The sequence below is a fragment of the Aquamicrobium terrae genome (genome assembly GCF_052978165.1).
Genome location: NZ_JBRKLZ010000003.1, coordinates 226,035 through 340,894, shown reverse-complemented (window position 1 = coordinate 340,894; position 114,860 = coordinate 226,035). Strand labels below are relative to the sequence as shown.

General features: G+C 63.4%; 102 protein-coding genes and 2 pseudogenes (2 of these 104 cut by a window edge). 44 read left to right on the top strand and 60 right to left on the bottom strand.

The features are described 5' to 3' along the window. Positions 1-157 carry the end of an IS5 family transposase gene (locus ACVCNR_RS24685; RefSeq protein WP_447076890.1) on the top strand. 854 nt of this gene lie to the left of the window's left edge, so the window shows 157 of its 1,011 coding nt (coding positions 855-1,011); its start codon lies off the left edge, out of view; the stop codon is at positions 155-157. 284 nt (positions 158-441) lie between these two features. Here the strand turns inward: ACVCNR_RS24685 and ACVCNR_RS24680 are convergent, their stop codons facing one another. From ACVCNR_RS24680 to ACVCNR_RS24645, 8 genes are all read right to left on the bottom strand, one after another. Then, positions 442-843: a group II truncated hemoglobin gene (locus tag ACVCNR_RS24680; protein WP_354199711.1), complete on the bottom strand. Its 402-nt coding sequence runs from the start codon at positions 841-843 to the stop codon at positions 442-444. A 129-nt stretch (positions 844-972) separates the two neighbouring features. Beyond that, positions 973-2,013 carry a heme-dependent oxidative N-demethylase family protein gene (locus ACVCNR_RS24675; RefSeq protein ID WP_354199710.1) on the bottom strand — a complete coding sequence of 347 codons (1,041 nt, stop codon included), beginning with the start codon at positions 2,011-2,013 and terminating at the stop codon, positions 973-975. Between the two features lie 24 nt (positions 2,014-2,037). After that, entirely contained in the window at positions 2,038-3,003 is a 966-nt protein-coding gene (locus ACVCNR_RS24670; protein ID WP_447076889.1) for a PDR/VanB family oxidoreductase, read from the bottom strand. After that, the gene (locus ACVCNR_RS24665) at positions 3,000-3,590 is read right to left on the bottom strand and encodes a dimethylamine monooxygenase subunit DmmA family protein (RefSeq protein WP_447076888.1); all 591 of its coding nucleotides are present in this window, start codon (positions 3,588-3,590) and stop codon (positions 3,000-3,002) included. The genes ACVCNR_RS24670 and ACVCNR_RS24665 overlap by 4 nt, the downstream gene beginning before the upstream one ends. 22 nt (positions 3,591-3,612) lie before the next feature. Further along, a complete protein-coding gene (locus ACVCNR_RS24660) occupies positions 3,613-4,746 on the bottom strand; it encodes an aminomethyl transferase family protein (protein WP_447076887.1) in 1,134 nt (377 codons plus the stop codon). 174 nt (positions 4,747-4,920) lie between these two features. Next, positions 4,921-6,600, bottom strand: a complete 1,680-nt coding sequence (locus ACVCNR_RS24655; RefSeq protein ID WP_354199706.1) for a formate--tetrahydrofolate ligase — start codon at positions 6,598-6,600, stop codon at positions 4,921-4,923. Positions 6,601-6,657: 57 nt separating this feature from the next. Further along, a complete protein-coding gene (folD, locus tag ACVCNR_RS24650; RefSeq protein WP_447076886.1) occupies positions 6,658-7,557 on the bottom strand; it encodes a bifunctional methylenetetrahydrofolate dehydrogenase/methenyltetrahydrofolate cyclohydrolase FolD in 900 nt (299 codons plus the stop codon). 303 nt (positions 7,558-7,860) lie between these two features. Continuing rightward, positions 7,861-9,573 carry a trimethylamine N-oxide permease gene (locus ACVCNR_RS24645; RefSeq protein ID WP_447076885.1) on the bottom strand — a complete coding sequence of 571 codons (1,713 nt, stop codon included), beginning with the start codon at positions 9,571-9,573 and terminating at the stop codon, positions 7,861-7,863. A 327-nt stretch (positions 9,574-9,900) separates the two neighbouring features. On the opposite strand from ACVCNR_RS24645, the gene ACVCNR_RS24640 reads away from it, so the two are divergent. Then, positions 9,901-10,578: a response regulator transcription factor gene (locus tag ACVCNR_RS24640; RefSeq protein ID WP_354199712.1), complete on the top strand. Its 678-nt coding sequence runs from the start codon at positions 9,901-9,903 to the stop codon at positions 10,576-10,578. A gap of 169 nt (positions 10,579-10,747) precedes the next feature. Here ACVCNR_RS24640 and ACVCNR_RS24635 read toward each other — a convergent pair whose 3' ends face one another. The 9 genes and pseudogenes from ACVCNR_RS24635 to relB all read right to left on the bottom strand — a co-directional run bounded on the left by ACVCNR_RS24635 (position 10,748) and on the right by relB (position 21,590). Further along, positions 10,748-11,359 (bottom strand): sarcosine oxidase subunit gamma, encoded by a 612-nt coding sequence (locus ACVCNR_RS24635; protein ID WP_447076884.1) that lies wholly within the window; start codon positions 11,357-11,359, stop codon positions 10,748-10,750. Further along, positions 11,352-14,414 carry a sarcosine oxidase subunit alpha family protein gene (locus ACVCNR_RS24630; RefSeq protein ID WP_447076883.1) on the bottom strand — a complete coding sequence of 1,021 codons (3,063 nt, stop codon included), beginning with the start codon at positions 14,412-14,414 and terminating at the stop codon, positions 11,352-11,354. Before ACVCNR_RS24630 ends, ACVCNR_RS24635 begins: the two co-directional genes overlap by 8 nt. Further along, positions 14,411-14,719, bottom strand: a complete 309-nt coding sequence (locus ACVCNR_RS24625) for a sarcosine oxidase subunit delta (RefSeq protein ID WP_354199701.1) — start codon at positions 14,717-14,719, stop codon at positions 14,411-14,413. The genes ACVCNR_RS24630 and ACVCNR_RS24625 overlap by 4 nt, the downstream gene beginning before the upstream one ends. Before the next feature lie 15 nt (positions 14,720-14,734). Further along, a pseudogene (locus ACVCNR_RS24620) lies at positions 14,735-15,986 on the bottom strand (sarcosine oxidase subunit beta family protein). 41 nt (positions 15,987-16,027) lie between these two features. Continuing rightward, positions 16,028-17,371: a type III glutamate--ammonia ligase gene (gene glnT, locus ACVCNR_RS24615; RefSeq protein ID WP_354199699.1), complete on the bottom strand. Its 1,344-nt coding sequence runs from the start codon at positions 17,369-17,371 to the stop codon at positions 16,028-16,030. Between the two features lie 25 nt (positions 17,372-17,396). Continuing rightward, complete coding sequence (locus tag ACVCNR_RS24610; protein WP_354199698.1) at positions 17,397-18,725, bottom strand: FMN-binding glutamate synthase family protein; 1,329 nt, start codon at positions 18,723-18,725, stop codon at positions 17,397-17,399. 10 nt (positions 18,726-18,735) lie between these two features. Next, entirely contained in the window at positions 18,736-19,470 is a 735-nt protein-coding gene (locus ACVCNR_RS24605) for a GXGXG domain-containing protein (protein ID WP_354199697.1), read from the bottom strand. A 3-nt stretch (positions 19,471-19,473) separates the two neighbouring features. Beyond that, a complete protein-coding gene (locus ACVCNR_RS24600; protein WP_354199696.1) occupies positions 19,474-20,370 on the bottom strand; it encodes a class II glutamine amidotransferase in 897 nt (298 codons plus the stop codon). 494 nt (positions 20,371-20,864) lie between these two features. Further along, the gene (relB, locus tag ACVCNR_RS24595; protein WP_354199695.1) at positions 20,865-21,590 is read right to left on the bottom strand and encodes a type II toxin-antitoxin system RelB family anti-toxin; all 726 of its coding nucleotides are present in this window, start codon (positions 21,588-21,590) and stop codon (positions 20,865-20,867) included. A 322-nt stretch (positions 21,591-21,912) separates the two neighbouring features. Here relB and ACVCNR_RS24590 point away from each other — a divergent pair, with 322 nt between their 5' ends. From ACVCNR_RS24590 to ACVCNR_RS24565, 6 genes are read left to right on the top strand one after another with little or no spacing between them, the layout of a single operon-like run. Then, positions 21,913-23,103 (top strand): aminotransferase class V-fold PLP-dependent enzyme, encoded by a 1,191-nt coding sequence (locus tag ACVCNR_RS24590; RefSeq protein ID WP_447076882.1) that lies wholly within the window; start codon positions 21,913-21,915, stop codon positions 23,101-23,103. Between the two features lie 13 nt (positions 23,104-23,116). Next, positions 23,117-24,067 (top strand): HpcH/HpaI aldolase/citrate lyase family protein, encoded by a 951-nt coding sequence (locus ACVCNR_RS24585; RefSeq protein WP_354199693.1) that lies wholly within the window; start codon positions 23,117-23,119, stop codon positions 24,065-24,067. A gap of 12 nt (positions 24,068-24,079) precedes the next feature. Further along, positions 24,080-25,270, top strand: a complete 1,191-nt coding sequence (locus ACVCNR_RS24580) for a malate--CoA ligase subunit beta (protein ID WP_354199692.1) — start codon at positions 24,080-24,082, stop codon at positions 25,268-25,270. 11 nt (positions 25,271-25,281) lie between these two features. Beyond that, complete coding sequence (gene sucD / locus ACVCNR_RS24575; protein ID WP_354199691.1) at positions 25,282-26,181, top strand: succinate--CoA ligase subunit alpha; 900 nt, start codon at positions 25,282-25,284, stop codon at positions 26,179-26,181. Between the two features lie 38 nt (positions 26,182-26,219). After that, positions 26,220-27,188: a 2-hydroxyacid dehydrogenase gene (locus tag ACVCNR_RS24570; protein ID WP_447076881.1), complete on the top strand. Its 969-nt coding sequence runs from the start codon at positions 26,220-26,222 to the stop codon at positions 27,186-27,188. Further along, complete coding sequence (locus ACVCNR_RS24565; RefSeq protein WP_447076880.1) at positions 27,188-28,489, top strand: glycerate kinase type-2 family protein; 1,302 nt, start codon at positions 27,188-27,190, stop codon at positions 28,487-28,489. The genes ACVCNR_RS24570 and ACVCNR_RS24565 overlap by 1 nt, the downstream gene beginning before the upstream one ends. A gap of 267 nt (positions 28,490-28,756) precedes the next feature. On the opposite strand, the gene ACVCNR_RS24560 is transcribed toward ACVCNR_RS24565, so the two are convergent. Beyond that, the gene (locus ACVCNR_RS24560; protein ID WP_354199688.1) at positions 28,757-28,918 is read right to left on the bottom strand and encodes a hypothetical protein; all 162 of its coding nucleotides are present in this window, start codon (positions 28,916-28,918) and stop codon (positions 28,757-28,759) included. Positions 28,919-28,948: 30 nt separating this feature from the next. On the opposite strand from ACVCNR_RS24560, the gene ACVCNR_RS24555 reads away from it, so the two are divergent. The 3 genes from ACVCNR_RS24555 (at position 28,949) to ACVCNR_RS24545 (ending at position 33,584) form a co-directional block, all read left to right on the top strand. Beyond that, positions 28,949-31,630 carry a phosphoenolpyruvate carboxylase gene (locus tag ACVCNR_RS24555; RefSeq protein ID WP_447076879.1) on the top strand — a complete coding sequence of 894 codons (2,682 nt, stop codon included), beginning with the start codon at positions 28,949-28,951 and terminating at the stop codon, positions 31,628-31,630. 40 nt (positions 31,631-31,670) lie between these two features. Further along, positions 31,671-32,981 carry a serine hydroxymethyltransferase gene (gene glyA, locus ACVCNR_RS24550; RefSeq protein WP_447076878.1) on the top strand — a complete coding sequence of 437 codons (1,311 nt, stop codon included), beginning with the start codon at positions 31,671-31,673 and terminating at the stop codon, positions 32,979-32,981. Positions 32,982-33,059: 78 nt separating this feature from the next. Then, positions 33,060-33,584, top strand: coding sequence for a UCP036055 family protein (locus tag ACVCNR_RS24545; RefSeq protein WP_447076877.1), 525 nt, complete (start codon positions 33,060-33,062; stop codon positions 33,582-33,584). 51 nt (positions 33,585-33,635) lie between these two features. Here ACVCNR_RS24545 and ACVCNR_RS24540 read toward each other — a convergent pair whose 3' ends face one another. After that, a complete protein-coding gene (locus tag ACVCNR_RS24540) occupies positions 33,636-34,712 on the bottom strand; it encodes a substrate-binding domain-containing protein (RefSeq protein WP_447076876.1) in 1,077 nt (358 codons plus the stop codon). A gap of 188 nt (positions 34,713-34,900) precedes the next feature. Here ACVCNR_RS24540 and ACVCNR_RS24535 point away from each other — a divergent pair, with 188 nt between their 5' ends. Together ACVCNR_RS24535 and ACVCNR_RS24530 are read left to right on the top strand one after the other, a co-directional pair. After that, positions 34,901-36,355, top strand: coding sequence for an aldehyde dehydrogenase family protein (locus tag ACVCNR_RS24535; RefSeq protein ID WP_447076875.1), 1,455 nt, complete (start codon positions 34,901-34,903; stop codon positions 36,353-36,355). 106 nt (positions 36,356-36,461) lie between these two features. Next, complete coding sequence (locus ACVCNR_RS24530) at positions 36,462-37,430, top strand: methionyl-tRNA formyltransferase (RefSeq protein WP_447076874.1); 969 nt, start codon at positions 36,462-36,464, stop codon at positions 37,428-37,430. Positions 37,431-37,575: 145 nt separating this feature from the next. On the opposite strand, the gene ACVCNR_RS24525 is transcribed toward ACVCNR_RS24530, so the two are convergent. The 6 genes from ACVCNR_RS24525 to ACVCNR_RS24500 form a co-directional block, all read right to left on the bottom strand. Then, complete coding sequence (locus ACVCNR_RS24525) at positions 37,576-37,830, bottom strand: hypothetical protein (RefSeq protein ID WP_447076873.1); 255 nt, start codon at positions 37,828-37,830, stop codon at positions 37,576-37,578. 7 nt (positions 37,831-37,837) lie between these two features. After that, the gene (locus tag ACVCNR_RS24520; protein WP_447076872.1) at positions 37,838-38,536 is read right to left on the bottom strand and encodes a hypothetical protein; all 699 of its coding nucleotides are present in this window, start codon (positions 38,534-38,536) and stop codon (positions 37,838-37,840) included. 117 nt (positions 38,537-38,653) lie between these two features. Beyond that, a complete protein-coding gene (locus ACVCNR_RS24515; protein ID WP_354199679.1) occupies positions 38,654-40,051 on the bottom strand; it encodes an APC family permease in 1,398 nt (465 codons plus the stop codon). A 12-nt stretch (positions 40,052-40,063) separates the two neighbouring features. Then, on the bottom strand, positions 40,064-40,231 hold the full coding sequence (locus ACVCNR_RS24510) for a hypothetical protein (protein ID WP_354199678.1): 168 nt from the start codon (positions 40,229-40,231) through the stop codon (positions 40,064-40,066). Positions 40,232-40,240: 9 nt separating this feature from the next. Next, complete coding sequence (locus ACVCNR_RS24505) at positions 40,241-40,621, bottom strand: hypothetical protein (protein ID WP_354199677.1); 381 nt, start codon at positions 40,619-40,621, stop codon at positions 40,241-40,243. A 2-nt stretch (positions 40,622-40,623) separates the two neighbouring features. Continuing rightward, complete coding sequence (locus tag ACVCNR_RS24500) at positions 40,624-40,941, bottom strand: hypothetical protein (RefSeq protein ID WP_354199676.1); 318 nt, start codon at positions 40,939-40,941, stop codon at positions 40,624-40,626. A 334-nt stretch (positions 40,942-41,275) separates the two neighbouring features. On the opposite strand from ACVCNR_RS24500, the gene ACVCNR_RS24495 reads away from it, so the two are divergent. Together ACVCNR_RS24495 and ACVCNR_RS24490 are read left to right on the top strand one after the other, a co-directional pair. Further along, positions 41,276-41,725 (top strand): universal stress protein, encoded by a 450-nt coding sequence (locus tag ACVCNR_RS24495; protein WP_447076871.1) that lies wholly within the window; start codon positions 41,276-41,278, stop codon positions 41,723-41,725. A gap of 72 nt (positions 41,726-41,797) precedes the next feature. Further along, the gene (locus tag ACVCNR_RS24490; protein WP_447076870.1) at positions 41,798-43,453 is read left to right on the top strand and encodes an FAD-binding dehydrogenase; all 1,656 of its coding nucleotides are present in this window, start codon (positions 41,798-41,800) and stop codon (positions 43,451-43,453) included. Between the two features lie 95 nt (positions 43,454-43,548). Here the strand turns inward: ACVCNR_RS24490 and ACVCNR_RS24485 are convergent. Next, positions 43,549-44,303, bottom strand: a protein-coding gene (locus ACVCNR_RS24485) for an IS5 family transposase (RefSeq protein WP_447073368.1) whose coding sequence is annotated in 2 segments (ribosomal slippage) — positions 43,549-43,968 and positions 43,971-44,303 — 753 coding nt in all. Because the reading frame shifts where the segments join, the coding sequence is not laid out codon by codon here. 296 nt (positions 44,304-44,599) lie between these two features. Here ACVCNR_RS24485 and ACVCNR_RS24480 point away from each other — a divergent pair. After that, complete coding sequence (locus ACVCNR_RS24480) at positions 44,600-44,758, top strand: hypothetical protein (protein WP_354199672.1); 159 nt, start codon at positions 44,600-44,602, stop codon at positions 44,756-44,758. A gap of 156 nt (positions 44,759-44,914) precedes the next feature. Here ACVCNR_RS24480 and ACVCNR_RS24475 read toward each other — a convergent pair whose 3' ends face one another. The 3 genes from ACVCNR_RS24475 to ACVCNR_RS24465 form a co-directional block, all read right to left on the bottom strand. After that, positions 44,915-46,900 (bottom strand): ABC transporter permease, encoded by a 1,986-nt coding sequence (locus tag ACVCNR_RS24475; RefSeq protein ID WP_447076869.1) that lies wholly within the window; start codon positions 46,898-46,900, stop codon positions 44,915-44,917. Continuing rightward, entirely contained in the window at positions 46,897-47,925 is a 1,029-nt protein-coding gene (locus ACVCNR_RS24470; RefSeq protein ID WP_447076868.1) for a quaternary amine ABC transporter ATP-binding protein, read from the bottom strand. Before ACVCNR_RS24470 ends, ACVCNR_RS24475 begins: the two co-directional genes overlap by 4 nt. Before the next feature lie 100 nt (positions 47,926-48,025). Further along, positions 48,026-48,979: an ABC transporter substrate-binding protein gene (locus ACVCNR_RS24465; protein WP_354199669.1), complete on the bottom strand. Its 954-nt coding sequence runs from the start codon at positions 48,977-48,979 to the stop codon at positions 48,026-48,028. A gap of 188 nt (positions 48,980-49,167) precedes the next feature. On the opposite strand from ACVCNR_RS24465, the gene torR reads away from it, so the two are divergent. Next, a complete protein-coding gene (gene torR, locus ACVCNR_RS24460) occupies positions 49,168-49,899 on the top strand; it encodes a two-component system response regulator TorR (protein ID WP_447076867.1) in 732 nt (243 codons plus the stop codon). Between the two features lie 3 nt (positions 49,900-49,902). On the opposite strand, the gene torS is transcribed toward torR, so the two are convergent. Continuing rightward, positions 49,903-52,824: a TMAO reductase system sensor histidine kinase/response regulator TorS gene (torS, locus tag ACVCNR_RS24455; RefSeq protein WP_447076866.1), complete on the bottom strand. Its 2,922-nt coding sequence runs from the start codon at positions 52,822-52,824 to the stop codon at positions 49,903-49,905. A gap of 53 nt (positions 52,825-52,877) precedes the next feature. Here torS and torT point away from each other — a divergent pair, with 53 nt between their 5' ends. Further along, a complete protein-coding gene (gene torT, locus ACVCNR_RS24450; RefSeq protein ID WP_447076865.1) occupies positions 52,878-53,954 on the top strand; it encodes a TMAO reductase system periplasmic protein TorT in 1,077 nt (358 codons plus the stop codon). Positions 53,955-54,077: 123 nt separating this feature from the next. Continuing rightward, positions 54,078-56,450: a trimethylamine N-oxide demethylase gene (locus tag ACVCNR_RS24445; RefSeq protein WP_447076917.1), complete on the top strand. Its 2,373-nt coding sequence runs from the start codon at positions 54,078-54,080 to the stop codon at positions 56,448-56,450. Between the two features lie 76 nt (positions 56,451-56,526). Here ACVCNR_RS24445 and ACVCNR_RS24440 read toward each other — a convergent pair whose 3' ends face one another. The 8 genes from ACVCNR_RS24440 to traA form a co-directional block, all read right to left on the bottom strand. Beyond that, positions 56,527-57,543, bottom strand: a complete 1,017-nt coding sequence (locus ACVCNR_RS24440) for a succinylglutamate desuccinylase/aspartoacylase family protein (RefSeq protein WP_447076530.1) — start codon at positions 57,541-57,543, stop codon at positions 56,527-56,529. A gap of 30 nt (positions 57,544-57,573) precedes the next feature. After that, positions 57,574-58,383 carry an amino acid ABC transporter ATP-binding protein gene (locus ACVCNR_RS24435; protein WP_447076689.1) on the bottom strand — a complete coding sequence of 270 codons (810 nt, stop codon included), beginning with the start codon at positions 58,381-58,383 and terminating at the stop codon, positions 57,574-57,576. Then, entirely contained in the window at positions 58,380-59,039 is a 660-nt protein-coding gene (locus ACVCNR_RS24430; RefSeq protein WP_447076529.1) for an amino acid ABC transporter permease, read from the bottom strand. Before ACVCNR_RS24430 ends, ACVCNR_RS24435 begins: the two co-directional genes overlap by 4 nt. Next, positions 59,029-59,688 carry an amino acid ABC transporter permease gene (locus ACVCNR_RS24425; protein WP_447076528.1) on the bottom strand — a complete coding sequence of 220 codons (660 nt, stop codon included), beginning with the start codon at positions 59,686-59,688 and terminating at the stop codon, positions 59,029-59,031. Before ACVCNR_RS24425 ends, ACVCNR_RS24430 begins: the two co-directional genes overlap by 11 nt. Continuing rightward, positions 59,685-60,587 carry an ectoine/hydroxyectoine ABC transporter substrate-binding protein EhuB gene (gene ehuB, locus ACVCNR_RS24420; protein WP_447076864.1) on the bottom strand — a complete coding sequence of 301 codons (903 nt, stop codon included), beginning with the start codon at positions 60,585-60,587 and terminating at the stop codon, positions 59,685-59,687. The genes ACVCNR_RS24425 and ehuB overlap by 4 nt, the downstream gene beginning before the upstream one ends. A 111-nt stretch (positions 60,588-60,698) precedes the next feature. Continuing rightward, positions 60,699-61,112 carry a hypothetical protein gene (locus tag ACVCNR_RS24415; protein ID WP_447076863.1) on the bottom strand — a complete coding sequence of 138 codons (414 nt, stop codon included), beginning with the start codon at positions 61,110-61,112 and terminating at the stop codon, positions 60,699-60,701. 1,087 nt (positions 61,113-62,199) lie between these two features. Then, on the bottom strand, positions 62,200-62,484 hold the full coding sequence (locus ACVCNR_RS24410) for a GSU2403 family nucleotidyltransferase fold protein (protein ID WP_447076861.1): 285 nt from the start codon (positions 62,482-62,484) through the stop codon (positions 62,200-62,202). Between the two features lie 170 nt (positions 62,485-62,654). Then, a complete protein-coding gene (gene traA, locus ACVCNR_RS24405) occupies positions 62,655-67,277 on the bottom strand; it encodes a Ti-type conjugative transfer relaxase TraA (RefSeq protein WP_447076860.1) in 4,623 nt (1,540 codons plus the stop codon). A 222-nt stretch (positions 67,278-67,499) separates the two neighbouring features. On the opposite strand from traA, the gene ACVCNR_RS24400 reads away from it, so the two are divergent. The 3 genes from ACVCNR_RS24400 to ACVCNR_RS24390 are packed head-to-tail and all read left to right on the top strand — an operon-like array spanning position 67,500 to position 68,129. Continuing rightward, a complete protein-coding gene (locus ACVCNR_RS24400) occupies positions 67,500-67,781 on the top strand; it encodes a TraC family protein (protein WP_447076859.1) in 282 nt (93 codons plus the stop codon). After that, positions 67,771-68,010, top strand: coding sequence for a conjugal transfer protein TraD (locus ACVCNR_RS24395; protein ID WP_447076858.1), 240 nt, complete (start codon positions 67,771-67,773; stop codon positions 68,008-68,010). The genes ACVCNR_RS24400 and ACVCNR_RS24395 overlap by 11 nt, the downstream gene beginning before the upstream one ends. Continuing rightward, entirely contained in the window at positions 68,001-68,129 is a 129-nt protein-coding gene (locus ACVCNR_RS24390) for a hypothetical protein (RefSeq protein ID WP_447076920.1), read from the top strand. The genes ACVCNR_RS24395 and ACVCNR_RS24390 overlap by 10 nt, the downstream gene beginning before the upstream one ends. 538 nt (positions 68,130-68,667) lie before the next feature. On the opposite strand, the gene xsc is transcribed toward ACVCNR_RS24390, so the two are convergent. From xsc to sauS, 7 genes are all read right to left on the bottom strand, one after another. Next, positions 68,668-70,443 carry a sulfoacetaldehyde acetyltransferase gene (gene xsc / locus ACVCNR_RS24385; protein ID WP_447076857.1) on the bottom strand — a complete coding sequence of 592 codons (1,776 nt, stop codon included), beginning with the start codon at positions 70,441-70,443 and terminating at the stop codon, positions 68,668-68,670. Between the two features lie 79 nt (positions 70,444-70,522). Next, a complete protein-coding gene (locus tag ACVCNR_RS24380; RefSeq protein ID WP_447076856.1) occupies positions 70,523-72,052 on the bottom strand; it encodes a tripartite tricarboxylate transporter permease in 1,530 nt (509 codons plus the stop codon). A 24-nt stretch (positions 72,053-72,076) separates the two neighbouring features. Next, the gene (locus tag ACVCNR_RS24375; protein WP_354197855.1) at positions 72,077-72,616 is read right to left on the bottom strand and encodes a tripartite tricarboxylate transporter TctB family protein; all 540 of its coding nucleotides are present in this window, start codon (positions 72,614-72,616) and stop codon (positions 72,077-72,079) included. Between the two features lie 39 nt (positions 72,617-72,655). Beyond that, on the bottom strand, positions 72,656-73,606 hold the full coding sequence (locus ACVCNR_RS24370; protein WP_447076855.1) for a tripartite tricarboxylate transporter substrate binding protein: 951 nt from the start codon (positions 73,604-73,606) through the stop codon (positions 72,656-72,658). Positions 73,607-73,690: 84 nt separating this feature from the next. Beyond that, positions 73,691-74,650, bottom strand: coding sequence for a succinate--CoA ligase subunit alpha (gene sucD, locus ACVCNR_RS24365; protein WP_447076854.1), 960 nt, complete (start codon positions 74,648-74,650; stop codon positions 73,691-73,693). Next, positions 74,647-75,774 (bottom strand): succinate--CoA ligase subunit beta, encoded by a 1,128-nt coding sequence (locus tag ACVCNR_RS24360; RefSeq protein ID WP_447076853.1) that lies wholly within the window; start codon positions 75,772-75,774, stop codon positions 74,647-74,649. The genes sucD (ACVCNR_RS24365) and ACVCNR_RS24360 overlap by 4 nt, the downstream gene beginning before the upstream one ends. Positions 75,775-75,784: 10 nt before the next feature. Next, complete coding sequence (gene sauS, locus ACVCNR_RS24355; RefSeq protein WP_354197848.1) at positions 75,785-77,245, bottom strand: acylating sulfoacetaldehyde dehydrogenase; 1,461 nt, start codon at positions 77,243-77,245, stop codon at positions 75,785-75,787. A gap of 154 nt (positions 77,246-77,399) precedes the next feature. Here sauS and ACVCNR_RS24350 point away from each other — a divergent pair, with 154 nt between their 5' ends. Then, positions 77,400-78,245: a LysR substrate-binding domain-containing protein gene (locus ACVCNR_RS24350; RefSeq protein ID WP_354197846.1), complete on the top strand. Its 846-nt coding sequence runs from the start codon at positions 77,400-77,402 to the stop codon at positions 78,243-78,245. Between the two features lie 92 nt (positions 78,246-78,337). Here the strand turns inward: ACVCNR_RS24350 and ACVCNR_RS24345 are convergent, their stop codons facing one another. Further along, complete coding sequence (locus ACVCNR_RS24345) at positions 78,338-79,081, bottom strand: FadR/GntR family transcriptional regulator (RefSeq protein WP_435521599.1); 744 nt, start codon at positions 79,079-79,081, stop codon at positions 78,338-78,340. Between the two features lie 214 nt (positions 79,082-79,295). On the opposite strand from ACVCNR_RS24345, the gene ACVCNR_RS24340 reads away from it, so the two are divergent. From ACVCNR_RS24340 to ACVCNR_RS24295, 10 genes are all read left to right on the top strand, one after another. Continuing rightward, positions 79,296-80,234, top strand: coding sequence for an arabinose ABC transporter substrate-binding protein (locus tag ACVCNR_RS24340; RefSeq protein WP_435521598.1), 939 nt, complete (start codon positions 79,296-79,298; stop codon positions 80,232-80,234). A gap of 75 nt (positions 80,235-80,309) precedes the next feature. Further along, positions 80,310-81,845 carry an L-arabinose ABC transporter ATP-binding protein AraG gene (gene araG, locus ACVCNR_RS24335; RefSeq protein WP_447076852.1) on the top strand — a complete coding sequence of 512 codons (1,536 nt, stop codon included), beginning with the start codon at positions 80,310-80,312 and terminating at the stop codon, positions 81,843-81,845. After that, a complete protein-coding gene (araH, locus tag ACVCNR_RS24330) occupies positions 81,842-82,792 on the top strand; it encodes an L-arabinose ABC transporter permease AraH (protein ID WP_354197838.1) in 951 nt (316 codons plus the stop codon). Before araG ends, araH begins: the two co-directional genes overlap by 4 nt. A gap of 64 nt (positions 82,793-82,856) precedes the next feature. Further along, entirely contained in the window at positions 82,857-83,771 is a 915-nt protein-coding gene (locus ACVCNR_RS24325) for a 2-dehydro-3-deoxygalactonokinase (RefSeq protein WP_447076851.1), read from the top strand. Position 83,772: 1 nt separating this feature from the next. Beyond that, positions 83,773-84,414, top strand: coding sequence for a 2-dehydro-3-deoxy-6-phosphogalactonate aldolase (locus tag ACVCNR_RS24320; RefSeq protein WP_447076850.1), 642 nt, complete (start codon positions 83,773-83,775; stop codon positions 84,412-84,414). Then, a complete protein-coding gene (locus ACVCNR_RS24315; RefSeq protein WP_447076849.1) occupies positions 84,411-85,295 on the top strand; it encodes an SMP-30/gluconolactonase/LRE family protein in 885 nt (294 codons plus the stop codon). Before ACVCNR_RS24320 ends, ACVCNR_RS24315 begins: the two co-directional genes overlap by 4 nt. Before the next feature lie 2 nt (positions 85,296-85,297). Next, the gene (locus ACVCNR_RS24310) at positions 85,298-86,212 is read left to right on the top strand and encodes an aldose 1-epimerase (RefSeq protein WP_447076847.1); all 915 of its coding nucleotides are present in this window, start codon (positions 85,298-85,300) and stop codon (positions 86,210-86,212) included. A 52-nt stretch (positions 86,213-86,264) separates the two neighbouring features. Continuing rightward, on the top strand, positions 86,265-87,413 hold the full coding sequence (gene dgoD, locus ACVCNR_RS24305; protein ID WP_447076845.1) for a galactonate dehydratase: 1,149 nt from the start codon (positions 86,265-86,267) through the stop codon (positions 87,411-87,413). Between the two features lie 30 nt (positions 87,414-87,443). After that, a complete protein-coding gene (locus tag ACVCNR_RS24300) occupies positions 87,444-88,223 on the top strand; it encodes an SDR family oxidoreductase (protein ID WP_447076844.1) in 780 nt (259 codons plus the stop codon). 203 nt (positions 88,224-88,426) lie between these two features. Next, a complete protein-coding gene (locus tag ACVCNR_RS24295) occupies positions 88,427-89,413 on the top strand; it encodes a Tim44 domain-containing protein (RefSeq protein WP_447076843.1) in 987 nt (328 codons plus the stop codon). A gap of 63 nt (positions 89,414-89,476) precedes the next feature. On the opposite strand, the gene ACVCNR_RS24290 is transcribed toward ACVCNR_RS24295, so the two are convergent. Beyond that, positions 89,477-90,592, bottom strand: coding sequence for an acyltransferase family protein (locus ACVCNR_RS24290; protein WP_447076916.1), 1,116 nt, complete (start codon positions 90,590-90,592; stop codon positions 89,477-89,479). Between the two features lie 80 nt (positions 90,593-90,672). Here ACVCNR_RS24290 and ACVCNR_RS24285 point away from each other — a divergent pair, with 80 nt between their 5' ends. Further along, the gene (locus ACVCNR_RS24285) at positions 90,673-91,443 is read left to right on the top strand and encodes a metallophosphoesterase family protein (protein ID WP_447076842.1); all 771 of its coding nucleotides are present in this window, start codon (positions 90,673-90,675) and stop codon (positions 91,441-91,443) included. A gap of 26 nt (positions 91,444-91,469) precedes the next feature. On the opposite strand, the gene ACVCNR_RS24280 is transcribed toward ACVCNR_RS24285, so the two are convergent. The 8 genes and pseudogenes from ACVCNR_RS24280 to ACVCNR_RS24245 form a co-directional block, all read right to left on the bottom strand. Beyond that, positions 91,470-93,839 (bottom strand): succinoglycan biosynthesis protein ExoP, encoded by a 2,370-nt coding sequence (locus ACVCNR_RS24280; RefSeq protein WP_354197820.1) that lies wholly within the window; start codon positions 93,837-93,839, stop codon positions 91,470-91,472. Between the two features lie 74 nt (positions 93,840-93,913). Further along, positions 93,914-94,810 carry a UTP--glucose-1-phosphate uridylyltransferase gene (locus ACVCNR_RS24275; protein WP_447076841.1) on the bottom strand — a complete coding sequence of 299 codons (897 nt, stop codon included), beginning with the start codon at positions 94,808-94,810 and terminating at the stop codon, positions 93,914-93,916. Between the two features lie 37 nt (positions 94,811-94,847). Beyond that, positions 94,848-95,807 carry a glycosyltransferase family 2 protein gene (locus ACVCNR_RS24270; protein ID WP_354197816.1) on the bottom strand — a complete coding sequence of 320 codons (960 nt, stop codon included), beginning with the start codon at positions 95,805-95,807 and terminating at the stop codon, positions 94,848-94,850. Then, entirely contained in the window at positions 95,797-96,744 is a 948-nt protein-coding gene (locus ACVCNR_RS24265) for a glycosyltransferase family 2 protein (RefSeq protein WP_354197814.1), read from the bottom strand. The genes ACVCNR_RS24270 and ACVCNR_RS24265 overlap by 11 nt, the downstream gene beginning before the upstream one ends. Continuing rightward, positions 96,741-97,787, bottom strand: a complete 1,047-nt coding sequence (locus ACVCNR_RS24260) for a glycosyltransferase family 2 protein (RefSeq protein ID WP_354197812.1) — start codon at positions 97,785-97,787, stop codon at positions 96,741-96,743. The genes ACVCNR_RS24265 and ACVCNR_RS24260 overlap by 4 nt, the downstream gene beginning before the upstream one ends. Continuing rightward, positions 97,784-98,957, bottom strand: a pseudogene (locus ACVCNR_RS24255) (glycosyltransferase family protein). Before ACVCNR_RS24255 ends, ACVCNR_RS24260 begins: the two are co-directional and overlap by 4 nt. A 61-nt stretch (positions 98,958-99,018) precedes the next feature. After that, positions 99,019-99,834, bottom strand: coding sequence for an endo-1,3-1,4-beta-glycanase ExoK (gene exoK, locus ACVCNR_RS24250; RefSeq protein ID WP_447076840.1), 816 nt, complete (start codon positions 99,832-99,834; stop codon positions 99,019-99,021). A gap of 262 nt (positions 99,835-100,096) precedes the next feature. Beyond that, positions 100,097-101,578, bottom strand: coding sequence for a lipopolysaccharide biosynthesis protein (locus ACVCNR_RS24245; RefSeq protein WP_447076839.1), 1,482 nt, complete (start codon positions 101,576-101,578; stop codon positions 100,097-100,099). 117 nt (positions 101,579-101,695) lie between these two features. Here ACVCNR_RS24245 and ACVCNR_RS24240 point away from each other — a divergent pair, with 117 nt between their 5' ends. Beyond that, positions 101,696-102,655 carry a glycosyltransferase family 2 protein gene (locus tag ACVCNR_RS24240; RefSeq protein WP_447076838.1) on the top strand — a complete coding sequence of 320 codons (960 nt, stop codon included), beginning with the start codon at positions 101,696-101,698 and terminating at the stop codon, positions 102,653-102,655. A 10-nt stretch (positions 102,656-102,665) separates the two neighbouring features. Next, the gene (locus tag ACVCNR_RS24235; protein ID WP_447076837.1) at positions 102,666-103,610 is read left to right on the top strand and encodes a polysaccharide pyruvyl transferase family protein; all 945 of its coding nucleotides are present in this window, start codon (positions 102,666-102,668) and stop codon (positions 103,608-103,610) included. Here the strand turns inward: ACVCNR_RS24235 and ACVCNR_RS24230 are convergent. Beyond that, entirely contained in the window at positions 103,601-104,608 is a 1,008-nt protein-coding gene (locus tag ACVCNR_RS24230) for a glycosyltransferase family 2 protein (RefSeq protein WP_447076836.1), read from the bottom strand. The two genes, ACVCNR_RS24235 and ACVCNR_RS24230, sit on opposite strands and share 10 nt — an antisense overlap. Before the next feature lie 157 nt (positions 104,609-104,765). Continuing rightward, entirely contained in the window at positions 104,766-105,062 is a 297-nt protein-coding gene (locus ACVCNR_RS24225; protein WP_354197798.1) for an exopolysaccharide production repressor protein, read from the bottom strand. Positions 105,063-105,673: 611 nt separating this feature from the next. On the opposite strand from ACVCNR_RS24225, the gene ACVCNR_RS24220 reads away from it, so the two are divergent. From ACVCNR_RS24220 to ACVCNR_RS24205, 4 genes are read left to right on the top strand one after another with little or no spacing between them, the layout of a single operon-like run. Next, a complete protein-coding gene (locus ACVCNR_RS24220) occupies positions 105,674-106,351 on the top strand; it encodes a sugar transferase (protein WP_354197865.1) in 678 nt (225 codons plus the stop codon). Positions 106,352-106,400: 49 nt separating this feature from the next. Beyond that, a complete protein-coding gene (locus tag ACVCNR_RS24215) occupies positions 106,401-107,678 on the top strand; it encodes a polysaccharide biosynthesis/export family protein (protein WP_447076835.1) in 1,278 nt (425 codons plus the stop codon). 43 nt (positions 107,679-107,721) lie between these two features. Beyond that, on the top strand, positions 107,722-108,990 hold the full coding sequence (locus tag ACVCNR_RS24210; RefSeq protein WP_447076834.1) for an O-antigen ligase family protein: 1,269 nt from the start codon (positions 107,722-107,724) through the stop codon (positions 108,988-108,990). Beyond that, positions 108,987-110,042 (top strand): acyltransferase family protein, encoded by a 1,056-nt coding sequence (locus tag ACVCNR_RS24205; RefSeq protein WP_447076833.1) that lies wholly within the window; start codon positions 108,987-108,989, stop codon positions 110,040-110,042. Before ACVCNR_RS24210 ends, ACVCNR_RS24205 begins: the two co-directional genes overlap by 4 nt. Positions 110,043-110,055: 13 nt before the next feature. On the opposite strand, the gene ACVCNR_RS24200 is transcribed toward ACVCNR_RS24205, so the two are convergent. Beyond that, complete coding sequence (locus tag ACVCNR_RS24200) at positions 110,056-110,526, bottom strand: MarR family winged helix-turn-helix transcriptional regulator (RefSeq protein WP_354197790.1); 471 nt, start codon at positions 110,524-110,526, stop codon at positions 110,056-110,058. A gap of 64 nt (positions 110,527-110,590) precedes the next feature. On the opposite strand from ACVCNR_RS24200, the gene ACVCNR_RS24195 reads away from it, so the two are divergent. The 4 genes from ACVCNR_RS24195 (at position 110,591) to ACVCNR_RS24180 (ending at position 113,504) form a co-directional block, all read left to right on the top strand. Next, complete coding sequence (locus ACVCNR_RS24195; protein WP_447076832.1) at positions 110,591-111,067, top strand: carboxymuconolactone decarboxylase family protein; 477 nt, start codon at positions 110,591-110,593, stop codon at positions 111,065-111,067. Then, positions 111,067-111,492, top strand: a complete 426-nt coding sequence (locus ACVCNR_RS24190; RefSeq protein WP_354197786.1) for a GNAT family N-acetyltransferase — start codon at positions 111,067-111,069, stop codon at positions 111,490-111,492. The genes ACVCNR_RS24195 and ACVCNR_RS24190 overlap by 1 nt, the downstream gene beginning before the upstream one ends. Positions 111,493-111,498: 6 nt before the next feature. After that, on the top strand, positions 111,499-112,134 hold the full coding sequence (locus ACVCNR_RS24185) for an FMN-dependent NADH-azoreductase (protein WP_447076831.1): 636 nt from the start codon (positions 111,499-111,501) through the stop codon (positions 112,132-112,134). Between the two features lie 449 nt (positions 112,135-112,583). Further along, a complete protein-coding gene (locus ACVCNR_RS24180; RefSeq protein ID WP_354197782.1) occupies positions 112,584-113,504 on the top strand; it encodes a LysR family transcriptional regulator in 921 nt (306 codons plus the stop codon). Between the two features lie 58 nt (positions 113,505-113,562). Here the strand turns inward: ACVCNR_RS24180 and ACVCNR_RS24175 are convergent, their stop codons facing one another. Continuing rightward, positions 113,563-114,228 carry an RraA family protein gene (locus ACVCNR_RS24175; RefSeq protein WP_447076830.1) on the bottom strand — a complete coding sequence of 222 codons (666 nt, stop codon included), beginning with the start codon at positions 114,226-114,228 and terminating at the stop codon, positions 113,563-113,565. Positions 114,229-114,238: 10 nt separating this feature from the next. Further along, positions 114,239-114,860 carry the 3' portion of a carbon-nitrogen hydrolase family protein gene (locus tag ACVCNR_RS24170; protein WP_447076829.1) on the bottom strand. Its footprint extends 203 nt past the window's final position, so 622 of the gene's 825 nt are visible here — the last part of the coding sequence; its start codon lies off the right edge, out of view; its stop codon occupies positions 114,239-114,241.

Genomic DNA, 114,860 nt, shown 5'->3' with positions numbered 1-114,860 from the left:
CGGGCGCATCGAGAAGATCTTCGGCACCTGGAAACGCAGCTACGGCCTGCGCCGAATGCGATGGCGAGGCCTTGCCAAAGCCGGCGTGCAGATTCGTCTCACTGCAATCGCCTACAACTTCAAACGCACCATCAGCATCGTCGCAGCAGCGACATAAAACCTTCAATGCCGTGCCAGAAGCCAATGGCTGACTGGGCAGGAGATAGCTGTGCAGCCGTTGCTTAAAATGGCGCTCACCGCCGTCCACAACGATCCGCGCACAGGTCTCCTAGCTTGCGTCAATAACATTGCTTCTGGTCAGCCAGAAAACACCGAGTACCCTCCGGGCTAAGGGCTTCTCTTCTCAGACTATTATCAGGGGTTCACCCCGAACTCACGATTGAATCTCTTGCTGAGCCTGCAGCGCCAGTCTCGACTGCAAGGCACGGCGAAATCGGTGGGTCAGTCCATGTTGCGGGACGTCTCGGCAGCGCGCGTGAAGTGAAGCATGAGCTGCGACTTCAACTGGCTGTCGATCCCCACCTGGTCAATTGCCCGCTCCATGCAACGCAACCAGAGATCGCGCATCTCGGGTCCGATCGGCACATGTGCATGGATTTCCGTCAGGCGGGAATGGCCGTGCTTCTGCACATAGCGGCTCGGACCGCCGAAGAAGCCGGAAAGATAGTTGAACTGCTCCTCACGGGAATGGGCGACCCCGTGGCCTCTCAGATGCAGGAGGTGCAGTTCATGGGCGTCCTCATCCTGCTCGATGATGTCGTAGAAGGCTTCCACAAGGGTTCGAACGCCCTCTTCTTCGCCAAGCTCCTTGTAGAGCGTGCGCAGCTTCGCGGGCACGTTCATCGATTCGACTCCTTTCGGCACTGCGGATCGGACGCAACACCATAGTCCGGCACCCCTGCGAGCGCCGGCCCCAAACGCTTACAAGACGCCAAACATGCTCGTGGGGGGCCTCCGCCCGGAACGGCGTGGTCAGTCCGGTCCGAACCCCGGGGAGGTCGGCTGGCCGTCGTCATATTTCGACAGCCATTCGACGGTGGTCGGGCGATAGCGCACCAGACCCTTGTACTCGGCCAGTTCGTCCGGCAGGTCTCGCAGCACGCGATGGAAACGGCGCGCCCACTTCGGCGAGGTGACCAGTTCCTCCATCTTCAGGAGGTAGCAGCGGATCGGGAACAGCAACGCGTTTGAACGCGGCAGGCGAAAGAACATCTGCACTTCAACCCGCAGATGAACCTTGTGGCCGACATTCTCAGGGGTGACGGTCATGCGGTCCGTTCCCCATTTGTGATAGTTCTCAGGGCTGGTGTCGAGCCGCGGATTGATGGTCATCGTCCAGTTGAACCGACGCGCCGGCTGCCCCTGCTGCATGGCCATCAAAAACTTCAGCGCCCGGGTGAAGACACCCAGTTCATGGGCGAGTGGAACAGGTGCATGCCACTCGAAGAAATTCATGCCGATGTCGAAATCCAGCGACCAGTCGGCCTGCGTCGTCACCATGCCGGCATCCATCCACAGATTGCCGTCGCGCTGGTCGAGCACGGCGAAATCACCCTGGCTCTGGCGCGTTATGTACTCCAGCGGGCCATAGGGCAGCGTCGACGTATCGCCGAAGGTGAAACGATCCTCGATGCCAAGCGGCCGGTTGATCCAGTGCCACTGGTCGCCGTCCCGCGTCAGCGAGAAAAGGTCGGGATAGCTCTTCGCCTTCTCGGTCATGAGAAGTTCGAGCGTATCCCAACCGGCAAGTGTCATGTGCGGAAGAGACTGGCAGCGCAGTGGATCCTCGGCCAGCACCATAGCCCGGTCCTGCATCTCGGAGATATAGTGCTCGTCGACGTCGAAGAGATGTTCGAACACCGTGTTCTTGGGTCCCGGCACGTGCGGCTCGATATTGACCGAGTACATGTAGCCGTCTTCATGGAACGGAAAGGGAAAACGCCTGATCTGTTCGGGGCTGTTCTTGAAAGAGAAGTCGTCGCGAAAAGTTTCCTGCCTGAAGTTTATACCCATGGTCTCCTCCTCCGGGTATCCCGCCTACCGTTCGAGAACGAGCGATTTGCCTTCGAAACGCGATACGCACGGCATTACCTTGCAGCCCGAGCGGCGATCTTCCTCGCTCAGCCAGTGATCGTTGTGCCGGAACTTGCCGTCGTATGAAATCACGTTCGTCTCGCATTGGCCGCAGACCCCACCCCGGCACAGATAGGGCGGATCGATGCCTGCTGCCTCTATCGCCTCCAGCAGGCTCTCGTGCTCGCCGACACGGATGTCGATGCCGCTGACGGCCAGCGTGACGTCGAACGGCTTGCCGGGCTGCGGCGCCGCGAAATGCTCATAGTGCACGGTCCCGGCAGGCCAGCCGAGCTGCGTCGCGGCATCTGTCACCCAGGTGATCATCCCATCCGGCCCGCACACATAAAGATGCGTGCCAAGAGGCTGGCTGGACAGAACTCTTTCCAGATCGAGATTTTCGCCATAGTCGCTGCGGTAGAGATGGACCCGCTTGCCGTGACGCTCCCGGAGAAGGTCGGCGTAGGTGCTCACCTTGTCGTTGCGGAACGAGTAGTGCAGTTCAAAATTTCCGCCGTCGGCGGCGAGCTGCGCCGTCTGCGCCAGGAACGGCGTTATGCCGATGCCGCCGGCGATCATCAGATGCTTGCGGGCGCGCAGATCGAGCGAGAACAGGTTGACGGGATTGCTGATCACCATCCGTTGGCCCGGCTCGACCCTGTTGTGCATGAACAGCGAGCCGCCACGCCCGGCATCGTCGCGCCGCACACTGATCGTATAGTCGTGCGTATCGAGCGGCGAACTCATCAGGGAATAGGGATTGAGCCGCGTCCGGTCTTCGTCCTGCATCTCCACGACGATATGGGCACCGCCGGAGAATGTCGGCAACGTCCCGCCATCGACACGCTGGAAATGGAACCGTTTCACCAATTCGTTGACGGCGACGACATCGGTTACCACCGCCTCGATCCTGTTCGACCCTGCCTTCATCGGAATATCTCCTCTGCCGGTGGATTCTCGCTCGGGTCCTCCGCGTTGATGCACACGCCCTGGAAAGCGGCGTGACGTCGTGAATAGTGATCGCGTACCAGAAGAAGCAGGCCACAATGGGAACAGCGAACCGGCTGGGTGGTCACGTTTTCGGTAATGCCCTTGCAGTGCACGCACTGGACGCGCCGGGCCAGAGAACCGCGGTGTTCGGTCTGGATGGCGCTGTGTTCTATGCCGGCACCTGCTGCAATCTGGCTGACCTGTCCGATCAGGCCCTCGGTGCCGGTCAGATAAAGCCGCAGGCCCATATGGGCATTCTCGAAGATGTGCCGCAGCCGCGGCATCGCAGCCGCGATCGAAGGCCCCTGATAGAAGCGGCCCGGCACCAGCGCTTCCAGGCTCGCAACGTATTTGTTCCCGGCCGATCCGGGGATATACATGATTTCGGCGGAGGCGAAGAAATCCTGAGGCGCCTGCTTCGCCATGGCGAGGATCGCGGACGCACCTTCGGCGTCCGCGATGAAGAGATGATGTGTTCCGGCCTGCGCTGAAAGTTTTCCGTAGACCGGGCGACTGAGCATAGCCATGGCCGGTGCACTGTCCAACGTTCTATCCCTTCGCCGTCCGCTTCAGCTTTTTCGGATCGTCGAATGGCAACGGCTGCGCCTTGGCCTTTACGGTTCCGGAAGCGTTGTGCACTTCAAGGTCCGTTCCGGGCGTTGCGCAATCCACGTCGAGGCGAACGATAGCCATGGATTTCTTGACCAGCGGCGAATACATGGCGCAGGTCACCACACCGACCTTCTTGCCATTGCGATAGACTTCGGCACCCTCGTCGGACGCCGTGTCGCTCGCGACTTCAAGGCCGTAGATCTTAAAGCGTTCCTTGCCCTGGAGCCGGTAGTGTTCTTCCGCACCACGGAAGCCGGTCTTGCCGGGGCTGACGGTGAAGTCGAGGCCCAACTCCCACAGGGTGTCGCCGGGGCCTTCGTTCTCGAACGGGTATTTCTGCGAATTGTCGTAGGGATAGAAGAGCAGATAGCTCTCGACCCGCAGCATATCGAGCGTCGTGAAGCGGCAAGGTATGATGCCCATCTCCTTGCCTTCCTCCACGATACGATCCCAGATCGCCGGTGCATCCTGCCCCCGGCAGAATATCTCATAACCGCGCTCGCCGGTATATCCGGTACGCGAGATCATGACGGGGAAACCGAACAGTTGCGTCTGCATGTGGTGGAAGTAGTTGAGGTCGCGGATGCCCGGAACGTGCTTGGCCAGATAATCGACGGCGACAGGCCCCTGCAGCGACAGGTCGTGCAGATTATCATCGAAGCGGATCGACACGTCGCGGCCGATGGAGGCACGGGTCAATTCCTCATGGCCGGAGCCCGAACCGTGCACGACCATCCAGGAATTCGGCGCGATGCGATAGATCACGCAGTCGTCAGTGAATTTGCCGGCGTCGTTGAGCATGCACGCATAGGCGGACTTGCCCGGATAGATCTTCTCGACATTGCGCGTGGTCGCAAGGTCGATCACATGGGAGGCATGCGGGCCGTTGATATGCACCTTCTTGAGACCTGAGACGTCCATGATGCCGGCCTTGGTGCGGATCGCGGTATATTCCGCATTGGGATCGCCGTCATAGCTCCAGGCGGTGCCCATGCCGCTCCAGTCCTCGAGCTGCGAGCCGAGAGCCCGGTGCCGGTCGGCCAGGGTAGAAAAGCGCCACGATGCCGTCATTCGATTCCTCCACATTCTAAGGCCGTTGCGGATTTTCCCGACTGTCCGGCCGTCCCTCGGCAGCGGTTTCCCGCTTCCTGCCATTGAACCATATTGCTGCTGCGATGCAACACTCTTAAGCAATTTTTTTTACTGGGAAGAGAATTCTCCGTGCCTGTTTCCGCGCCCCAGGCCTCAGCTGAGGCCTTCGATATCGCCGTTTTCGTTGAGGTAGATGTTTTCGGAGGATGGTTTGGAGGGCAGGCCGGGCATGGTCATGATCTCGCCGCAGATGGCCACGACGAAGCCGGCGCCGGCCGACAGCCGCACCTCGCGCACCGGCACGGTGTGGCCGCTCGGCGCGCCGCGCAGGTTCGGGTCGGTCGAGAACGAATACTGCGTCTTGGCCATGCACACCGGCAGGTTGCCGTAGCCTTGCTTCTCCCACTGGTGGAGCTGGTCGCGCACCGACTTGTCGGCGATCGCCTCCGAGCCGCGATAGATGCGCTTGACGATGGTGTCGATCTTGTCGAACAGGCCGAGCTCGTCGCCATAGAGCGGGGCGAACTGCGAGCGCCCGGATTCGGCCAGCGCCACCACCTTGTGGGCCAGCTCCTCGATGCCGGCCGAGCCCCGGGCCCAGTGCTGGCACAGCACCGCTTCCTCGCCCATGGTGGCGACATAGTCCTTCACCGCCTGGATCTCGGCCTCGGTGTCGGTGTGGAAGTGGTTGATCGCCACGATGGCCGGCACCCCGAACTGCTTGACGTTCTCGATGTGGCGGCCAAGGTTGGCGCAACCCTTCCTCACCGCCTCGATGTTCTCGGCGCCGAGGTCCTCCTTCTTGACCCCGCCGTTCATCTTCAGCGCCCGCACCGTGGCCACGATGACCGCCGCGGCCGGCTTCAGCCCCGCCTTGCGGCACTTGATGTCGAAGAACTTCTCCGCGCCGAGGTCGGCGCCGAAGCCGGCCTCCGTCACCACATAGTCGGCGAGCTTGAGCGCCGTCGAGGTCGCCATCACCGAGTTGCAGCCATGGGCGATGTTGGCGAAGGGGCCGCCATGCACGAAGGCGGGGTTGTTCTCCAGCGTCTGCACCAGGTTGGGCTGGATGGCGTCCTTGAGCAGCACCGCCATCGGCCGGTGCGCCTTGAGGTCGCGGGCGAAGACCGGGCTCTTGTCGCGGCGGTAGGCGATGATGATGTCGCCCAGCCGCTTCTCAAGGTCCTGCAGGTCGCGCGCCAGGCACAGGATGGCCATGACCTCGGAGGCCACGGTGATGTCGAAGCCGGCCTCGCGCGGATAGCCGTTGGCGACGCCGCCCAGCGACACCACGATCTGGCGCAGCGCCCGGTCGTTCATGTCCATGACCCGCCGCCACGCCACCCGGCGGGTGTCGATGCCCAGCTCGTTGCCCCAGTAGATGTGGTTGTCGATCAGCGCCGACAGAAGGTTGTGGGCCGAGGTGATGGCGTGGAAGTCGCCGGTGAAGTGCAGGTTCATGTCGTCCATCGGCACCACCTGCGCATAGCCGCCGCCAGCCGCCCCGCCCTTCATGCCGAAGTTCGGGCCCAGCGAGGCCTCGCGGATGCAGATGATCGCCTTCTTGCCGATGCGGTTGAGCCCGTCGCCCAGCCCCACCGTCGTCGTCGTCTTGCCCTCGCCGGCCGGCGTCGGGTTGATGGCGGTGACCAGGACCAGCTTGCCGTCCGCCTTGCCCTGCACCGACTTGATGAACTCGGCCGAAACCTTCGCCTTGTCGTGGCCGTAGGGCAACAAATGCTCCGACGGAATCCCGATCTTGCCCCCAACCTCCTGGATCGGCTGCTTGCGCGCCGCGCGGGCAATCTGAATGTCGGTCTTGATCTCGGCCATGTCTTTCCTCAATAGTATTGACTGGAACTCAATAGAACGATGCGGTTGCCGGCGTTTTCAGAATCGGGGCGGCGTGCGCCCGGCAGTTCGGCAGGCGGAAACCAGCGTATTGGCCATAAGCATGGCGATCGTCATCGGCCCGACACCGCCGGGCACGGGGGTGATCGCGCCTGCCTGCCGTTCGGCCTCCCTGTAAGCGACATCGCCCACAAGCCGCTGCTTTCCCTCACCCTTCTCGGGCGCGGCAATGCGATTGATGCCGACATCGATCACCGTTGCGCCATCTTTCACCCAGTCGCCCCTGATCATCTCCGGCCGGCCGACGGCGGCGACAAGGATATCCGCCGTACGGCACAAGGCCGGAAGATCGCGCGTGCGAGAATGGGCGACCGTGACGGTGCAGTTCGCGGCAAGCAGCAGGTTTGCCATGGGCTTGCCCACGATGTTGGAGCGGCCGACCACGACGGCGTTTAGGCCGGACAAATCCCGTCCACGCACGCGTTCGATCAGCAGCATCGAACCCGCCGGTGTGCAAGGCACGAAAGCGGAATCCGCTGCGCCCGCGCCCAGCTTGCCGACATTGACATAGGTAAAGCCGTCAACGTCCTTCTCCGGCGCGATCGCCTGGATGACTGCGCCGGAATCGATCTGGCCGGGCAAGGGAAGCTGAACCAGGATGCCATGGATGTCCGCATCCTTGTTCAGGCTTTCGATCAGCGCCAGCAGATCGGCCTGCGAGGTTTCGGCCGGCAGGGTGTGCTGCACCGAATGGAAGCCGCACTCCTTGGCTTTCCGGGATTTTGAAGCGACATAAACCTGACTGGCCGGGTCCTCGCCGACGATCACCACCGCAAGCCCTGGCGTCACATTCGCCTCGGCCTTGAGCTGCTCTGCCGCTTTCTTGACCGTTGCGACAACGTCTTCGGCCACAAGCTTACCATCTATGACGGTCGACATTCCCTATGCTTCCCCCTGGGGCCTTGGCGGCCCGCGTCCTTTTTGATCGACAGGGCTTATCGTGGCCTTGCCGGTTCTGGAACTCGTTGATTATGTTCCAGAACTATAACAGTCGCCTCACCTTTGCGTCAACTGAAAAGCAAAAAACTTTCATAGAAAGAATAACTCACCACAACCCGGAATGCCTGTCAATCTGGCCCAGGGAGACGCGCGCCGCAAGGCATCGGCGGCAGGCTTTCGAACTTCCTTCCAAATAAAGAAGCCGGCCTGCGGCCGGCTTCTTGTTACCGATAAGGCGTCCGGTCACATGACAAAGATCCTGTCGGCCACAAGCACGACTATGAGGCCGGCGGCAAGGGTGAGGTAGGGAAGAATGCCCGCCTTGCGAACTTTCAGTTCCTCCTGGGTGATGCCGAGATCATCCAGCATATGAGCCGGGAAGCGCCCGCCATCCTGGATGTAGTGCCTGAAGCAGAACACCGGGATGATCAGGGCCGCGGCGATGAAGCCTGCCCACAGCGCCCAGGGGTTCCAGACCTTGGCGCCGGCACCCATGAACATCGCGTTGACGAAAGAGAGTATGCCGCCGACTGCGATGAGGAAGGTCGGAGCGCGCCATGGCCGCTTGATATGGCCGTTGTCGATGCGGTGGATCCAGCCTGCGTTGAGGTTGAGGAAGTTGAAGATGATGTAGCCGCAGTTGGAGACGGCGAGGATGAAGAAGAAGCTCCCCGCATCGGCACAGGCAATCGCCAGGATGCCGAGGTTGAAGATGAGGTCGGTCCACATCGCCCGGGTCGGCGCGCCATGATGGTTGACGTGCGACAGGTAGCGCGGCAACCAGCCATCGACCGAACCCTGATAGAGAGTGCGCGAAGAACCGGCCATCGCCGTGTTGATGGCCAACATCAGCGCCAGGATCATGAGCATGATCATGATCGAGGTGACGAAGCCAGAGCCGCCGACCATCTGCGCCATCGCATTGCCGACACCCGAACCGTCGACGATCTCGTCCGCCAGCATGCCTTCAAGGCCAAGCACGCCCTGGAAGGTAAAGGGAACCAGGGTGTAGAGAAGCAGGCAAAGCAGGCCCGAATAAAGGATCGCACGAACGGTGTCGCGGCCCGGATTCTTGAATTCGCTGGTGAAGCAGATCGACGTCTCGAAGGCGTAGGCGGACCAGGCGGCGATGAACAGTCCGCCGAACACAAGGGTCCAGCCGGCGATGTTCCATTCACCGGGTGCGGCGGCATAGGCTTCGGCCAGCGGCACGAAGGGGCTGTAGTTGTCCCAGTTGATCTGGCCAGTCAGGATCGGCACGATGCCGACGATCAGCATCGGGATGATGACGGCGAGGCCAATGAATTTCTGGACGTTGGCCGTGCCGAGGATGCCGCGATGCTGGATCGCGAAGGTGATCAGCATCAGGACCACGCCGATCATGAACACGGAGTTGAAGGAGAAGGAAACCGGTCCGAGCGAGCCGCTGTAGAGCGTCCAGTCACGGATGGCCGGGGTGCCTGCAGCCGTCAGCGCCGCAATCGCATCGGCAACGGCTTTGCCCGCATTGGCCGGATCGGCAAGCCAGGCGGCCACTTCCGGCGACGCCTCGCTAAATGTCGGGATCGGCGCCAGCGCATTGAGGATATAGGCAGCCGCGATGGAGCAGCCAAGCGACAGCACGGGCGTCCATGCCAGCCAGTTGCACCACACCGACAGCGGCGCGATGAACTTCGAATAGCGCAGCCAAGCGGTCGCCCCATAAACGGAGGCCCCGCCGGACTTGCTGGGGAACAGTCCCGCGATCTCGGCATATGTACAGGCCTGGATTAGGCCGAAGCACACCGATACCATCCAGATGACGAAAGCTGGAATGCCGACGGTACCGGAGATTCCACCGATCGAAAAAAGCACCAGGGCGGGAACGCCGCTGGCAACCCAGAAAGCTCCCCGCCAATCGATGGCTCTATGAAGTTGCCCCGCCTCCGCGGGCTGAGCTTCAGCAATCACGGTCATTGCACAGTCCCCTTCGCTTTATGAACGGGCAACGCTGCCGGAGGCGATCCCGCCCTTGTTGGAACCGGCAAGGTATGTTTCCGCTCAGTCTTATTTTTTTCTTTCAGTGAAAGATCGTTGGAAACTTGACTTTCGTCAAGGCTTTTGTGGTCTAATGGCCCGCCTTGACTGTCTCGTGGAATTGACAAGCTTGGCACCACATCGAAAAATATACTGATGTGAAAAAAGAATTCATGCTATGAATTGACTGTGAGGCCACGCTCCCGTGGGAAAGGCCTGCTGACATATCGCGACGCCTGGGAGGAAGCGCATATGAGCGTCGACATGATGCAACGAGAAACCGAGCTCGGCGACACCAAGACAGCCGAAGCCGTTCCTCGCAAGTTCAGGGTTCTTGTCGCGGAGCGCAACCCGTTGGTGGTGTCGGCGCTGGCGGACATGATCTCGCGGGACGGCCGCTTCGATCTGGGAGAGAACGTCACCTCCGGCAAGGCCTTTCTCGAAGCCTGCTCCATGCCGGGTCCCGGATTCGATCTGGCGGTCCTCGGCTGGAAGCTTAGCGACATGGATGGCGGCGGGGTTCTGGCGGAAATCCGCCAGCGCGACATCAATGTTCGTGTCGTGATCTTTTCAAACGACCACGACCTGTCCATCCTCAAGAAGTGCGTGCGGCTGGGCGCCCACGGCTTCTGCTACCAGTTCGACGATCCGGCGATACTGTTCGACACGCTTATCGCCGTGGCGCATGGCCGCATCTGCATTCCTTACATCGATGTCTCTAAGATCAACGACACGCCCCTTTCCCGATTGACGACACGCGAGCATGAGCTGCTGGCGGTGCTGGCGGATGGATGGACCAACGTGCAAATCGCGGCGCGCACGGGAATATCGGAGAACACGGTCAAGTATCACCTCAAGAATCTCTACAGCAAGCTCGAGGTCCGCAATCGGGCTATGGCCGTGGCGCTTTACGCAAGCGAAAAGAACCACGGCCCCGCGGCATAGGCTCTTCCATGCGAAAGGAGGCGGCTCCGGTGGGACAGCTCCGCCGCTCGCAACAGACGATGCGCACCTGCGGAAGATGAACACCCATCTCCCGAACCTCGGGAGTGGAGCCGTCATCAGGAACTGAAGGACCGATCAGGCAACCGGAGAGATCCTGGTCCGCTACGGGCTAGGATGACCGAAGACCATATTCCAGCGAAGAATCGGCGATCACGCGGTACAGGCTGTCGGCGAAGCTGGTGAAGACCGCGAGGTTGTAGACCGGTGTCTCGCCGGCAGCGTTCGCCTCACGCCAGATGTTGATGGCCGTGTGGTCGAGAGATGTCGTTGCCGCGGCGCCGACCGGAAAGACGCCATCGTCAAGATCAAGCGACAGGAACTTGGCCATGGCCTGTGCTGCGCGCGCACCGGAGATGCGGATCAGGCAGCGGCCATCGGACTGGTCGGAAAGAGAGGCAATACCGGCAAAGGCATCGGCGATCCTTTCCATCAGGCTCCTGTCGCCCTGCGGAGCAAAGACAAGGAACTGGTCGGGACCTGACCAGACAAGGGCCACTCCCTTGCCGAGGACCGCGCCCGGCCGCGAAGGCGGTTCGATGCCGAACAGTTTCTTCGCAATCTGAGCCGCAGCGGCTGCGTTGCCGCGCCGGGCCATCACCTGCACCAGAAGAATGTTGCGAATCTCGGTCAGTTCGACGCCTGGCACGCTGCCGGCCCCGTACACGCCGGGAACGAGCGCCTTCTGCAGCGGCGATTGGGAAGTCCAGGAAAAATCACCCACGCTGGCGCACTCCTTCCGGATCGTAGAAGACGGGACTGCAGATCTCGGCCTCGTAGTCTTCGCTCCGCAGCGGATCGTAGATGCGAACGATCTCACCGAAACGCTCGCGGCCGCGCGTGACAAGGCCGAGACCGAGCCACTGGTTCAGCGTCGGCGAGAAGCACACGGAGGTCACATAACCATGGTCCGTATCCGGCCCCGGCTTTTCGCCTTTCGGCACCACATGAGCGCCGGAACGAAGACGCCGATGCCGGTCCAGAGGCTTGATGCCGACGACGACCTGCCGGTCAGGCGCGGCCAGCGCCTCGCGGCCGGCCATGATGCGGCCGATGAAATCCTTCTTCTTCGACATCATCTTGCCGAGGCCAAGGTCATCCGCCGTCGTGGTGCCGTTGAGCTCGGGGCCTGCGACGTGGCCTTTCTCGATGCGCATGACGCTAAGCGCTTCCGTGCCGTACGGCACGACGCCGAACGGCTTGCCGGCAATCATGAGGTTTTCCGCCATGGCGTTGCCGAAGCGCGCCGGCACGGAGATTTCAAACGCCATCTCGCCAGAGAAGGATATGCGGAAGAGTCGCGCCTTGATACCGCCGCGCAACTTCACCTCTCGCGCGCCCATGAAGGGGAAGCCCTCGTTGCTCAGGTCTTCGGCAGGATCGCAAAGCGCTTGCAGCAGCTCGCGCGTCCTCGGGCCTGCGATCGAGAACTGCGCCCACTGGTCGGTCGCAGATGACAGTTGCACATCGAGCTCGGGCCACAGAACCTGCCGGCAGAACTCGAGGTGCTGCATGACGGGGCCGGCCTTGGCGGTGGTCGTCGTCATGAAATAGTGATCTTCGGCCAGCCGCGAAGTGGTGCCGTCGTCCATGACGATGCCGTCCTCACGCAGCATCAGCCCATAGCGCGCCTTGCCCACGGCCAGCGAGGAGAAGGCGTTGATGTAGACCCGGTCGAGGAAGGTGCCTGCATCGGCGCCGCGGACATCGACCTTGCCGAGGGTCGAGACGTCGCAGAAGCCGACGCCGTTGCGTACGGTCGTGACCTCGCGGCTGACCGACTGGAGCCAGTCCGTTTCGCCCGGCTGCGGATACCATTGCGCGCGCTTCCACAGGCCGACATCGACGAACACCGCACCGCGCGCCGCCGCCCAATGGTGCGAGGGGGCCAGCCGCCAGGCGTGGAAATTCTCGTCGCGATTGTGGCCTGCGAAGGCACCGATGGCGACCGGCGAATAGGGCGACCGGTAGATGGTCGTGCCGGTCTCCGGAATGGACCGTCCGGTGGTGGCGGCCATGATGGCAAGGCCGTTGATGTTGGAGGTCTTACCCTGATCGGTGGCCATGCCGAGCGTGGTGTAGCGCTTCAGATGCTCCACGCTCTCATAGCCTTCGCGCTGCGCCAGCGTCACGTCGGACGCGGTGACGTCATGCTGGAAATCGACGAAGGCCTTGCCCTTGGCCTGCACCTGCCACAGCGGTGAGATCGCGTAGCCTTCATCGCCCGCCTCGGCAGCACTGCCGGCATCTTCCGCGAAGCCGCAATCCACCGCAGCCGAAACGCCGGCTGCATGGCCGTCGCGAAGGCATTCGCCGAGCGCGAAGGTGCCCTCGGCGGCGCCTACCATCCTCATGCCGGGCGGGCAATCGCCCGGCACGAAGGCGGCGATGTCGTCGCGCCATGCCGGACGGCCGCGATGGAAGCAGGACAGGCCGACATTCGGATTCCAGCCGCCGGAAACGGCCAGGCAGTCCGCGGCCACCTCTTGCCTGCGGCCGTCCGCGCCTGTGACCACGACGCCCCTGGCGCCGTCAACGCCACCCTTGACGTCCGACACGCAGCCGGACAGCACCCGCAATCCGGATGCCTTGACGACGGACTGATATTCCACGGGCACTTGGCCGCGCGAGTCCACGACCGCTGAAACTTCACCGCCGGCGCGGCGGATCGCCTCGACCGTGCGCCAGCCATCGTCATTGTTGGTGAAGAGCGCAACCTGCCTGCCCGGCAGGGCCGCGAAGCGATTGACATAGGTGCGCACGGCAGATGCCATCATCACGCCGGGACGATCGTTGCCCGGGAACACGATCGGACGCTCTATCGATCCCGCAGCCACGACGCTGCGCCTGGCGACGATGCGCCAGAGACGTTGGCGCACCTGGTGCGGCCCGGGCACCGGGACATGGTCGTTGACGCGCTCCAGCGCGCCATAGGTTCCGCCGTCATAGACGCCGAACAGCGACGTGCGCTTCATGACGCGCACATTGGGCAGGGCTTCCAGTTCCGTTTCGGCCCGGCGGACCCATTCGCCGGCCTGCATGCCGTCGATCTCGCCGCCATCGCCGAGCAGGCGACCGCCAAGCTGCGTATCTTCTTCCACCACTATGACGCGCGCGCCGGTCCGGCCTGCGGCGAGGGCCGCCGACAGTCCCGTGGGACCGGCGCCGACAACCAGCACGTCGCAATGCGCCCAGGCCTTGTCGTAGTGGTCCGGGTCGGGCTGTTCAGCACTCTTGCCGAGGCCCGCGGCCCGCCGGATCATCGGCTCGTAGATCTTTTCCCAGAACTTCGCCGGCCACATGAAGGTCTTGTAGTAGAAGCCGGCCACGAAGATCGGCGACAGCAACGAGTTGACCGCCATGAAGTCGCGGCGCAGCGACGGCCAGCGGTTCTGGCTGTTGGCGACAAGGCCGTCGTAGAGCTCCTGTGTGGTGGCGCGCGTGTTGGGTTCGCGGCGCGCCCCGGTGCGCATTTCCACCAGTGCGCTCGGCTCCTCGGAGCCGGCCGTCATGATGCCACGCGGACGATGATACTTGAACGAGCGGGCGACCAGCTTGACGCCGTTGGCCACGAGGGCGGAAGCCAGCGTGTCGCCGGCGTAACCGGTCATGGCCTTGCCGTCGAAGGTGAAGCCAAGCGGCGCCTGGCGGTCGATCAGGCCGCCGGCGCGCAGGCGATGCGACTGCGTGCCGCCAGTCGCCTGCGTGTTCCCTGCGGCATCGTCCTTGGCGGACGTCCTGCCCAGCGGTTGGGATTCAATATAGCCCGACATGCTCATTCTCCCGGCAGCGCCGCCCTGGACGCTCCCGCGCCAGGAGCCGCCTGCACCGACTTGAATTCGTGGGTCCGCGTGTCACGCTCGGCTATCAGCCAGGAACGGCAGCCGCCGCCGTGATACCAGTATTCGCGCATTGTGCCGGCCACGTTGTCGCGCAGATAGACGTAGTCGTAGAAGGCTTCCTCCAGCGCCGCGGGATCGGAGCCGTCATCGACCGTGTAGCGGGGGCGCTTGGGCGAAGCGTCACCGAGATAGCTGAACTCGCCGACTTCTCGTTCGCCGCAGAAGGGACATGCAATTCGCATTGGCCGATACCGCTTTCAATGGAGGTTTGGTTGGGCGCCCTGGCCCTTCTCGTCGATCATCGCGCCGCGCCGGAACCGGTCGAGCCTGAACCGGGCCGCCTCCCGATGCGGCTCGTCCCGCGCGATCAGGTGGGCGAAGACCAGCCCCGAGGCCGGAGTTGCCTTGAAGCCGCCATAGCACCAGCCGGCATTGAGATAGAGCCCGTCGACCGGGGTCCTGTCGATGATGGGCGTGCCGTCCATCGACATGTCCATGATGCCACCCCACTGGCGCAGCATGCGTACCCGGCCGATCATCGGCATGACGGCCATGCCGCCTTCGCAGACATCTTCCATCACCGGCATGTTGCCGCGCTGGGTATAGGAGTTGTAGCCGTCGAGGTCGCCGCCGAACACGAGGCCGCCCTTGTCGGACTGGCTGATGTAGAAATGGCCCGCGCCGAAGGTGACGACGCCGGGGATGAGCGGCTTGATCGCCTCCGTGACGAACGCCTGGAGCACATGGCTCTCGATGGGTAGCTTCAGCCCGGCCATCGAGGCGACCCGCGAGGTATTGCCGGCCACCGCCATGCCGACCTTGCCGGCGGCGATCGGCCCGCGCGTCGTCTCCACGCCGGTGATGCGGCCGTTGGTGCGCTGGAAGCCGGTCACCTCGCAATTCTGGATGATGTCGACGCCGAAGTCGTTGGCGGCGCGCGCATAGCCCCACACCACGGCATCGTGGCGCGCGGTGCCGCCGCGCCGCTGCGCCAGGCCGCCCATGATGGGGAAGCGCGGATTGGAGTAGTTCAGGAACGGCAGCTCCTTGCGGATCTGTTCGGCATCGAGCAGCTCGGCATCGATGCCATTGATGCGCATGGAGTTGCCGCGCCGGGCGAACGCGTCGCGCTGCGCATCCGAGTGATAGAGGTTGATGATGCCGCGCTGGCTCACCATGGTGTTGTAGTTGAAGATCCTGCTCCATCCGCTCCCACAGCTTCATGGAAAGCTCGTAGAAGCCGACATTGCCGGGCAGCATGTAGTTGGAGCGGATGATGGTGGTGTTGCGGCCGGCATTGCCGGAGCCGATCCAGCCCTTTTCCAGCACGGCCACGTTGCGGATGCCGTATTCCCTGGCAAGGAAGTAGGCGGTGGCGAGGCCGTGGCCGCCGCCGCCGATGATGATCACGTCATAGCGGCTTTTCGGCGCCGGATCGCGCCAGGCCCTTGTCCAGCCCCTGTGGCCGGTCATGGCCGCCCGGGCGAGGGAGAAGATCGAATATTTCATCGCATGTTTTCCGGGGTTGAGGGCGATCCGGCGTCGTCGTTTCAGATGTCGAGGGCGTTGTCGCGTTCCCATTCGGTGAAATGGGAAACGTAGGCGTTCCACTCCTTCATCTTCATCTTGACGAAGGCGTCGACCAGTTCCGCACCGAGCATCTGCCTGAAGTCCTCGCTGCCCTCGAGCAGGCGAAGCGCATCCAGGAGATTGAGGGGAAGGCGGGGGGCATCCTTGATGGTGTGGCCTTCCTCATACATGTTGATGTCGCTTCGCTGGCCGGGGTCCAGCTTGTCGCGGAGACCGGCGAGGCCCGCCGCGAGGATGACCGCCTGCATCAGATACGGATTGGCGGCACCGTCCGGCAGGCGCAGTTCGAAGCGGCCGGGTCCCGGCACGCGCACCATGTGGCTGCGGTTGTTGCCCGTCCATGTTACCGCGTTCGGCGCCCAGGTCGCACCCGAGGTCGTGCGGGGTGCGTTGATGCGCTTGTAGGAGTTCACTGTGGGGCAGATGATCGCGGTCATCGCCGGCGCATATTTCATGATACCGCCGAGGAAGTGCATGCCCTGCTTTGACAGCCCGTTCGGCGAATTGTCGTCGGCGAAGACATTCCTGGTTCCGGTCAGGTCCCAGGCCGAGATGTGCGCGTGGCAGCCATTGCCGGTGAGGCCCGGGAAGGGCTTCGGCATGAAGGTGGCCCGCAACCCATGCCGCTCGGCGATGGTCTTGATCATGAATTTGAAGAACGAATAGCGGTCGGCCGTCACCAGCACGTCGTCGTAACGCCAGTTCATCTCGAACTGTCCGTTGGCGTCCTCGTGGTCGTTCTGGTAGGGGTCCCAGCCGAGCTCGATCATCGCCTCGCTGGCTTCCGCGATGATGTCGAAGCGCCGCATCAGCGCCTGCTGGTCGTAGCAGGGCTTGCTCATGCGGTCATGCTCGTCGGCGACCAACTTGCCGTCGGGCGTCGTCAGGAAGAATTCCGGCTCGACGCCGGTCTTGACACGGATTCCCTGCGCCGCCGCTTCCTCGACGAGACGCTTGAGCGTGTTGCGCGGTGCCTGTTCGACACTCTTTCCGTCCATGACGCAGTCGGACGCCAGCCATGCCACTTCCGGCTTCCATGCGAGTTGCATGACCGAGCCCGGGTCCGGGATGGCCAGCATGTCCGAATTGGCAGGCGTCATGTCCATGCCGCCGGCGAAGCCGGCAAAGCCGGCACCGTCCTTTTGCACGTCGGAGATGGCACGGGACGGCACCAGCTTGGCGCGCTGGTAGCCCAGCACGTCGGTGTATGTCACCATGAAGAACTTGATGTTCTTCGCTTTAGCGTAGGCTTCGAGGTTGGTCTGCGTCGATGTGTCTTGCCTTGCGTTGAATACGGTACCCATTGAATCGTTCCCCAATTCAAGCTTGTTAAAAGGCGCTCTTCCCAGGCACCCAATTTGTTCCGGCCAGCGGAACTCCCGACATGGCCGCCGCCTCGATCGTCAAGGCGCACAAGTCTTCCGGCTCGAGATTATGAACATGGTTCTTGCCGCACGCGCGTGCGATCGTCTGTGCCTCCAGTGTCATCACTTTCAGGTAGTTGGCCAGGCGGCGGCCCGCGGCGATCGGGTCGACCCTTTTCATCAGTTCCGGGTCCTGGGTGGTGATGCCTGCCGGATCCTTGCCTTCGTGCCAGTCATCATACGCCCCGGCGGTCGAACCAAGCTTGCGATACTCCTCCTCCCATCTCGGATCGTTGTCGCCCAGTGCGACAAGCGCTGCCGTGCCGATCGAAACGGCATCGGCGCCAAGAGCCAGCGCCTTTGCCACATCCGCTCCGTTGCGGATGCCGCCGGACACGATGAGCTGCACCTTGCGATGCATGCCGAGGTCCTGGAGAGCCTGCACCGCGGGGCGGATGCACGCAAGCGTCGGCTGGCCGACATGCTCGATGAAAACTTCCTGCGTGGCGGCAGTGCCGCCCTGCATGCCGTCGAGCACGACGACGTCGGCGCCCGCCTTCACCGCCAAGGCGGTGTCGTAATAGGGCCTTGCACCGCCGATCTTGACGTAGATCGGTTTTTCCCAATCGGTGATCTCGCGGATTTCGAGAATTTTGATTTCAAGGTCATCCGGACCGGTCCAGTCGGGATGGCGGCAGGCCGAGCGCTGGTCGATACCCTTCGGCAAGGTGCGCATCTCGGCCACGCGGTCGGAAATCTTCTGGCCGAGCAGCATGCCGCCGCCGCCGGGCTTGGCACCCTGACCGACGACAACCTCGATGGCATCGGCGCGGCGCAGGTCGCGCGGGTTCATCCCGTAACGCGAGGGCAGGTATTGGTAAACCAGGGTCTTAGAATGCCCGCGCTCCTCCTCGGTCATACCGCCGTCGCCGGTGGTGGTGGACGTGCCGGCCAGCGTCGCACCGCGCCCCAGCGCTTCCTTGGCGGGGCCGGACAGAGAGCCGAAGCTCATGCCGGCAACGGTGATCGGTATCTTCAGTTCGATGGGCTTCTTGGCGAAACGCGAGCCGAGCACCACCTTGGTTTCGCACTTCTCGCGATAGCCTTCCAGCGGATAGCGCGAGATCGACGCGCCGAGGAACAGCAGATCGTCGAAATGCGGCACCTTGCGCTTGGCACCGGAACCGCGGATGTCATAGATTCCGGTCGCGGCCGCGCGCCGGATTTCCGACAGGCTGTATTCGTCGAACGTTGCCGATTGGCGTGGCGTGGTCGGTGGATTGTGATAGGTCATGTCCGGCCTCTTAGTACGCGTCGGCGTTGTCGATGTTGAAGTTGTAGAGGGTGCGCGCCGAACCGTAGCGCTTGAATTCCTCCGGCTTCACATCGGTGATCCCGGCGCGGTCCAGCAGACCCTGCAGGATCGCGATGTGTTCGGGGCGCATCTCCTTCTCGATGCAGTCGGCGCCGAGGCTCTTGACCTTGCCGCGCACGAACAAGCGTGCCTCGTAGATCGAGTCGCCCAGCGCGTCGCCGGCATTGCCCAGAATCACCAGGTTGCCCGATTGCGCCATGAAGGCCGACATGTGCCCGACATTGCCGCGCACGACGATGTCTATGCCCTTCATGGAGATGCCGCAGCGCGAGGAGGCGTTGCCTTCGATGACGAGCAAGCCGCCCCTGCCCGTGGCGCCGGCATATTGCGAGGCGTCGCCCTTCACCACGACGGTGCCCGACATCATGTTCTCGGCAACACCGGGACCGGCAGAGCCATGCACGGTGATCGTGCTGTTCTGGTTCATGCCGGCGCAGTAGTAGCCCACGCTGCCGCGCACATCTATCTGCACGGGCGTATCCACGCCCACGGCCACGGCATGGCTTCCCTTGGGGTTGAGGATTTCCCAGCTCCTCAGATTCGAACCTTCGGTCACCTCGTGAAGGGCCTGGTTCAACTCACGCAGGGTCGTTTTCGACAGATCGAAGATTCTCGCCCCGTGGTCCTCCGGCGTAACCGCCTTGGCAAGGTTGGATGTAGCCATCGCCTAGTGCTCCCAGAAATAAACGGTGGATGGCTCGGGCTCCCAGACCCTTGCCTGCTCGACGCCCGGCAGGTTCGCCAGGGCCCGGTATTCGCTTCCGAACGCGACATATTGATCGGTTTCCGCCATGACGGCCGGCTTGCAGGCGATCGGGTCGCGCACGACGCCGAAACCATTCTTGGTGCCGACCACGAAAGTGAAGAAGCCATCGAGATCGTTCAGGCTCGATTCCAGCGCTTCGCCCAGACCCTTGCCGGTCGCGATCTGGTGCGACAGATAGGCGGCCGCCACCTCGGTGTCGTTCTCGGTCTCAAACTTCATGCCCGCGCGCCTGAGTTCGCGGCGCACATTGTTATGGTTGGACAGCGAGCCGTTGTGCACCAGGCACTGGTCGGGACCCGTCGAGAATGGATGTGCGCCCATGGTCGTCACCGCGGATTCGGTGGCCATGCGCGTATGCCCGATGCCGTGCGATCCCGACATGGCTGACAAGTCGAAGCGCTTCGCCACCTCTTCCGGCAAGCCGACTTCCTTGTAGATTTCGATGGATTCGCCGACACCCATGATGCGGGCGTCGGGCCGCAGCGTAGCGATGGCATCGCGAGCAAGCTCGAGCTTGTCGGCCGGCAATTCCAGCACCGCATGGGTGGACTTGACGGTCATGGCGACCGGGGCGCCGATCTCCCTGGAAACTTCGGAATCGAGCCCTGTGAAATCCACGTCCGGCGACGGCGACTGGATGGTGATCTTGCCATGCCCGGCAGCCGACGATCCGTAAATTGCTATGCCGGCGCTATCGGGGCCCCGATCGGTCAACAGCACCAGCATTTCGGACAGCATGGCGCCGAGCTGCGGCTCCAATGACTTGTCCTTCAGAAACAGCCCTACAATGCCACACATGTATATTCACCTCTTCCAAGCTCTTTCCCTGTCAAGGACGATAGCAGGCATATTTCTCCAATTCAACTCGTATGAATTTTTTTTTCATTTAGGACAAGTGGCAGTCCCAGGGTGCCCAGCCGGCGCCATGGCTGTGCTGCCATTTATGGACGCTCGTCTCCGCCGACGCTGGCGGGTTGCGCGGATTGGATGGGACGTCACATCGGTATGCGAACGCTATGGTCGCGGCTGCCCACCATGCGCGCATCCGTCCGGACGGCATTCTTGGTGAAATGCGGCATTGCCGATGCGGCCGGAATCTTCAGGGTGTCCTGCCGGCGAGCAAACCGTGGATCGCCTGCCCGCCGATTCAGCGGACGAAACGGCAGGGCGCAACCAATGCAGGCGATCCATGTGTAGGAATTCCGGCAGCCGCAATGGCCGGCGGACATCGGGCCGATGCTTGCGACACAGCTCACCTGCGTGCGCCTACAGGGGCCCTCGGGACGCTGACGTCAGTTGCGACGGCTGCCCTGCGGGTAGGAGATGATGGACAGGTAGCGGATAGGCCGCCGGGTCAGTTCCTCGGGACCGTGAGGTGCATCCGCGTCGAAGAACAGACTGTCGCCGGGCAGCATGCGGAAAAGCTTGCTGCCGTGCCTGTACACGACTTCGCCTTCGAGCATGTAGAGAAACTCCATCCCCTCGTGCTGGAAGGTGGGGAACACGTCGGAATCCTCCGCCAGCGTGATGAGATACGGCTCGACGACGACACCGCTCGTATTGGCGCCGATATGGCCGAGCAGAGTGTATTGGTGGCCGGCACGCGTACCGCGGCGCTCCACGTCGACACCTTCGCCCGCCTTTATGAATACGGCGCTGCGCTCTTCCTCGAAGCGCCGGAAAAGTGCGGTCAACGGCACGCCGAGCGCCCGCGACAATGCCTGCAGGGTCGTCAGGGACGGCGAGGTGATACCATTTTCGATCTTCGACAGCATGCCCAGCGAGATGTTGGTCGCGGCCGCAAGATCGGCCACCGTGATGCCGAGCTGCTTGCGGAATGTACGCACTTCATGGCCGATCGCGACTTCCAGCACATTCTCGCGGGTGTCGCGCACGGAATGAGGATCCTGGGTCAACGACACGAGGCGGCGCAGTTCGGCAGCCGGCGCCTCCGGCTTGGCTTTGCCTGCGGCCTTGGTTGCCCGGCTCTTCTTCACCGACTTCATGGTTTCCGCCATTTGGTGCGACGCTCCGTTGCCTGTGATTATGCTTTGTCTGTTCATGTCAGTACCATGTTGATGGCGGCGATTCCTAGTGTAGCGCTTGCCGCAGCCCCGAGTTGTCCTTCGTCAGCTCCATGAATCGATGGCCCGGTAGGAGAATAGGCGGGTAGGTCCAGCCTATCCTATCGGAGATCCACGCGGCTGAATGAGTAGGTTCTTTCCAACGCCACAAGGTCCACGATTCTATCTGGACAGGTGTTGTTACTTCCCAGGGCCAGGCTGATCCTTCGAGCAAGCCGAACAGGCGCTTGCGCCGCATTCCGTGGGAGGATTTCTGATGGCTGGCTATACTCATCTCTTTGTTCCGGGTCCGACAAACGTGCCAGAAACCGTCCGTCAGGCCATGAACATGCCCATGGAGGACATGCGCGCACCGGACTATCCACAGCTCGTCAACGGTCTCTTCGTAGACCTGATGAAAGTGTACCGCAACGAGACCGGCCGCGCCTTCATCTTTCCCTCGTCCGGTACCGGCGCATGGGAAGCGGCCATCGCCAACACCTTGAATCCGGGCGATCGCGTGCTGATGTCGCGTTTCGGCCAGTTCTCGCTGTTGTGGGTGGACATGGCACAACGGTTCGGCCTTGATGTCGATGTCGTGGACACCGAATGGGGAACCGGCGTTCCCGTCGACATCTACGCCGAGCGGTTTGCCGCCGACAAGGAGCACCGCATCAAGGCGGTCTTCGTCACCCATAACGAGACCACGACGGGCGTCACCAGCGACGTCGCGGCCGTGCGCGCCGCGCTCGATGCCGCCAAGCATCCAGCGCTGCTCTTCGTTGACGGCGTGTCCTCGATCGCCTCCATCGATTTCCGCCAGGAAGAGTGGGGTGTGGACTGCGCCGTCAGCGGATCGCAGAAGGGCTTCATGCTGCCGCCTGGCCTGGCGTTCCTCTCCGTCAGCCAGAAGGCCCTGGCCGCCAACAAGCAGGCGAAGCAGCACCGCACCTATTTCTCCTTCGAGGACATGATCCGGGCAAACGACACCGGCTATTTCCCCTACACGCCGGCCGTCCAGCTTCTGCGCGGCCTGCGTGCCGCGCTCGACCTTCTGCTCGACGAGGGGCTCGACAATGTCTATGCGCGCCACAACCGGCTGGCACAGGGTGTCCGCGAAGCGGTCAAGGCATGGGGCCTGCAAATCTGCGCCAAGGGGGAAAAGTGGCATTCCGACACGGTGAGCGCGGTCATCGTGCCTGACGGCATCGACAGCACCGAGATCGTGCGCCGCGCCTATCACGGATACCAGACTTCGCTGGGTGTCGGCCTCAACAAGGTTGCCGGCAAGGTCTTCCGCATCGGCCATATCGGATGGATCAACGAAGTGATGATGTGTTCCGCACTGGCGGCCGCCGAAATGGCCCTGCTCGATTGCGGCGTTAAGATCCAGGCCGGCTCCGGCGTCGGCGCGGCAGTGGAGCATTATCGCCAGTCGGCGCGTGCAGCCGTCGCCAAAGCGGCCTGAGGGAGGCACGGACATGAGCCATACCCTCCATCATCTTCGCAAACCGAGGCTCCAGCGCAGCGAGCTTGCTGTGCCGGGCTCCAATCCGGAAATGATCCGCAAAGCCGCCGAAGGCGCTGCCGACTACGTGTTCCTGGACATGGAAGACGCGGTGGCCCCGCCGGACAAGGAAAAGGCCCGCAGCAACATCATCCAGGCGCTGAACGAGATCGACTGGCGCAGCCGCGGCAAGACCGTCTCGATCCGCATCAACGGCCTGGACACCCACTACATGTATCGCGACGTGGTCGACGTGATGGAGCAGGCCGGCGACCGGCTCGACACCATTCTGGTGCCGAAGGTGGGCGTGCCCGCCGATCTCTACATGGTCGAGGCGCTGGTCAACCAGATCGAGATGGCGAAAGGCTACCAGACACGTGTCGGTCTGGAAGCCCTGATCGAAACGGCGCTCGGAATGGCCAATGTCGAGGCGATCGCCGCCTATGGTGGGCGGCTGGAGGCGATGCATTTCGGCGTCGCCGACTATGCGGCAAGCTGCAAGGCCCGCACGGTCAGCATCGGCGGCCTCAATCCCGACTATCCGGGTGACCAGTGGCATTTCGCGCTGTCGCGCATGACGGTGGCCTGCCGTGCCTACGGGCTGCGGGCCATCGACGGGCCGTTCGGCGATTTTTCCGATCCGGAAGCCTATCTGGACGCCGCCAAGCGCGCCGCCGCGCTCGGGATCGAGGGCAAGTGGGCCATCCACCCCTCGCAGATCGAGCTTGCCAACGAGGTCTTCTCGCCGCCGGCGAAGGAGGTGGCCCGCGCCCGGCGCATCATCGAGGCACTCAGGGAAGCCGAAGATCAAGGCAGGGGCGCGGCCGCGCTGGACGGCAAGATGATCGACGCCGCGTCCGAGCGCATGGCTCGCAACGTGCTCGTCGTCCATGAAGCCATCGAGCGCGCCGCGCACGCAGTCTGACGGGAGGTAAAGATGGATATCCACGAATACCAGGCCAAGGAATTGCTGTCGCGCTATTCGGTGCAGATCCCGCGTGGGGGTCTGGCCTACAGCCCCGAGCAGGCTGCCTATCGCGCGAGCGAGATCGGCGGCGGCAAATGGGTCGTCAAGGCGCAGATCCACTCCGGCGCACGCGGAAAGGCAGGCGGCATCCGCATCTGCAATTCGGACGGCGAAGTCGCGAAGGCCGCCGAAGGCCTGCTCGGCCGCAAGCTCGCCACGACCCAGACCGGCCCGAAGGGCAAGCTCGTCTCGCGCCTCTATGTCGAGGAGACTGTCGATATCCGCCAGGAGCTCTATCTCGGCATCGTTCTCGACCGCAAGTCCGAGCGCGTCATGATCGTCGGCTCGGCCTCGGGCGGCATGGAGATCGAGGAGATTGCCGAGAAGGAGCCGGACTCCATCATTCGCGCCATCGTCGATCCCGGCGTCGGCATGCAGCAGTTCCAGGCGCGCGAGATCGCCTTCGGACTCGGGCTGGAGAACAGGCTCATCAGCAAGGCGGTCGACACCCTCATGGGCTGCTACCGCGTATTCCGCGACTTCGACGCCTCCATGCTGGAAATCAACCCGCTGGTGGTGACGGGCGACGGCAACCTGATCGCCCTCGACGCCAAGATGTCCTTCGACGAGAACGCGCTGTTCCGACGACCCGAGATCTCCGAACTGAGAGACAAGTCGCAGGAGGACCCCCGCGAAACCTTCGCCAGCGATCGTGGCCTCTCCTATGTCGGGCTCGATGGCAATATCGGCTGCATCATCAACGGCGCCGGCCTGGCCATGGCCACCATGGACATGATCAAGATCGCGGGCGGCGAGCCGGCGAACTTCCTCGATATCGGCGGCGGCGCCTCGCCCGAACGGGTCGCCAAGGCGTTTCGCGCCGTGCTTGCCGACAACAATGTCGAGACCATCCTCGTCAACATCTTCGCGGGCATCAACCGCTGCGACTGGGTTGCCGAGGGCGTCGTCAAGGCCATCCGGGAGGTTGGCGTCGGCGTGCCGCTGGTGGTTCGCCTGGCCGGCACCAATGTGGAGGAAGGCCGCAAGATACTGGCGGATTCGGGCGAGGACGTGATCGTCGCCGATACGCTGGCCGAGGCCGCCGAGAAGTCGGTCGAGGCCATGCGCGCCTTTGCGAAGAAAAAGAAGAAAGCGAACTGAGGGAGGACGAGATGGCAATTCTGTTGAACCGCAGGACGCGTGTGATCGTGCAGGGCCTTACCGGCAAGATCGGCAGCTTCCATGCCGACGAGATGCGGCGCTACGGAACCAACGTCGTGGGCGGCGTCACGCCCGGCAAGGGCGGGCAGGTCCACCAGGGCATTCCGGTCTTCAACACCGTGCGGGGCGCGGTGAGAGAGACCGGCGCGGACGCAAGCATCGTGTTCGTGCCGCCGCCCTTCGCGGCCGATTCCATCATGGAGGCGGCCGAGGCCGGGATCAGGTTGTGCGTGTGCATAACCGACGGCATCCCGTCCCAGGACATGATGCGGGTCAAGCGCTTCATGCTGCGCTTCCGTTTCGAGGATCGCATGCGCCTCGTCGGTCCCAACTGCGCCGGCATGATCACGCCCGGACAGGCCATGATGGGCATCATGCCGGGCAACATCTACCTGCCGGGCCGCGTCGGCATCGTCGGCCGTTCGGGAACGCTGGGCTATGAGGCGGCGTCACAGATGAAGGCGCACGGCATCGGTGTCTCGACCAGCGTCGGCATCGGTGGTGATCCGATCAACGGCTCGTCCTTCCGCGACATCCTCAAGCTGTTCGAGGAAGACCCGGACACCGATGCGGTGGTGATGATCGGCGAGATCGGCGGACCGCAGGAAGCCGAAGCTGCCGAGTGGGCAAAGCACAATATGCGCAAGCCGCTGATCGCCTACATCGCCGGCCTTTCGGCGCCGAAGGGCAAGCGCATGGGTCATGCCGGCGCCATTATTTCGGCGTTCGGCGAGTCCGCGCAGGAGAAGGTGGAGATCCTTCGGGAAGCAGGCGTCACCATCGTGCCCACGCCGGCGGCTTTCGGCCCGGTCGTCTCGGAGGTGCTGCAGGCCCAGCCAAAGGCCGCCTGATCGCAGAGAGATCTCTTCCGAACCAACCGGGCAAAACAATGAAACCACGTATTATCGTCACCCGACGCTGGCCAGCGGCTGTCGAGCAGGTGCTGACGGAGCGGTTCGAAACCACCTTCAACCGCTCCGACGAACCGCTTGGACAGGATCGTCTGCGCGACGCGTTCGCCGAATATGACGCTATCCTGCCTACGGTGAGCGACAGCCTGCCGGCCTCGGTGTTTCCCGATGCCGGCGCGCGGTCGCGCCTCATCGGCAATTTCGGCGTCGGCTTCAGCCACATCGACATCGATGCCGCACGCCAGCGCGGCATCACCGTCACCAACACGCCGGGCGTGCTGACCGACTGCACCGCCGACATCGCCATGACGCTGCTGCTGGGCATCGCGCGCCGGGCGGGAGAAGGAGAACGCGAACTGCGTGCCGGCGCCTGGACCGGATGGCGGCCCACCCACATGATCGGCACCCGGGTTTCGGGAAAGACACTGGGCATCATCGGCATGGGGCGGATCGGGAAGGCCACTGCACGCCGAGCGCATTTCGGTTTCGGCATGGATGTGGTGTTCTACAACCGCTCGAAAGTCGATGACGATGAGACCCGCGCCATGGGCGCTCGTCAGTTGCCGACCATCGAGGATGTGCTGGCTGAAGCCGACTTCGTCTCGCTCCATTGTCCGGGCGGGGCGGAAAACCGGCACCTCATAGACAGCCGCCGTCTTGCCGGCATGAAGCCCGGCGCCTTCCTCATCAACACCGCCCGCGGCGACGTGATCGACCAGCAGGCGCTGATCGGTGCGCTCGAAGCAGGAACAATCGCCGGCGCCGGCCTGGATGTCTTCGACGGCGAGCCAGCGGTGCCGGAGGCCCTCAAGCGCATGGACAACGTCATGCTTCTGCCGCATCTCGGCAGCGCCACAGAGGAAACCCGCGTCGCAATGGGCATGAAGGTGGTGGAAAACGTCATCGCCTTCTTCGAAGGACGCGACGTCCCGGATCGGGTGGCGTGATGGAACCTTCTGCCTCCGCCTCCGACCTGATCACGTTGCGCAAGCAGGCGCTGGAACTGTTTCGCGACGGCGTCAGCGCCTCCGATCCCGTAAGGGCCGTGTCCGAGGCGCTGGATCAGCGCAGGCAGATGATTGCCGCAGCCCGGCGTGTGATTCTGATCGCCTTCGGTAAGGCAGCCTGTCCGATGGCGCAAGGCACCCTGCCCTTCCTCGGCAGCAAATTGCACGCCGCGTGCGCCGTGACCAATCCCGAGAATCTGGCACGCCTCGACGACCGGGCCGTGGTCTTGACGGGCGGCCATCCGCTTCCCGATGAAAACAGCCTGCGGGCAGGACAGATGATCGAGGACCTCGCGCGGTCGGCCGGGCCGGGCGACCTGTTGCTGGTCCTCATCAGCGGCGGCGGCTCCGCCCTGCTCTGCGCGCCGGCGCCGGGCATCGCGCTGGCCGACAAGATTGCCTTGAATGACGCGCTGATCCGGTCAGGCGCCGACATCCGCGAGATCAATACGGTGCGGCAGGCATTCTCCCGCCTCAAGGGCGGCCGCCTCGCCCAGTTGGCGACGGGCGCGCAAGTGCTGTCGCTGATCCTGTCCGACGTGCCAGGCAACGACATATCCACCATCGCCAGCGGGCCGACGGCGAAACCGCGCGAGACGGATGCCCGGGCAATTCTCGACCGGTATGGGCTGACCGGCGCGCTGCCGACCGCGATGCGGGAGCATTTGAACCGCCTCGCCTGCCAAACGGGCAGACAGGCGGACAGCTTCGATCATGTCGAGAACATCGTGATCGGCGGCAACGACATCAGCCTGAAGAAGGTGATGGAGCGCGCCAGCTCGCTTTTCCCGGCTGTGGTGAAGGCGAACGACTGGCTCGACGGTGACGTTTTCGATGCCGCCTGCGCCCTCCACAGGATCGCGCTCTACGCCGCCCGCGAGACCGGTCCCATCGCGATCGTGGCCGGCGGAGAGCCGACCGTCAAGGTGAAGGGCGGCGGCACGGGCGGGCGCAATCAGGAACTCGCACTGCGCTTCGCCGTGCTTGAGGAAAACGCTCCGATCGGCCGCCAGTGGGTGTTCCTCAGCGGCGCCACGGACGGGCGCGATGGCCCCACCGATGCTGCCGGCGGGATCGTCGATGCAGGGTCGACGGGATGGATGCGCCAGTTCGGTTGCGATCCGGACATGCATCTGGCCAACAACGATTCATATCCCGCACTCGCCTCATCCGGGGATCTTCTGCTGACCGGCGCAACGGGCACCAATGTGGCCGATCTGCAAATCCTGCTCATGCGATAGCTCGGACGATCCTGACCCGCTCCGGACTCTCGAACGGGTCCGGTTCGGAAGCCTGCCTCCCCTTACCGGGTAGGTTTCCGGTACTTGCCTCCGGTCCCGGCCGGAGGCTTTTTCTTGTCCGGGAGCGGAAGTCACGCTTCGGTTCAACCGGTCTGCAAAGCCTTCAACGCAGCGGTTTTCAAGCATTTGGCATGGCTTTGCCCCTCGGCAGGGGCAAAGGCTGCTTACGGATACGCGAACGCGCTTTTCCACCTACCCGCCAGCCGATCAAACCACCACCCGAAGGATCGGGATTTTTACCCGTCCGGGCGTTTCGATTTGCGGGAAAAAGAGCTTTGCTCGGTCCTTGAGGAACATAAGCCGCAACAGGCCCGCTTCGGCGAAAGCCAGCGTCGTCGGTTCATCTCTGTGACGAGCCAGGACGATCAAGCGGAGCTGCGGCGGGAGGAACGGTGTCACTTGGACCAGGGAAAACCTCTAACCCAGCATGAGGATGCCAGGAGCCTGCTGTTCAGGCAGCTCGTGTCGGTGGTCAAGGAGCGCGAGCCCACCGTGGCGCAGGTGCTGATTGGCCGCACTGCCCTTGACGAGCTCGCGTCCCACGAACGCATCCCGGCCTTGCAGGCGACCGGCATCTGGTTCCAGCTTGTCGCCATCGCCAACGAGCTGCTGGCCATGCGTGCCCGCCGGGAGGCGGAAAAGCTTGGCGGCGCGGACGATGTGGTGGGCTCTTTCGCCAATGTGATCGGCGAGATTGCAGCCGCCGGCTATCCGGCCGAACGGGTCCAGCAGGCGCTCGACAGCCTCCTTGTCGGTCCGACCATGACGGCCCATCCGACCGAGGCCAAACGTGTCACTGTGCTGGAAATCCACCGGCGCATCTACCGCAAGCTCACCGAGTTGGAACAGCACAGATGGGCACCGCGTGAACGCGCACAGCACATCGACGATCTCAGGGGCGAGATCGAGCTGCTGTGGATGTCGGGAGAACTGCGGCTCGAACGGCCTTCGGTCGAGCATGAGATCGCCTGGGGACTGCACTTCTTCCGCGAAGTGATCTTCGAGGCGACACACAAGCTCTATGAAACCGTCGAGGAAGCACTCGCTCACCACTATCCGGAACACGTCTTCCCCGTTCCCTCCTTCATGCGCTATGCGTCATGGATCGGTGGCGACCGTGACGGCCATCCGGACGTGACGGCAAAGATCACCGCTCACGCGCTGGCGGAATGTCGGCGTGCCGCCCTCAACTGGTATGTCTCCCAGGTCCGCAGGCTGGTTGCGGTGCTGAGCGTCAGCGCCCGGGTGGTGGATATTCCGGATGAATTTCGCGCCGCCCTCTCCGCGGTTCTGGAACACAGCGGCGATGCCGAGAGGATTGCGGCGCGCAACCCTGACGAGCCGTTCCGCCAGTTTTGCGCGGCCATGCTGGAGCGGCTTCTGGCGACCCGGGGCGACGGGACGGGCACGTCCTATCCGCGCGCCGAGGCGTTCGCGTCGGACTTGCACAGCCTCCAGCACGCATTGGCCAGGGTGGGTGGCAGGAAGGCGGCACGTCGCTTCGTGCGCCCATTGCTGCGGCAGGTCGAGACCTTCGGCTTCCGCACGGTGTCCCTCGACATCCGGCAGAACTCGACGGTCGTCAACCGGGTTCTCGCCGAGATCTTCAACCTCACGGACAAGGCCGGCGCGCCCGATCCCGGTGGGCCGCGGTGGAGCGAACGCATCCGCTCGGCGCTCAACAGCGGAGAGCGCCTCGATCTCGACAGGGCATGCCTGTCACCGGAAGCACGCGAGATGCTCGACCTTTTCGATGTCATCCGCGATGCGCGCGCAGGCCTCAACGGCGGAGCGGTCGGTGCCTTCATCCTGAGCATGACGCGTTCGTGCGAGGATCTTCTGGCCGTCTATCTGCTGGCGCAATATTGCGGGCTGGCGACGGCTCCGGACGGCAGCGGCACCATAGCCCTCAAGGTCGTCCCTCTGTTCGAAACCATCGCCGACCTGCGCGCGGCGCCGGATATTCTCGACCGGCTGCTCAGCGTGTCGATCGTCAGCCGGTCGGTGCGCGATCTCGGCAACTGCCAGGAAGTGATGCTGGGATATTCGGATTCCAACAAGGATGGCGGCTTCCTGGCGTCCAACTGGGAACTGAGCAAGGCCCAGAGGCGGATCGCCGATCTGGGCACCCGGCGCAAGGTCAGGATCAGTTTCTTCCATGGCCGGGGCGGATCGGTCAGCCGGGGCGGCGCCCCGACAGGCCGGGCCGTCGCCGCGCAGCCGGCCGGCACGGTCGGCGGCGTCATGCGGGTGACCGAGCAAGGCGAGGTCGTCTCGTCGAAATTCGCCAATCGCGGAACCGGCCTCTACCAGCTCGAAATCCTTGCCGCCAGCGTCTTCGCCCACAGCGTGAAGTCCCGCGACGAAGAGGAATTGAAGGCCGTTCCCGAATACACCGAGGCGCTTGAGGCGCTGACGGGTATGTCGCAGGCCTCCTATGCCGGCCTCGTCGGCGAGCCGGGCTTCATCGACTATTTCAATCAGGCGAGCCCGGTCGAGGAACTGGCCCTGCTCAAGATCGGCTCGCGGCCGGCGCGGCGCTTCGGCGCACGCGATCTTTCCGATCTGCGCGCCATTCCGTGGGTCTTCGCATGGAGCCAGAACCGTCATCTGCTGACCGGTTGGTATGGGATAGGCAGCGCGCTCAACTCCTTCGTGACGGTGCGCGGCGACAACGGTCTGGAGCTTCTTCAACAGATGTTCGAGCGCTTCCGTTTCTTCCGGTTGGTCGTCGATGAAGTCGACAAGGTCCTCTACCAGGCCGACATGGAAATCGCCCGGCTCTATGCCGAACTCGTGCAGGACGATGACGTCGCCAGGCGCATCTACGACAAGATCGCCGCCGAATTCGCACTGACCTGCCGGATGATCAGCCAGGTGAATGGCGGCAAGCTGCTGCCGGAACGGTTCCCCGCCTTCAAGCGGGATTTCGACCGCGTCAGGCCGCAGATGGACAGCATTCACCGTCTCCAGGTGCAGCTCCTGCGCGAGGTCCGCGAAGGCAACGCCCCGAAACGGTCGGTCAATTCGCTGCTTTTGTCCATCAATTGCATATCGGCCGGTCTCGGATGGACCGGCTGACAACATTGCCAACCGTCAGGTGACGCAAGGGAGGGTTTCCATGAACGTCAATATTCCCAACAGGCCGGGCACCGGCAAAACCAACTGCTTCTTCGGCGCCGGTGTCGCTGAAGCCGATCCGGCGGTGAACGGGTCGATACAGCGCGAGCTCGGACGCCAGCGCGAGGAGATCGAGCTGATCGCCTCGGAAAACATCGTCTCCAAGGCCGTACTGGAGGCACAGGGCTCGGTGCTCACCAACAAATACGCGGAAGGGTATCCGGGGCGTCGCTACTATGGCGGCTGCGCCTATGTGGACGAAGTGGAGGAACTGGCGCGCGAGCGCGCCAGGTCGCTGTTCGACTGCACCTATGCCAATGTCCAGCCCAACTCCGGCAGCCAGGCCAACCAGTCGGTGTTCCTGGCCCTGATGAGCCCCGGCGATACTTTCCTTGGCCTGAACCTTGCCGCCGGCGGGCATCTTACCCATGGCGCGAAGGCAAATATGTCCGGTAAATGGTTCAACGCCGTTTCCTACAGCGTGCGGCCGGACGACCATCGCATCGACCTTGACGAAGTGCGCGACCTTGCCCTCAAGCATCGCCCCAAGGTCATCCTGGCCGGCGGGTCGGCCTATCCGCGGGTGATAGACTTCAAGGCATTCCGCGAGATCAGCGACGAGGTCGGCGCCAAGCTCTTCGTCGACATGGCCCACTTCGCCGGTCTGGTCGCGGGCGGCATCCATCCCAATCCGCTCGCGCATGCCCATGTCGTCACCACCACCACCCACAAGACGTTGCGCGGACCGCGCGGCGGCATGGTGCTTTCGAACGACGAGGAGATCGGCCGCAAGATCGATTCGGCCGTCTTTCCCGGTCTTCAGGGCGGGCCGCTGATGCATGTCATAGCCGCGAAGGCCGTGGCCTTCGGCGAGGCGCTGACGCCCGCGTTCAAAGGTTATGCGGCGACCGTGGTGGCCAATGCGAAGGCGCTTGCGGAGACGCTGGCGGATGGCGGCGTGGACATCGTGTCCGGCGGCACCGACACCCACCTGATGCTGGTGGACCTGCGCCGCAAGAACCTGACCGGCAAGGCCGTGGAAGCCGCGCTCGGCCGCGCCCATATCACCTGCAACAAGAACGGCATCCCCTTCGATCCGCAAGGGCCCACCGTCACATCCGGCGTCAGGCTCGGCACGCCGGCCTGCACCACGCGCGGCTTCGACGTGGCAGACTTCCGCGAGGTCGGTCGCATGACCATGCGCGTGATCGACGGGCTGGCTTCGAATGGCGAAGAGGGCAATGCCGCAGTCGAAGCGGAAGTCCGTGAGGAAGCGCAGGTCCTGGTCCGCAGATTCCCGATCTATGACTGAGGCGACTGCTGCCCTGCAAGACATCCGCGGCGCGCTTGCGCGCCGCCGGATCCGGTCTCTTCAACAAAAGAGGTCTAAATGTCCGCATATCATGTCTACGAGAATGCACCGCTTGGCAGCCTGATCCGCTTCTCCGACGGAACGCCCAAGCCTTCGGATGAGGTCGCGAGCGAATTCAAGACGTGGCAAAAGCGGAACGGTACTGGGCTTCTGGCAAAGAGAGAACCTTCACCCGAACTGCGAAGCTGGGCGCCGCCGGCTTCCATCACACTGCGTACCCTCGATCTGGATGGACCTGGTGCCGGCGACAGCGGATTGCTGACCTTTTCGGTGGACAGCGACCTGCGCTTCGAGATCGTCGAGCGTCCTAAATCCGGGACGTTTCGCGTGCTGCGCGGCTCCGACAGCGAGGTCGAGCTGCTCGATATCGCAAGCAATCTCGCCGAGGCGGAACGGTATCTGTCCGCCTATCCTCCTGCCGAGCTGCTTATCGAGGAGGCCACTGCCGACGAACGCGCGGCGGACGAGGTCGAAGGCCGGTCGGCGTCGATGCGCGCGGCCGTCGCGCGCCACCGGGCGGAGCGGCCGCGGGCGGTGGACTGATCCGTGTATGTGCCCGGGAATGCCGCATCTCGCAGCGGCTCCATCGAGCCGCTATTGCGTTTGCCGGAACACCTCGCTGATGGTCTTGATGGCTCCCGCCTCTTTCACCTGATAGCCGGGTAACTGGTTTATGGCGGCATGGAACTCGTGGCCACGCATGACCGACAATACCCGCTGCACAGCCTCCAGTTCGAGGATTTCCTTGCGGCAGACGAAGACATAGTCTTCCGTCAGCAGGCGCACGAAATCGAGATCGAACTGGCGGGCAGCGGCCTCGACACCGAAGGCCACATCCGCGAAACCGCTGGCGACATAGGCAGCGACGGCGGCATGCGTGAATTCGGAATGCTCGTAGCCGTTGATGCGGCTGCCGTCGATACGATGACGGGCCAGCAACTGCTCGAAGAGAAGCCGCGTGCCGGAGTCCGGATCGCGATTGACGAAGCGGATCTGCGGATCGAGCAGCCGTTCCACCTCCGAGATGCCGAGCGGGTTGCCGCGCCGAACCATAAGGCCCATCTCGCGCGTGACGAACGAAATGACGCGGTGCGTCCTGGGGTTCAACCAGCCCTTGCCCGCAGCGATCGCACGCTTGCGCAACTCGCCCTGGGGCAGATGCATACCGGCCAGATCGCAACCGTCGTGCCCCAGCGAGACGAGCGAGCTCTGGTTGCTGACATAGCGGAAATCGACGTCGATGTCGGGTTCGCGGGCGAGCAGTTCCCGCAACTTCGGCACGGCGAAGCCGTGGCTGGCATGCACGCGCAGCACCAGCGGACCGTGCGCGAGCATCTGGTTGATCTCGGTTTCCAGTTCCTGCGACAGGTTCTGCAACAAGGGCCTCAGCCGCGCTTCCAGCCTCTGGCCCGCCCAGACCAGCGTTTCACCGAACGGAGTGAGTCTGGTGCCCCTGCCCTGCCGGCGCACGACGATCGGCATGTTGAAGAAATCGGACCATTTCTCGATCAGATTCCATGCATGGCGATAGGAAACGCCTGCCCGCTCGGCGGCAGCGGTGATCTTTCCGGTCGTGCGTATCTCCGCCAGGAAATCGAGCAGGATCTCGAGGCACTGATCATCCTCGCGGCGCCGAAAGCGCCAGACGGGCTCGATCTGAATCTGGATCATGTTTCCTCCCAAGGCATGATAAGCCATAAATTGGAACTTCAGATCATATTTTATCCTTTCATATTAGGCAATAAATTTCATATTCACGAAACTAGATTCACCAGATACCCTGCTATTATCATAGTCCTCATAGGCTTCGGTAGTAGCTAATATGTGAACTAAGTTTCATATTATGGGAGAATCTGAACTTGCTGAATCGAGTTACCGACGACACACACAAGCTGTTGATAGACGGGCTCCGCGTCGCGGCTGTCTCCGGGCGTAGCTTCGAGACCCTGAACCCCGCCACGGGCGAGATCCTGGCCCGGGTTGCCGAGGCGGACGCGGCCGATGTCGATGCGGCGGTCCGGTCGGCTCGCGCCGCCTTCGAGGGCGCGTGGGGTCACATGAAGGCCAGTGAGCGCGGCGCGCTGCTGCTCAGGCTGGCGGACCTGATCCGTCGCGATGAGGACGAGCTGGTGCAACTGGAAAGCCTGGATTCGGGAAAGCCCGTCTCGGCCATCCGCCGCCAGGACCTGCCGGCCGTCATTGACACGCTCACCTACTACGCCGGCATGGCCGACAAGATAAACGGCCAAGTCATTCCCGCCCGTTCCGATGCGCTCACCTACACGGTGCGCGAACCGCTGGGCGTGGTCGGGGCTATCATCCCCTGGAATTTCCCATTGATGATCGGCATGTGGAAGATTGCGCCAGCACTGGCCTGCGGCTGCACCGTGGTGCTGAAGCCAGCGGAAATCACCCCCCTCACCGCGCTCAGGATCGGCGAGCTGGCGCTGGAGGCGGGCTTCCCGGCCGGCGTCCTCAACGTCGTGCCGGGCTTCGGCAAGGTCGCCGGCCAGGCACTGGTGGATCATCCGGACGTCGACAAGGTGACCTTCACCGGCTCGCCCGTGGTCGGACGCCAGATCCTGCAGGGCGCTGCCGGAAACCTTAAGCGCGTGACGCTGGAACTGGGCGGCAAATCCGCCAACATCATCTTCCCCGACGCCGATATCGATGCGGCGGTGAAGGCCGCCGGCGCGGGCATCTTCTTCAACACCGGACAGGTCTGCTCGGCCGGTTCGCGCATCCTGGTGCATCACAGCATCCATGACGAGGTGGTGGAGCGGCTGGCCGCGCGTGCGCAGTCGACCCGCATCGGCGATCCGCTGGAGAGTTCGACGGGCATGGGGCCACTGGTATCGGAAGTGCAGATGAAGCGCGTCCTCGACTATATCCAGGTCGGTCGCAAGGAGGGCGCCACGCTGGTCACCGGCGGTTCGCGGCGCGGCGACACCGGCTATTTCGTCGAGCCTACGGTCTTCGCCGGCGTGCGTCACGAAATGCGCATCTCCCAGGAGGAGATTTTCGGTCCGGTCGCAGCGGTCATCCCCTTCCAGGACGATGAGGATGCTCTGCGCATTGCGAACGGCACCGTCTACAGCCTGGCCGCGGGTGTATGGACCGGCGATATCGGCCGGGCCCACCGCTTCACCCGCAGGCTGAAAGCAGGCACGGTCTGGGTCAACACCTACGGACCCACCGATATCCGCCTGCCATGGGGTGGGGCGCGCGACTCCGGTTTTGGCCGCGAGCATGGCGACGCGGCCATCGAGAACTTCACCGAACCCAAGGTCGTCTGGATCAATACGGGCCGCTAGCCCGCACCACCCACCCGCCAGCCATTGCCGACAGGTCTGCCGCCCCGGCGCGCAGCCATCGGCGATGCACAGCCGGTCTTTGTCCAAAACCGAGGAGGAAGAAAGCATGCGCATTGCAATTATCGGCCAGCAGGCCTTTGGAAAGAGTGTCCTGGAAGCCTTTCTGGCACGGGGGGACGAAGTGGCGGGCGTGTTCTGCGCGCCCGAAAAGCCCGGCGCGCGCCCCGATCCGCTGCGTGTGGCCGCCGAAGAGCTGGGGTTAAGGCTGTTTCAGCTTCCCAACCTGAAGAGCCTCGCGGCGGAAGGCGCGCTGCGCGCGCTCGATGTCGATCTCGCCGTCATGGCCTATGTGCTGCAGTTCGCACCGCAATCCTTCGTCAACATCCCCAAGCATGGCACCATCCAGTACCATCCGTCGCTGCTGCCGAAGTATCGTGGGCCGAGTTCGATCAACTGGCCGATCATCAAGGGCGACACCGAGACAGGGCTCACCATCTTCCGGCCGACTGATGGCCTGGACGAAGGCCCGGTGATCCTACAGAAGCGCGTCACTATCGACACCGAAGACACGCTGGGCAGCGTCTATTTCGACGGGTTGTTTCCGCTGGGTGTCGAGGCGATGCTGGAGGCCGCTGATCTCGTCGTCGCCGGACGTCACACCGAGACCGTGCAGGACGAGGACGAAGCCTCCTACGAGGGCTGGTGCCGCGATGCCGAAGCGCAGATCAACTGGAATGCGCATATCGACATGATCCACAACCTCATCCGCGGTTGCGATCCTGCTCCGGGCGCATGGACGACCGTGCTCGACGCCAAGGTGAGGCTGTTCGATGCGAAAAAGCACCCCGTCCGCCGCTTCGGCGATGTGCAGGGCAAGCCGGGCGAGATCGTGGAGGTCGCAGAGCAGACAATTGCCGTATCGGTGCAGGGCGGAACGATCGAGATCGCCAAGGTCCGCACCGAGTCCGGGCAGAAGCTTTCGGCGGCTGCGTTCGTGAAATCGCATGGCCTTTCGATCGGCGACCGGCTGGAGTCTCAGGCGCAAACCGACCTTGCGGCGGCAGCGGGTCAATGACCTTCCGGACTGCCCCTCTCCTGCCGAGCGATCGAGGCATCGTGAACGGCAGACGGCAGTCGCACAGCTTCTCGCGCGACTGCCGCTTATCCTTTGAACACCAGACTTTCAGGCTCCCAAAGGTTTCGCGAGAGCGGCTTCGTATTCACGTTGCACGGGCTTTCAAAGCAGCCCGCCGATATGCGTCGGGAATAGATAGCGCCCAGATAAACAGGCCACCGGCGTGGCGCCCGATAAACGACTGATCGGGCGTGGTCGTCACGTAACTTAGGACTGAAAACAATACGACGAAAAGCACGAAAACGAGTCCGCGGGTTGCCTCTCGTATGGCCACATGGCCGGCCCCCGGCAGGAGCATTGCGAGCACCAGGACGATCCAGGGACGAGACAGCTTCGACATTACAACCTCAGGCCACCGCTGAGACGGCAGCGCTTCGCTCCCCAGGCAAAACCTGGCGCAAGATCTCGGCGTCCGCAATCGCTGCCTTTACCTGTTCAGGCGAAATGGCGCCGATGGGAAACCGGGTCTGTCTCAATATCAGATGCGACCCGCGATCACCTTGCGCGGCCTGCCGAGTCAATCTTACAACACGTGGTGTTATTGCCGCCTCCTTCACCGTGGGATCTGAGAACAGGCTCCGAAACAACGCCGACACGCATTCGATCTGTGCGGCAGTCGCTTTGCCGTCCCCACGCACCAGCAGCGGCACATCTGCCTGAGGCGGGTCGATCCACTGCGGCAATTCATGGACGATCGAATAGAATTCGGCTCCCGTCGGCCTTGCCAGCGCGCCGATCGACGGTCGCCGCTGGATGTCGGTTTCCGCAAGGGTGACCTGCAGCCAAAGTTGCGGAAGCCGGCGAAAGACCAGGGTGTCGGGAATCAGTTCGATCTTCACCGAACGTTGATCCGGCAGCTTGCCGACCAAGACCGGAAAGGCATCGCGGCCAAGCCTTATGTTCACGTCGCTGAACAGTACGGTTAGTGAATCCAGCAGGCCACTGCGCTCCGCAAGAGCCATGCGGTGATCTCTCAGAGCGCGTATGGACAGCCATCCCAGCGAAACGGCTGCAAAGGCCATGAAGGCGAGATTGATAACCGTCAACGACGTGCCTTCTCGTGAACCAAAACTCCCACAGCTTAGTCCAATACTGGCAGCAATTGGGACTGCAACATTCAGGCATAAGGCGCGTAGCGGCGGACTGCCACCGCTACGTTCAATTCAATACCCCAGCGGTTTCGGCCACGGCATGGTGAACTGGTCACCGCGCCGCACGAACTGATAGCGCCTGTAGTGGAACCACAGCGATGCAATGATGTAGAAGCACATCATCGCGATAAGCTGGGTGCCATACCCCAGGAACACCGCGAAGAATGCCGTTGAGCACAATATGAGCAGGATGATCGTCGGCAGTGGGTGGAACGGGTGCACATAGCCTCGCTTGATCGTGTCGAGCGGCCATTTGCGACGGAACATCACCATGTTGAAGGTCATGAACGTATAGCCGAGAAGGCCCGACAGGATCGAGAACGTCACTACCTGGTCGAGCGGCGCGCCCAAAGCAAAGATCAGGGCGATAGGAACCAGGAACACGATCGAGCGATAAGGTGTGCGGTAGACAGGATGGACGGCACCGAACCAGCTCGGCAGGTACCGGTCACGGCCCATGGAGAACCACGCCCGCGAGGCATCGTTGATGCAGCCATTGGCGGATGCCAGCGTCGCAAACATTGTACCGATGAACAACAACACCATCAGCCAGGTGCTGCCGGTAACACGCGCCGCATCGAAAAGCGGCGTTCCCGCCTGACCGAGATATTCCCACGGAATCAGGCCCGAGCACATGTACCACGTCATGGTTGCAGCAATCAGCAGCGTCATGATCCCGGCCATGGTTCCATAGGGCAGCGAGCGGGCCGGCGATCGGACCTCTTCTGCCGCCTGACAGGTGCCTTCAATGCCAAGGTAGTACCACAGGCCGAAATGCAGGGCGGCGACGATACCCACCCACCCATAAGGCAGGGGTTCCTCGGTAACGGCGGAGAAGTCGAGCGGGACCGCGGAAACGCCAAACTGAATCGCCAGGAACAGCACGACAATTGCGGTGAACGCGATGGCCACGATCGCCAGGTTGAACGTCAGCGTTGCCAGCACGCCGCGATAGTTGAGCCAGGCCAGGAACATGATGGCCAGCACGATGAACGGCTGCTGGTTGAGTCCGGTATGGCCGAGCATGCCTGCCACGGAATCGAGAAGGAAGCCGACGGTAATGGCGTTGGCCGCCTCCAGCATGGTGTAGGCCATGACTAGGTAGAGACCGACATTGAAGGCCATAAGCGGACCGACGATGTGCTTGGCCTGCGCATATTGACCGCCTGCGGCTGCGACGGTGGATGTCACTTCCGAATCGATCATGGCCACGCAAGTGTAGAGCAGACCTGCCACCCAGCAGGCAACCAGGCCGGCAATCATGCCGCCTTTGCCGACCGAGAAATTCCAGCCCATATATTCGCCGACGAGAACGATGCCGACACCAAGCGCCCAGACATGCGCCGGACCGAGCACGCGTAACAGTTGAAGCCGTTCCGGCTCACCGGCGTTGGTCGAAACATTTGACATGTGAGCCGCCCTCTAGATCGTGTGACGCTCTTGCGTGGCCTCGATCTCGCCTTCGCGAGAGGAGGTCAGCAGCGCGTTGTCATAGGTCGTGTCTATGCGGACGAGGTCCAGGAGAAGCAGGGCGCCGAACATGATCGAGAGTGCCCAGGCGAGATATTCCAGAATGTTCCATACATCCATGGCCGCCTCCTAGCGCTTGTTCGCAAAACGTTCGGCTATTACCTCGCGGTACTCCTTGTCGGAGAGCCTGACTATGAGAACGAAGTAGCCGATGACGAAGACGGCCATGATGATGAGCGCCGTCCAGCTGAAGCTGTAGTCGAACCGCGCGGTGATGATGTCATTTGCCGCGGCGGGATCGGTAAATCCCAACGCAGCCCATTGTCTCTGTTCGCTTGCGTTTTGCCCAAGGGCTTCCCAGGTGGGGTCGGCTATCGGGTTGGGCGTCTTCGTTGCCCCGGCAAGCCCCATGTAGAGCGGGATATAGAGCGCGCCCACTGTCAGTATGAGCAAGGTTACGACGTCGATGATCTGCGCTACCAGACCCTGTTCCTTCGGTTGATACGCCATCGTCACCTCCGCCGCTGGCGCATCTCGTCGAGATGCTTGAGATCGAGGCCATAAATGAAATGCCTGTCCTCATCGTAGTGGCGCAACATGGCCAGGACGGCTGCGGAATTGAGGGCAAGGACGAAGCTGCCGGCAGTCACCAGTATGACCTGGATGGCGGGAACCGAAATGTAGGACCAAATGCTGATTATCGTGAACAGAAGGGTGCACCAGAGGACCAGCACAAACGCGATAAGTCCGGCACGATCGCGCGCATGCATTCTGCTGATGCGCTGTTCTAGCTCACTATCTGTGTTGAAGTGTATGCTGACCGCTTCCATTGGTTCCTCCCATATGAAGTGCGTCAAGCAGTGACTTGCATGGGCAGAAATGATGTTGCCCTCCAGGAATATTTAATGGTAGGATTTTTCTGTCAAGTGAAACTTTTTTAAACAGTGGAAAAATTGAAGCCTTGCGTGTTGGAGGGAGAACCTGGCTGACGGACGCACCATTCGATCCACACGATCGGCATCATGTTGCCTTGGATCAATGGCCGTTCATGAAAAACTATCTTCTCCACCTGGGCTGAATGCGATGCAGGATTAGGACCGGGAGAGCCTTCGTCACAGGATACCGCTCCTGGCCAAGGCCGAACAATCACAACGGAGATAGCAGGTGTACAACAACATTCTTATTGCAACGGACGGTTCAATTATATCCCACAAGGGTGTTGATCATGGATTGGCATTAGCCAAGGCACTTTCATGCAACGCCACGGTGGTCATCGTTACGAAGCCTTTTCCGATGGAGGGTGTAATTGACGTTACGGGCTGGGTTTCGGGTGAGAACGATCAAATCCGGTATGACGCCAGTCAAAAGGAGTTCGCCGATACGGTGTTGGGAGATGCCCGGAAAGCGGCTGAAAAGCTGGGAGTCGAAGCGAAATACATGCAGGTTTCGGACCACTCCCCGGCTGAAGGTATTCTTGCGACCGCCAAGAGCCAGGGTTGCGACCTGATCGTCATGGCTTCGCATGGACGGCGGGGGATCGGGCGACTGCTTTTGGGAAGCCAGACGGCAGAGGTCGTACATCACTCAACCGTGCCCGTGTTGGTTGTTCGGTAGGAAAGTTCTGCTCCAGGCTGTTGAAATAACCCACCGGCGAGATACAAATCCGTGGTCCACGGAGGGCAGTTGGTGGAACATTGGGACGCCATTGTTGTCGGGGGAGGATTGGCCGGCCTCGTTGCCGCCGCGGAGCTGGGCGACGCGGGCAGGAAAACGCTTATCGTCGAGCAGGAAGGCGGCGACTGGCTCGGCGGCCAGGCTTATTGGTCGCTCGGCGGTCTGTTCATGGTCGACACGCCCGAGCAGCGCCGTCTGGGGATCAGGGACAGCCGCGCGCTTGCCTGGCAGGACTGGCAAGGTTCGGCACAGTTCGACCGGCCCGAGGACCACTGGCCGCGCAAGGTGGCGGAAGCCTATGTCGATTTCGCCGCCGGCGAGATGCGCGCGTGGCTGTACGGCATGGGCATGCGGTGGTGGCCGGTTGTGGGCTGGGCCGAGCGCGGAGGCGCTCTGGCGCATGGCCATGGCAATTCCGTGCCGCGTTTCCACCTGACCTGGGGCACCGGCCCCGGCGTGGTCGCGGTGTTCGAACGGCGGGTGCGCGAACATGCCGCCAAGGGCCTCACCACGCTGAAATTCCGTCATCAGGTCTCGCGGCTCGTCAAGACCGGGGGAGCAATCACGGGCGTGGCCGGCGAGGTGCTGGAGCCGGCCGATGTGGCCCGCGGCCAGCAGTCGGGCCGCAATGTGGTCGGCGAATTCGAGTTCGCCGCCGCGAACGTCATCGTCACTTCGGGCGGCATCGGCGGCAATCACGATCTGGTTCGCGAAATGTGGCCGACGGATCGGCTGGGCCTTGCCCCCAAATCGATGGTGGCGGGCGTACCGCATCATGTCGACGGGCGCATGCTCGCCATAGCCGAGAAAGCGGGGGCCGCCACCATCAACAAGGACCGGATGTGGCACTATGTCGAGGGCATCCGCAACTGGAACCCGATCTGGCCGAACCATGGCATCCGCATCCTGTCGGCGCCCTCCCCTATGTGGTTCGACGCCCTGGGCGAACGGCTGGAAGCACCTTTCTTCCCCTCCTATGATTCACTCGGAACGCTGCGGCGCATCCTTTCCACCGGCCATGACTACTCCTGGTTCGTGCTGACATCGAAAATGGCGGCGAAGGAGTTCGTGCTGTCGGGTTCGGAACAGAACCTCGACTTCACCGGCAAGGACTGGCGCGCGGTGCTGAAGAACCGGCGCGGCGGCAAGGCTCCGCCTTCGGTGCGCGCCTTCCTCGACCACGGCGAGGATTTCATCCGGCGCGATACCCTTCGTGACCTGGTTGCGGCAATGAACGAGCTTTCGGGTGACGGTCTTCTCGACCATGACCGTTTGCGCTGGCAGATCGAGGCGCGTGACCGCGAGGTGGAGGCATCCTATTCCAAGGACGCGCAGATCGCCGGCATTCGCAACGCGCGTCGCTATCTGGGCGACAAGATCTTCCGCGTGACCAAGCCGCACAAGATCCTCGATGCTCGGAACGGCCCGCTGATTGCGGTGCGGCTGCATATACTGACCCGCAAGACGCTGGGCGGGCTGCACACGAATGTCGATGCGCAGGTGCTCGACAGCAAGGGCGAGCCCATGCCGGGCCTCTATGCGGCAGGTGAAGTCGCCGGTGGCGGCGGTGGCGGTTATCACGGCTACAACGCGCTGGAAGGCACGTTCCTCGGCGGTTGCATCTTTTCAGGCCGCGATGCCGGCCGCCGCGCGGCGGGCCGGAAATGATCCGAACTCGGTCAGCCGGGAAAGGGAGTACAGAATGGCTACCCGGCTGAAGATGGCCCCTCAGCCCTGGAGGGAGGAACTAGGGTCCGGACTCACTACAGCCACCATATGACGGCGGCGGCGAGGCTGATAGCGCCCATGAAGTTTTTGACGTTGCGGTCGAAACGGGTTGCGATGCGTCGCCAGTCTTTGAAGCGGCAGAACATGCGCTCGACAATGTTGCGCTGCTTGTAGACAGCGCGGTCATAGTCGTACTGGACCTTACGGTTCTTGCGGGGCGGAATGACGGGCTCGGTGCCACGCTCGACCAGCCATTCCCGTAGCGCCTGGCTATCATATCCTTTGTCAGCGACGAGTTCGGCGGACGGCGGCATCGCCTCGATACAAAGCTGTGCGACCTTGCAATCGTGCACGTTTGCGGGCGTCAGGAGCAGGACGCAGGGGCGGCCCTTCTCGTCACAGACGGCATGGAGCTTGGTGTTTCGTCCGCCTTTCGTGCGGCCGATACCATGGGCCAAGGCCCCCCTTTTCCGCCACCCGCACAGCGGTGGACCTTGATGCAGGAGCTATCGATAAACAACCGGTCCGGCGCATCTGCTGCTCCCGCCAGCGCGCTGAATATGCCCTCCCATATGCCGCGTTCGGACCAGCGAACGAACCGGTTATAAAGCGTCTTCTTCGGTCCATAGACATCGGCGCAGTCGGCCCAACGGCCGCCGCAGCGCAGAGCATGGACGATGCCACTCAGCACACGGCGATCATCTACGCGAGGCTTGCCGCGCACGTCGGTCGGAAGCAGCGGCTCGATCCGAGCCCACTGCGTATCGGAAAACCAAAAGAAATCACCCATATAACCGCCTCCTCGATGAGGCAGTGAATCACGATCTGGCTGGCAGGGGGAACCCCGTTATTGGGTCCGGACCCTAGATGCCGCCCTGGCCGAACTCGACGGCCTCAAATCGGCGCGCACGGGCAACGAGGAGCGTATCAGGCTGCTGAACAGGATCGCCGACGATACGCTGGAGATTGCCGAAGCCTGAACCAGGACCGCCGCGCGCAAGAAAGGTGAGGCAAAGCGTTCCTGAAGAATGTCGCCACACATTGTAGGACGTGCAAAGCGGCATCGGCGACGTTCACAACACGCTCATGTTCGACAAGCCAGAGCGGACTGTTCTGGAACAGCCTTTCCGCATGTTCCCGAAGCCCGCATGGTTCATCATCAACCGCAAGGCAATCGAGATTGGGTGCCTGCTGACGAACTTCCTGCACAGCCCATCCTTCGGCAAACTGCCACGCATCGTCTAGAATGCGTGCGCGGCTGATCAGATCAGGTGCAGTCGCGTCGACCGCCTGCCAGTCGGAATCGCCGTCGCCAACCTGACATCACCCTCGTCAGTAATGATTTTGCCGTGATTGGGCATCCATACCCGCATGGGTGCCCTCCTGAAAGTTCACGGTTCGCTAAAGCCCCAGCCGTTGCCTCCTTTTCGTCGACCAGGCCGTAATCAGCTGGTCGACCGTCAACCCCATGAAGGCCACACAGAGGCCAAGCACCAAACCCTTGCCCGCATCGTTGAAGGTCAGGGCACGGAAAATCTCCTGGCCGATGTCCTTGGTGCCGATGAAGGCCGCGATGATGACCATGAACAGCGCGAACATGATCGTCTGGTTGATGCCTAGCATGATCTCGGGGAAGGCCAGCGGCATGCGGATGTTCCACAAAAGCTGCCGCTGCGTGCAGCCCGAGGTGAGGCCGGCTTCGACGATCTCCTGGGGTACATTGCGCAGGCCGAAAATGGTGTAACGCACGATCGGGATCATCGCGTAGATGATGATCGCCGAGATCGCTGCGACGTCGCCGACCTTGAACAGCATGATCACCGGGATCAGGTAGATGAAGGACGGGAAGGTCTGGAAGGTGTCGCACACAAGCTTGGCGATACCGGTGCGGCGCTCGCTGCGCGAAGCCCAGATGCCGATCGGCAGGCCAATGGCGATGCAGATCAGCACGGCGACCGTCACCATGTAGGCTGTGATCAGCGACCGCTCCCAGTAGCCGGCGAAGGCGATGAACAGCACGAAGCCGGTAACGATCAGCGCCAGGCGCAGCCCGCCGAGCGTCCAGCCGGCGGCCGCGACCAGCGCTACCATCGCCGTCCACGGGATGCTCTGGAACAGGTCGCGAATGGGGATCAGCACATAGAGCAGCATGGCGTTACGGAGATATTGCAGCGGGTCGTAGAGCGTGACCGTGACCCAGTCGACAAGCGCGTTCCAGAAAGGCGCTGTGCTCAGGGCGAGTTCCGCCGGCCAGGCCCGGGCGTTGGGCGTGACAGCCGCCAGGAGCAGCGAGCCCAGCACAACCGCCACCGCGGCTGCGAGGAACGGGAAGCGCTGCAGCCAGGTGGCATCGGGCAAAACATGCGAGGGCTGTTTGTAGGCAGCGGCACGGCTCAGCTGATCGAGCGTGATGGCCATGAGGACGATGGCGACGCCGCTCTCCAGCGCCTGGCCGATCTTCAGGGCCTGGAGCCTGAACAAGAGATCGTGGCCGAGGCCGCGCGCGCCGACGAAGGACGCGATGACCACCATCGCCAGGCACTGCATGATGACCTGGTTGACGCCGACCAAAAGGGACTGGCGGGCGGAGGGGATTTCGACCATCCACAAGATCTGGAAGCGGGTGCAGCCGGCCATCTTGCCCGCTTCGCGCACTTCCTCGGCGACGCCTTTGAGGCCGAGGATGGTGAGCCGGGCCATCGGCGGGATGGCGAAGATGACGGTGGCGATGGCACCCGCCTTGTGGCCGACGCCTATGAACACGGCGATCGGGATCAGGTAGGAAAAATGCGGCAATGACTGCAGCACATTGAGCAACGGCACGATGAGCGCTTCGAACCATTGCTTCTTCACTGCGAGGATACCCATGCCGAAACCGATGAGACCGGCGATGGGAGCTGCGACCAGCACCACCGACAAGGTGATCATCGACAGGTCCCACTTGCCGAAGATCGCCATGTAGGCGACGCAACCGGCCGACAGCAGACCGAGCCGCCAATCCCGGAGATACCAGCCGAACACGCCTGCCAGCCCTGCAATCATGACCCACGGCATGGCCGCGAGCCCGACCCCGGGAAAGCCCGACACCAGCAGCCCTTCGACGAAAGCCAGCGGCCAGGTGATCAGCTCGGCTGCGCCGCGCGTAAGGTCGCGGAACGAAAACGGCCCGAAGATCGCGTCGTCGCGCAGATGCTCGATCAGCGTATTGACCCAGCCGACGAAGGGGATCGTCCAGTTCCTGGGCACCTGCGCCGCCCAGTCGGGAAGCAGGGACGCGGCAAACAGGAGCATAAGGAAGGGCAGCAGCACCAGGAGAGGTTTCGTCATCGAGCTCACGGACCTCTGCTCTTCCATCTCGGCGGGGCGGGTCAGCGTCGCGGCTGTCATGAGCGCTGTTCCTTGCCGTAGAGCGCATTGATCAGGCTGCTGCGGCTCAGCGTGCCGACCAGCGCTCCGCCATCGTCGACGACGTCGACAGGCCGTTCCGACGACAGCACCTGACGGGCGACGCTGGCCAGCAGCGCCTGCGCTTGGACGGCCGTCGCTTCAGGCGAGCGGGACGATGCGGGCGCCATGACTGAGCGCACCGACAGCAGACGGTCGTGGGAGACGTTGCGGGTGAACTCGCCGACATAGGGCGTGGCCGGACGGGTCACCAGCTCCTCTGCAGTGCCAAGCTGTTCGACGACGCCATCCTTCATGATGGCAATGCGATCGGCAACGCGGATCGCTTCGTCGAAATCGTGGGTGATAAAGACAATGGTCTTGTTGAGAACCTGCTGCAGGCGCAGGAACTCGTCCTGCATCTCGCGGCGAATGAGCGGATCGAGCGCCGAAAACGGCTCGTCGAGGAACCAGACGTCGGGGCCGACAGCGAGCGAACGGGCGATGCCGACACGCTGCTGCTGGCCGCCGGAAAGCTCGCGCGGATAGTAGCCCTCGCGGCCCTTGAGCCCCACCAGCTCGATCACCTCACGGGCGCGGGCCTCGCGTTTCTGGCGATCCGTACCGCGCACCTGGAGGGGAAAGGCGACATTGTCGAGAACGGTGCGATGCGGCAGCAGGGCGAAATGCTGGAAGACCATGCCCATCTTGTGGCGCCTGATGTCGATCAGCTCGCGCTCGGTGGCCGCAAGGATGTTACGGCCCTCGAACATCACCTCGCCCGAAGTCGGTTCGACAAGACGGGCAAGACAGCGCAGCAGGGTCGACTTGCCCGACCCTGACAGCCCCATGACGACGAGGATTTCACCCGGCATCACCTCGAAAGAGACGTGGCGGACGGCGGAAACGTAACCTTCGGCCCTGATGGTTTCGATCGAGAGATCGCCGGCATGGCGGCGCAGGAACCCGGCCGGATCGGAGCCGTAGAGCTTCCACAGGTTGCGGCATGCGATTTTCGCTTCGGACATGTCGGGCTGCCTCTCGCCAGGGGGCCGATGGGTGCACGTGGAGAGGTGGCGTCCGCTGTGCGGGCGCCACGACACCGGAACAGGACCTTGGATGCTGGAACTAGCTGGCGTTGTTCAGCCAGGCCTTCCAGCGCGCCTCGTTGTCGGCCAGCCACTTGTCGGCGGCCTGTTCCGGCTCCATGTTGTCGATGTCGGCCAGCTTGGCCTGCACGGCGATGTCCATGTTGGAGAAGTTGACCTTCTGCAGGATCGCGTAGGCCTTGGGCCACTTGGCGGGGAATTCCTTCCAGGCCGCTATCTTCAGGTAGCCGTCCTTAGGGTTGCCGCAGTCATAGGAAAGCTCCTTGTTAGAGCCCCATGACGGATCGTCCTTGCACTTGGGATCGAAGGCAGGGAATTCGACGAACTTGCCGTCATAAAGCGCCTCGACGAAATTCGGCGTCCAGTTGAACAGGACAAGCGGCTCCTTGCGCTTGACGGCGGAATCGAGCTCCGCCCAGAGCGCCGCCGCCGAACCGGCATTCACGACCTCGAAGTTCATGCCAAGTGCCTCGACGCGCTCGGCATCGTGCTTCAACCAGTCGACCGGTCCACCGAGAAAGCGGCCCCTGGGAGCGGTTTCGGCCGTCGCAAACTTGTCGGCGCAGGCGTTGAGCGCTTCCCAGGCCGGCAAGCCGGGGCAAGCCTCCTCGACATAGGTCGGGTACCACCATTCCTCGCGCGTCTTGGCATCATGGGTGGCGGCATCGATGGCGCAGCCCTCATCGACCACCTTCTGGAAGGCGACGCCGAAGGCCCCCTCCCAAACCTCATGGACCAGGCTGACGTCGCCTTCGCAGAGGGCGGTGTAGACCACCTGGCTGTCGGCCGAGACATACTCGACCTTGGCTCCACCCTTCTCCAGCAGCTTACCGACGATATGGGCGCCGACGATCTGGCTTGACCAGTTATGGGTCGGGATCTTGATGACGTCGGTGGAATCCTGGGCGAATGCAGTACCGGTCGCGAAAGCCATGACCGTGGCCATAGTTGCGGACTTCGTGAAATTCGTCATTGAACCTCCCTTTCCTTTGTGTTGCGATTGTTCCCATGGAAGGCGGAGTGCCGGCCTCTGCGGGCCGGTTCATTTCCGCTCCATTACCGCAAAGATAGCGGCGAGAAGTGAACCGGTGTCGCCCGGGGTGTAAAAGTCGTAGGCCGACTTGTGAAATGATGTTAACGGACTTGGGAGGGTAGGATGGCATGCGGGTCCAGCATCACATCGTGATCGTCGAGGACGACCCGGTCACACGGGCCAAGCTCGCCAGCTATTTCCTAGCCGAGGGCTACAAGGTCAGCGAGGCGGGTGACGGCGAGCAGATGCGCGCCATCATGAGCAGGTACCCGGCCGATCTCCTGATGATTGACATCAACCTGCCCGGCGAGGACGGCCTCAAGCTCACCCGCGAACAACGCGAACGCTCCGATGTCGGCATCATCCTGGTCACCGGCCGTTCCGACACCATCGACCGCATCGTCGGCCTCGAGATCGGCGCCGACGATTACGTCACCAAACCCGTCGAACATCGCGAACTTCTTGCCCGCGTAAAGGGGCTGCTGCGCCGCGTCGGCAAGAACAGGTTGCCGCAGGCGGCCTCGGCGACACGGCAGTTCCACGGCTGGACGCTGGAGGTGCCAAGGCGGACGCTGCAGGCCGCCGACGGCACCTTCGTCGAACTGACCGGCGCCGAGTTCAAGCTGCTCGCAGTGCTGACCGCCAACCCCGGCCAGGTGCTGTCGCGCGAGCGCCTGCTGCACGAGATATCAAGGCGCGAATGGGATGCCAGCGATCGCACGGTCGACGTCCTGGTCCGGCGTCTCAGACGGAAGTTGCAGGACAATCCGAGGGCCCCGCGCATCATCATCACCTCGCACGGCGAGGGCTATTTCTTCGCCCCCGACGCTGCGCAACATGCCTTCGCTAGCGCCAACTGATCTTCAGGCAGGGTGTGCCGGATCGGCAGCCTCGTCGAGCATCGCCTCCCATTGCCGGGAACCGTCGGCATAGGCCTTCTCGCAAGCCTTGACCATGGCACCGAGTTTGGCGGCCGGCGACCGCGCGGCAGCCGCCTCGAGCGCTTCCGCTTCTTCCAGCAGGCGTGGGAAGCCGATGGAGCCGGCCGTGCTGCGTGTGGCATGGGCGAGATCGCGCAAGATCTCGCGATCACCTGCCGCCAGCGCCTCCCGCATCGACTTGAAGCGCCTTGGCAAGTTGTCACGGGCAATACGGTGCAGGTGCCTCACGGTTTCCGGGCCGAGCGCATCCATGTCGGCCCGGCAGGCGACGATGTCTATGGCGGCGGCAACCGGCTTGGCCGGTGCAGTCATAAGGCCCAGCGATGCGACCGCATCGAGCAGTTGCTCGTGTACGATGGGCTTGGCCACGAATGCGTCCACACCGGCGTCAAGATAGCGCTCGATGTCGGTCCTGAAGACATGGGCCGACATCGCGACGACCGGCAGATCCGGGGCGGAAAGCTTGGACCTCAGGCGACTCATGGTCTCGATACCGTCGATGCCGGGCAGGCTGACATCCATGACAACGACATCCGGCCTGAAGTCGTCGATCGCCTCGAGCGCGAGATAGCCGGAATTCACGGCTCTCACGCGATGGCCAGCCCGTTCCAGCACTTCCGTCGCCACCATGCGCGTGGCGTCGTCGTCCTCGACCACCAGGATGGCCTGTGCGGCACCTGAAGGCCGGCGGGCACGGCGTTGCCCTGACGCCGACAACGTGCCGGCAGCCACCTTCTGCAGCGGAATTTCCAGCCTGAACGTGCTCTCCTTCCCCGGCTGCGATGCGACCGTGAGCTCGGCATCCACAAGCCGGGCGAACTCGCGGCTGATCGCAAGCCCGAGCCCGCTGCCGCCGAAGCGGCGGGTGATCGACGCATCCATCTGGGTGAAGGGCTGAAAGACGTCGTCCTGGCGCTCGGGCGCGATGCCGATGCCGCTGTCGGAAACGGCAAGGTGAACGGTCTGGCTCTGCTTGCGATTGGCCGCCACCATGACCTCGACCAGCACATGACCATGCTCGGTGAACTTGATGGCGTTGCTGACGAGATTGAACAGGATCTGGCGTATCTTGCCGGCGTCGGCATTGAAGGCGCGTGCCAGCTTGCGATCGACCACCAGCCTGAGATCCAGTCCCTTCTCCGCCGCCATCGGCCGCATGAACATGACCACGCCCCTCACCAGCTTGGCCAGGTCGAAGTCGATCTTGTCGATGACGACATTGCCGGTCTCCACCTTCGAATAGTCGAGGATGGCGTTGAGGATGCCCAGCAGAGCCTCACCGGAGCTTGCCGCGACCGTAAGGTGCTCGCGCTGCTTCGGTCCAAGCTTGCTGTCCGCGAGAAGACGTATCATGCCCAGCATGCCGGTCATCGGCGTGCGGATTTCGTGGCTCATCGTAGCAAGGAAGGCAGACTTGGCGCTGCTCGCCTGCTCGGCGCGGGCACGCGCCTCATCATGCTCGACCGCCTCCTGCCGCAGGCGCTTGTTGGCCAGCCTGATCTGCTCGGTCTGCTCCTCGACGAGCTGCTGCAATTCCTCGCGGTGACGCCTCAATTCGTCGGTGATGCGCTCGCGTTCCTGCTCCAGTTCGAGCCGCCGGCGCGACTCGTCGCGGAACTGGTTGACGGCCACCGCCATGGTGCGCAACTCGTCGTCGCCATCGTCGGTGACGGTTACGTCGAGATCCCCCGCAGTTAGCCGCTGCATCGCCCGCGACAGCCCGCTGAGGCGACGGACGAGATTGCGCTCGACATAAAACCAGACGATGGCACCCGAAGCGAGGACGGCACCGAGCAACGTGGCCACCAGCACGACGACGCCGATGCGCACGGCATTGTCGGCCCGCTCGGCCGTGGTTCGGGCAAATTCGTCGGAGCGGTCGAGGATGTTCCGCGCTACCTGGTTCTGCGTCACCGCGAGGTCGCGGTTGGCCTGGGCCATGGCGTCGAGGCTGCTGGCCAGATCGACGACATGCTGGCGACGGCCGAAGATCGAACCGGCGACGGGGACCTCGCCTGCGGCGGCCTCGATGGAAGCGAACAACTCGAGGCCCTGCTTGCGTCGCACTGGGTCGTCGATGCTGAGGATGCGTCGGCGGATCACCTTCACATGGTCCTGGAAGATGTTGCTGATCTCGTTGATCTCTGCCTTCGTTTCGGCGCGGCCGAGACGATTGGCCAGCAGGCTGATCTGGGCACTGCGGTGGCGCAGCTCGTACATGCGCTCCATCAGGTAGATGTCATGTTCGATCAGGCGATCGAGGGCGATATAGGCATCCTCGCGCCGCGCCGGATCGCCGATCAGCCCGTAGAGGTTGGCCGTCACCGCCGACGCACCTGCCGAGGCGTTGGAGATCAACGTTTCCGATAGCAGCAGGATCTGCTGCGCAGCAGCGGCGGCAGCGTCCGCACCGTCCCGATAAGCCTTGTCCTCGTCGAGGCGCTGCCGCACCAGCTCGTTGTTCTGCTTGAGGTTGGCCAGCATCTTCTCGACCGAGCCGGCGAAGGCCTCCACGAGCTTGGGGTCGATCGACAGGCGCCGGACCTCGGCGAGCGACTTGACTATTTCCTGCGACAGCGTCGTGAGCTTCGCCTGCTCGGCGAGGAGCTCCTCGCGCGATCTCACTGCCGCAAGCGCCGGAGCGGTGGCGATCAGCTTGGCACTGAGCTCCGCGGTGCGCTGGGTCACCGCCACCGCCGGCAAGGCCTGTGCATTCACCACAGCCTGCGCATCGGCGATGTTGCGCAGGATCAACCAGCTAACCAGGCCGGATGTCAGGGACAGGCCAGTGATGCACAGGAAGGCGAGGAACAGCCTCCCACCGATGCCGAACCTATGAAGCATGGCTCATATAACCATGGTTTGCGCTGCCAACGTAAGCCGTCTAGCGTAAAGCAATGTACGTATCTGCCGGCCGCCAATGCCTGCGCCTGCTCGCGACCGCCCTCTTGGCGTGCGGCCTCGGGCATTTCGCCCTAGCTGCGGAAACGAGCTGGAAGCTCAACGCTTGGAATCCGCCGTTCGATTACACGCGGACTCCGACGACGATCGACTACCAGCCCGTCGCCAGGGCGGCGAAGCCGTGGCGCATCTGCGCCTCCTATCCGCATCTCAAGGATTCCTACTGGGTCAGCGTCAATTACGGCATGGTCGAGCAGGCACGTTCGTCCGGCGTCAAGCTGACGGTCGTCGAAGCGGGCGGCTATCCCAATCTCGACCGCCAGATCGAGCAGATTCGCACCTGCAGTGCCAATGCCGACGCTCTCATTGTCGGCACCGTATCCTATGAAGGGCTGACGCCGACCATCAGGGAAATCGCCGAGCGCGTCCCGGTCATCGCCGCCATCAACGACATCGATGACGCCGGCATCTCCGCCAAGACCGGCGTCTCCTGGGAGGAGATGGGCCAGTCGATCGGCGCCTATCTCGCCCGCATGCATCCGGCCGGCACCATGCCCGTCAGCGTCGCCTGGTTCCCCGGACCAAAAGACGCAGGATGGGTCAAGTTCATCGAGACGGGCTTCCGGCGGGCGCTGGAACAGAGCTCGGCCGAGATATCGGCAGTAAAATGGGGAGACACCGGCGTCGAGATCCAGCTTCTGTTGATCGAGGAGGTGCTCGAGACCCAGCCCGACATCGACTACATCGTCGGCAGCGCTCCCACGGCCGATGCCGCGGTAAGCATCCTCAGGGCGCAGGGCCGCGCCAATCACGTCCAGGTGCTGGCCGACTACTTCACGCACGGCACGTTCCGCGAGATCAACCGCGGCAAGGTGGTTGCGGCACCAACGGATTCGCCGCCCCTGCAGGGCCGCATCGCCATCGACCAGGCGATCCGGGCGATCGAAGGCACGCTGCGCTACCGCCATGTCGGGCCGCCGGTCGCGATTGTCGACCGTGGCAATGTGCAATCGCTCGACCTCGAGCGCAGTCTCGCCCCGGCCTGGTTCAAGCCGACCTTCGAGGTCCAGTAGACTGTCACAATTTTTCACATCCGGTGCGGTGATTTTCACCTGTGTCGGCGGACTGGTTCACAGCAGGCTGCTAGCTTGGCGACCAGGTTTCAGTCGATTGCTGCGAGGAGGGCGGTGATGGCCATGACAGGTGCCCCTTATCCCGATGTGGTGCCTGGCCCACCTCGTGCGAGCGGGATTTTGCTTCCCGGCTCGCTCGCGCTGCCTGCAGGGATGGAGCGCTATGAGGTTGCGGGCGCAGGCGCGGTGTTTGTGTCGGTCGAGGCCGGGGATACGGTCACGGTGCGCGATCTTGAGGGCGGGCAGGCCTGCGAGTTGGTGGCGGCTGACGCCTCGGGCCGCACCGATGCCGCGATCCTCGGCGTCAGGTCCAATTCCAACGCCGCCGGCCTGCAGGCGCTGCTTGCCGGCGACAACAGCAGCCTGGCCGCTTTCCGCGCCGGGCTGACCCGGCGCCGCATCGACCTTGCCAAGGCCGAGGCGGTGCGGCTGTTCGACGGCTTGACGCCGGCGGGGACCGAGGAGACGTTCACTGTCACCCGCGACGGCAGCCTGGTGGTCGCCGCGCCGGGCGGGCCGATGGCCGTCGACGGCCACGACACGGTCACGCCGATCCTGGTTCTGGTGCGCAGGGCGCGCGTGCAGACACGGGCCAGGGGCGCGGAGCTGCCGGAGCCGCTGGCCGATCCGGTGCTCGACCTGAGGGTCAGGTCGGCCACCGCACAGTCGTTTTTCGTGCGTGCGGGCGAATTCATCCAGATCATCGATGTCGACGGGCGCCAGTGCACCGACTTCCAGTGTTTTTCGGCCCGCAAGCTCGACAAGGGCCTCGACAACCCCCTCGATGTCACCGCCACCCGCTCGCTGATGGGCCATGCCTATCCGATGCCCGGCCTGCACGCCAAATATTACGACCAGGACTTCGAGCCGCTGGTCGAGGTGGTGCAGGACACCTGCGGGCGTCACGACGCCTTCGCGCTGGCCTGCTACGCCAAATACTATGACGACATCGGCTATCCGGGCCATGCCAACTGCTCGGAGAACTTCAACCGGGCGCTGGCCGACAAGGGCGTGCGCCCGCGGGCGGGCTGGATGGCGGTGAACTTCTTCTTCAACACCGGCATCGACGCGCATGGGGTGATGTATTCGGACGAGCCGTGGTCGCGGCCGGGCGACTATGTCCTGTTGCGCGCGCTTACCGACATCGTGTGCGTGTCCTCGGCCTGCCCCGACGACACCACGCCGGCCAATGGCTGGAACCTGACCGACATCCATGTGCGCACCTATTCCGACAAGAACAGGTTCTCGCGCGCCATCGCCCGCCGCGTAACTCCGGATTCCGAGCCGAAAATGACCACAGAAACCGCCTTCCATTCGCGCTTTGCCCAGCACACGCGCAACTTCGTCGAATACAAGGGCTACTGGCTGGCCAATTCCTTCGCCAAGGAAGGGCCGATCGAGGAGTATTGGGCCTGCCGCCAGAAGGCGGTGGTGATGGACCTGTCGGCGCTGCGCAAGTTCGAGGTCACCGGCCCGGATTCCGAGGCGCTGCTGCAATACACGCTGACCCGCGACGTCAAGAAGCTGGGCGTGGGCCAGGTGGTCTACAGCGCCATGTGCTACGAACATGGCGGCATGATCGACGACGGTACGCTGCTGAGGCTGGGACAGGACAATTTCCGCTGGATCGGCGGCGACGACTATTCGGGCGTGTGGCTGCGCGAGACGACCGACAAACTCGGGCTGAAGGTGCTGGTGCGCGCCTCCACCGACCAGATGCACAACATCGCCGTGCAGGGCCCCAACAGCCGCGCCATCCTCAAGGAGGTGATCTGGACGCCGCCGCACCAGCCGCGGCTTGAGGAGGTGGAATGGTTCCGCTTCACCATCGGGCGCATCGGCGGCGAGAACGGCGTGCCTGTGGTGGTGTCGCGCACCGGCTATACCGGCGAGCTCGGCTATGAGGTTTGGTGCCATCCGCGCGATGCCGGCACGGTGTTCGATGCGGTATGGGAAGCTGGCCAGCCGCTGGGCTTGAAGCCGATGGGGCTCCTGGCGCTCGACATGCTGCGCATCGAGGCGGGGCTGATCTTCGCCGGCTACGAGTTCTCCGACCAGACCGATCCGTTCGAGGCCGGCATCGGCTTTACCGTGCCGCTCAAGTCCAAGACCGACGACTTCATCGGCCGCGAGGCGCTGATCCGGCGCAAGGAGCATCCCGTGCGCAAGCTGGTCGGGCTCGATATCGACAGCAATGTCGCGGTCGGCCATGGCGACTGCATCCATATCGGCCGCGCCCAGATCGGCGAAGTCACCTCCTCGATGCGCTCGCCGCTGCTGAAGAAGAACATCGCCCTGGCCAGGGTCGACGCAACACATGCCGCCATCGGCACCGAGGTCGAGATCGGCAAGCTCGACGGCCACCAGAAACGCCTGCCCGCAAAAATCGTCCCCTTCGCCCATTACGACCCCAAAAAGGAAAGGCCAAGGTCGTAGATAATCCCTGACCTTCGCTGAGAATGTAGCTTCGCGTAACGGGCAGCGATGCCGACCAGCCGAGGGACTATGCGCCTTACGTCCGTTCTACATCCGAGAGCAATTTGAACAGGCAGTCTCCGGGGTTTGTGAGGGCTGGGAAGCGGCGGCAGGCGACGAGGCCGGGTCTGGTGAAGTTTATGGCTTGTGGGGGCCGATGCGGGCCGTCGATGGGATGGATGGCGCCCGCGCACTGGCCTGGGTGAACGCTGTCGCCGATCTCGACGCAGGGCTCGAAGATGCCGCGACAGGGCGCGTAGACGAACGCGTCCCTGCCTTCGACCCGCATCAGGCGCACGGGCGGCGGCGGTTCGGTTTGTGCGTTCGGCAGGATGCCGACATGCCTGAGAACACGGCAGAGCCCCTGGGTGGCGATGGCTTCGCCTTTGGGCGAGAAGCTGCCGCCACCACCCAGCTCCGCCGTGAGCGCGGGAACGCCGCAGGCCTGGGCCGCCGCCGACAGCGTCGTCGAGGCACCGCCGCCTGCGCCGTCGCTGATGGAGCCGACGGGCGCGCCGAAGATTTGCATGAGCTCGACAAGGCGCGCCGTCTCAGTCGCGATCCCGCCGTCCCGGATCAGGCAGCAGGGATAATAGGCCAGCGACCTTCCGCCAGAGTGCAGGTCGATGACGAGATCGGACAGGGGCAGAAGCACCGAGACGACGTAGTGGGCGATCATCTGGGTCGGCGTGCCGTTGGCCTTGCCCGGAAACAGGCGGTTCAGATTGCCCTCGTCGAGCGGCGACAGCCGCCGGCCGGCGGCCACGGCGGGGTAATTCAGGGCAGGCAGGACAACGATGCGGCCGCGCACCTCGCCCGGCTCGATCCGTCGCGCCAGCTTGCCGAGCGCGATCTGGCCCTCATATTCGTCCCCGTGGCTGCCGGCGACCAGCAGCGCCGTCGGCCCGTCCCCGTTCCTGATGCAGGCGATGGGGATCGGGATTGTGCCATAGGCGGAAAGGTCGCTCGAGAAGGGCAGCCGCACAAAGCCATGCTGTTTGCCGTCCCGTTCGAGGTCGAGGGTCGTCCACATGTGCGTTTCGCCCGCCGGCATCGCAGCCTCCATGTCGATACAGCCTTCCTGTCAATGCAGCAGGGTGCCGAGGAAGTCGCGGGCCCGCGGATGGCTCGGCGCCGAGAAGAAGGTGGCGGGTTCGGCCCGCTCCACGATCGCGCCCCGATCCATGAACACGACCGCGTCGGCCACCTCGCGGGCAAAGCCCATCTCGTGGGTGACGCAGATCATGGTCATGCCGTCATGGGCCAGCTCGGTCATGACGTCGAGCACCTCGCGGATCATCTCCGGATCGAGCGCCGAGGTCGGCTCGTCGAACAGCATCAGGCGCGGGCTCATGCACAGCGCCCTTGCGATCGCCACCCGCTGCTGCTGGCCACCCGACAGTTGTGCGGGATATTTGGAGGCCTGCTCGGGAATGCGGACCTTCTCGAGATAGTGACGGGCCACGGCCTCGGCCTCGGTGCGCGCCATGCCGGCCACCCGGCGCAAGGCCAGGGTGCAGTTGGCAAGCACGCTCAGATGCGGAAACAGGTTGAAGTTCTGGAACACCATGCCGGTCTGCCGGCGGGCCAGCGCGGTTTGCACGGCATCTTCTCCGAGCTTCGTCCCGTCCAGCACTACGGTTCCCTGCCGATACGCCTCCAGACCGTTGATGCAGCGGATCAGGGTGGACTTGCCCGAGCCGGACGGGCCGCAGATGACGATGCGGGAACCGTGCGCGACCCTGAGGTCGATGCCCTTCAGGACATGGAAGGTGCCGTACCATTTGTGAAGCGCGTCGATCTCGACGGCCGGGGTCTGTCGGGGGTCTTGCATGCAAAGCGGGTCTTTCTGAAAGCGAAGGTTCATGGCGGCCATTCTTCGGGAGATGCTCATCGCGCCGTGGAAACGGCGAGGCGCTTCTCCAGCCATCTGACGCCCTGCGAGATGGCCAGGGCCAGCGCCAGGAAGACGATGCCGGCCACGGTGAGCGGCTCGGCATAGCGATAGGTGTCGGAGGCGATGTCGAAGGCCGCCCCGAGCATTTCGGGGACGGCCAGAACCGCCAGATAGGGCGTGGCCTTGAGGATCGAGACGAAGTAGTTGCCCATGGGCGCTGCGATGTTGCGCAGCATCTGCGGCGCGATGACGAAGACGACCGTATCGAGCCGGCCGAGGCCCAGCGCCCTTGCCGCCTCCTGCTGGCCCCTGGCGATGGCGTCGATGCCGGCCTTGAAGACCTCGGCCAGATAGCCGCTGTAATAGAGGCTGAGACCGGCAATGCCGACCGTCAGCGCACTCAGCCGCACCCCGTGGAAGGGCAGGATGAAGTACAGGCAATAGAGCCACACCAGCACCGGCGTCGCCCGGATGAAGTCGATGAGGAAGCGCACGAGGAGGCCGACAAGGCCGCCCCTGCGCCGCACGATCTCGAGGCAGAAGCCAAGGACGGCGGCGCCGAGAGAGCTCGCGACCGCCACCAGCAGGGTCATGCCGATGGCGCCCAGGATCGCCGGCACGCTCGCCAGGGCAAAGCCGACGTCAAATCCCACGACCCGCCTCCCTGACCGGCGTCACCCACCGCTCCGCCCATCGTCCCAGAAGGGCGATCGGATAGCAGACCATGAAATAGGACAGCAGCAGGGCGAGGTAGACGGGAACCGGGTCATACTCGACCTGGGCGATTTCCTTGGCCCGGAAGGTCATGTCGGTCAGCGTGATCAGCGAGACCAGCGATGTCGCCTTGACCAGCTGGATGACGAGGTTGATGAAGGTCGGGCTCATGGCCAGCAGCGCCTGCGGCAACTCGATGAGCAGGAGGATGGTCGCACGCGACAGGCCGAGCGCCTGTCCCGCCTCCTTCTGGCCGCGATCGAGCGCCTGCAATCCCGCCCGCACGGCCTGGCTGGCGTAGCCCGCGGTGTTGAGGCCCAGAACCATGGCCCCCACGGTCATGGCGGACAGGGTGACCCCGACCACGGGGAGCGCGTAGTAGAAGACGAACAGAAGGATGACGACCGCAGAACTGCGCCAGAATTCGATCATGGACGTGACGAGGAAGCGGGCAAAGCCGGTCGTCAGATATTGGGCGATCCCCAACACAAGGCCGAAGGGAACCGCGAAGACCAGCCCGTAAAGGGTGACGGAGGCCGTGACCCGGAACCCTGAAAGGATGCCGGACCAGATGTCGAACATGCTCATTCGCCGGCCCCGTCCTTGCCGTTGCCGCAGATCCGGTCGGTGGTGACGGTGTCGGGGACGGTCGCATCCTCGGCAAAGCCGTACTTCTTCATAAGCCCGGCGACCGTTCCGTCCTGCTTCAATGCCGTGAATTTCTCGTCATAGAGCGCCTTCAGGTCCTCGTCCTGCTTGCGAAAGGCCACGGCGGCGTAGTTGGCCTGCTCGTCGGCGATGACGAACGGATCCGCCCGCTCCACGTCACGGGCGCTGCCGTCCTTCAGGAGACCGAGCACGGTCGGCAGGGAAAGCAGGGCAACATCGACCCGGCCGGCGCGCAGGGCGGCCACGTTCGACTGGATGTCGGGAAACAGAAGCATGCGCTCGTTCGGCACGCCGGCCGCCAGCGCATTACGCACGACCACGCTGCCGCGCCCGGCGCCCATGACGATGTCGGGGTTGTCGACGATATCGCGGTAGCCGTGGATGTCCTTCGGGTTGCCGGGCAGCACCAGTGCGGCATCCAGCTCCTTCAGGTCGGGCCTGCCGAATGCGACCTGCCTACACCGCTCCGGGGTGATGGACAGGCCTGACGCCACCACATCGAAGCGTCCCGCCAGCAGGCCGGGAATGAGGGCGCCGAACTCGGCCACCCTGATGTCGATCTCCTTCACGCCCAGATCGGCGAAAGCCGCCTTCAGCAGGTCGGGATGCCAGCCCGTTGCCTCGCCCGTCGCCTCGTCGCGATAGCCCCAGGGGGCGCGGTTGTGGATGCCGACCACGATCCTGCCCTCGCGCAGGATGCGGTCCTTCGCGGTTTCGGCAAACGCCGCCTGGCCGGCGGCCCCCAGTGCGGCGACACCCAGCACCACACCCAACCCCCTGGCCAATATTGCCCGGCGCGGGCTCAATCGAGACGTCATGTTCTTCCTCCCATTTTTGTGAAACTTTGTTCCAGAGGTCGCTTCGGGCCCTTGCGAGCGAAGGTCTGGTTTGCACGGCCAGCGATCCGGCTGCGACTGTCCCTGATGCCCTTACGACGGGCCCCGCTGCAAAGAAGCCTCAGCACCGGTCAGGCGCCGCAGGTCCGCCAGCACCGAACGCAGATGCGGCCACGGAAAGTCGGACGGCGCATCGCCGGCCTCGCTCTCCAGCAGCAGGACCTCCAGCTTGGCCACCACGCCGCCCATCGAGTGGGCCGGCGTCCGCGCCAGTTCCTCAAGGAGCCGGGCCGTCTCCCCGGCGAAGCGTTCCTCCGCCGCCTTCGCCCTCGAATAGCCAAGGTCAAGGTCGGCTTGCTCCCGGCGCGTATTCCCCAAAACCTCTTCAGAGCAAGAAGTGGGCAGAGCGCCCGTCGTCCGCGCGATCCTGCTTTCCAGCCGCTGCTGGCGCCGGCACAGCGCAAGGGCCCGCGCATGCGCATCGCGCCAGCGATCCGCCAGCGCCAAAACCGGGTCCCTGTGCCGGAAACCGTCTCCTGCCGGCGCGACCGATGCGCACCCCTTATGCCTGTCGGCTGGCCTTGCAACGCCAATCATGGCATTTTCCCCCCGCGCCACAGGATGACGAAAGGCAAAGAAATGCTATGGTCGGAATCAGCCATGATCCGAGCTCCACTCAGCTTGGTTGTGGTCAGGCTAATCAGAGCGTTGCCGCGCTTTGATTAGCCGCCTACCCTTCAGAAAACATTTATTGCACGAGCGTGTTCGCTTAAAATTTCACCACCCCCAGACTAATGACAAAGAAACCATTCACAACCCGCTTCGACCTAGCGATTTTAACGTTGGCACAGCGGATCGCCGAAGTAGAACGGCGTTCAATTACTAACGTAATTGAACTCGCGCTGATCGAATATGCCAAACGCCGCGAGATCGAGCTTCCACCAAGCGATGAGTGATTGGTAGCAAGGTCTTACTAGTGAAGGGGAGAGGCATCTATCAAGCTCAGTAGCTGTGAGCACCGTCCCAAACACTGCTTTCGCCATCTCATGACGAAAGGCAAAGAAATGCTATGATCGGAATCAGCCATGATCCGAGCTCCACTCAGCTGGGTTATGATCGGTCAGAACGTTGCCGCGCTCTGGCCAGCCTTCGTATGTGCAACGCATGGGCATTGCACGTGCACATTATGCATATTTGTAGTTGATGTTCAAGCGCCAAAACGACAATGACAAAGAAGCCATTCACAACCCGTCTCGACCCAGCGATATTGGGGTTGGCGCAACACATCGCCGCAATAGAACGACGTTCGGTCACCAGCGTCATCGAAATCGCACTTGTTGAATACGGTGCGCGTCACGGATTTAATGTGTCTGACAATGAGCGCAGTTATCCGATCCAATCCTCCGGGGACGAAAACTGAACGATTCGAGCTACGGCTTTCAATCGATTTGCTTGCGCGCATTGATGAATGGCGTCGGGCACAGGCTGATCTTCCCAGCAGATCGGAAGCTGTGCGCCCCCTTATGGAGATTGGGTTGTCTGCTCAAACGACGGGGACATCAAACAAGCCTCGATGCTGATATCAGGTCCGCCATCAGTGAAGGTAGGGCACTTGTACAGGCTCCAAGTCAAAGCATGAATAGGCCTTAGCATCTTCGAAAACTGCCTTGGGGAACAATCTGATGGCATTCGCTTCATAGGGCAGGTGGTCGAAATTGCAGGCGGTGAGGCGCACCACTGCCTTCGCCTGAGCCAAATCGCTCCGCCTCTTGACCGGTTCGCGGTCTACACGTTTCGATACCCACAGCTTATGTGCGGCAAAGGCCCGTAGGTCGGGCGCGATCATTTGAACGAGAACCTCTTCTTCAGCCTCGACCACGTCGTAGCGCCATCACCGAATGGGCATAAGACTGCAACACCGTGACTGCCATCGACGACAATGTCGTTCTGGTCGGTTGTGACGCTGCAAGGCCTTGGCGTAGATAATGTTTGCCTGCGGTTTTGTTCCCGGCCCTGGCTGTCTGGCTTTTTTCGTTCGTCTGGCTTCAATCAGCAGCCGATGCCGCGCCCACGATCGATGGCGCGCTGCTGCCGTTCGGCCACGATCTGCTGGCTAGCCTGGAGGTGGACAGTCTGCTGCAGGACCTTGAGCCTTTCGTGCATGGCTTCGAAGGCGCGCCGTTGGGCGGGCGCCACGCGCTGGATGACGTCTTTTTCGCCGCGAAGGATGGCGTTGTGGCCGAAGCGCTCGTCGAGCGCCCGGCTGACGGCGGCGAACTCGCGGCCGATGGCAGGATCGAGCGAAGCGACGGCGATGTCGAGCCTGCCGCCCTTCTTCTTCATCTGGGCGGCGAGTTTTCGCAGGGCATCCTCGGCCGCATCCGACAATCCGGGGATCGCAACCTCCATGCGGCGGCGTTCTTCCGTAATGGCCTGGCGCTCGGTATCGATGGCGGTGACCCAGGATGCGCCGAGCGCACGCAGATGTGCGGCCGCCTCCGGCACGGCCTGCAGCGCTGCCTTCCTTTCCCGGCCGGTGGCCAGCATGCGATCCATCAGCCGATCGGAGCCGCGCAGGGCGCCATAGGCGGCAGGGTCATCGGTCACGGCGGCCGCAATCCTGTCGCCCGCAATATCCTTGACGATGAGGTCTTCGATCGTTCCGACGGCGCCGGCCGGGTCGCGCCAGATGCGTTTTGCGGCCTCGGCAAGTGCGGCCCGGTGATGACGATAATGCGGGACGGTGAGCGCCCGTGTCCGTGCCTCGTCGTCGACCGGCGTCCTGAACTCCTTCACCGCAGGCAGCATCGGCAAAATGGCCATTGTTTCGTTCCCGGGCTCGACGCTGGCGCCCGCGACGACCTTCGAGCGATCCTTCCGCTCGGCCAGATGCTGTTCCCCGGAGAAGCGGCGAACGGCTTCGAACAGCCGGGCGAGCTTTTCGCGCCGTTCAAGGGGCAGGTCTTCCGGCATGCGCTCGGCGATATTACGGGCCGCGAACTCGTCCTCCTTCGCGGTGAAGGCTTTCCATCCGAACCTGGCGGACAGGGCATCACTCACCGCCTTTACCTCCTGGACAACGGCGCGGTCCTCGACGGCGAAGGCGAAGGCGGTCTTGTAAGCATCCTCCCCGCCACGGCTACGCACCGCCTCGATCTCGGCGAGACGCGCCATGGCCGGCCTTGAGAGCGCGGGGATGGACAGGGACATATGGGCGCGCCGTTCCTGCTCGCGCTCACGGAATCGACCGGTGTTCCTGCGGAACTCGGTGGCATGGGAACGAACGAGCGGAACCAACGCGTCCACGGCCGCCATCGCCTTGTCGCGTTCATCACGCGCCGCACGACCTTCGACCAGAAGATCGGCCCCGCGCAGCCGTCCGAGCGTGCCCGGGCGAGCGGCGATATCGTCGGCGAGCTTGCGGGGCTCGAGCGCTGCATCCGAGGCAAGCGCGTTCACCTTCGCAAGGGCCGCAGCCGGATCGCGATAGATCCTGTCGAGGACCGGCCGCAGGATGTCTTCCCGCTCCTTCCAGCGCGGCGAGGCAAGCTGGGCCAGCCGCGCATCCTCTTCGAGGCTGCGGGCGAACACCGTCGTCGGCGGGACCAGGTAGTGGGAGCCGGCGACCGGGACGGCTTCCGCCAATACCTCCGGGCGCTGCTCGTTATAGAAGACGCGCCGTTCGCGCTCGATCGCGAAGCCGAGCGCCACGCTCGCCCGCTGCCACAGGGCCGCCACCTGCCCGCGCTTTTCCGCAATCCAGGCCAGCCGCCGCGAAGCGCCCTCCTCCATTCCGGCCGCAACGAGCGAGAGACGATCGAGACCGCGCCGCCGGGCAAAATCCTGAGCGTGGGCCCGGTATCCCGCCTCGCTCTCAAAATCGAGCGTCGTCGTCTTGGCGCCGGAACGCGACAGCCGCTCGACAAGCCGGTTGAACAGTTTTGGCCGATGGCTCTCGCGCTCGATGCGCTCCTGACGGGCTTCGGCGGATTCGACACGCTCGACCGTCCAGACATTGCGCTCGACCTCGCGCGCCTCATAGCGCTTCTGTCCGGTCTCTTCGTCAATGATGGCAACCTTGACCTTGACCTTCTCGACGCCGTCCTTGCGCAGCGTGACGGTGTCGCCCTCAGCGACGCCGCCCTCCTCCAGCGCCTTCGGCAGGCTCACGCCCCAAAGGCGATGGACAGCGCCATCCTCGGTCCTGACGTCGGCGTAGGGGCTCTCGGTCGCATCCTTGTCGTCTGGCCGGAACTTCGCTTGGCCGGTTTCCACGAGCTCGCCGGTGACGCCGGCACCATGATCGACGCGCGGCCTCCATCCCCATTGCGGCTTCGCCTCAAAATCTTCCCTGGCGGCATAGAGATCGGCGCGATCGCGATGCCGGGTCATCGCCACATAGGTCAGGTGCCGGTCCAGCATGCCGGTGGCGAGCACGAAGGTCCGCTCGACCGTCGCGCCCTGCGACTTGTGGATCGTCGCGGCATAGCCGTGATCGACATTGCGGTAGCTGTCCTCGCTGAAGACGACGTCGCGGCCAGTGTCGAGCCGAACGCACAGCGACGGACCGCCGCGCTTGTCGCCGGTGGAGACGACCGTGCCCAGCATGCCGTTCCTGACATGTTGCGGTCCGAGCTGCTGCGCGCGCCGTTCGACGAAGCGGGCATTCTCCAGGAAGACGATGCGGTCGCCGGCGGCGAACGCCCGTGTCCCGCGCGCGGTCCGGAAGATGCGGGACCCAGATAACGCGCCCGCGTCGGTCATCACCTGACGCAGCGCCTCGTTGAGCTTGCGCACATCGTCATTGGTGTGGGCCAGCACAAGTAACTCGTCGCCACGAAGCTGACCGCCTCTTTCCTCCGAGGCAGATTTCCCGATGGCCTGTTTGCGGGCTTCCGTCCAATCGGCCACGATGCGGCCGACGATCTCCTCACGCGTTTGCGCCTCGACCAGATGGCCGTGTCCGGCATAGGCATCGAGACCCTTTTCGACCTCGCCGCGGGCGAAGAGACGCGACGCATCCCGCGCCCACGCCTCGCGCTGGCGACGCACACCGGCAAGCTCGGCAAAGCCGATACGCTCCGAGACCGCCCGGAAGGCCGCACCCGCCTGGATCGGCTGGAGCTGCATGGCGTCGCCCACAAGAACGGTTTTTGCCCCGGCCGCCTCCACCGCCTTCAGCACACGCGCCATCTGCTGCGACGACACCATGCCGGCCTCGTCGATGACCAGAACGTCGCCACGCTCGAGCCGGTCGCGCCCGCTGGCCCAGGCAAGCTCCCACGATGCAAGCGTCCGCGACTTGATGCCGGAACTGTCCTCCAGCCCTTCCGCCGCCTTGCCGGCAAGGGCCGCGCCGACCACACGGCGCCTCTCGCCTTCCCAGGCAATGCGCGCGGCGGCCAGCAGCGTCGACTTGCCGGCCCCGGCAAGACCGACAACGGCGGCGATGGCGCTGTCGCCGGTGACGTGACGGACGGCATCGACCTGCTCGGCATCGAGGCGGATGGGCTTTTCCGTGCCGGCCGCCTCGACGGATTTGATCGCCGCGGCAACACCTCGCGCGGAGACGCCAAACCCCTTGCGCTGCGACAGACCCCCGGCCGATTTGGCCATGTCATATTCGATGCGCAGGAGGTCGCGCGTGGTGAACACCGCCGGCTCCGACGCCTTGCCCGTCTGTTCGTCGATCTCCTGCGGCTTCAGCGTCACCAACTCGTTCGAGGCCATCAGCCGTGCACGGATGTTGGCGAAGTCGGCCGGATCGTCGACATAGCGGTGCAGCGCTTTTGCGATATCCTTTTCGTCGAAGGTCGAACGTTCGTTGGAAAGCTGCTTCAGCACAAGATCCGGATCGGCCAGCAACCGGTCGGCCATCTCCTGGCGGCGCGCAAGATCGGCCGGGGCAAAATACATCCCGACGCCCTTGCGCGCGAGTGCCGCCTTTTCCGGCCCGAGGTGTTTTTGGGCAATGCCCTCAAAACCCTGTTCGGCGTAGGATCGCCCGTCGAGGCGGATTTCGTGACCGGCCAGCGCCAGATGCCGGTTGGCCGTCTCCGCCCAGGCGACCTTCCACCCCTTCATCGTCTCCTTGTCGCCGGCCCAGGCCTTGTAGACGATCCTGCCGTTCGGCCGATCGGGCGTGACCACGCGCAACGGCGCGCCGTCTTCACCAGGCACAGGAACTTTCTTCGGCCCGAACCCCGCCTGCGTCAGCGGCCTGAGCGCCGTCAGCAGATGAATGTGCGGATTGCCGTCCTTGTCGTGATAGACCCAGTCGGCAATCATGCCCTTCGACGTGAAACGGTCCTCCACGAACTCGCGCACCAGCGCGATGTTCTCTGCCCGGGTCAGCTCTTCGGGCAACGCGACAATCAGCTCGCGGGCAAGCTGCGCGTCGGCCCGCGTCTCGAAGGCCTCGACCGCATTCCACAGTGCCTCGCTCGCCCCCGCCACCGACTTGCCCTCGATGGCGTTCTGCAGCCAGGCCGGGATGGCATCCGGCAGCGCCAGCTCCTCATGCACAAGTTCAGCCACCCCGCCGCGATAGCTGAACGACGTGCCGGCCTGTTCGTCGATCATCTTCGCACGATGGCGATAGGCGGCGGCCGAGACGATGCTGCGTCCCGATCCCCTTCCTATCACCTGCGCTCTGACGAACATGATCGCCACGACTGTCTCCGCATCCAGCAGGCACGTCGCGTCAGCGACGTATATTGCGCCCTCGAACCAAACGGGCCGCAGGGCCCGGTGCCGCGTCTCCGCAAGACGGCACCGGCTTGCAACTGCGGCTGCGACGTGTTCGGGATGAGGCAACATAGCCTGTTTTACTATTTTCTTCCAGATAGTATAATCTCTGCCATCCACATTCATCCGACGGGAAGGGACGCAAGGATGGCCGCAAAACCCTCAATCTCCGACATCGATGCCCAGATCGAGAAGCTGCGTGAACGCAAACGGATACTGATAGTAAAATCCGCCGAGCGGTTTGCCCGCGCCGCCACGAAAGCGGGACTGGCCGAGATGGAGATCGCGGACGAGGAGGTCGAGCGCATCTTCGAAGACATCGCCGCGCGGTTTCGAAAGGATGCAAAGAAGGAAGCTGCCGGAGCGCGGGCGCCTCGACCGGCAGCCGATGCAACTGGAGCGGCGGCGGCGGCTTCTCATGACGGCTGAGCGCAAGCGCGAAGCCCGCCAGACGTTCCTGCTCGGCGCAATCGTCGTCAGGGCGGGATTGTCAAACGCCGACCGCGCCTTCCTGCTCGGTGGCCTGATCGAACTGGCCAGTGTCGATCCCGGTTCGTCGGAACATCGGCGACTGCGCGATATCGGCGAGGAAGCCTTCAAGGTTGCGCAACGTGGTGACGGTTCGTCGCGCAGGACGCGGATAGCGGAATGGGGCTGAGGACAAAACCGCATCCCAGCCAGCTGCTCGTTCTGGTGCCGATCGCCGTCACCGCCTTTGCCGTCTATGTCGTCGGCTGGCGATGGCCGGCGAAAGAAATAATCATGTTTATGGTGTGAGTGCTTATCGACCTTCTGGGGGATGACGGAGGAGATCTACCTTGCATCGCTGATCGCCGCCATCTCTGTCACTCTTCGCGCAACGGCGCCTGACCTCTATCTGCTATTCATGTTAGGTGTATCGCTCGTCTTTCTGGTCCTATGGCGCATCGGCGCTTGGCCAAATTTGAGATTGATTATGTTCTGATCGCATCGAGCACCATGCCTGATACGCATGCACCGGAAAACGAATAATTGCACTCATGAACAATGGCGTATCTGGCTATGGTGCGTCCTTCCTCGGCACAACAGAATAGATCGGGACCCGACGGAGGTGATGACAATATTCAATATCGCCGCCGCCCAGTTAAAGTTGAAGCGCAGATAATTGAAATTCGAGAGGCAACGTCATCATCTCGACAGGCTTTAACAGAAGCGAAATGTTGAAGATGGCGAAGGTGAAGGGACAACCGGTAATCACATCAGTCTTGATCACCGGAAATGCACCTTCGGCCAGATGACACTTTACCTGTTCCAGACGTTGGCGAAATTGCCCTCCTCAGATTGGCTGCTGGGGCTTCATGTCGGCCTTTTCGATGCCTGCGACGGGGACGGGCTTCTTCATGGCGTCGCGGCGGAAGGGCTCGCCGAGCTCCTGGTTGAGCACCACCTCGACGAAGGTGGTGATGCCCCTGGCCTGCTCCTCGCAGGCGGTGCGGATGGCATCGGTCACCTTCTGCGGCGTGTCGGCCACGACCCCCTTGAAGCCGCAGGCCTCCGCCACCTTCGCGTAGCTGAAGTTGCGGTTCAGCTCGGTGCCCACGAAGTTGTTGTCGTACCACAGCGTGGTGTTGCGCTTTTCCGCGCCCCACTGGTAGTTGCGGAACACCACCATGGTGATCGCCGGCCACTCCTCGCGCCCGATCGAGGTCATCTCGTTCATCGAGATGCCGAAGGCCCCGTCGCCGGCAAAGCCCACCACCGGCACGTCCGGGCAGCCGATCTTGGCCCCGATGATCGACGGGAAGGCATAGCCGCAGGGACCGAACATGCCCGGCGCCAGATATTTGCGCCCCTCCCCGAACGACGGATAGGCGTTGCCGATGGCGCAGTTGTTGCCGATGTCGGTCGACATGATGGCGTTCTTGGGCATGCCCGCCTGGATTGCCCGCCATGCCTGGCGCGGCGACATCAGGCCCTTGTCGCGGGCCCGCGCCTCCTCGTTCCAGCTGGTGCCCGGATCGTCGTCCTCATGGTCCATCGACGACAGAAGCTGCAGCCAGGCCGAGCGGGTCTGGTGGATCGCCGCCTTGCGCGCCTCGCGCCCCGCATCGCCCGCCGTCGCCGAAAGCTGCTCCAGGATCTGGCGCGCCACCTGCTTCGCATCCCCGCAGATGCCGACGCTGATCTTCTTGGTCAGCCCGATGCGGTCGGGGTTGATGTCGACCTGGATGATCTTCGCTTCCTTCGGCCAGTAGTCGATGCCGTAGCCGGGCAGCGTCGAGAACGGGTTGAGGCGGGTGCCGAGCGCCAGCACCACGTCGGCCTTCGCGATCAGCTCCATGGCCGCCTTGGAACCGTTGTAGCCGAGCGGACCCACCGCAAGGCGATGCTCGCCGGGAAAGGCGTCATTGTGCTGGTAGCCGCAGCACACCGGCGCGTCGAGCCGCTCGGCAAGGGCGACGGAATCCGCGATCGCCCCGCCGATGACCACGCCCGCGCCGTTGAGGATGACCGGGAACTTCGCCTCCGACAGAAGCTTCGCCGCCGCCGCGATCGCCTCGCTGCCGCCGGCCGGCCGCTCCAGCCGCACGATCTGCGGCAGCTCCACGTCGATGACATGGGTCCAGTAGTCGCGCGGGATGTTGATCTGGGCCGGCGCGCTCGCCCGCCAGGCCTTCTCGATCACCCGGTTGAGCACCTCGGGAATGCGCGCGGGATCGCGCACCTCCTCCTGGTAGCACACCATGTCCTCGAACACCGCCATCTGCGGCACCTCCTGGAAGCCGCCCTGGCCCATGGTGCGGTTGGCCGCCTGCGGCGTCACCAGCACCATCGGCGTGTGGTTCCAGTAGGCCGTCTTGATCGCCGTCACGAAGCCGGTCACGCCCGGTCCGTTCTGGGCGATCGCCATCGACATCTTGCCCGTCGCGCGCGCATAGCCGTCCGCGATCAGACCCGCATTGGTCTCGTGCGCGCAGTCCCAGAACGTGATCCCCGCCTTCGGAAACAGGTCCGAAACCGGCATCATCGCTGAACCGATGATCCCGAACGCATGCTCGATCCCATGCATCTGCAAGACCTTCACAAACGCTTCTTCCGTCGTCATCTTCATCGTCGTCGTTCCTGTAGCTTGCAGTGGCGGGCGGCCGGCATGCCCCGCATCGAGCGCCGGCCGCGTCTCATTTCTATCTTCAAGGTTGCAATCCGGCGTCCTCGCGGCCAGCGCCGGGACCGGGCCGCCGCCATATCCGCCCGATGAACGGCAGCACCAGGATCAGCACGATGACTGCCATGATGGTGCCCGAGATGGGCCGCGTGAAGAAGACGGTCCAGTCGTTTCCGAAGCTTATCATGGAGTTCATGAACGCCTCCTCCGCCAGCGGGCCAAGGATCACGCCGAGCACCATGGGCGCGATCGGGAAGCGCAACCGCTCGAAGGCATAGCCGACGAAGCCGAACGCGATCATCAGCCACAGGTCGGTGATGTTGGAGCGGATCGACAGGGCCCCGACGAAGCAGAAGACCATGACGAAGGCCGAGACCACGGCTTCCGGCAGGTCGAGCACCTTGACCAGCGGGCGGATCGCGAAATAGCCGAGCACGCACATCAGCACGACGCCCAGGAACAGCGAAGCGAAGATGGTGTAGACCATGTCGGCAGACGTCAGCAGCACCTGTGGGCCGGGCTGGACGCCGTGCAGCATGAAGGCGCCCATGATCACCGCGGTCGCGCCCGATCCCGGTATGCCGAGCGCGAGCAGAGGAACCAGCGCACCGCCGACGGAAGCGGTGGCGGCAGCCTGCGGCGCCACGATGCCTTCCGGAACACCTTTGCCAAGTCTCTTCTTGCCCCTGTCGAGCTGTGATTCCACGCCGTAGCAGACGAAGGAAGCGATGGTCGCACCGGCCCCCGGTACAATGCCGACGATGTTTCCCAGCACGGAGGAACGCAGGAACAGCATCTTGAATCCCAACATCTCGCGCAAGGAGGGCAGTTGGGTCTTCGCGCCGGAACGGGTGTCGATCGTCTTGGTCGTGAATCCGGTCTCAAGCCGCGACAACACCTCACCGACACCATAGGCGCCGACCATGACGACGAGGAACTCGATGCCGTCGGCGAGGATCGGCAGGTCGAAGGTGAAACGATAGGCGCCATAGGTGGCATCGCTGCCGACCGATGCCACCAGCAAGCCGAGCCCGAGACTGACGAGCGCATTGCTGAGGGAGCTGCCACCCAGCGCGATGACGCTCGCCAGCCCGAACAGCACGATGGCGAAATATTCCGGTGACGAGAAGCGCAGGGCGAAACTGGCGACAGGTTGCGTCATGAACACCATGATGATGCCGGAGATGAGGCCGCCAACCAGCGCCGCGACCAGCGTCCAGCCCAGAGCCTTGGCCGGTTGGCCCTTCTGCGCCATCGCGTAGCCGTCCCAAAGCAGCGGGACGTGGATCGGCTCGCCCGGTATGCGAAACAGGATGGAGGTGAACGCGCCGCCATAGGTTCCCGAGACATACATGGCGGTCAGCAGGATGATCGCGGAGGTGATGTCCATCTGGTAGGTGAAGGGCAGGAACAACACGACGCCCATGACCAATGTCAGACCGGGCAGGACCCCGACCAGCAGGCCGATCAGGATACCAAGCACGAGCACGGCCATGTGGACAGGAGTAAAGCAAGCCAGGAAGCCTGCTCCCAGTTGCGTAAGGATGTCGAGCATCGCGCTCTCCTCAACCTTGTTCGGTCAGAACATATTGACGATCAGGTCGGTAACTCGGTCGAATGGCGGTACGCCTCGCGGCAGCGAGACATAGACAAGGCGCATGAACAGGATACAGAAGACCAGCGTGCCCAGCGCCGCGTTGAGCCATATCGCCAGATGCCTGCGATAGCGCCCCACATACATGAAACAGACGAAATACAGGAATGTCGTGAGTGGAAAGCCGAGCCAGGGCAACAGGAGACCGTAGGCCACGGTGAGCGCCGCCCCGGCTACCAGAAGACGCGGGTACTTCGCAGAGACCTCTTCCTCCGCATCGTCAGCGGAGGTCAGGGTGGCGGCGAGACCTTGCGTATCGTTCGACCGGCCGAGGAAGAACGCCCTGGCAAGTTCATAGGCGCAGGTGATCCCGATCAGCAGGATAGCAGCCTTGGGCCAGAAATCCGGCCCCAACGTGCCCGGCCGCGCGGCATAGTCGATCCCGTCGGCTATGAACCAAAAGAAAACCGCCACCAGCAGCATCACTGCATAGGGCAGCCAGGCCGTCGTCTTCAGGCGTTCCATGTCGTTCCTCCCCGATTGGCCGCCAGTTCCGCGGTTGCTTTATTGCAAGGCGGCGGCCCGCTTCATGTCCTCCAGTTGGCGTGCCATGAAATCCGCCGCCTCCTGGCCGGTCAGGAAACTGTTCGCAACGCCGTATTGCTCCTCGAGAAAGGCCTTGTACTCGTCGGCCGCCGCGACCTTGGCGAGCGCCGCCGACAATTTCTCGATCGCCTCGGGCGGCGTGCCGCTGCGCACGACGATCGCCCGGAACTGCGGCAATGCCACATCGTAGCCCAGCTCCTTCGAACTGGGAACGTCGGGGAAGGCCTCCATCCGCTCCTCGCCGAATATCATCAGCGGCCGCATCTCGCCGCTGTCGAGGAACTGCCGGACGTCGCCCGCCTGCTCATAGAGCAGATCGGCATGACCGCCGAGGATGGAGATGTATCTTTCGCCGGGCTTGGCGAAGGGAACCTGCACGACCTTCACGTCCTTCGCGGCCAGCGTGCGCAGGCTGAAATCGTCCACGCTGCCGAAGCCGAGCGTGGCTACCTTCAGCGTATCCGGCTTGGCCTTGGCGGCCGCCTCGAAATCGGCCCAGGTCGCATACGGGCTGTTCTTGGGTGCGAACAGGAACGACGGCCCCTGGATCATGACCGCGACAGGAACGATGTCGTCCATGCTCCAGCGCGCACCGGTGCCGGCCAGCAAGGCGTGGCTGTCGGCGATATAGATGGCCATGGAGTACCCGTCGGCGGGCGAGGCGAGAAGCTTGGCCATGCCCGTGGCACCGGTGCCGCCCGGCACATTGACCACGGGAATACCGACACCGAGCTCCGATTCGAGCATCTTTCCGACGAGGCGCGCGAGCTGGTCGGCGCCGCCGCCCGGTCCCCAGGGAACCACCAGTTCCACGGGCCGGGCCGGATAGTCCTGCGCCAGAGCCGGTCCGGCACCGACAACCGATGCAAGCACGGCAAACGCGCCTGCCATTGCCATCTTCTTGAACATCGTTCTTCTCCTCCACTTGGGCAAGGATCGTTTCTTGCGACGATTGCCTTGCGTTGACGCATCCTTACTGGATGCCGGGACAGTTCATGACGGTGCCGACATATCTCTCTCCATGCCGGCACCCTCCTCCGACACCTTTGAAAACCGGGCGGGGCGACCCTGGAGTGCGGCGCGGACGGCCCCGACGATCTCGCCCGGCGTATCGACCACCCTGGCGCCGGCGTCTTCGAGCGCCCTGCGCTTGGAAGCATAGCTGCCCTTGTCGCCGCTGACGATGGCGCCGGCGTGGCCCATCTTCTTTCCGGCCGGCGAGGCACGGCCGGCGATGAAGGAGACGACCGGCTTCGTCATCGTCGCGGCATACTCCGCGGCCTCCTCCTCCATCGACCCGCCGATCTCGCCGACGAGAACGACGGCATCCGTGTTCGCGTCCGCATCCAGCGCCTGCAATGCATCACGCGTCGTCGTGCCGATCATCGGATCGCCGCCGATTCCCAGGAAGGCCGACTGGCCGAGCCCCGCCCGCGTCAGGTTGAGACAGATCAGCGTACCGAGGCTACCCGAGCGCGAGATGACGCCGACGCGCCCGGGCCGGAAGACGTTCGAGTTGTGTCCCGGCATGATACCCACAAAGGCTTCGCCGGGCGTAACCAGCCCGGCCGTGTTGGGGCCGACGATGCGCATGCCCGACGCGCGTGCTGCCGCATGCATTTCCATCACGTCATGCGCCGGAATATGCTCCGTCAAGGCGACCAGCAATCGGGCGCCGGCCTCCGCCGCATCAATGGCGGCCGCCTTCGCCATCAACGGCGGAATGAACATGACCGCGACCTCGAAGGGCTCCTCGTCCATCGCCTTGCGGGCCGTGGCAAAGACCGGCAGGCCGAGATGGCTTTCCCCCGCGCGCTTCGGATTGACGCCGCCCACGACGCAAGTTCCGCACTCTATCATCTTTTCGGTCCAGAACGTGCCCTGCTTGCCCGTCATGCCCTGGACGAGGACTTTGGTGGACCGGCGCACGATCAGGTTCATTGGCGGGTTCATCGGGCCGCCTCCACCGCTGCCTGCACGGCATCCTCCATCAAGTCGTAGGGTTCGATGCCGAGTTGCTGACGCACGAGCGCGACCGCCCTTTCCTCGCCTGTTCCATGAATGGAGAAGAAGACCGGCACCGTGGGCTTCAGCGCCTCCCACGCCCGGACAACCCCCTCGGCCATCACATCGGTCCTTGCGAAAGCCCCGCAGAAGTTGACGACGAGGCTTTTGACGCCCGGATTGGACAGAACGAGATCGAGCGCGGTCTCGGCCTTTGTATAGGCCTCGCCGCCGATCTCGAGGAAATTGGCGGGCCGGCCGCCGAAATGACTGATCACGTCCATCGTCGTCATCGTCAGGCCCGCGCCGTTGGCGAGAACCCCGACATTGCCCTCGAGCTGGATGAACTTCAGGCCCGCCTCGACGCCACGGCGTTCAAGCTCGCTCATCGGCTCCTCCGCGGCCATGGCCGCCAGCTCCGGCTGCCTCGACGCCGACGAATCGTCCAGCGTGAGCTTCGCATCCAGCGCCACCACGCGCCCGTCGGCCAGTTCGGCCAAGGGATTGATCTCGATGAGCTCGGCATCCTTTTCCACGAAGAGGCTATGGAGGGCAGAAAGGACACGGGCGATGGCCGGCGCGGCATTGCCGAGATCGAGCCCGGACAGGATCGCTGCAGCTTCCTCGACACCGAACCGCTCGCCCGGCGCAATCGTGCGCTTGCGAATGGCCGACGGGCTCGTCGCGGCGAGTTCCTCGATGTCCATGCCGCCCTCGGCCGAGAAGAGCACAAGGGCACCGCGCGAGGCAACGTCCAGCAGGACGGCCGCGTAGAACTCGCGCGCGATTTCCGCCCGCTCCTCCAGAAGCACGCTGCTCACACGGTGGCCGCCGATCGTCATCGCAAGGATCTGTTCGGCGGTCCGGCGGGCGTCGTCTGGCGTATCGGCCGTTTTTATGCCGCCGGCCTTGCCGCGCTTGCCGGTCGGCACCTGAGCCTTGACCACACAGGGGCCGATTTCGGCGAAGGCGGCGGCGGCACCGGCCGGACTGTCGGCCACGCTTCCCTTCGGCACGGCGATGCCGGCGGGGGCGAGGACAAAAGTCTTGGCGACATGCTCTACGAAATTCATCGCGCCCTCCTCAGTGCCCGTACCTGGCCCAGTGCGGTCCGAACAGTTCCTCCTCGCTGGGGCGATCCTCGGGAATGACGGTCACCAGATGCGTTATGTTGAGGAAGTCGCGATAGCTCAGGTTCCACGAGATGGAGTTCTTCTGCCACGAGCCACAGCCCATCGACAGGGTGAAGCCGAGGCCTGAATCGAACCCGCCGCCATTGCCGAACGTATGCGCGAAATTGACCAGCACCCGCACGACGTCGAGGTCTTCCGCAAGCTCGCGCGCGTGGTCCATGTCCCTTGTGTGTATGCCGAGGGAATGGCCTCGCCCCTGATGATCGAGGATTCGGCGCACCGTCTCCTTGGCATCCGCGAAATCCCGGGCACGATAGACGGCTAGCACCAGCGCGAGCTTCTCGCCGGAGAGCGGATAGGCCTTCCCGATGCCGCTCTCCTCAACCATGAAGAACGCGGCATCCCGCGCGCCGGGCGACAGGGAGAATGCCTCAGCGAGGATAGGCGCGTCGCGCGCGATCAGATCGCGGTTGAGCTTGCCGTTGCGCCACAGCGTGCCGACGATCCGCTCCTTTTCCGCAACATCACAGAGATAGCCGCCCGCCCGCTCCAGTGCGGCGATGGCCTGGTCGTAGACGGCGTCGACGATCACGACGGCGTTTTCGGACGAGCAGGAGGTCGAATTGTCGAAGATCTTCGACGCGCAGATCTTGCGCGCAGCCTCGTCGAGATCGGCGCTTTCATCGATGATCACCGGCACGTTGCCCGCGCCCACGCCAATGGCCGGGGTGCCGCTGGAATAGGCGCGGCGCACATTGTCCTGGCTGCCGGTAACGACGACGAGGTCGACGGCACCCATGAGCGCCTGGGTCGCGTCCTTGGTGACAGGCTCGGGCAGAATCTGCACCAGATCCTGCGGCAGGCCGATCCTGGCGAGTTCAGCGCGCATGAACTCGACGGCGCGCGCCGTGGTCCGGTAGCCGAGCGGGGACGGGGCGATGACGATCGCATTGCGCCCCTTGATGGCCATCATCGCCTTGTTCACCGGAGTCGCGCCCGGATTGGTCGAGGGCGTCACCGCGCCGATCACGCCCATCGGCTTGGCATATTTGACGATGCCCTTTTCGCGATCCTCCTCGATGATGCCCACCGACTTTCCGCGCAGCAGATCGCGCAGCGTGCCGAAGGTCTTGCGCTGCTTCTTGGTGATCTTGTCGGCCACATTGCCAAGCCCGGTATCGATGACGGCAAGTTCGGCGACCTCGCGGGCATGCTCGGGCTTGTAGAGGGACCAGGCGAGCGCCCTGACCGCCTCGTCGGTCCGTTCCTGGCTCGCCTCGGCGAAACTCTCCTGGGCGACCCGGGCGCGCCCGACCACGGCCGCCACCATCGCCTTCGTTTCATCTGGCCCTTCCGTGGATCGCCCGTCTTCGGACCGCCGTTCTCTGGTCTCTGCTGGGGCAATCGTCATGTCGGCCATTCCTCCCGTTTGCCATGACGCACCGGCCCTCCCAGGCCCGGTGGCGAATGCCGAGCATCGCTGCCCGATCTCACAGTCAGCTTAGGTCTTGTGATCTTCTAAGAAAAATTTATTTTCTTCATCCAGGTCATTCACAGGATTTATGATGATCGACTTTGAACCAGGCGTGCTCCGGACATTCGTGGCGGTCGTCGAGACCGGCAGCCTGACCGGTGCCGGCCGGCGCGTGGGCCGCACCCAACCGGCCGTGACGCACCAGCTCAACCGGCTGGAGCAGGCGATCATGCGGCCGCTGTTCGGGCCCGACCGCAGAAACCTAGTGCTGACCGCCGACGGCGAGATGCTGCTCCATTATGCGCGCGCTATCCTGCGGCTCAACGAGGAGACCCAGGAGCATTTCTCCTCCCCGCCGCTGGAGGGGCGCGTCATACTTGGCACTCCCGATCTTTACGCCGCCTATCTGCTACCCGACATTCTGTCGCGGTTTTCCCGCTCCTATCCCGGGATCGAGTTGGAACTGCGCTGCCGTCGCAGCATCTATCTTGAAACCGCCCTGCAGGAGGGCGAGCTTGATCTTGCCCTGGTCACGCGCCAGCCCGAGGGAATGGAAGGACAGCTTGTCCGTCGCGAGCCGCTGGTCTGGGTCGCCGGCGCCGAAGTCCATCCAGAGGCGGACGAGGCGGTGCCACTTGCCCTTCTGCCGGAAGGCAGCGTCTATCGGGAACAGGCTCTCGAGGCACTGGATTCCGCACGCAGGCGCTGGCGTATCGTATCGGTCAGCGATTCCATCGCAGGGCTGCTTGCGGCAGTCCTTGCCGGGCTCGCGGTGGCTGTTTTCCCGCGGTGCGCCCTGCAGCCGGGGGTGCGTCGGCTGGGGCAGCGTGACGGCTTTCCGCCCTTGCCCCAGCTTGACCTGCTGCTTCTTCGCCGCCAGTCGAAAATCTCCGATGCCGCAAAACATCTGGCCGACTACATTGCACGTGAGCTGTAGGGATATAGTCAGCAACCAACACTGCCGACTACATGGATCACTTCCTCATGACGGCATCAGGCGCACGCCCGCCAAGTCCGGCTCATGCCGGCTCATGCGGTTTCGGCTTTCACCAGCTTCAGGTCGCGCGCGCTCAGCTCCAATATGCCCATGGAATGCCGCTGCGCGGCGGCGCTGTCGCGCATGCGCAGCGCCTCCACCAGCAGGCCATGGGCCCTGACCGCCTCCTCGCGCGTCACGACCGCGTTGTTGGACTGCTGCAGCATGTAGTTGAGAGCCGCCTCGATGGTGCGGGCAAGCTGGGCAAAGACCTGGTTGTGGCTGGCCTTGAGCAGGCAGGCATGGAACTGCGCATCGGCTTCGGTAAACGCCACGGGATCGTGCTCGCTGTCGCGCATCATCTGCCAGGCCTGCTCCAGGTCGGCGATCTCCTGGAGGCTGGCCTTTTCGGCGGCCAGCACCGCGGCGGCCGGCTCGATCACCTGCCGGGCCTCAAGAATGCATTCCAGCAGGCCGAGCTCGAGAATGGTGTCGCCCAGCCATTCGATCAGCTGCGGGTCGATGATGTTCCATTCGTCGCGCTCGCACACGACGGTGCCGACGCGCGAGCGGCCGCGCACCAGCCCCTTGGCCTCCAGAACCTTCAAGGCCTCGCGGATCACGGTGCGGCTGACGCCATAGCGTTCGCACAGGTCGTTTTCCCGCGGCAGGAAGGAGCCGGGCTGGAACACCGAGGTACAGATGTCCAGGGCCAGCGCGGTCGTCACGCCGCTCTTCACGCGGGGCCGCGCCATCGTCATCACTTCACTGCGCGCATCCTGCTCCAACCCATTCACGAACATTCCCTCCGCCGTATTTGCTACGGATTCCGTCACTGCCTTAGCGGCATGCCGCGTGATTATAAAGGAAATCATTCATCATACAAGAACCGTTGACTGGTGTGATGATAATGCATAGAGTTTCCCGGTCATTGCCTTAACGCGGCTGGAACGGGAGGTTATCCTTATGCGTTTTCTCAATACTATATTGTTGGCAGGGGCAGTCGTCCTGATGAGCATGGTTTCGTCCTTTGCCGACGACGTGAAGATCGGCTTTGTCGTGAAGCAACCGGAAGAGCCCTGGTTCCAGGATGAGTGGAAGTTTGCCGACATCGCCGCCAAGGAAAAGGGCTTCACCCTCGTCAAGATCGCTGCCCAGGATGGCGAGAAGGTCCAGGCCGCGCTCGACAATCTCGGCGCACAGGGTGCTCAAGGCGTGATCATCTGCACGCCCGACGTCAAGCTTGGTCCCGGCATTGTCGCCAAGGCCGCTTCGCTGGACCTCAAACTGATGACGGTCGACGACCGTCTCGTCGGCCCTGACAACCAGCCGCTGGAAGACGTTGCCCATATGGGCATATCGGCAACCAAGATCGGTGAGGACGTTGGTTCTGCCATCGCCGCCGAAGTCGCCAAGCGCGGCTGGGACTGGAAGGACGTCGGGGCGATCCGCGTGTCCTATGATCAGCTTCCGACTGCCGTCGACCGTGTCGAGGGCGCGCTCTCCAAGCTGAAGGAAGCTGGCCTTCCGGAAGCCAACATCTTCGACGCGCCGCAGGCCAAGACCGATACCGAAGCCGCGCTGAACGCCTCGACTGTGGTGCTCAACAAGAACCCGCAGATCAAGTACTGGGTCGCCGTCGGCCTCAATGACGAAGCTGTGCTGGGGGCGGTGCGCGCCACCGAAAGCGTCGGCATCGACGCAGCCAATGTGGTCGTTGTCGGCATCGGCGGTTCGGACTCGGCCATCAATGAGTTCAAGAAGCCCGACGCTACCGGCTTCTTCGGCTCGGTTATCATCTCGCCGAAGCGCCACGGCTATGAAACCGCCGTCAACATGTACGACTGGATCGCCGAAGGCAAGGAGCCGGAAAAGCTGATCCTCACCTCGGGCCAGCTTGCGCTGCGCGACAATTTCGAGGCCGTCCGCAAGGAGCTTGGCATCGAATAATTTGGCTGACGGCGCGGCCGGCTTCGCTGGCCGCGTTCGCCTGTCCTTGCCTGTCGATCCCGCATCGGAGTTGTCATGGCGTCATTTCTCGACTTCCGCAACATTTCCAAATCCTATCCCGGCGTGAAGGCCCTGTCGGATGTGTCCTTCGGCGTGGCTAGGGGTGCCGTGCACGGCATCATGGGCGAGAACGGCGCCGGAAAATCCACGCTCATCCGCATCCTGTCGGGCGACCAGCCGGCCAATGAGGGTACGATCCACATAGACGGCGTCGAACAGAAATACGCATCCGCCCGCGATGCCTTCGATGCCGGCGTGGTCGTCATCCATCAGGAACTGCAGCTCGTTCCCGAGTTGACCGTGGCCGAAAATCTCTGGCTCGGGCGCTTTCCTAACAAGGGCGGGGTCGTCAATCTGCGCGCCCTGACCCACCAGGTCGCCGCCAAGCTGGCCGATATCGGCATTGACATCGATCCGGCGCAGAAGGTGGCGAAGCTTTCGATCGGCGAACGGCAGATGGTCGAGATCGCCAAGGCGATAATGCTCGATGCGCGCATCATCGCGCTCGACGAGCCGACATCTTCCCTGTCGTCGCGCGAGAGCGAAATCCTGTTCCGCCTGATCGCCCGCCTCAAGGCGGAAGGCAAGGTCATCCTCTACATCTCGCACCGCCTCGACGAGATCTTCCAGCTTTGCGACGGGTTGACCGTGCTGCGCGACGGGCGGCTGGCCGCCCACCATCCCGACCTTGAGGGCGTCACCCGCGACCAGATCATCGCCGAAATGGTCGGCCGCGAGATTATCGACATCTGGGCTTGGCGCGGCCGCCCCATCGGAGACGAAACGCGCCTGTCGGTCGACGGCGTAAGCGGCCACTTCCTGCCGCAGCCGGCCAGCTTCAAGGCGCGACGGGGCGAGATTCTCGGCCTGTTCGGCCTCATCGGCGCTGGCCGCTCGGAATTGCTGCGCCTCGTCTACGGAGCCGATACGCGCCGCACCGGAACGGTCACCGTCGACGGCAAAGCCGTGTCCGGCAACAGCCCGCGCAAGTCCGTCGAAGCCGGCGTCATGCTGTGCCCGGAGGACCGCAAGTTCGACGGCATCATCCAGGGCCGTTCGATCGAGGAAAACATCACCATCTCCGCCCGGCGCAATTTCTCGCCAGTCGGTCTCATCAATCCGTCGAAGGAAGCCGACCTGGCCGAACGCATCATCAAGCAATTGAGGGTTCGCACCCCTTCGCGCAGGCAGGACATCGTCAACCTGTCCGGCGGCAATCAGCAGAAGGTCATTCTGGGCCGCTGGTTGTCGGAGAGCAACGTCAAGGTCCTGATGATCGACGAGCCGACCCGCGGCATCGATGTCGGTGCCAAGGCCGAGATCTACGAATTGCTCTACGGCCTTGCCGAATCCGGCATCGTCATTGTCGTCGTCTCCAGCGAGCTGCCGGAGGTGATGGGCATTTCCGACCGAATCCTGGTGATGTGCGAAGGCCACATCGCCGCATCCCTCGACAGGAGCGAGTTCAACGAGCGGGCCATTCTGGCGGCCGCCCTGCCCGATCGATCGTCCGCTCCCGCAAACGAATTCGACAAGGTTGCTGCATCATGACGGCTGTCAAGAAACTCCTGCTCGGCGAACAGGGACTGGTTGTTCTGTTCGCGATCGCCTTTGCCGTGGTCTCGCTGACGGTTCCGAATTTCCTCACCGAGCGCAATATGCTGGGCCTGCTGCAGTCGGTAGTCACGATCGGCATCGTCGCCTGCACCATGATGCTGTGCCTGGCTTCCCGCGATTTCGACCTTTCGGTCGGCTCCACCGTCGCCTTCACCGGCATGATGGCGGTCATGGCCTCTAACGCCAGCGGCTCCATCCTGATCGGCCTTCTGGCGGCGCTGGCCTCCGGTTTCATCGTCGGCTTGTTCAACGGCGTGGTGATCGCCCGCTTCAAGGTCAATGCGCTGATCGCAACGCTCGCCACCATGCAAATCGTGCGCGGTCTGGCGCTGATCTCCTCCGACGGGCGTGCCGTCGGCATCGGCGACCCCAATTTCTACCAGCTTGCCTTGTCCAAATTCTTCGGCATTCCGACCCCGATCTGGGTGATGGGCGCGCTGTTCATCATCTTCGGCTTCGTGCTCAACCGCACCGTGTTCGGCAAGAACACGCTGGCGATCGGCGGCAATCCGGAAGCCTCGCGCCTGGCCGGTGTCAATGTCGCCTCGATGCGCACCTGGATCTTCGCCCTGCAGGGGCTGATCTGTGCCATCGCCGGCATCCTGCTGGCCGCCCGCATCACCTCCGGGCAGCCCAATGCGGCAACCGGACTGGAGCTGTCGGTCATTTCCGCCTGCGTTCTCGGCGGCGTGTCGCTGGCCGGCGGGCGCGCCTCCATGCTCGGCGTCATCGTCGGCGTCATGATCATGGGCATTGCCGAGAATGTCATGAACCTGCTCAACATCCAGGCCTTTTATCAGTATGTGGTGCGCGGCCTGATCCTGCTGCTCGCGGTACTGCTCGACAATCTGCGCTCATCCACCATCGCGACGCGCGGCTGACAATCGAAACGGCCGCGCGCCCCAAGGTGAGCGGCCGTTTCCTCTGACCAATATCGGAACAACCATGACGCCTTTCTGCGCACTGATCGACTGGGGTACCTCCTCCTTCCGCCTGTGGCTGGTGGACCGGCAGGGGACGGTGCTGGCTGAAAGCAGGAGCGATGAGGGCATGATGCATTCATCGCAGGCCGGCTTTGCTTCGGTGCTCGAAAACCACTTGGGCAAGCTGGGCGCGCGCGCCGACCTGCCGGTTGTCATCAGCGGCATGGCGGGGGCCCGGCAGGGCTGGGTAGAAGCGCCCTATGTGGACATTCCGGCCCCGCTCGACGGGCTGGCGGTCATGGCCGTTCGCGTGCCGCACGAACCGCGCGACGTGCGCATCCTGCCCGGGATGGCGCAAAACCGGGCCGACGCGGCCAATGTGATGCGCGGCGAGGAAACCCAGTTGGCCGGCATTGCCGCCACGCACCCCGACGGCCTGGTGTGCATGCCCGGCACCCATTGCAAATGGGTGAGCCTCGAAGGCGGTCACGTCACGGGCATTTCCTCCTTCATGACCGGCGAAGTCTTCGCCGTGCTCGGCCAGCATTCCATCCTCCAGCACGCGCTGGAACCGCAGGCCCGGTTCGATGCCGATCATCCGACCTTCCGGGCCGCCGCCGGCCGGGCGCTGGCCCGGCCCTCCCAGGCCATGGCGATGCTGTTTCCCATCCGCGCCAGCCAGCTGCTCGGCTTCGAGCGGCGCGAAGACGGCGCACCGCATCTGTCGGGCGTGCTGATCGGGGCCGAGATCGCCGCCGCGCGCGAATTGTACGGCGCCGGCAGAGCCGGTCTGGTCGCCTCGCAGCGCCTCAACGCGCTTTACAAGCCCATCATGGAAGAGGCCGGCTTCAGCGTCGACCTGATCGATGGCGAAGAGGCCGTGCGCGCCGGGCTTCTGGCCGCCGCCCGCCAGCTTCATCCTGTTTCCGGAGAATGACATGACTGCACATCCCGCCTGGCCCTCCCTCAAGCGTTCGCTGGTGGCGATCATTCGCGGCATCAAGCCGGAAGAGGTCGAGCCGATACTCACCGTTCTGGTCGAGGAAGGCTTCGAGGCGATCGAAATCCCGCTCAATTCGCCGCAGCCATGGGTGTCGATCGGCTCGGCGGTGAAGCTGTTTTCCGACCGCGCCCTGATCGGTGCCGGCACCATGCTGAGCACGGACGATGTCAAGCAACTCGCCGACCTCGGCGGCAAGCTGATGGTCAGTCCCAACACCGATCCCGAGGTCATCGCCGCCGCCGCTGCCGCCGGCCTCTATTCCATGCCCGGCTGCTTCACCGCCTCGGAAGCACTTCTGGCGCTCAAATCCGGGGCTTCGGCACTGAAATTTTTCCCCGCCGGCGCACTCGGCCCCGCCGGCATTGCCGCCATCAGAACCGTCCTGCCGGCGACTGCGGTGGTGGGTGCGGTCGGCGGTGTTTCCGATACCAGTTTCGCCGACTACGCCAAGGTCGGCGTCAGCACGTTCGGGCTGGGCACCAGCCTCTATCGCCCCGGCGATGACGCCGCCAAGGTGCGCGCGGCCGCCCGACGCACCATCGCGGCATATGATGCGGTGTTCGGGAAAGCGGCATGAGCCAGTCGCTCCAGCCGGGAAATCTGGCAAGGCTGGATGCGCCATCATGTGCGCTCGGCGAAGGCCCGACCTATGACCGCCACACCGACACGGCCTGGTGGTTCGACATCATCGGCCGCAAATTGCTGGAACATCGCTTCCGCAACAGCCGCACGCTGGTCCACGACCTCCCCTTCACAGCCAGCGCGCTGGCCCGCATCGACGACCGGCGCCAGCTTCTGTTTGCGGAAAACGGCCTGTATATCCGCACGGTCGCCGACGGCACGTTGCACCCGCACCTGGCCATCGAGGCCGACAATGTGCTGACCCGCTGCAACGATGCGCGAGTTCACCAAAGCGGCGCGTTCTGGCTTGGCACCATGGGCCGGGACGCACAGCGGGGGGCGGGTTCGATCTATCACTATCGCGCCGGCAAACTGACCCGCCTCTATGAGGGCATCACCATTTCCAACGGCATCTGCTTTGCGCCCGATGCCACCACGGCCTACTACGCCGACACGGCGCTCGGCACCGTCATGAAAGTGGCGGTCGATCCCCAGACCGGACTGCCCACGGGCGAGGCTTCGCCCTTCCTGAGCAGCTTTCCCGAAGGGGCAGGCCCCGACGGCGCGGTCTGCGATGTGCAAGGCAATGTCTGGATCGCGCTGTGGGGCGCAGGTTGCGTCGCAGGATACAGTTCCGAGGGCGAGTTCCTGTCGTCGTTCAGCCTGCCTGCCTCGCAGGCAAGCTGCCCGGCCTTTATCGGCCCGCAGGCCCGCGCCATGCTCGTCACCTCCGCCAGCGACGGGCTCGACGACACGTCCGAGGCCGACCAGTCGGGCGCGACTTTCATTTTCGACCTGCCTTTCGCCGGGCGGTTCGAACCGGATGTAATGCTCTAACCATGACAGAGGCGCGCGCTATGGATGGGGCCGGGTTGATCGAACTGCGTTCTTCCACCATGACGGCGCATCTGCGCCTGCAGGGCGGGTCGATACTCGGCCTGTGGTGGGGCGCGGCGGAAAACGGCGCACCCCTGCTACGGCCGAGCCCGCCCGGCGCGACCGCCCCCATCGACACGGCCGGTTTTCCTCTGGTTCCCTTCGGCAACCGGCTGGGCGGCAACCGTTTTTCCTGCGGCGGCAGGACTTATGCGCTGGAGCCGAATTCCGATCTCGACCCGCTTTACATCCATGGCGACGGCTGGCTGGAAAAGTGGTCGCTTCAGGACCAAGACACATCGGGCGCGACGCTTGCCTACCGCCACCAGAGCGCAAACGGTCCCTATCGCTATCTGGCCGAACAGCAGTTCAGCCTCGACAGCGAACGGCTGTCGCTGCGCCTGGCCGTGACCAATGAGGGCGACGACGCCCTGCCCTTCGGGCTCGGCTGGCATCCTTATTTCGTGCTGGCCGACGACACCACCCTGCAATTCTCGGCCTCCAGCGTGCGGCCCGAAGGTGCCGGGTCACTGCCGGGACCCGCCCAGGCCCCCGCAGGCGCGTTCGACTTCGGCAAGGCCAGGCGTTTTCCCGCTGCTCGCCTCAACAATGGCTATTCGGGCTGGAACGGCACCGCGCTGATCCGGTACTCCCGGCACGCGCTGGAGCTGGAGGTGAGTGCCGATCCGCTGTTTTCGCATGTCTTCGTCTATGCCCCCTTCGGGGAGGCGAATGCCGACTTCTTCTGCTTCGAGCCGATGAGCCACATGGCCGACGATCACAACCGAGACGGTTTCGGCGATCTCAAGCTGCTGGAGCCGGGTCAGCGCCTCGAAGGAGCGATCCGCCTTGCGCCGCGCAGCCGCCGGCCAGACTGACACCATCCGGCGCGTTTGAAGCGCGCGCCTGCAAGCCCCGGGGAAACCGCCCATGAAGATCACCAAGCTGACCACCTATATCGTTCCGCCGCGCTGGCTATTCCTCAAGGTCGAGACCGACGAAGGCATTGTGGGCTGGGGTGAGCCGGTCATCGAGGGCCGCGCCCGCACCGTCGAGGCGGCCGTGCATGAATTGTCCGGCTATCTGATCGGCAAGGACCCCCGCCTGATCGAGGACCACTGGAACGTCCTCTACCGCGGCGGCTTCTATCGCGGCGGCCCGATCCTGATGAGCGCGCTGGCCGGCATCGATCAGGCGCTGTGGGACATCAAGGGCAAGGCGCTGGGCGTGCCGGTTCACGAATTGCTGGGCGGCAAATGCCGCGACCGTATCCGCGTCTATTCCTGGGTCGGCGGCGACCGCCCCTCGGACGTCGCCGCCAATGCGCGCGACATGGTCGATCGCGGCTTTACCGCCCTGAAGATGAACGGCACGCAGGAATTGCAGATCCTCGACACCAACGACAAGCTCGAGGCCATCGTCGAGACAATCGGCCAGGTGCGCGACGCGGTCGGCCCGCATATCGGCATCGGCGTGGACTTCCACGGCCGCGTGCATCGCCCGATGGCTAAGGTGCTGGCTAGGGAGCTCGAACCGTTCAAGCTGATGTTCATCGAGGAGCCGGTGCTGTCGGAACATGCTGAGGCGCTGAAGGAAATCGCCAATCACACATCCACACCGATCGCGCTGGGCGAGCGGCTTTATTCGCGCTGGGACTTCAAGTCGATCCTGCAGGGCGGCTATGTCGATGTGATCCAGCCCGACCTGTCCCATGCCGGCGGCATCACCGAATGCCGCAAGATCGCGGCCATGGCGGAAGCTTACGATGTGGCTCTGGCCCCGCACTGCCCGCTCGGCCCGATTGCGCTGGCCTCCTGCCTGCACGTGGATGCGGTGTCCTATAACGCCTTCATCCAGGAGCAGAGCCTCAACATCCATTACAACGAGTCCAATGACATTCTGGACTACATCGCCAATCGCGAGGTCTTCACCTATGAGGATGGCTTCGTCAGCATTCCCGACGGCCCCGGCCTCGGGGTCGAGATCAACGAGGACTATGTGAAGGAACGCGCCAGGATCGGCCACGACTGGAAGAACCCCATCTGGCGTCATGCCGATGGCAGCTTCGCCGAGTGGTAGCGACATCCCGGCAATAAGGAAGAAAACATCATGGCTGGACGTCTGATCGGCAAGCGCATCTTCGTGACCGGGGCCGCGCAAGGCATCGGCCTTGCCATCGCGCAGGCATTTGCCCGCGAGGGGGCAGCTCTCTTTCTCGTCGATATGGACGGCGAACTGCTGGCCCAGGAGGCCGAGGCCCTGCGCGAGGCAGGCGCCACCCTTGGCCATGCCCGAGCCGACATTTCCGGTGCGGCGGCCATTCAGGCGGCTTTCGAGCAGGCGCATGCCGAGATCGGCCGGATCAACGCGCTGGTCAACAATGCCGGCATCAACGTGTTCTCCAGGCCGCTGGAGATGGACGACGCCGCCTGGCAGCGCTGCTTCGACGTCAACCTGAAAGGGGCGTGGAACTGCTGCAAGGCGGCCCTGCCGGGCATGATCGAACAGGGCGGCGGCGTCATTCTCAACATCGCCTCGACCCATTCCTTCACCATCATTCCCCACACTTTCCCCTATCCGCTCGCCAAGCACGCGCTGCTGGGCATGACCAGGGCGCTGGGGCTGGAATATGCGCCGCAGCAGGTCCGCGTGAATGCGCTGGCCCCTGGCTATGTGCTGACGCAGAAGAACATCGATTACTGGAACAGCTTTGACGATCCCGAGGCCGCGCGGGCACAAACCATGCGCCTGCATCCCGGCGGGCGCATCGCCACGCCGGAGGAAATCGCCATGGCAGCGGTGTTCATGGTGTCCGACGAATGTCCCTTCATGAACGCCACCTGCCTGACGGTAGATGGCGGCCTGAGCGTCCAGCAGCATCCAGCCTGACACGCCCGCCAGACAATGAGCGGCATGAAGCGGGGAGATTGCGCCATGCATCTTGCGGATGGCATCTTGTGCATGGCGTTTTCCGTCTCTACATCAGCCGCGTCCGGGCTTTTTCCGGGCAGCCACCTCTTCAAGGCGCAGGTCCCCTCGGGAAAGGGACATCAGGCCTTGAGGTGACCGCACCTGTTCGGAGGAGACCTGACATGTTCAAGCCACGCCGCGCCAAGATATTCGCCCTGTTTGCAGGGCTGATGCTCGCCTTTTCCATGGTATCGGTGGACTATGCCGAGGCCCGGCGGGGCGGCAGCTTCGGCAGCCGCGGAACCCGCACCCACCAGAGCGTGCCGGCCACCCGCACCGCGCCGAACCAGGCAGCTCCCGTCGAGCGTTCCATGACGCCGAACACCGCACCCAATGCCGCCCGCCAGCCGTCGGCCGCCCAGCAGCGGCCCGGCTTCATGAACGGGCTCGGCGGCTCGCTCATGCGTGGCCTTCTGATCGGCGGCCTTATCGGCCTCCTCCTCGGGCAGGGTTTTGGCGGCCTTGCCGGCCTGTTCGGCCTGCTCTTGCAGGGCCTGCTGATCGCCGGCGCGGTGATGCTGGCCCTGCGCTTCTTCCGTGGCCAGAATGCCCGGCAGCCCGCCATGGCCGGCGCCGGTGGCGTGCCTGGCGCCAACCGCTACGGCCGTGACGCCCATTCGGATGCCGGCAAGCCGGCCGGCTTCACGGTCCCCACCATCGGCGGGCGATCGACTTCCGCGCAGGAAGCAACGACGACGCGGGATATGAAGCTGGATCAGGACGATCTTGACCGTTTCGAAGCCCTTCTCGGCGAAGTTCAGGGTGCCTTCGGCCGCGAGGATCATGCCGGACTGCGCCGGCTGGTCACGCCGGAAATGGTTTCCTACCTGTCGGAGGAGCTTGCCCGGAACGCCCATAACGGCGTGCGCAACGAGGTGAGCGATGTCCGCCTTCTGGAAGCCGATATCGCCGAAAGCTGGAGCGAGGGTGCGCGCGACTACGCCACCGCCGCCATGCGATATGAAGCCCGCGACGTGGTGCGCGACCGCGCCACCGGCAAGATCGTGGAAGGCGATGCGGACGCGGCCAGCGAGACCACCGAACTCTGGACCTTCGTGCGCGAGAACGGTCAGGACTGGAAGCTCTCCGCGATCCAGCAGCCCGCCTGACCAGGCCGACGCCTGTCGATCGGAAACGCCCGCGGGCCCACAGGTCTGCGGCGGCGATCTCCGCTAGGTCGCCGTCCGGTATTTTTCCTTGGCGGATGACAGCAGGCGTTGAGGAGCACTGTGACCGGCATTGAAGAGGAACAGCAGCAGCCGTGACCTGCCAATGATCTGCAATCCGATGATGGAGCAGACGACCGCGATTACCGGCAGGGTGAAGAAGGTGACGGGAAACAGCTCCGATCCGTAATTTCCGAAGAAGCGCCGGAATACGATCCCCAGGAAGTTGAACAGGATCGCGTGGCTGCAAAACAGGAAGAATGCATAAGGTTCAAGGCGCGCGCACAGGCCCGCCAGCCGCGAAGGTTTCACCAGCCCTATGGCCGCCCAGAAACCGCCCGCCATGGTGATGCGCAACAGCGTGTCGAGCGAAAGCCGCACCATCGCATCCATTTCACTCAACAATATGCGTTCGATGCGGATGGTCAGGAAGATCGTGACCATGACCGCCAGACCTATCGTCAAGATCCACGCCCATCGCTCCATCGTACGCAGGTCGGGAGCAGCGATGCGCAACCACATGCCCAATGCGAAGAACAGGAGAAGCTGGGGTCGTTGCAGGATAAGCCAGTCCTCGCCAAACGCCATAAACAGGGTCACCGCGAGGATCGTGGCGAGCGGGGAGCGCTTCAAGCCTGCCTGAAGCAACGGCGCAAAAAGGCAACAGACGAAAAGGTCCCGCAGGAACCACAAAGGGACATCGAGCGGCCATTGGGTGAGCGCCAGTAAGGCATTCGCCAGCCCCATGGGCGTGAACGAAGGCATGTCGTGCCACTTGCCGGTGAGCAGGCCATAAACCGCAAGCAAGGCCAGCATCAGGAGATTCCATGCCACCAGCGGCACCACCAGCGTGCGCAGTTTCGAAACGGCCAGTTTCCAGAAGCCCGACTTGTGCAGGCTGGCCACCACGAAATAGCCCGATACGATGCTCAGAAGAGAAACCGAACTGAGCCCCAGAAGCCGGGAGAATATGAAATAGACGACATCGAAGAACCCGGCATCGCGGTCATAGACGTTCTCGGCTATCCCCGGCTGAACATGTACGAACATCATCAGGAAAATGCACAGGAACCGTGCAATCCGGACACGTTCCGAAAGTTCCGGCGGAACGGCGGAAACCATCGGCTTTAGGGAAGGACTGGAATTGGTCTTCAAGTTTCATCTCCTTGAAGAGTTCATGGAATCATAGCGTCATGAGAAGCATGATCCGACTTCTCGGGTTGGGCGCGAAGAAAAAGGCACGCCCGCAACGGCCACGCCTGCAACTCGATATGTCCGACCTCATCGTCTACGCGATGGGCGACGTGCATGGCTGCCTCGACGCCTTGCTGGCTCTGGAACGCCGTATCGCCGATGATGCGGTGGCACTGCCCGGCAGGAAGCTGCTCGTAATGCTGGGCGACTATGTCGACCGGGGTCCCGCCTCGGCCCAGGTACTCGACCATCTCGTCGCGCCGCCGCCGCCGGGGTTCCACCGCATCTGCCTCGCCGGCAATCACGAGGTCGCCATGCTGGACTATCTGGAAGGCCGCATCGATCTGCGGTCGTGGCTGCTCATGGGGGCCGGCCCCACGCTGCTGTCCTACGGGATTGACCACGAGCGCCTGCGCCAGATGCATGGCAACAGGCGCAGCATCGACAACGCTGTCCGCGATGCGATTCCGGCCGAGCATGTCGCTTTCCTGCGAACTCTCCCGGTGCTGGTGGAGAGCCAGCGCTATGTTTTCGTCCATGCCGGCATCCGGCCGGGCGTACCAATGAGGGAGCAGGACGAGAACGATCTCGTTCTCATCCGCGCCCCCTTCTTCGACAATGCCGACCGGCTGACGCGCTATGTGGTGCATGGGCACACGCCCGTGAAGCAGGCCGGGCGCGAGGGCATGCGCGTGAACCTCGACAGCGGCGCCTATTTCAGCGGGCAGTTGACGGCCTTGCGCATCTGGCGGGATACGGGCCGCTACCTGACCAACTGAACGGGCCGGCATGCCGCTCGACGCCGTCATGACGTTTCCACGCGGCCGGTGCCGCCAGCTGCCGTGGTCTCCTCGACATAATAGCTTTGATAACGGTCGAGATACTGTTCCGCGCCTCCGAACGGACCGTAGCGGGACAGCGCCTTCATGTCGGTCTTGTTGAGCACCGCGCCAAGCATCTTGGCGGCGACCGGGCGTTCGCTCTGCAACAGCGAGCGCGCCAGCATGCGCGGCGTCTGCCCCCATTCGATCACCATCATGAAACCGTCGGCCAGCGGCGCAAACGCCTTGGCGTCGACGACCGGACCGAGCGGCGGCAGATCGACCACGATGTAATCGAAACTCTGGCGCATATCGTCCAGCAAGGCGGCCATGGCAGGTCCGGAAATCAGGCCGCTGGTGTGCGAAATCCTCTGGCGTCCCACCGTGGGCAGGATGGCCAGCCGCGTCTTGCGATCGGTCAGGCAGGCATCCTGCCAGCGCTGCTCGCCCAGAACCACCTCGACAAGCCCCCTTTCCGGCAGGCGCGGCAGGGAGCGGCTGAGGCGCGGATTGCGCAGGTCGGCATCGATGAGCAGGGTGCGCGCGCCATTGGCCGCCAGAAGGCCGGCGAAATTCGCGGCGGCTGTCGTCTTGCCCTCGCGCGGCAGAGCGGAAACGAAGCCGATCACCTTGCAGGGCGTGTGATGCAGGACGATATCGCCGGCGAGCTTCATGTTGCGCAGCGTTTCCGCGAAGGATGAACCCGGCGAATTGATCGCCACCCGCAGCATGCGCGGCGTCACGGTTTCGAGATCCGGCCCGCCGCCCCTGTCGCCTCCATTGCCGCCAGCGGTCCTGCCTCTCGCGCCCTGCCCGGCGGCATGATTGCTGACCAAGGGTAGATAGCCAAGAAAATTCATGTTGAGCGCATCGCGCACATCGTCGCCGGTCCGGAAGAAGCGCTCGCGAAATTCGCGCACCGCTGCCCCGCCCGCCCCTGCGAACAACCCGAGTACCAGCGAAAGCCCAAGAACCATGGCCTTGCGCGGGCTCGAGGGCGAAACCGGATTGTCGGCCTGCGAGATGACCCTGGCCTCGGCAATCGGGAAGGATCGGCGCTGCGACGTTTCCTCGTAGCGGGCGAGAAACGCCTGGTAGAGCGTGGCAAGGGCCTGCGACTTCTGCTCCAGTTCGCGAAGCTTCACCTGATCCGCCCCGGTGGCGGAATTCTTGCCCGAGAGCTCTCCGACATTGGCGCGCAGCGAATCCTCGCGCGACTTGGCCACCTGATATTCGTTGCGGTAGCTCTCCGTCAGGCGCTTGAGTTCGGAGAATATCTGCCCGCTGAGATTGGCCTCTTCGCGGCGCAACGCCACCGCCTGCGGATGGTCCTTGCCGAAGCGGTCGGTGATATCCTGCTCGCGCTTGGCGATGCCCAGATAACGGGCCTTCATTTCGTTGATGGCGGCGCTGTTGCTGCCGTTGGTGCCCTTTTCCTGCGGGATCGCGGCACTGTTGACGGCATTGTCCGGGCCGCTGTCGACAATGGCCTTGAACTGGTTGTAGCGGGCGAGTGCATTGGCGGTGTCGGCCTGCGCGAGGATGAGCTGGCTGTTCAGGTCGGAAAGCTGCTGTTCCGACATCAGTTCGCCACGCACCGCCGTCAGTCCGGCCTTCGCCCGGAACTGCTCGACGGCGAGCGCTGCCTCCTGGGAATTCTCGCGCAGTTCCTCCAGCCTCCCCTGCAGCCAGACCGTCGCGCGCTGGGTTGCGTCGAAATTGGCGTCAAGCTGATCGGAAAGATAGGCCTCCGCATAGGCGCGGGTGATCGCACCGGCAAGCTTCGGATCGTAGCCCTTGAAGGAAAGCTCGATAACCAGGCTGCGCCCGACGCGCTCGGCCGTCAAACCCGCCTGCAACAAGGCAGCCGCCTTGCCCACCTTTGCCTCCTCGGCGTTGCCGGCCGGTGTGGCGGGCGCGGATGCAAACAGACCGGCAGCCGACTTCACCGTGGATTTCAGCCAGGCCAGCGGCGAGCGCGGCGGGTTGAGGAAAGCCTCATTGTCCTGAAGGTTCTCGGCGCGAACCACGGTGCGGGCAAGCCGGTTCGACTTGAGAATCTCGACTTCGCTCAGCACCATCGCATCGGCCTGCGGCCCGATCGGCGGCGCGTCCTTGTCCTCGGCAAATTGCGACAGGCTGGTATCGAGCAGGATGCGGGTCGAGGCCGTATAGAGGGCCGGCGTGAACGCCAGATAAAGCCCGCCCAGAACCAACCCGAGAACGGCGAACAGGCAGATCAGCCCGAACTGGCGCCGCACCGCGGCGACCAGCATGTCGAGATCGATAAATTCGTTCGTTTCCGTGACCGGACCTATGCCCCGGTTCTGCAACGGATAGCTTCCATGATTCATGAGTTTGCCTGCCAATGCCGCCTTTCGTTCGAAGGGCCGGCCCGGCGGAATTTCCGCCGGGCCGGCCGAAGCGGTCAGGCCGCCCGCGTGCTGCGCCTGCTGGAAACGATCATCTCCTCGATGGGAGCGAGGACACTGTCGCGCATGTCCGCACGGGCCAGCGCGAAGGCGACATTGGCCTGGATGAAACCGTCCTTGGACCCGCAATCGAACATGCGGCCTTCGAAGGGGGATGCGAAAAAGAGCTGGCTTTCCGACAACCGCACCATCGCATCGGTCAACTGGATCTCATTGCCGGCACCCCGCTGCTGGGTGCTCAATACGTCGAAGATTTGCGGCTGCAACACGTAACGGCCATTGATGTAGTAGTTGGAGGGTGCTGCCTCCGGCGCCGGCTTTTCCACCATGCCGGTAATGGCGAAGCCGCTTCCCGTGGCGGCTCCCTTGCCGACTATGCCATAGCTGCCGGTGTCCATCGGATCGCACTGCTCGACAGCAACCACATTGCCACCGGTACGCGCATAAAGGTCGATCACGCCGGACAGGCACCCCTTGTCGCCGTAGGAAACCATGTCGGGCAGGAGCAGCGCGAAAGGCTCGTCGCCGACGATATCGCGCGCGCACCACACCGCATGGCCGAGCCCATGCGGCTCCTGCTGGCGCGTGAAGGAGATGGTGCCGGGTTGCGGCTGCAGACGGCCGAGCGAGGCAAGCTGTTCGAGCTTGCCGGTGCGGGTGAGCGTGTCGAGCAATTCGGGCTGGATATCGAAATAGTCCTCGATCACATGCTTGTTGCGGCCGGTGACAAAAACGATGTGCTCGATACCCGCTTCCAGCGCCTCATCGACCGCATATTGCACGACGGGCCGATCAACCACGGTGAGCATCTCCTTGGGCATCGCCTTGGTCGCGGGCAGGAATCGCGTGCCCAGTCCGGCCACGGGGATCACAGCTTTTCTGACTTTTTTCATCTTGATCTTCCCTGTTAACGCTCGGCTCCCCGCCGATTCAGTTGGTTTTCAATCTGCTTGCCGCGGGGTGAAACGCAGCCGCGAGCCGGCGCAACCGCACCATTATCGGCATGCTGAGGTGTCTCAGCGCCGCCGGGTCGCGCAGCGCCGTGCCGGCAGCGCGCAGCGGCGCCCTGTCCTTCAGATGCCGCACCAGAAGCAGGAAGGACGCCGCCCGCCGCAGGCTCTTCGTGCGCCGCGCCAAAGCGGCCTGGGCTTGCGGTTCCAGACGATAGGCCCTTCGGAAGGCGTCATCGGCCGCCAGCATCGCTTCGACATGATGCAGTTCGAGCACGCGCGAGAGGGAACCGCCGCGAATGTGATAGCGATAGCCGGCACGCGGCTCGACCGCGCAGCGCCCGCCTGCCGCCAGTGCCGAGGCGAGCAGGATGTAGTCCTCGCCGATACGCAGCGCCTCGTCATAGCGCAGGGCGTGACGCTCAAGGAAATCCCGCCGGAAGATCGGCTTCACATAGCCGAAGGAAAACCGGCCCTGGAACATGATGTTGCCGTCGATGAAATCGGCAAGGTGGAGTTCGGGGCGCGCTTCAAGGAAGGCTTCGTCGAACATGGTCCGCGGGGCAGCGGCATTCTCCACCACGTCGAGATTGTCGACGGCAATCTGCGCACCGGCCGTATTGGCCCTGTCGATCATGCGCCGCATCCTGTCCGGATGGATGCTATCGTCGGAATCGAGGACGGCGATCCAGCGCCCGGTCGCGGTATCGAACCCCGCATTACGCGCACCTCCCGGCCCCCGATTGCAAGGAAGCGCGACCACCGTAACCTGCCGGGGGGCAAAGGCGCGGGCGATCTCGACCGTACGGTCGCTCGAGCAATCATCCACGACGATCACCTCAACCGACACGCCACGCTGGGCGAGCGCGCTTTCTATTGCCTGTGAAATGCAGGCTTCGGCATTGTAGGCGGCGATGACGAAACTCACGTCAGGCTGCATGGGTCTGTCCTTTCGCGGGCTCGTCGCCATAGAGGCGGGCTTCACGCAGGCCGAGCAAGCCACCGGCCACGCCGGCATGCATGATGCCGCGCAGGATCTGCCGGTTGCGACGGTGGGGCACCGCGATAAAGGCAAGCGCGGCGCAGAAGCTGAACGCGGCTTTGGCAGCGGCGAGGCCTGCCTGCGGCAGCGGTGACACAGGTTCGGCCGCCAGCAGCCGCGCATGTGTCTGCCCCGAGCGGAAGCGCCGTCTGGCCAGCCAGAAGAACCGTGCGCGCTGCGGCGTTACCGGCTCGCAGGCCAGCGCATCCGGCGCATAGGCGATCCTGCCGCCCGACCGGTGAAGCTGCGCGAAATATTCCGTATCCTCGCCGCCGCTGCGCCCTAGCGCCAGATTGAAGCGCCGGCCCTCGACATGGGGCGAGGCGCGCCTCAGCAGCACGTTGCCGCTGTAACCTGTGCGGATTTCACCATCGACCCAGACCGGGCCGGTCGAATGGAAATCGCCCCGTCGCATCCAGCCGGGCGCGGAAGGAGAATAGATCGCGCGCACCGGCCCCAGAACCGCATCCGCCCCGGTCGCTTCGGCGACGGCGATCAGTTCCGCCAGCCATCGCGACGTTGCCGTGGAATCGTCGTCGATGAAGGCGAGGAACGTTCCCTGCGCGGCTTCGAGACAGGCGTTGCGGGCAAGCGAGATGTTGGACGCCGGGCAGTGGATGTAGTGCAACGCGACGGGCAGTTCGTTCGCCAGCGCATCAACCAGCGCCCTGGCGCTCGGCTGTGCGTCATTGTCTGCCACGACGATCCGCAGCCTCACTTGCGACGGCAGTTCCAAAGCGGCGAGCGAACGCAGCGTCTGTTCCAGATGGGCGCGCTGGTAGGTGCATACGCATATGTCTACCGGCACCGTACGTTGCGGGGCATTGTGGCTCATGATGCCGGCACCCCCCGCTGTTTCAGGCGTTGCTGGCGCCATGCGCGCAGATATTCCAGCCAGAAGCCGGTGGACCATGCCAGATGCATGATCATGGCCGAGATGCCGGCCAGCGGTCCGTGGGGGTTGCGCTCCCTCACCGCCATCCAGGCGCCATAGCCGAGGCATGCGCCCGCCCAAAGCGATACCGGCAGCAGCGCGGTGGCGCTGACGACGGCCAGCACCGCGCCCGCCACCGCCGGCGCCACCAGAAGCGGAAGCGCCTGCCGCGGCTTCAGCGGCGTGCCATGCTTCATGGCGTTCCTGGCCCTGCCCCGGCCATAGCCCAGATATTGCCGGAACAGGGCGGCCGGAGTCGTCCGCGGATAGTAGGTCATGAAGGTCTTGTCGGTCATCCAGATGCGATAGCCGGCAGCCGCAAGCCGGTGGTCCAGTTCCGCATCCTCGTTGTGGCTGAAGCTTTCGTCATAGCCCCCCACGGCGCGAAAAGCCGACACCCGCATCAGGGCGTGGTGGCCATGATCGGTCCAGTGGCCGGGAATGCCCTCACGATGGGGGGAGCCGCCATTGCCGAGCCGGGAATTCTGCGCGGCCGCCGCCGCCTTCTGGAACGGCCGGAACCCCACCGTTTCCATCGAAACCACCACGGAATCGGCGCCGGTTTCGCGCGCCTCCTGAAGCAGCCGCTCGCAATAGTCGTCCGGATAGCCGCCATGGGCGTCGATACGGATGAGGTATTCAACCTGATGGCCGAACTCGGCCACGGCAAGGTTCAGCGCGGCACTTTGCAGGCGGCGTGGATTGTCCAGCAGGATCACGCGTGACGTTGCGGCGGCGATCTCGCGCACCGTGGCGCGCGTGCCGTCCGTGCTGCCGCCATCCGCGACAACGATCCTCATATCGAGCCGCTCGGCCGGGTCGAGCAACTGGTCGAGCAGGTCGCCGATATGATCGACCTCGTTGAGACAAGGGATCACCACCATGCAGCGACTGCCGGCCATGGCCCTGTCGTGCGGTTTCTCGAGCGGCTCGGGCATCGTCATGCTGCGGCCTCCACCGGGGTTCGTGCCCAGGCGCCACCGGCAACCCCCTTCATGCGCTCCACCAGAGCGCGGCACTCGGCGGCTTCGCACACCCAGGTTTCAGGCTTGTGCACCGCCACCGCCTCGCTCAAGGCGGCGTAACGCCCAGCGGTCATGTCCTCGAGCAGGGCGGTCAATGGCTCGGCCTCCGGCCTGTCAAGCAACAGGCCGATGCCATGTCCCGCAAGGAAGCGGCCTGTTTCCGTGCCCTGCATGGCCAGCGGAACGGCGCCGAAACGGCAACCTTCATAAAGCCGGTTCGGCAGCAGCCAGTCGGAGTTCATGCCCGCTTCGAAGAAGTCGATCGCCCAGGAAAAATGGACCTCGCCATAGATGGCCGGGAGAATCCTGCGGGTTGCGGTATGGGCCTTCGAAACGCATATGCGGCTCTGCCGCGACGAAGCCGTCGAAATTATCGAACTCGACATGGGCCGGGCGACCGCGCAGCACGACCTCGAACCGGCCCTGCGTGGCGCGGGTGAAGGCGGCAAGAAGCGCGAGCGAGCGGGCGCAGCGCAGCGCACCGAACCAGCCGATCCGCCATGCCTCGCCTTCCGCTGGCGGTGAGGCAGCCCGCATGGGTTGCCCGGCCCCGCCGGAAAGCTCGAGCACCTTGTTCTCAAGCAGCATCACCGGGGCATGGGACTGGCCGCGCGCCTCGAAATATTCCCGCACGAAAGCAGGCGAACTGGTCACAAGCAGCGCGGCGTTGCGGCCAAGGAAGCGCTCCGCGCCGCGCATGGCCTTGCCCACCGCCCCCTCGTCCAGCAGCAGGCGGTGGATGTCGAGGCATTCATAGACGATCGGCACATTTGCGCCGAAGAGGGCATGGACCCGGTTGGCCAGCGCCAGCATCTCGAGATTGCGGGCGACGACGATGTCGGGCTTCATCAGGCCTTTCAACCGCGCGCCCAGCATGATTGCCGCCTTGCCCACCGCAATCAGGCGCTGGGCAAAGGCCCTGTCGCCTGTCATGCCGAGGTCGATGGGCGCAATGCCGTCAAAGGTGGGCAGCGCGCCCCGCCGGAAGCCGGCAAGCGTGACATGCGCGCCACCGGCTTGCAGCATTGCGACGCGTCGGGCCGTCGCCGGGTCGCACAGGTCGTGGACCAGGTAAAGAACGTGCAGCATGTGATCTGTCACCTATCGCAGGCGTGCCGGCTGTTTGCGCCGCGCCCACAGGTCGCTTTGCTCATTGCGCATCCTGTTTCAGCTTGCAGGCAATCGATTCCGGGAACTGGCAAGGCTCGCCGGGCGCCGTATAGGCGACGCGGTCCACCTCGGCGGCGACAGGGCCGCCCGGGTCTTCGAAAGCGCCCATCCAGGATTTCAGCGTGTCGCTGCCCCAAAGGCTCAGGAAGATCTTCGAGGCATGGCTCGGCACCCTGGCAGGGTCGGTCTCCTCCTCGACCAGCGCGCCGTCGACATACCAGGCGATGCGATCCTTCTCCCAGACGAAGGCATAGTCGTGGAAATCCTTGTCGGCGCCGCCTGACACCTCGGCAAGCTTGGCGCTGCCGACGCTCTCGCCATCGACATACTGGTTGACCTGCACCCTGGCGGGGTCCTTGCCGAGCACCTCGAAATCGATCTCGTCATGGGGCTGCTTGTCGACCGGGCCGATATAGGTGAAGAAGCCGGTGTTGAGGCCGGAGCCGGCCACAGCCTTCATGCGCACTTCGTATACGCCGTAGCCGAAGCGTTGCCGGGTCTGCACCTCGCCGCAGACATGACTGCGCTGCTTGTAATCCTGCTTTGCGAAACCGAGCTTGAGCCGTCCCTCCTCGACCTTCGCCTGTTTGGACGACCAGGTGCAGTTCTGGTGGTCGCCGTTCGACCAGCCGTCGGAGATGTACCAACGCCCGGTGTCGAGCTTGTCGAAGGTTTCCACGAAGGATTCGCCCTTGGCCTGGTCCGCCGATTGTGCCTGCGCGGGCGTCGTTGCCGCCAGCGCCAGCACGCCGGTCAGGAGCCATGCCGGGAGGGTCGTCGCCTGTGGTTTCGCCATCGTCACCGTCCTACTTTCTGTTCAGCCCCGACATGGGTCCGCTTCAATTTCGAGCGAATGTTGAGTGGCGTTTAGGACGGTCGCGGGATGGCAATATGGCGCGTCCCCACATTTCGGAGAGCCGGCCGGTAACTTTTTATGAGCGCGGGTTAAGCCGCCGAGACGGAAAACCGGACCGGCACCGGCCGCAGGAGTACGTTTCCAAGGCGGGTAGCCACCTGACGTCCCTTCACCGCCGGTAACGAAACCTGCATACCCACATTCAGGCCGCCCGCATTTTGCGCTGCCGCACGAGTTCGAGCAGTTTCCTCAACAGGCCGCGCTCCATCAGGAAAAGAAGCAAGCCATACAGGACGGCGCCCGCCGCGATGCCAACCATCACCTGCGATGCCGCATTCCACCACAGGCCACCCGGCAGGTCGTCCTTCATCCGGTCCAGCAGCCACCGTACCGCCACGGCCATGATGAGCGAGGCGACCATCGGGCGGGTGGTGGTGTAGAAGCCGGACAGGAAAGGAACATTGCTGGTTCGGAACACCGCCCAGGAGTAGAAAATCAGGGTGATGCCGTTGGCGACGCACAGCCAGACCATGGCTGTGAAAAGGCCGCCGGTCACGGCGCCATAGCTGACAAGGCCGTAGACGAGCCCGGCGCGCAACATGGCGACCCACCACAAGACATCGGATCGGCCCGCCCCCTTGAGGAAGGGAATGTAGGTGCTGCAAGGCGACATGATCCCCTTGGAAACGGCGAGCAGGCCGAGCACCGGCCAGGCATGCGCCCATTGCGGGCCGAAGATCAGGTACATGCCCGGCTCCGCCACCGCCCACAGGCCGAACATCATCGGCGCCAGCGCCACCGTCGAGACCTGCGTGCTGAGCATCAGCGCATCGGTGCGCCGACGCGTATCGTCGCCCATATGGCTGAAAGCCGGAAACAGCACTCCCATGAGGCCGGCCAGCAGCACCTGATTCGGAATGCTGGAAAAGCGGTTGGCTGCCGAATAGGCGCCCGCATCGGCAAGGCCCAGATAGCGCGACACCACCACCAGAGGTGACTGGAAGGTGATGAAATTGAAGAATTCGGAGCCCATGATGCCAAGGCTGTAGCGGGTCAGCGCGCCGACCCGGGCCAGCGAGAGCATGAATTTCGGCCGGTAGGCCGTAGCATGGAAGAGGCCACCAAGGCGCACGATCGCGGCCACGAAAAGCTGTGCCACCAGCGCCCAGACGCCAAAGCCCGCCAGCGCCAGTGCGACGGCGACCACCGCGCCGAGCGATTCGGAAATCACGCTCCAGGCGGCGTCCTTGCGGAAGGCCATGCGCCGCGCCAGTAGGGAATAGGCGACATCGCCGCTCAGTTGCAGCGGCACCAGCAGCGCCATGACCCGCAGCAGATAGGCCGCATCCTCCGCGCCCAGCCAGCGGGCGAAGGGCGCGGCCCATATATAGATGCAGGCCGACATCGCCAGCGCCAGCACGAGATTGACCCAGAACACCGAGTGCAGCGTCTCCTCGTCCTCCTCGCGTTCGAGTACCAGGGAGGCCGAAAGGCCGGCGCTGCCGATCATGGCCAGGAACATCACCACGGTCTGGGCGACGGCCACCGTGCCGAACTCTTCCGGGGAGAGGAGACGCGCCAGGATCGGCACGGTGACAAATTTCAGCCCGAATATGCTGGTCTTGGAAAGCACGCTCCAGCCAACACTGTTCGTCACGGTCTTCAAATTGATGGTCGTCGACATGGGCGAGCGCCGTTCCTTCTTGGGCGGACCCACGTTCGTCAGCGAGCCCTGCGGGGGGCATCGACCGGAATGCATCGGGCCCGTGGTGGCCCCCTAGACTCCTGAAGGCGCGAAAAAATGACGAAGTGCACAGTTATCATCCCCTACTACCAGCGAGAGCCCGGAATCCTGGGGCGGGCGTTGCGTTCCGTATTCGCGCAGACCCATGCCGATTTCGACGTGATCGTCGTCGACGACACCTCACCTTTGCCGGCCGAAACCGAGCTACGGGAGTTCCAGCTGGAAGAACGGGCGCGGATTACCGTTATAAAACAACCGAATGCGGGACCGGGTGGGGCGCGCAACATGGGGCTCGACCATGTGCCTGCCGACAGCGCCTGCGTTGCCTTCCTCGATTCCGACGATGAGTGGGCGCCGAAGCATCTGGGGACGGCGGTGGCTGCGCTGTCACTTTTTGATGCCGACTGTTACTGGGCCTCGATCGGGGGCGGCGAGGAATTCTACTACCATTTCGGCGTGGCCGACCTGGCAGGCGCCGCACAGATGACACGGCTGAGCGACGATCCGCCCATTGTCGAGATTGCCGACCTTGCCGGCACCATGCTGAAGAACTGGAGCTTCCTGCATCTGTCCTGCATGGTCCTCGGCCAGACCCTGGCCCGCAACATCCGCTTCGACGCAGCGCTGAGACTGGCGGCGGAGGACGTGTTGTTCTTCTACGATTGCGTGCGCAATGCGCGTCGTTGCGTGCTTTGCGAATCCATCGGCGCCACGCGCGGGGAAGGCATCAACATCTTCCACGGAATGGACAGCGATTCGCCGCAGTTCCTCAGGCAGCAGTTCAACACCTGGGTGGCGCTCGACCATCTGGAGAACCGGTTCGTCCATCGCCCCGAGGACCGGGCCTCGATCGAGGTCTACAAGCAGACCGCGCGCAATCAGGCGCTGTGGGGGCAGGCGCGTCTGGTCAAGACGCGCAAGGCCCCGCAATTGAAGCAGCTCGCACAATGGGCCTGGCGCGATCCGAAAATCCTGCGCAGCGCCCTGGCTCTCGCCGTCGGCAAGATTGCCCGATAGGAGGTCGAGAATGCAGCCCTTCTACTGGGAATCCGCCCATGGCAATTTCGGCGACGACCTCAACCTGTGGCTCTGGGATTTCCTCCTGCCCGGCCTGCGCGATATCCATCCCGAAACGCTGCTCGTGGGGGTAGGCACTGTCCTGAACCGGAAGCTATTGCCCGCAGGCGTGAAGAAACTCGTCATCGGCAGCGGCTTCGGCTACGGCGAAGCTCCCGACCTTTCCGATGCCGGCGAATGGGACATACGCGCGGTGCGCGGTCCGCTGACGGCGCGCACGCTCGGCCTCGACGAAGGGCTCGGCCTTGTCGATCCTGCCGTGCTGGTGGCGGACATGCCCGAATTCCGGAACCTGCAAAAGAGTGGCGGAACGATCTTCGTGCCACATTGGGAATCCACGGTCGGCGGCATCTGGCCGCTGGTGTGCCACGAGGCAGGGCTTGGCTATGTCGATCCCTGCGGAGAGGCAAGGGACGTCATCCGCAAGATCGCGCAGGCCGATCTGGTGATCGCCGAATCGATGCATGCCGCCATACTGGCCGACGCCTTCCGCGTGCCCTGGGTGGCGGTGACGACCTCGCAGAGCATCAACAGTTTCAAATGGTGCGACTGGGCGGCCTCGCTCGAGGTGCGCTACGAACCCCGGCGCATTCCCCTCTCCTCGCGCGCCGAGGCAGTCACCAAGGGCGCCCCCTTCTGGGGCATGAACTTTGCGCAGCGGGAGCACCCGGCCAACGGAGGACGCGCGCCGGACGCGGAGATGCTGGTCGCGACCCATCCGGAATCCGGATCACCGTTGCGCGCGGCAGCCAAGAAGATCCTTGCCCTGCCCGCCATCCTGGCGCTGCGCAAGGCGCGCATGGCCGCACCGCAACTCAGCACAGATGCCGTATTGGCCGGGAAGAAGGAACGGCTGGGGGCGGTGATCGAAACCGTACGTCGCGACTATTTCTGAGTGGCGATACGGGCCGCAAGCAGATAGCGCGGCGGGGCAGGCTCCTTTGAGCTTTGGCTATGGCGGCTCCGCCGCAGAGCTTCCAGCTTGTCGGCGGCGACGCCACGGATGATGGCCGGCAGTGCCGAGGGCCGTGCCAGCGCCTCAAATCCGGCGGGGATCAGGCCGCGCGTGCCCTTTCGGTCGAGGAAATGGCGCAATTCGAAGCGGCCGCGCACATGGCGTTCATGGCGAAGAAGCGCTCCTCTCGCCTCCGGCGTCAGATCGAAAGAGGCGAGCATGGCGCGATCGGCCTCGTAGAGCCGCTTCAGGTCCTCGGTGCGATGGCGGCCGCTCAGCGAATCGGCGCGCACCACGGCGCCGTAGCCGCAATCGTGCACGATCTTGTAGCGCGCGCCCTTCAACAAGGCCCGCGTGTAGAGATCGTAATCCTCGCCAAGGCGCAGGCTCTCGTCATAGCGCAGGGCGTGGCGATCGAGAAAGGCGCGCCGCATCACCGGTTTCAGAAAACCGATCTCGCCGCGCGAGGCACCGCGCCGGGAAATGTTGCCGTCGATGAAACCGACCGCGTCGAGAAAACACGGCGCCGTCTCGAAGCGGGGCACCGCCAACTGCCGGTCGACCATGCTGCGCTCATCGATGAAGACGATATTGTCGGCGACGAAGTCCCAGTCTTCGCCATCGAGCATTCTGTCGAAACGGCCCGGCAGGAAGAAGTCATCGGCGTCGAGGATCGCCAGAAGCGGGGCCCTGGACATCGCGATGGCGCGGTTGCGGGCATGGGCGGGCCCTCGATTGCTGTCCAGCCTCACGATGGCAAGGCGGCCGCTGCCGTCATCTGCCGCAAGCGCCCTTTCGGCGGTGGCATCGTCGGAGCCATCATCCACGACGACGACCTCGCTGACGCGCGCCTCCCGCAGCGCCGAAGCGACTGCACGCGCGATCGTCTCCTGGGCGTTCTTGGCCGCGATGATGACGCAGACGGTCGGGAATGCCATGCCGGTTTCCGCTTGAGTGCTTCCATGCGCCCGGCATGGAAATCTGTCGTTTCAGGACATGCGGCCGCAATGGGCCGACGACGTAGGCCACGCCTTATCCAGCATCACAAGGCAATTTGATGACCGCCAAGCGAAACACGCCCGGCGAAACGCCCGATCAGTGCAGCGAGGAACCCCTGGTGTTTCGCAGCGATGCGGCCTTGGCTTCGAGCTTGCCCTTCTTGGCCACCGGAGCACCGGCACCGCTTTCCGAGGGATCGCCGCCGCGTTCGCCCGGCGCACCGGATCGCCAGACCATGAACAGGATTGCCACGAAATAGCCAATCTGGATCAGCACCGCGCAAATGACAGTGCTGAGAAAGGTCGTCCATAATGATTGGGTGATCGCGTAGTTCACTATGGCAAACATGCCAAGGGCGATGAGGAAGCCGCGAAGGAACAGAGGAAAGGACATCTTATCCTTTCACACGCCGCGTGGCTGCAACACTCTCATGCAAAACCTTACTCCCGCCATTGCGAACGTGGATGAACGACTTTCACCGGCACATCCAAATCCTCGAAATGCAAAGCTTGAATGCCTCCATTTCGTGATCGCTCGCACACCCGTAAATATAGGCGTTTTGGCAAGTCTCCGCAACACGAGTCCTGACTGCCGACTCTTTGCATCTTGATCTGGAACCAGCGGAAATTGAGCTTTCCGGAAGGCAAAAAGGCGTCACCGGCGACGCCACCCCGGAAAGCAGATGCGCCCTTTCAGAAGCAAGAAAGGCGCCTTCACCTCGAAGTAACTCAAATCACAATGATACTCTCTTATACACTTAAATAAATTATTGTTTTAAAATGATAATTATCACAAATACAATTAATATATCATTAATTATTACACTAATGAAACTAATGTACACCTGAAGCCGAGCGAACTGTTTCACTCGGTTACAAAACATGACTGACACACCCCTTTGGTGGCCGATTTTTGGCACAGAGCTGACCTATGCAGCGGCCCTTACCCTTCGCGTGCTGCAGCGCAGCATAAGTTTTCCGCTATTCAAACGGAGCAACAGGAACATGAGAGAAGCTGCCAGATTGGCCAACAGATTCTCATCCCGATCGCAAATCTGCGACCAGCAAACCCCTGGCGGCCCGTTCAAGCGCGGGTTTGACGTAATCGGAGCCATGGCGGCACTTGTGGTCTTGAGTCCCCTGCTCGCGATGCTGGCGGGGCTGATCAAGTTCGCCGACGGCGGCAGCGTGGTTTATGGCCATCGCCGAATCGGCCGCGGCGGCAAGGTCTTTCGATGCTGGAAGTTCCGGACCATGGTGGAGAATGGCGACGAAGTCCTAAACGCCTATCTGGCAGCCAACCCACAGGCTCGCGAGGAATGGGAGGCGGCCCGCAAGTTGCAGGACGATCCGCGCGTGACCCGCGTGGGCGCCGTGTTGCGCAAATTCTCGCTGGATGAGCTGCCGCAGATCCTCAACATCCTGCGCGGCGAAATGAGCTTCGTCGGCCCCCGCCCCGTGGTGAAGGACGAGCTTGAGCTTTATGGCAATGCCGCACCCTACTATCTCAGCGCCCGTCCCGGCCTGACCGGACTGTGGCAGGTCAGCGGCCGCAGCGATGTCTCCTATGGCGCGCGCGTCGCCTTCGACCGCCACTATGTTGAGAACTGGTCGTTCACCTCCGATGTGAAGATCCTCATCCGCACCGTGCCCGCGGTGTTCTCTTCGCGCGGAAGCTATTGATAGCGCCGCCTCTAAAGCCGCCCGGGTACAGGATTTGAAAGCTTTTCACATGCATGTCGCTTCTTCCTTCCTCCGTGCATTCGCCGCCACGGTTTTCGTCCTGCTGGCGACGCTTGCCGGAGCGAGCGCGCAAACGGACGGCGATTATCTGCTGGACACCATGGACCGGCTGCATATCCGCATCGCCGAATGGCAAAGCGCGGAAGGCGCGCTGCGCGACTGGTCGACGCTGAACGGCGAATATACGGTCGGGCCGTCGGGCGCTGTTTCGATGCCTTTCGTCGGCCAGCTTCCGGCGCGCGGCAAGACGGTCGGCGAACTGGCCACCGCCATCGGCGATCAGCTCCAGCAGCGGCTCGGCCTCTCCGACAGGCCGGAGGCCTCGGTGGAGATCGCCGAGTTCCGGCCGATCTTCATCGCCGGCGACGTGCAGACGCCGGGCAAATACCCCTATGGCCCGCAACTCACCGTGCTGAAGGCCCTCAGCCTGGCAGGGGGGCTGCGCCGCAGCGATGCCGGCGGCTTGGGTGGGGCCCGCGATTTCCTCAATGCACAGGGCAATCACGGCGTGCTGATCGCGCAGCGCAACGGCCTGCTCGCCAGACGGGCGAGATTGATCGCCGAAGCGGAAGGAAAGGACGAGATCGACTTCCCCGACGAGCTTCGCAAGAGCGAGGCCGGCCGCAAGCTGATCAATGACGAGACCGCGCTCAAGGCTGCACGGGAAAGGCGGCTGCGGCTGCAGCTCGCCGGCCATGACGACCTGAAGAAGCTGCTGAGTTCCGAAATCGAGTCCCTCCAGCAGAAGATCGCCACCCAGAACCGCCAGCTCGAATTGTTGCGCACGGAGTTGAAGAGCATTGGCAATCTCCAGGAGAAGGGCCTGGTGGTGAACCAACGCATTCTCTCGCTGGAACAGAGCAATGCGGAACTGGAGGGCAAGATCCTCGATATGGAAACGGCAAGCCTGCGCGCCAAGCAGGACATCGCCAAGACGACGCAGGACGAGACCAGCCTCCAGAACGAGCGGGCGACGGAAATCGCGCGCGACCGTCAGCAGACCGAGGCCGACCTGCAAGAGCTCGACATGAAGATGCAGATGTATTCGGGCCTGATGATGGAGGCGCTGGAGCGGGCGCCCGCCGCTGCCGCCAACGCGCAGGACGGGGCCGAACCTATGGTGCGCTTCCGCATCACCCGCACCGATGCGGACGGCCAGTCTGTCGAAACCGAGGCGAAGGAAAACACGGCCGTCCTGCCGGGTGACGTGGTGAAGGTGGAGGTCGCCGTGCCGCAGCCGGAGAGGCCGGCCGCCGATTCGAACTGAGGTCAATCCACGCAGCCGTCCGCGACTGCGGGAAAGCGATGCCATGAAGATCCCGAAGGCCCTTCTGGTCGACCCTGAACGCAATGGCTTGTACGGCGCCCTTGCCGTGGCCTTGTCGATCTTCGTCTTCGCCTATTCCACCCGCTTCGGTCAGGTCTCCATTCTCGCCTATTACGCCTGCTGGCTGCCGCTGCTGCTCGTAGATCGAAGGCTGATCCTGGATCATTATTGGCGTTTCGGCTGGATCGCGGCCTTCGCACTTCTGGCCTGCCTCTCCACATTCTGGTCGGCGGCACCGGCAGTCAGCGCACGGGCCGGCCTGCAACTGCTTTCGCATGTGATCTGCGCCCTCATCGCCGCGCGCACGGTCAGCGTCAACACCTTGTGCCGGGGAGCTGTCATCGGCATCGGCGTCGTTCTGGCGTTTTCCTTCGTCTTCGGGCAATACAATTACGATCCGCTCGACGGCACCTACAGTTTCGTCGGCGCCTTCTCATCCAAGAACCAGATCGGACTGTTCGCCTCGCTCGGCATCTATTTCGCCTTTTCCTGCCTCTTCATCCTGCGTGAGCACATGGTCTGGCGGCTTCTGGCGCTGGGTTGCGGCCTCGTTTCAGCTATTGCCCTCGTCAAGGCCCAGTCGGCGACATCGGTCCTTGCCATCCTCGTCACGCTGGCCGTTCTGATCGCGCTGAAGGTCGCCTTGCGGTTTGCCCCCGCCACCCGCAAGGGCGCCATGGCGGCCGCCGTCATGATCGCAGTGGGCGCGGCCTTCGCCGCTGCCAATCTGGGCGCCATGGATGTCGTTCTCGGCGCCTTCGGAAAGGACTCGACGCTGACCGGCCGTACCTATCTGTGGTCGGAGGGACTGGCCGCCGCCGCCAATGCTCCCATTTTCGGCGTCGGCTATCAGGCCTATTGGGTGCAGGGATTTTCCGAGGCCGAGCGGCTGTGGGCCGAATTCTATATCGGCTCACGCAGCGGCTTCCATTTCCACAACACCTATATTGCAGCGGCAGTCGAGCTCGGCCTCGTCGGCCTTCTGCTCATCGCCTTCCTGATAGTGCGCACATCGCTGGGATTGCTGTCGCGTCTCGTCGGCTCACGCCGTGATCCGGCCGCCGTCGTCGCCTTCGGCATCGCCTGGATGTTCCTCATTCGCTCCTTCGTCGAAGTCGACGTGATCAACCCCTATGTCGTAGGCTCCTTCCTGCTCTGCTACGCCGCCGGTTTCCTGACCGCTCCGCAGCGCGAAGGTGATGCCGCCCGCGCCGCCACCCCCATCCCTCTGCTCCGGCACGGCGCTATATGAGCCGTCTTCTCGGCATACAGTATTTGCGGGCCGCAGCGGCGCTGGGCGTGGTCATCTTCCATGCGGCCGAACGGGCCGGCGGCCATTTCGTCATCGGCGCGGCCGGCGTCGATGTGTTCTTCGTCATCAGCGGCTTCATCATGTGGGTTCTCGCCGAGATGCGGCAGCCTGCGCCCGCGACCTTCCTGCGCGACCGCATCGAACGCATCGTCCCGCTCTACTGGATCGTCACCGCCGTCATGGTGGCAGGGGCGCTGGCCGGGCTGTTTCCCAGCATCCGGCTCACCGTCGGGCACATCATCGGCTCCCTGATGTTCGTGCCGCACATATCACCCAGCAACGGCCAGATCTGGCCCCTGCTCGTGCAAGGCTGGACGCTGAACTACGAGCTGTTCTTCTACGCCGTGTTTTCAGCCGTGCTGATGCTTGCCGCCAGCAAGCGGCTTCCCGCCATCGCGGCCATATTTGCCGCTCTGGTCATCGCCGGGCTGCTCCTGCAGCCGCAAGCTCCTGTGTTCAAGACCTATACAAGCCCGCTGCTGCTTGAATTCCTGATGGGAATCTGCGTCGGCAAATTGTGGCTGGAGCGCCGGATGCCGTCCGCCCGGACAGGGCTGGCCCTCATGATCGTCGCGCTTGCGGGCTTTGCCTTCGTCGCCATCACTTACATCGGCTTCAACGCGTTCATCCTCGGGCCGCTGGCGTCTCTCCTTCTCATTGGCGTCCTTGCCGTCGAGGCCAGCGGGCATATGCCCCGGTCGAATACAGCCGCTTATCTCGGCGATGCCTCCTATTCGATCTATCTCTGGCACACGATGGCGATTTCAGTGGTCGCGAAATTCGGCATGCTGCTTTCCCTGCCGCCCTTGACAGTGTTCGCCATTGCCACCCTATCCGGCACAGCAATAGGGATGGTCGCCTATGAAGTGCTGGAAAAACCCATCACGGCCTTTCTGAAAAAGCGGCGTCGCAGGCAGCGACAGACAATCCCGGTTCTCGGCGACCCCGACCGTTCCAGGATGCACACCAACAAGGCAGCCAAAACCTCATAGTCCGGCATTGGCTCTAGCTGCCCGTCGTTCCCGTGGCGATCGCGACCAGCCATCGCCGGATGACTTTCTCCTCGTCCGGAGTAAGGTTCTCCACCAACGCTTCTTCCAGCTTGTAGACCTGTGTGCGGGCCGCCTTGAGCAGATCGGCGCCCTTGTCGGTCGGAAACAGCGACTTGATGCGGCCGTGAATTTCGTGCGGCTGACGGGCAATCAGCCCGGCACGCTCGAGATTTCCGATGATCACGCTGACCGTCTGCGGGGTGAGCAACGCCAGACGCGCAACGTCCGCGTTGGAAATCCCTGGATAGGCCGACAGCATCGTCAAAACCGAAAATTGCGGAGCGGTGATGCCGAATTCCGCCAGGACCTGTTCCATGCGATGCCGATGGATACCCGTCGCCTGCCGCAACAGATAGCCGATACGCCCCGCTTCCCCCCGCTTGCCGGCGCCGGGAGCAGGTATCGGGGTTTGCGTCTTGCCCATTGTCAGAACTCTGATATATTATTCGTGCACTGATATTATCAGGCATGCTTCAACAGGGATAGAGATGAACCATAACGACGAGCGAGTCAGCTACCCAGCCTTCATGGAGAAGGCCCCGGCAGCCTATGCCGGGCTGGTCAGCCTCGTGAAAGCAATCCATGAATCCGGACTGGAGCCGGAGTTGATCGAACTGGTGGAAATTCGCGCCTCCCAGATAAACGGATGTGCCTTTTGCCTTCAGTACCATTTGTCGCTGGCAAGGAAGGTTCCCGTCTCCCAACAGAAACTCGACCTGCTTGCCGTCTGGCGCGAGGCCGGGATTTTCACCGCCCGGGAGAGCGCCGCACTCGCCTGGACGGAAGCCCTGACGAACATCGGCAGTGCCCACCCTTCGGACGAGACGTGGCTGGCGCTGAAGGACAAATTCACCGAGCAGGAGATCATTCTCCTCACGGTGGCCGTCGGCACGATCAACCAGTGGAACCGGATAGCCGGCGGCCTCCGCTTCAGCCCGATGATTGGGCCGGAGACAAAGCGATAATGGAACTCAGATCCGTCGAAACGTCAGGCGACCTGCACGCCTGTTTCGAACTGATGCGGGAGCTGCGGCCTCATTTGAAGACGTTTGAGGAATTCGCCGAACGGTGGTCCCGCCAACGCTTGTCCGGCTATCGGCTTGTGGCGCTGATGGATGGCGAATGTGCCGTTGCGCTGGCAGGTTTCCGGGTGCAGGAAAACCTTGTCCATGGCCGTCATCTCTATGTTGACGATCTTGTCACACGCGGTTCCGCGCGTGGAAATGGTTATGGCAAGGTGGTCATGGATGAGCTCAAGGCCGAAGCGCGGCGCTTGAATTGTTCAAAACTCGCGCTCGATACCCCAAGCACGAATTTCCGTGGCCATCGATTCTATTATCGCGAGGGGCTGGCCGCGACCGCCTTCCGGTTTGCAATGGATATAGGCTGACAGCATATGAACCAAACGCTTCTGCATCTTACCGTCAGCCCCCGCAAAACGGAGTCCTACAGCCGCCGTTATGGCCAGGAACTCGTACAAAGCCTTTGTCACGCCAATCCCGGTCTCCAGCCGACGATCAGAGACCTGACCTCTCCCGTTCTCCCACTGCCTGACGAGGGCTTTGTCGAAGCCAGCCTGAAGCCTGCCGACCAGCACACCGAAAAGGACAAGAGCGCTCTGGCGCTATCGGAGCAACTTATTGCGGAGCTGAGTGCTGCGAGCAGCGTCGTCATCGATACGCCAATGCACAATTTCACCGTTCCCGCCTCGTTAAAGGCATGGGTCGATTACATTGTGAGGCCGAACCGGACGTTCAAAAACACGGGAAGCGGCAAGGTAGGGCTTCTGTCCAATCGCCCTGTATTCCTCATTGTCGCCTGCGGCGGGCCGGTATCGGAAGCAGCCGGTGCACAGACCGATCATCTGACGCCTTACTTGCGATACGTTTTCCAGACCATCGGCATCACGGACTTTCGGTCGAAAACACTCGACAGGATGCGTCGTGACCCGCAAAGGGTAAAGCAAGCGGACCTGGAAGCCTTGCAATGGACCCGTCAACACCGGTTGCTGTCCAACCAAGTCGCCGGATGACGCTCGCCGCTATCGTCGTGATACTTCCGTGGTCAACGGTCCAGATCTGACCGCCAGGCAGCAAGGCGTTCCTGCATCACTTGCCGAGAGCGAACCCGCGCTTGTCGATGCCTCTTGCTCGGCAACAGGCAGCCGCGGCGCCGGGGTCTGCTCAACCCCGCCTTGCGGGCGCGCCTTATTTGTCCAGCGCTTCGGGAAACGTCGTATCGATTTCTGCAACTTGTCAGATTTAGTGGAGGGGCTTGCGGTCGGCCTTCTGTCCTATCCGCCGATCAGATTGCGCAGGCAAGCCAGCTCATCTATGAAGAAAAGGAGCTGGCCCAGGTCACTCGGCCCCCTAGGGATGCATCGCGCGCCCCTGTAGGGCAACAGGAGCACAGGGAGCAACCACAGTGCTCGGCGCAAAGATCGGGGCTCGGTTCAAAGCGGCTGTGGCTACGGAATCGCGTATGAATATCAGGTTCATAGAGACTGTAGTCTGCCTCGCCCAGTTGCGGAGCTTTCGTGCGACGGCCGAACAGATGGGCATCACGCCGGCTGCAATTTCGAGCCGGATACTCGCGATCGAGAACGAATTCGGCATCCGGCTTTTCGACCGCGATTCCAAAGAAGTTCGTATCACGCCCGATGGTGAGGAGTTCCTGTCGGGCGCGTTGAAGATAGTTGGAGACTATCGCTCACTGGTACAGACCTTGGCAAAGACCGGTGGCACGCAAGGACGCATCAGCCTCGGAGTGGTGCCGACTGTCGCACCAAGCCTGCTGCCCAGGATCATAGGCAGGCTTAAAACAGATTATCCCCGGCTGATTGTCTCGGTCGTGACCGATAGCGGGCGGCGTCTGCTTGAAATGCTCGATAATTCCGACCTGGACCTCATCCTGAGCGTCCGCAATGACGGAAGCCCTGGCAGGCGGGAAGCTCCCCTTTGGACATTGGGCATGTACTGGGTTGCCCAGACCGGCATTTTTCCTTCGGGTGCAAAACTCGGTATTCAGGACCTCATATCCCAGCCCATCATTTCCTATGAGAAGAGCTCATTGAATGGGCAAAGAATTCTCGATTATCTCGGTGCGGCGTCACAAGAAGAATACGTCATACACTATTCCAATTCGCTGGCGACCACCATCAATCTGGTCGAGGCGGGGGTCGGCATTTCGGTACTGCCGCTCATTGCCGTGCAGGAACAACTTCGCGACGGCACGCTCACGGCGCTAGATGTACAGCCGCGCTTTCCATCTACGGATTACTATATCCTCTGGTTGCAGGCATCCAACTCGCAGATGCACAGGCTTGTCGCTGAAGTGGCCTGCAATACGGCAAAGGAGATCGCGAGCGAATATTCCCGCGACCTTGTCATTCTCCCCGAATAGCACCGCAGGGAAACCGGGCGCCCAGACAGCAGAGCCGAGCGTCCACCTATCCCGTGGTTCAGCCGATCTTGGCGAGAACTTTGGCCGAAGCTCCGGACATCTCGCCCAGTTTCACCTCGCCACGGCGGACACGAGCCTCACGTTCCTTTCCCGCGACCTGCATCCCGAGCGCCTTCTCCGCAACTGCCCTGACCTCGCCACGCGGAATGACGAGCACGCCGCTTTCGTCGGCGAGGATGGCATCGCCCGGCATGACCACAGCCCCACCGCAGGATACCGGAATGTTCATCCCGCCGCCCAGATCGTAAAGCCGGGTGGTGATCGGAGCCAGTCCACGCGCCCACATGGGAAAGTCGCTGTCCTGGATCTCGGTCAGGTCGGTGCAGGGACCGTCAACGATGCCCGCAACCGCGCCGGACGCCTTGGCCGCAACGGTAACGCCACCGCCCCAGCAGGCATACTTGTCGTCACCCAGACGATCGACGACAAGAATGTCGCCCGGTCGCAGCATGCCGGTCGCATGATGCAGCAGGGTGGAATCCGAGCCCGAGATCGCAAGCGTCACCGCCGTCCCAACCACCCGGCGGCCCGGCAGCAGGGGCTGGATCGCGCGGTCCATGAAGCCCAGAAGCCTCCAGTGTCCGACCGTCGCGGTCTCGACACCGGAAAGCAGTTCCAGATCCTCTGCGGGAACCTGGGCGGGCATGTTCTTGATGGTATACATCGTGCCTCCGTTAGTTGCAGGCCAGGCGGCGGTGCTGGGTCATGGGGATGAGATTGCGGACGCGCTTGATCTGCGCGGGATCGATGCGGGCAGTGACGAAGCCCTCTCCGTCCGAGGCGCGTGCGATGACGTGTCCCCACGGATCGACGACCAGCGAATGTCCGTAGCAGGCCTTCGGAACGCCATCGACGATGTTCGTGCCGGTTTGCCCGCAAGCAACGAAGTAGGTCTGGGTTTCGACGGCTCGGGAGCGGGCCAGCAATTCCCAGTGGTCCTTGCCGGTCTGGAGGGTGAAGGCGGCGGGCAGCACGATGATGTCGCATCCGGCACGCTCGAGTTGCAGGAACAGCTCGAAGAAGCGGATGTCGTAGCAGATGGCGCAACCGACCTTCATGCCGTCGATGTCATAGGTAACGATCTCGTCGCCGGGCTTTACGCTGTCGGACTCGCGAAAGACCATGCCGTCCGGCGTCTCGATATCGAACATATGGATCTTACGGTAGGCCGCGACTTCTGTGCCGTCGCGGTCGAATACGAACGAGGTGTTGTAGATCCGGTTTTCCCCCTCCACCCGCTCCATTATGGTGCCGGCATGAACATAAACGCCGTGCTTGCGGGCGAAATTCTGGGCC

Coding starts and splice junctions, on each gene's coding strand:
- ACVCNR_RS24590 (WP_447076882.1), top strand. CDS start 21,913: ATGGCTGGCTATACTCATCTCTTTGTTCCGGGTCCGACAAACGTGCCA.
- ACVCNR_RS24630 (WP_447076883.1), bottom strand. CDS start 14,414: ATGAGCATGTCGGGCTATATTGAATCCCAACCGCTGGGCAGGACGTCC.
- ACVCNR_RS24205 (WP_447076833.1), top strand. CDS start 108,987: ATGAGCCGTCTTCTCGGCATACAGTATTTGCGGGCCGCAGCGGCGCTG.
- ACVCNR_RS24185 (WP_447076831.1), top strand. CDS start 111,499: ATGAACCAAACGCTTCTGCATCTTACCGTCAGCCCCCGCAAAACGGAG.
- araH (WP_354197838.1), top strand. CDS start 81,842: ATGACGGCTGTCAAGAAACTCCTGCTCGGCGAACAGGGACTGGTTGTT.
- ACVCNR_RS24585 (WP_354199693.1), top strand. CDS start 23,117: ATGAGCCATACCCTCCATCATCTTCGCAAACCGAGGCTCCAGCGCAGC.
- ACVCNR_RS24210 (WP_447076834.1), top strand. CDS start 107,722: ATGAAGATCCCGAAGGCCCTTCTGGTCGACCCTGAACGCAATGGCTTG.
- ACVCNR_RS24530 (WP_447076874.1), top strand. CDS start 36,462: ATGCGCATTGCAATTATCGGCCAGCAGGCCTTTGGAAAGAGTGTCCTG.
- ACVCNR_RS24360 (WP_447076853.1), bottom strand. CDS start 75,774: ATGAATTTCGTAGAGCATGTCGCCAAGACTTTTGTCCTCGCCCCCGCC.
- ACVCNR_RS24475 (WP_447076869.1), bottom strand. CDS start 46,900: ATGACAGCCGCGACGCTGACCCGCCCCGCCGAGATGGAAGAGCAGAGG.
- ACVCNR_RS24645 (WP_447076885.1), bottom strand. CDS start 9,573: ATGACCGTGATTGCTGAAGCTCAGCCCGCGGAGGCGGGGCAACTTCAT.
- ACVCNR_RS24435 (WP_447076689.1), bottom strand. CDS start 58,383: ATGAGCATCTCCCGAAGAATGGCCGCCATGAACCTTCGCTTTCAGAAA.
- torR (WP_447076867.1), top strand. CDS start 49,168: ATGCGGGTCCAGCATCACATCGTGATCGTCGAGGACGACCCGGTCACA.
- ACVCNR_RS24240 (WP_447076838.1), top strand. CDS start 101,696: ATGACGAAGTGCACAGTTATCATCCCCTACTACCAGCGAGAGCCCGGA.
- sucD (WP_447076854.1), bottom strand. CDS start 74,650: ATGAACCCGCCAATGAACCTGATCGTGCGCCGGTCCACCAAAGTCCTC.
- ACVCNR_RS24380 (WP_447076856.1), bottom strand. CDS start 72,052: ATGCTCGACATCCTTACGCAACTGGGAGCAGGCTTCCTGGCTTGCTTT.
- ACVCNR_RS24505 (WP_354199677.1), bottom strand. CDS start 40,621: ATGGCGTATCAACCGAAGGAACAGGGTCTGGTAGCGCAGATCATCGAC.
- ACVCNR_RS24340 (WP_435521598.1), top strand. CDS start 79,296: ATGAGCATGGTTTCGTCCTTTGCCGACGACGTGAAGATCGGCTTTGTC.
- ACVCNR_RS24295 (WP_447076843.1), top strand. CDS start 88,427: ATGTTCAAGCCACGCCGCGCCAAGATATTCGCCCTGTTTGCAGGGCTG.
- ACVCNR_RS24370 (WP_447076855.1), bottom strand. CDS start 73,606: ATGTTCAAGAAGATGGCAATGGCAGGCGCGTTTGCCGTGCTTGCATCG.
- ACVCNR_RS24375 (WP_354197855.1), bottom strand. CDS start 72,616: ATGGAACGCCTGAAGACGACGGCCTGGCTGCCCTATGCAGTGATGCTG.
- ACVCNR_RS24565 (WP_447076880.1), top strand. CDS start 27,188: ATGGAACCTTCTGCCTCCGCCTCCGACCTGATCACGTTGCGCAAGCAG.
- ACVCNR_RS24225 (WP_354197798.1), bottom strand. CDS start 105,062: ATGTCCTTTCCTCTGTTCCTTCGCGGCTTCCTCATCGCCCTTGGCATG.
- dgoD (WP_447076845.1), top strand. CDS start 86,265: ATGAAGATCACCAAGCTGACCACCTATATCGTTCCGCCGCGCTGGCTA.
- ACVCNR_RS24545 (WP_447076877.1), top strand. CDS start 33,060: ATGTCCGCATATCATGTCTACGAGAATGCACCGCTTGGCAGCCTGATC.
- ACVCNR_RS24175 (WP_447076830.1), bottom strand. CDS start 114,228: ATGTATACCATCAAGAACATGCCCGCCCAGGTTCCCGCAGAGGATCTG.
- ACVCNR_RS24480 (WP_354199672.1), top strand. CDS start 44,600: ATGTTCGACAAGCCAGAGCGGACTGTTCTGGAACAGCCTTTCCGCATG.
- ACVCNR_RS24680 (WP_354199711.1), bottom strand. CDS start 843: ATGAACGTGCCCGCGAAGCTGCGCACGCTCTACAAGGAGCTTGGCGAA.
- ACVCNR_RS24540 (WP_447076876.1), bottom strand. CDS start 34,712: ATGATCCAGATTCAGATCGAGCCCGTCTGGCGCTTTCGGCGCCGCGAG.
- ACVCNR_RS24570 (WP_447076881.1), top strand. CDS start 26,220: ATGAAACCACGTATTATCGTCACCCGACGCTGGCCAGCGGCTGTCGAG.
- ACVCNR_RS24610 (WP_354199698.1), bottom strand. CDS start 18,725: ATGACCTATCACAATCCACCGACCACGCCACGCCAATCGGCAACGTTC.
- ACVCNR_RS24325 (WP_447076851.1), top strand. CDS start 82,857: ATGACGCCTTTCTGCGCACTGATCGACTGGGGTACCTCCTCCTTCCGC.
- glyA (WP_447076878.1), top strand. CDS start 31,671: ATGAACGTCAATATTCCCAACAGGCCGGGCACCGGCAAAACCAACTGC.
- ACVCNR_RS24350 (WP_354197846.1), top strand. CDS start 77,400: ATGATCGACTTTGAACCAGGCGTGCTCCGGACATTCGTGGCGGTCGTC.
- ACVCNR_RS24275 (WP_447076841.1), bottom strand. CDS start 94,810: ATGAAAAAAGTCAGAAAAGCTGTGATCCCCGTGGCCGGACTGGGCACG.
- ACVCNR_RS24510 (WP_354199678.1), bottom strand. CDS start 40,231: ATGGATGTATGGAACATTCTGGAATATCTCGCCTGGGCACTCTCGATC.
- ACVCNR_RS24200 (WP_354197790.1), bottom strand. CDS start 110,526: ATGGGCAAGACGCAAACCCCGATACCTGCTCCCGGCGCCGGCAAGCGG.
- ACVCNR_RS24525 (WP_447076873.1), bottom strand. CDS start 37,830: ATGTCGAAGCTGTCTCGTCCCTGGATCGTCCTGGTGCTCGCAATGCTC.
- sauS (WP_354197848.1), bottom strand. CDS start 77,245: ATGACGATTGCCCCAGCAGAGACCAGAGAACGGCGGTCCGAAGACGGG.
- ACVCNR_RS24290 (WP_447076916.1), bottom strand. CDS start 90,592: ATGGTTTCCGCCGTTCCGCCGGAACTTTCGGAACGTGTCCGGATTGCA.
- torS (WP_447076866.1), bottom strand. CDS start 52,824: ATGCTTCATAGGTTCGGCATCGGTGGGAGGCTGTTCCTCGCCTTCCTG.
- ehuB (WP_447076864.1), bottom strand. CDS start 60,587: ATGACGTCTCGATTGAGCCCGCGCCGGGCAATATTGGCCAGGGGGTTG.
- ACVCNR_RS24665 (WP_447076888.1), bottom strand. CDS start 3,590: ATGGCTATGCTCAGTCGCCCGGTCTACGGAAAACTTTCAGCGCAGGCC.
- ACVCNR_RS24220 (WP_354197865.1), top strand. CDS start 105,674: ATGAGAGAAGCTGCCAGATTGGCCAACAGATTCTCATCCCGATCGCAA.
- ACVCNR_RS24230 (WP_447076836.1), bottom strand. CDS start 104,608: ATGGCATTCCCGACCGTCTGCGTCATCATCGCGGCCAAGAACGCCCAG.
- ACVCNR_RS24195 (WP_447076832.1), top strand. CDS start 110,591: ATGAACCATAACGACGAGCGAGTCAGCTACCCAGCCTTCATGGAGAAG.
- ACVCNR_RS24640 (WP_354199712.1), top strand. CDS start 9,901: ATGCAACGAGAAACCGAGCTCGGCGACACCAAGACAGCCGAAGCCGTT.
- ACVCNR_RS24440 (WP_447076530.1), bottom strand. CDS start 57,543: ATGCCGGCGGGCGAAACGCACATGTGGACGACCCTCGACCTCGAACGG.
- ACVCNR_RS24445 (WP_447076917.1), top strand. CDS start 54,078: ATGACAGGTGCCCCTTATCCCGATGTGGTGCCTGGCCCACCTCGTGCG.
- torT (WP_447076865.1), top strand. CDS start 52,878: ATGTACGTATCTGCCGGCCGCCAATGCCTGCGCCTGCTCGCGACCGCC.
- ACVCNR_RS24260 (WP_354197812.1), bottom strand. CDS start 97,787: ATGACGATGCCCGAGCCGCTCGAGAAACCGCACGACAGGGCCATGGCC.
- ACVCNR_RS24270 (WP_354197816.1), bottom strand. CDS start 95,807: ATGCAGCCTGACGTGAGTTTCGTCATCGCCGCCTACAATGCCGAAGCC.
- ACVCNR_RS24180 (WP_354197782.1), top strand. CDS start 112,584: ATGAATATCAGGTTCATAGAGACTGTAGTCTGCCTCGCCCAGTTGCGG.
- ACVCNR_RS24605 (WP_354199697.1), bottom strand. CDS start 19,470: ATGGCTACATCCAACCTTGCCAAGGCGGTTACGCCGGAGGACCACGGG.
- ACVCNR_RS24190 (WP_354197786.1), top strand. CDS start 111,067: ATGGAACTCAGATCCGTCGAAACGTCAGGCGACCTGCACGCCTGTTTC.
- araG (WP_447076852.1), top strand. CDS start 80,310: ATGGCGTCATTTCTCGACTTCCGCAACATTTCCAAATCCTATCCCGGC.
- ACVCNR_RS24660 (WP_447076887.1), bottom strand. CDS start 4,746: ATGACGGCATCGTGGCGCTTTTCTACCCTGGCCGACCGGCACCGGGCT.
- ACVCNR_RS24390 (WP_447076920.1), top strand. CDS start 68,001: ATGGGGCTGAGGACAAAACCGCATCCCAGCCAGCTGCTCGTTCTGGTG.
- ACVCNR_RS24300 (WP_447076844.1), top strand. CDS start 87,444: ATGGCTGGACGTCTGATCGGCAAGCGCATCTTCGTGACCGGGGCCGCG.
- ACVCNR_RS24235 (WP_447076837.1), top strand. CDS start 102,666: ATGCAGCCCTTCTACTGGGAATCCGCCCATGGCAATTTCGGCGACGAC.
- ACVCNR_RS24265 (WP_354197814.1), bottom strand. CDS start 96,744: ATGAGCCACAATGCCCCGCAACGTACGGTGCCGGTAGACATATGCGTA.
- ACVCNR_RS24315 (WP_447076849.1), top strand. CDS start 84,411: ATGAGCCAGTCGCTCCAGCCGGGAAATCTGGCAAGGCTGGATGCGCCA.
- ACVCNR_RS24395 (WP_447076858.1), top strand. CDS start 67,771: ATGACGGCTGAGCGCAAGCGCGAAGCCCGCCAGACGTTCCTGCTCGGC.
- ACVCNR_RS24285 (WP_447076842.1), top strand. CDS start 90,673: ATGATCCGACTTCTCGGGTTGGGCGCGAAGAAAAAGGCACGCCCGCAA.
- relB (WP_354199695.1), bottom strand. CDS start 21,590: ATGGCGGAAACCATGAAGTCGGTGAAGAAGAGCCGGGCAACCAAGGCC.
- ACVCNR_RS24400 (WP_447076859.1), top strand. CDS start 67,500: ATGGCCGCAAAACCCTCAATCTCCGACATCGATGCCCAGATCGAGAAG.
- ACVCNR_RS24675 (WP_354199710.1), bottom strand. CDS start 2,013: ATGGGTATAAACTTCAGGCAGGAAACTTTTCGCGACGACTTCTCTTTC.
- xsc (WP_447076857.1), bottom strand. CDS start 70,443: ATGAAGATGACGACGGAAGAAGCGTTTGTGAAGGTCTTGCAGATGCAT.
- glnT (WP_354199699.1), bottom strand. CDS start 17,371: ATGGGTACCGTATTCAACGCAAGGCAAGACACATCGACGCAGACCAAC.
- ACVCNR_RS24500 (WP_354199676.1), bottom strand. CDS start 40,941: ATGGAAGCGGTCAGCATACACTTCAACACAGATAGTGAGCTAGAACAG.
- ACVCNR_RS24245 (WP_447076839.1), bottom strand. CDS start 101,578: ATGTCGACGACCATCAATTTGAAGACCGTGACGAACAGTGTTGGCTGG.
- folD (WP_447076886.1), bottom strand. CDS start 7,557: ATGTCGACCGTCATAGATGGTAAGCTTGTGGCCGAAGACGTTGTCGCA.
- ACVCNR_RS24580 (WP_354199692.1), top strand. CDS start 24,080: ATGGATATCCACGAATACCAGGCCAAGGAATTGCTGTCGCGCTATTCG.
- ACVCNR_RS24625 (WP_354199701.1), bottom strand. CDS start 14,719: ATGCGAATTGCATGTCCCTTCTGCGGCGAACGAGAAGTCGGCGAGTTC.
- sucD (WP_354199691.1), top strand. CDS start 25,282: ATGGCAATTCTGTTGAACCGCAGGACGCGTGTGATCGTGCAGGGCCTT.
- ACVCNR_RS24515 (WP_354199679.1), bottom strand. CDS start 40,051: ATGTCAAATGTTTCGACCAACGCCGGTGAGCCGGAACGGCTTCAACTG.
- ACVCNR_RS24310 (WP_447076847.1), top strand. CDS start 85,298: ATGACAGAGGCGCGCGCTATGGATGGGGCCGGGTTGATCGAACTGCGT.
- ACVCNR_RS24320 (WP_447076850.1), top strand. CDS start 83,773: ATGACTGCACATCCCGCCTGGCCCTCCCTCAAGCGTTCGCTGGTGGCG.
- ACVCNR_RS24215 (WP_447076835.1), top strand. CDS start 106,401: ATGCATGTCGCTTCTTCCTTCCTCCGTGCATTCGCCGCCACGGTTTTC.
- ACVCNR_RS24465 (WP_354199669.1), bottom strand. CDS start 48,979: ATGACGAATTTCACGAAGTCCGCAACTATGGCCACGGTCATGGCTTTC.
- ACVCNR_RS24670 (WP_447076889.1), bottom strand. CDS start 3,003: ATGAAGGCAGGGTCGAACAGGATCGAGGCGGTGGTAACCGATGTCGTC.
- ACVCNR_RS24280 (WP_354197820.1), bottom strand. CDS start 93,839: ATGAATCATGGAAGCTATCCGTTGCAGAACCGGGGCATAGGTCCGGTC.
- ACVCNR_RS24655 (WP_354199706.1), bottom strand. CDS start 6,600: ATGGCCGAGATCAAGACCGACATTCAGATTGCCCGCGCGGCGCGCAAG.
- ACVCNR_RS24470 (WP_447076868.1), bottom strand. CDS start 47,925: ATGTCCGAAGCGAAAATCGCATGCCGCAACCTGTGGAAGCTCTACGGC.
- ACVCNR_RS24425 (WP_447076528.1), bottom strand. CDS start 59,688: ATGAGCATGTTCGACATCTGGTCCGGCATCCTTTCAGGGTTCCGGGTC.
- exoK (WP_447076840.1), bottom strand. CDS start 99,834: ATGGCGAAACCACAGGCGACGACCCTCCCGGCATGGCTCCTGACCGGC.
- ACVCNR_RS24600 (WP_354199696.1), bottom strand. CDS start 20,370: ATGTGTGGCATTGTAGGGCTGTTTCTGAAGGACAAGTCATTGGAGCCG.